The organism is Paenibacillus sp. MAH-35, assembly GCF_058135425.1.
The window spans coordinates 1-115,343 of record NZ_JBYUPU010000019.1; the positions used below are offsets into that span (position 1 = coordinate 1).

Consider the following 115,343-nt stretch of genomic DNA (forward strand, 5'->3'; position numbering starts at 1 on the left):
ATATATTTAAGTGACAATTACCTATATTTTGTATTTTATGATGGCTGGTTTACATGCTTTGGGGATGATATTAAATTTAGGAGGAGGTGCTTTATGAAAATTAAAAAGTTCGCTTCAATGGCTGCAATTTCGTGTGTATTAGCTGTTTCTGTTGTGATGAGTTCAGCTTCTGCGGATACTTTGTCAGATCCTAAAAGTATCAAATTTCGAGAAGAGGCTGGTTTTTCCGTTAGTCCGGCTGCTCTTGAACAAGGGAAAAAAGAAAGTGGGAATAATAAATCAAAGCGGCTGTATGGCGTTGAATTAACGGAAGCTGAAGCACAGGAGCTATTTGATAGACAAAGAGTGCCTTCTGAAATTGGTAATAAGCATAAACAGATCGACTCCTTTGCCGGACAATACATTGATACAAAGACAGGTAACCTGCATATTGGGTTTACTAATGACGATCCAAGTATCCAGGCACAGATTCTTTCGCCTCTTTCCGAAAAAGATAAAAAAAGAGTTAAGTTCTTTACTGCTAAGTACACAAAGAAGGAACTCGAAGACAGAGAGATTCCTCTTAAAGATTTTATGAAATCCGTTAGTCCAGAGGAATTCAAAGCGTTTGGTCTAGTTTCTTCTGGTTTCGATCCCGAGCATAATAAATTTCGAGTAGTGGTTTCCGAAAAGACACCAGGAGAAAAGATACAAAAAATAAAAGAAATCATCGGTGAAGATTACGTCCTCATTGAAGTCGATGGGGAGCCATATCAACCAATGGCACGAACAGATAAATTTCGTCCTGTTATCGCTGGAGTAAAAATTTGAAAAAGATACTGCTTTTGGGAATATCCCTTGTACTTCTGGATTTGCAGTGGAGAAAAACGGAACCAACGGTTTCATAACAGCAGGACATTGCTTTAATACCAGTCAATATGTATGGCAACCCGAAGTACAAGCTTTCAGTACAACAAATCGAACCGCTAAACCTACGGCTTGGTCCGGGGAAACTACAACTGCAGATGCTGCCTTTATCCCTTATGATGATGTGGATGCTTTGATTTGGGAAAACGATCCGGTAAAGGGAGAGTTAACGAGCGTTAGCAATATAGATGTTGGTAATTATATTGCATACGAAGGAATTATTAATAATCTCCAATCCGGACCGATCACTTGTGTTAGTTGTACAACATGGACTGATACTTCTTATTTCGATAATCAAATACAAGCGAACATGAAAATTTCTGGCGGTGACAGTGGCGGACCAGCTTTTGTAACACCTAACTGGACAACTATTAATGCGGCTGGCTTGGCAACCACGGTACCTCTAGCTCGACCAGTATATCCGCTATCTGGAACATTAAATCACAGTTAGGTTTGACTAAGGTTCTCACCAAACCTTAAATTTGGACATGCATGGGAGCATCACTTAAGAAGCACGAAGAGTCTGCTTGGGAAACCAAGCGGACTCTTTTTAAAGATGTAAGAATTTATAAAATTTCGTGGGTAGAAAGGCTTTTTTATCTGCCAGAAAGTTTAAGTTCTTTACCGTGCTAAAATGAAGGGGAGGAGTTTCCTTCCTTGGCGTTAGAGAACGTATACTCAGGTCCGATGACTAACGAATCGGATCACGCTTATGACTGAAAAACGACGTTATTCCAGACGTAACGAATCCGGGGATCGTTATTGAACCGAAAGTGGAAAAAAACGATCGGATTTGGGCGGAAATAACCATACTAGAGTTCGTTACAAATTCAAACGCCCGCATTCGGCTCTGATAACGGTTGTTGGGTTCGTTAGCGATACCACCGTAAAAAGACAACACGACTGAGGGCGAGCGGCTGGAGCGAAGGAAGGGGGTTCCCATTCCCTTTCACGCGTTAGCGTATGGGTTTGTACGTCAAGGACCGTCCGGATGATTTTCCGGACGGTTTTTCTTAATGCAGTAGCGTCGATTGATAGGCATCGAAATAAAAACTGACCGAATCCTCGAGAAGCTCGACGGTTCTTTCCATTAACGAGCTTTTCCCTGCGCCCGAAGGCCCGCTAATACAAATAACGGTGGATTGATGCATCCTGGAATCCCTCCCCAAATTAGCGGCAGCCTACTGTCGAAAACGGCAATAGGATCGCGAATATCCGAGTAAAACAAACAGCCTCAGTTCAAGTCATGAACGAAGGCTGCCTGACCCGATGCGTTTGATTTGAATTAGAGGAACGAGGCTTGGTGCCGGCTTATTTGCTCCTGCCGAGCCGCTCCCGGACACTCGCCAGCTGCACGCAAAGCGCCAGTACCCCGATCGCGGTCCGCAGCTCCTCCAGCGGCGGCAAGGTCGGAGCGATCCGGATGTTGCGGTCGCGCGGATCGAGTCCGTACGGATACGTGGCACCGGCTCCCGTCAAGGTGACTCCGGCTTCGGCGGCCAGCCGGACCACCTCTTTGGCGCAGCTGTCCGGTGTGTTCAAGCTAATGAAATAACCGCCGTTCGGCTTGTTCCAGGAGGCGATTCCCAGTCCGCCCAGCTCCGACTCCAGGATGTCCAGCACCGCCTCGAATTTCGGCTTTATGATCGCAGCGTGCTTTTCCATATGGGCACGAATGCCGTCTGCGCTGCCGAAAAAGCGTACGTGACGCATCTGGTTGATTTTATCCGGTCCGATCGTCTGAACCGAGAGCTGCTTGCGGATGAAGCTCAGATTATGCTCGCTGGCGGCCATCACCGCTACGCCGGCTCCCGGGAAGCTGATCTTGGAAGTGGAGCTGAAAATAAACGGACGATCCGGATGGCCCGCAGCCCGGCAAGCCTCCAGAATCGGCTTCAAGCGGTCGGGCGTATCGCTTAGATGGTGAACCGTGTACGCGTCGTCCCAGAAAATCCGGAAGTCGGACGCTTTGGTCACCATCCGGGCCAGACGATCGACGACCTCGTCCGAGTACGTGATACCGTCCGGATTGCTGTATTTCGGCACACACCAGATGCCTTTGATCGAATCGTCTCCCCGCACCAGCTCCTCGACCCGGTCCAGATCCGGACCGTCCTGCCGCATATCGACAACGATCATCTCGATGCCGAACAGCTCGCAGATCGCAAAATGGCGGTCGTACCCCGGGCTCGGACACAGAAATTTAACCGACGGAAGCTTGCTCCACGGCACTTCGCCGCCGGCTACGCCGTGCAGCATCGCCCGGGAGATCGTGTCGTGCATCATATTCAGGCTGGAGTTGCCGCCAATGAGGATCTCGCCGGTCTGGACGCCCAGGATGGAAGCGAACAGCGTCTTTGCTTCGGGAATGCCGTCCAGCCCTCCGTAATTGCGCAGATCGGTACCGTCCGCCGCCCTCAGCGCCTCGTCCGGTCTTAGTACATCCAGCATGCCCATCGACAGATCGAGCTGCTCCGGGCAAGGCTTGCCGCGCGACATGTCCAGGCGCAGCCTGCGGCTTTGATACGCCTTATACCGTGCTTGTAAAGATTGTTCGAGTTGCTGTAGATCGTCTATGCTTTTTGTCTCTAAGTCGCTCATGCCGGCGGCCTCCTAGTCTTGTTTCCATGAATCTACTATTCGCTGCGGCCAGCCGGATCTCCTTGCGTTCCAGCCTTCTTTCGAATCTATATAAGTTGAACTAAAGATCTACGATGGTAAAACCCAATGTAGTGGAGAAAAGAAATTAGCTTGAAAGCGAGTTTTGGCTTTGAGTGTCAACAGTCCGAAGGCCAATTCAATCCGAGACACTCAAAACAAGATGTCTGAAGCTTCAAGCAATTTTTTTCGCAACGAAATGGACTTCAACTTTCATTAGTTCAACCTATATAGCTATAAATATGAATCGAAAAAATAGTTTGTTCGTACTATAATCAGAATAGTCTTTACGAGGGAAAGAATGGATCGATCGACAGGGGGGATAGGACGATGGCACTGATTACAGTGGTGAAATACGACGGACCTGCCGATGTGCTAGCCTGGAAATATCCGGATCAGGAGCTGGGCACCTGGACTCAGCTGATCGTGAACGAGTCGCAGGAGGCGTTATTGTTCATGGGCGGACAGGCGCTGGATGTGTTTCCGGCCGGGCGCCATACGCTTTCTACGCAAAATATTCCGATACTGACTTCGATCGTCAAGCTTCCGTTCGGCGGTAAGTCGCCGTTTACGGCGGAGGTGTGGTTCGTCAACAAGCTGCGGACGCTGAATATAAAATGGGGGACGGTGGCGCCGATCCAATTGAAGGACCCGGTATACCAGGTTCCGGTATCGGTGCGGGCGTTCGGGCAGTTCGGCATTCAGATCGAAGACACCCGGAGTTTTTTGACCAAGCTGATCGGGACGGTTGCGGAATACGATCAGGCGACGCTCGGCAAACATTTTCGGGCTGTCATGATGATGAATATTAACGAACTGATCTCAAGTTACTTGATCCATAAGAAGATCAGCATATTGGAGATCAATGCGTACGTCGGCGAAATATCGAAACATATCGAAGAACGGATCGCTCCGGTATTCCAATCCTACGGAATCCGGCTGGTGAACTTTCATACCGACTCGATCAACATTCCGGAAAGCGACTCCGTAACGGCACGGCTGAAGGAAGCTTTGGCCAAAAAAGCGGAGATGAACATTCTCGGCTACACGTATCATCAGGAGCGGACGTTCGATACCTTGCAAAGTGCGGCGCAAAACGAGGCGGCTTCCGGAACGTTTATGGGAGTCGGCATCGGCATGGAGATGGGAGCCGGAATCGGAGGCACGATGGGGAGAACGATGTCCGAGCTGTCCCGGCAGGCAAGCGTCCCGGCGTCTGGCTGCAGCAAGTGCGGCCACCCGATTACCGCGGGTTCGAAGTTTTGCTCCAATTGCGGCGATCCGTACCATCCGTGCGCAGCCTGCGGAGCGGACAACCCGGCGAGCGCCCGGAGCTGCGCCAAGTGCGGGCAGGCGATGGCCGGAGGCTGCAGACATTGCGGCGTTTCGATAACACAGGGAGCCAAGTTTTGTCCGGAATGCGGGCAGAGCCAGACGCTGCAGTGCAGCTCGTGTAAGCAGGAGTTTCAACCCGGAGAGAAGTTTTGCAAGGAATGCGGGCATAAGCTGGGTTGAGAGGAGAAGACGATGAGCAAACGCAACGTGACTGGCTTGATGACGGTGCTTTTTCTAATCGCGGCTGCCGCGACCGCCGGTTTGTTTGGATTGTTGAGCCGGATCGGCTTGCCGCCTGCGCATAGTATCGTCTCCGGGGCCGCTATGCTTGTGGCCGAGCTGTTCGCTTTCCGCTTTGTTCGGGGGCGGGTCAGAGCCGGAGCGAAGGAGAAACAGCTGGTACCGGCTTATTTGGTGCAAGGCACGCTGATCGTGCTGTACGGAGCGGCTGTACTGGTGATTACGTTCGTGTTCGGGTTTGCTTTCCGCCTGTCGTGGCCTGTCTATGCCGGGGTTCAGGCCGGTATGCTCGTCTTGCTCGCCGCAGGTGTAATGGCGTCCGGCCGGTACGTCCGGTTCGTTGCGAAGCACGAGACGGAGCTTCGACAGCGGAGCGTATTTATGAAGCAAATGAAAAGTTCCCTGCACACGATCCGGGAGCTGTTGGCGTTAGACTGGAGCGGCGGAGAGAAGGAATTGCTGCATTCGCTTGTGGAACAATTGGCCGAACGCTTGTCCGCCAGCGATCCGGTTAGCCGCCCTGCCGTCTCCCAGCTTGAGGACAGCCTGCTGTGGCAAATGAGGGAGCTGGAGAATTGCGTGCGTCTGCTGCGCGAAGAGAACGGTCATGCCGGTCATCTGGAGATGGCCCGTCAGCTCGCGCAGGACGTGCTCACGGATCTGGAGACGCGGAGACGCAAGCTTCGGAGCGAGGCATCGAGAGGAGAAGGTATCGGATGAATTATCAGGCAAAGCCATCCGTTCACGGCTGTTTGGTGTTTATTGGCTGTACGCTGTTTTTTCCGATCGGCGTTTTCTTTCTGCTGTTCCGGATCTACAAGCACCGCCATGCCAATCATTTGAAAATTGACGATATAAAATTAATTTCCGTGTCGCTGATGGTCGTTTGGGCGTTCATGTCGTTCGTGTACATGGTGGCGATGGTTCAGGAGCATCCCGGGGATGTCGTCTTGTTCGCCGCGATTACGTTTCTATTCCTTGCGCTTCCCGGCGTCCTCCTTGGTTTATGGGCCAGACGCAAGGAGCGTAAGCTGCATCAGATGTATACCTATTACGAAAATCTGATCGTACATAAGCATATCGCATCGATCGACCGGATCGCGGACATGACCAAACAAAATGCCCATACGGTGATGAACGACATCTGTCATATGATCTACACCGGCCGCTTGCCGGGCGCGTTCGTAGATTCGTATTCCCGCGAAGTGTTGTTCCGGAACGCGCATGCCGACCCTCACAGACACGACGTGAACATCGTGATCGAGACGGGATACTCCCGCATGCAGGCGGCGCCCGCTGCAGCTCCCGTAAAAAAAGAAACCGCACCCGCTGTGAAAGTCGTAGAATGCTCGGGCTGCGGCTACAAGACCGAGCTGGTACAAGGCCAAAGCAAGGAGTGCGAGTATTGCGGTTCTCCGGTCGGATGAACCCCGGGAACGCTCGCCGGGCCCGATGAAATAAAAAACCTCCAACTCCGTTAGAACGCGGGATTGGAGGTTTTTTTACATACTGCTGATCAACAGATACAACCCGGTAAAAAGCAGGATGACGTACGTAATCATTTTGAACACCTGTTGATTCATATACTTAAATAAAAATTGTCCCAGGAAAATCCCGAGGAACAGCGAAGGCAGCGCAATCGCAGCCGAGATCCACGTCTCGGGATTCGTCCCGTCCAATCCGATTTGCATGATCAAACTGGCCAAATAGACGAACAGGTAGTAGGCCAGCGTAGTGCTGCGAAGCGTCTCCTTGCGAGTGCCGACGCCTGCGAAGTAGAGCAGCAGAGGCGGTCCGGGCACCCCGATGCTCGTCGTTAACAGACCCGAGATGCCGCCGGTGACATAATCTTTGGTTACAGTCTGCCGGACAGTCAGCTTGAGGATCAGAAGTGCCGTCAAGAGCAGGATCAGGCCGCCTACGACCATTTTCAACCATTGAACATCCACGTATAGATAAATGAAAATTCCCGGTACTAACCCCAGGATGCTGCCTTTGATTAAGCGGGTTAATAAAACCCGATCGATTTCCTTGCGAATGTTATAAATCATCACAAAGGAAAGGCAAAGCGACAGAATAATATTGATCTGAATAGCGGTATGAGCCGGGTAAATCAGAAACAAAAACGGCGTGCCGATAATTGAAAAGCCGTACCCGGTACTGGTCTGCAACAGCGAGGCGGCAAGGACAATCACAACGAGCAGAATCCAATCCTCCATTAAAGCGTCACTTCCATATTATTACTTTTGTGAACGGAACCGTCCACCTATTATAAAGTTTAATATGGATAAAATGAAGGGGGGCAGCTGGGTTATCGAATGGAAGCGCGCAGGAAATTTCGTCTTAGGGTCTTAGTCCAATCTTGTAATTAAGGGTGAATTTAAATTTTTTTTGCTGCCACAAGCGAGAAGAAAATATGCTCCATGATCGTATGTAGTTCCTGATGATGAAAGTTTGGGTAACGCGTGATGTTGGTCAACTTGGTATCGTCGGGCGGATGAACGTGGTGCGGCTCGGTCGCAGTTTGATAACTCGGATTCAGGTCGTGCGGCGCGCTATGGAAACAGAGGATCGTATTTCCGTTTGGATCGACCCAATTATAGTAGGAAACATCTATGATACCGCTGTGCAATTCTTCCGTGACCAACAGACGCGACCCGTCGACGAAGACGAACGTATGACGCGTAAATTTGCGGGAGGACCTTAATCAGTTCCATCCCCGTCTCTGGTGTCGATTATGATGTGGGCGTAATCCCGCTCTAATTGCGGTATATTAGAAGGCGGCCTCACAGCTCGATGTGATTTCATCAAGCGCCGCCTCCTCGTCTTTCCATCGATCGCAGTAAGCCCTCCCACTGCTGCGCGTCGCGGGCTTCGTCAGGCGTAAGTTCCAGTTTTACGCCAAGCGTTTCCTCATAGGTGCCGTCATACTTTACCTCAAAATGAACGACTGCGTTTACCAGTTCAGCAAGTTCTTCAGCCTCTGTCATCGGCCGGACCCGGTTCAGACGGGCTTGCTCGCGCTCATACGATTCAGCGGCATCTGCCACTGATGTTTGAACACCTGTTGGAGCAGAATAAACGGCGTTTTCCGGTATGCGTACCTGCTTAAACCGCTCACCTTTCTCGATACCGAGAAAACGTCCTTGGTTGAGCCAGTTATTGATCGTAGCGACACTCACACCGAAAAAGCGAGCAACTTCTCCTGTCGTGTACATGCGCACGTTTAAGGAGTCCTCCGACGTACCTACAGTCACCATATGCACAAGCAACCGCTGTAGAGCACGATGCGTATTTTGCTCAGTAAGACAACGTTGAACCTCCTGTAAAATTCCGCTTGGATTATGGGAGGATGTTTTTTCAATGTAGTTTGCGAGAGCCATGATAAACAGCGGAAGGTTTTTGCTTTGTGGCTCCTGAATGCTCTTAACTAATTCAGAGATTGAGACCGCTTCGGTAATGGCGATTTCCTTTTCCGCTAGATGAAACATAAACATCACCTCACCGCCTATGCTAACATATTTTTCTAACAACTTAAAATGAACTTCAATGTCACATATAGTAAACTTCAAATCAAGTATAAACCTGAAGTCGCTAAATTATTCCAGTAAATTGTATGGCTGAAGGTGTAAGCGAGATGAGACGTATGCTATCTGATGTGACAAGATAAATGGAACCGACAGAGAGGACGCCAAGGAATGATCGGGCGGTCTCATTATGTTAACGGTCAGCATATATTATATTAATAAAGGGCGCAGGAAGATTGAAGTTGACAACAACCATTTCTATTTGCTAAGTTAATTTTAAATTTTCAAAAAATAACATACGGCTATGAAGAGAAAAGTAATTTGGATTCATTATTTACAGAGAGCTCCTGTCTGGTGGAAAGGAGTAATAAGGATCTAAATGAAAAAAGACTCGGAGCTTCGCATGGATCTAAGATTGTTTTCTTAGTGATGCTGCGACGGGATCTCCCGTTATAGAGATAGGGTATAATCAATTTTTTTATAAAATTGCCGTACCCGAAGAGGTTGATATGGCAACATATCGATAAACTGAGGTGGTACCACGAAGTGAATAACTCTCGTCCTCAAGATTAATGATCTTGAAGACGGGAGTTTTTTGATTTTTTTGTTACATAAACGAAAACTGGAGTGAGATGAATGAGTAATGAACAAACGAGCCTTAGGTTAGAGAAATTAGAGACTTTAAGATCTCAAGGAATCCCGGTATATCCTGAAAGATTTTCTGCCAATTATGAACTTTCCGAAGCCTCTCTGCTTGAAGACGGAATTTCGGATGTACGAGTCGCGGGAAGAATACGGGGTATTAGAAACTTCAGTAAATTCACATTTATCACCATATCGGACATAGCAGGAAGTTTACAGCTTCTTTTGAATAAGGAGGAGATTGGGGAGGCGTTGTTTCAACAATTCCATAAATTAGTGGATATTGGGGATTTTATTGGGGTCGAGGGACATATGTATACGACTAGAACGAATGAGAAAACGTTGCGGATTCAAAGCTGCGTATTTCTTGGAAAGGCTTTGCGTACTTTACCGGATAAGTGGCACGGGTTAAGTTCCATTGAAACCCGGTACAGGCAGCGCTACTTGGATTTAATCATGACCGAGGAAACCCAATTACGTTTGTTAGCCAGAACGAAAATGGTTCGTGCTATTCGGCGATTTTTGGAGGATCGACATTTCCTGGAAGTAGAAACGCCGGTCTTGCAGCATACCTCCTCAGGTGCAATAGCTAAACCTTTCAGGACCTATCATAACTCGTTAGATACGGAATTAAACTTGCGTATTGCCCCGGAAACCTATTTAAAAAGATTGATTATAGGCGGCTTTACCAAAATATTCGAATTCGCAAAGTGTTTCAGAAATGAAGGGATCAGCCCTCAACATCTTCAAGAGTTTACGATGGTTGAAGGATATGCTGCATACTGGAACTATGTCGACACCATGAAACTCATGCGTGATATGATCCTGTATATTCTTGAGGAAACCTTTGGTACGACAACTATTGCAATAAAAGGCCGCATGATCGATTTCTCATTAGAATGGGACCTAATTTCCTTTAGGGACTTAATCTTAAGAGACACAGGGATTGATATAGACCTGTACCCTGATGTTAAAGAGTTGTACCGGGAAACGAAAAGGAAAAATATCGATTTAGAGCATGCGGATCTTGAAGTTTTAGGCAGAGGTAATTTTATTGATCTTCTGTACAAGAAGATGTGCCGCCCCCAACTGGTAAAGCCGACTTTTCTGGTTCAGCACCCGATTGATTTATCTCCACTAGCTAGAGCTAATGATCAGAATCCAACACTTACAGACCGTTTTCAGTTGGTAGTGAATGGTGCGGAAATCATTAATGCCTATTCCGAGCTGGTTGACCCGCTTGAACAAAGAAGAAGGTTAGAGGCTCAAGCCCTTCTAAAGAGCAGCGGGGACTTAGAAGCTATGGAGATGGATGAAGATTATCTTACCGCGATGGAATACGGAATGCCCCCTATCTCCGGCTGGGGATTTGGCATTGAACGCCTGTTGATGGTGCTGACTGATAGCGATACGATTAAGGATTGCGTTTTATTTCCTTTGACTAAAAAAGTTTAACTGTGCGGAGATCTTTTTAATCATGGTGCGCTACAAACAAGGAGGCTTTTTCAATAATGAAATGTTACGTCGTAGATGCGTTTGCCGAGAAACTAATTTGAAGGAAAGATTAAAAATGCGCATCCTCACTCATCTAAAGAAAGCGAATGTCATGATAGGCTGCATCTGCTGCGGCGAACGTAAGCAGCTTCGCGCCTTCCTCGTGCAGGGCGGCTCGGTCTGCGGAGGAGATGGGCTGGAACAGGTTGATTTGTAAAGTCGCGGTCCCGCGCTGCTCTTCGATCGACCACAAACCGCTGACGAATCCGTCGATGAGAACGGTGGCCCGAATGATGCCATTCCTCGTGAAGACGCTGATCTTATCGTTATCCCGCATGATCCGGGTGCGGTTGTGGTAAGACAGCATGCTGTTTTTCGGCTTAAGGGCATTCGGTTCGTTCGTCCGTGGATTCATCGCTTGGCCGCCTTTGTTATCGGGATGGTTGGGGGATCGTGTCTATTGTGGCGTGTTGTTCGTTTATATCTCTATGGTAAGCCTCCCTCCCTGACAACTGTATGTCAGGATCAAATCAACACAGCGGCAATCCAGGACTTTGGTTTCGTGTCCCGGATAGCCGCTGTTTTTTAGCATAGATGTCATTTTATCCCGAAGCGCACGAACGAATCGACGATTTGCCGCTGAAGCGTCAGGTAGAGCAGGAGGATCGGCAAGCAGGAGACGGTCGTCGCCGCCATCAACGATCCCCACATGTTCGTATCCGAGTTGACGAATAGCTTCAGACCGATCTGCAGCGGTGCGTTCTCCATCTTTTTGGTGATCAGCATCGGCCATAAGTATTCGTTCCAGCTGTTGATGAACATGATGATGCCGAGCGAGGCGATCGTCGAGCGGATATTGGGCAAAATCAGCTTCGTCAAAATGCCGAAATCGCTCTGGCCGTCGATGCTCGCCGCCTCGATCAGCACGCGGGGAAACGACTGGAAGCTCTGGTAGAGAGACAGGATGCCGAAGGCGGACACGGCAAAAGGGATAACGATGCCAAGCAGTCGTTCGTTTAACCCCATTTGGTTGACCAAGACGTAGTTCGGGATCATGATCGACTGAAACGGGATAAGCCACGTTAAGCTGAGAAGCACGAAAATAAACGTTTGCCCCCGGAATCGCCAGCGAACCAGCGCGTAAGCGGCCAACAGGCTCGTAGCCAGCTGAAACGCGGTCATTAAGGTAGACATGCCGAGCGAATTGAGCAGCATCCGGATAATCGGCATTTCCGTGAACGCATACTTGTAGTTGCTCCATGTCGGGTGCAAAGGAAGCAGGCTGGAGGTGAAAATTTCGGATTCGTTTTTGAATGAGGAAATAATCATCCAATATAGCGGAAATATAGCCGCCGCGCTCATGGCGACGAGCAGCCCGTGCTGGATCAGCTTTAATGCCGGAGGTGTGCGTTTCATCGTCGTCTCCTCATCAGTTGTCGTAAAAGGAGTATTTGCGGGACAATCCGGTCAAGGCCAGGGCGATCAGCCCGAATACGAAGAAAAACATCATGGACGCCGCCGAGCTGAACCCGACGTTAAGGTTGGAGAAGCCGAACTTGTACATCTCGTAATAAATGTTCGTCGAGGTGCCGTACGGTCCGCCCCCGGTCAAAATATCGATATAAGCGAATGTCCACTGGCTCGAGAACAAAATGCTCATCGTCAGCATGAACAGGATCATCGGGGACAAAAGCGGAACGGTAATATGCCGGAACAACGCGAGCCGCCCGGCGCCGTCCTGGGAAGCCGCTTCGTAATACTCCCGGTTGATGCTCGTTAACGCCGCCGAGAACATAAGCGTGCTGAAACCGATCATTTTCCAGCCGGTGATGAGCAGGATGATCCATTTGGCGAAGTCCGGATTCGAGAAATAGGCGATCGGTTCCTGAAGCAGCCCGAGTTGGATCAGCACCTGATTCACCAATCCGTTGGACGGGTGAAACAGCCAGCGCCATATCGCGCTTACGGACACTGGAGCCAGGATCATCGGGATGAAAAATAAAGCCCGGTATACGTTTTTCATGGTACCGGTCATCTGATGCGTTACGGTCGCAAGCAGGACGGGAATTACGATGGAGAACGGCAGCAGGCCGATCGTATAAAAAACCGTATTGCCGATCGAATCGGCGAAGCTTTTGTTGGACAGCAGGCGCGTGAAGTTGTCCAATCCGACAAAGGCCGGTTCGGTGCCGGGCACCATGCTCCATTTGTGAAAAGCCAAATAAAAGGTGGAAAGAAGCGGCTTATACATCCAGATGGCAAGCAGCAGCAAAGCCGGAGACAAGTACAAATAAGGCTTCAGGCGCCGCAGCATCTTGATCCGGTTCCCTTTCCGTTTCCCGGTGAGAGAAGGCCGCCCCGTCAAAGGGGGAGCATACGAGTTCTCGATTACCTGGCTCATGACAGTTCCTTTCCGTTGCTGGATTCGAAAGGTTCGAACGTTTATTTCAGCATAGCGTTAATTTCGGTTTGCGCTTTCTTGAGCGTGGCCGCGGCGTCTTCATTCGTCATAATCGTTTTGGCCACAGCGTCGGAGAAGGCGGTGGATATTTCCGTCGCATATTCGCCCGGCCAGATGGCGACCGGTTTAATTTGTTCAAGCTGCGCCAGATTGATTTTATACAGCGGGTTTTGGTCGACGAAGCTCTTCAAATAGTTCGGATCGTCGGCGAGCGCGGTGCGAAGCGGCAAGTACCCGACGGAGGACGTGATGATCGTATAGCCTCGATTGCCCGTTACGAATTGGACGAACTCCCAGACCGCAGCGCTTTTGACCGGATTGTCCGGACGGATGGCGAGTACGCTTCCGGAGTTGACGGGTACCGCAGGCTTGTCGCCGAATCTCGGCAGCCCGGCGCCGTACAGCTTCCAGCCGCCCGCTTCCGACGCCTTTTTGAATCCGCTGTGCAGCGCGGTCGACGTAACGAACATCCCGAGATTGCCTGCCATAAACTGCTCGGACAGCTCGGCGTCGCTGCCTTTGGCATGAGCGCCGTTCTGGTACAGGTCCTTCCACATCTGCATGGCCTTGACGCCCGCATCCTCTCCGAATGTCACGGATTTGCGGTCCTTGGCAAGCACCCCGCCGCCGTTGCTGAGAATGAGTCCTTCCGTAATCCAGCCGTTGTTCGGCGCCAGTCCGAAGCCGTCCTTGCCGGTTGCGGCTTTAATTTTGAGCGAGGCGGCTTTGATGTCTTCCCACGTTTGCGGAGGTTTGGCCGGGTCGAGGCCCGCCTCCTGGAAGAGCTTGCCGTTAATAAACACGATCGGCGTGCTGAACGTAAAGGCGAGGCCGTACATCTTTCCGTCGATTTTGCCCAGCTCCAGAGCGTTTTTGGAAATGCCTTGGAAATGCTCGTCCAGAACGTCCTTGGGGAATACGTCCTCGTAAGCTTTGAAGCCAAGCGTCAAACGGGAGCTGTCGAGCGTGCCGAAAGCGTGCTGAACGACATCGACCTGCTTTCCGGCGGAAATGTCGGCCTTAAATTGCTGAAAGCTCGCATCCGCTACGCCTTCCACCACGACGCCCTTCTCCTTGCCTACCGTTTCGTTGAATTCCCGTATCAGCTGCTCCATGCCGGCTTTCATCGTCGGATAGGCCAGACTGTACGAGTAAAAGGTAACTTTCGTCGGTTTGCTCGGGTCCAGCTTGCCCAGCTCCGCTTGGCCGGCAGATCCGGCGTTGGAGTTGCATGCGGTGAGACTGACGGCAGTTGCGGTTGCAATTGCAAGGATGGCTGCCGTTTTCGTAATCCGTTTCATGGTTACGCCTCCAGAGAAAGAGTGGGATCGGAACTACACTTGCCATGTTTATTGAAGACAATAGGCTTGAATTCGTTCTCTGGCGGCTGCGTCGATTCCGAATTCGGCTTGCAGATAACGTTCGAACGACCCGTACGTTTCATGAATGGAAGTCATTGTTGCATCCAATAGCGGCTGCTTGAGCAGCATCGCCTTCTGGAACGATTCGAGCTCCTCCTTGCTTACGTACCGGGAGGCCATCTCGAACAAATGATTGTGATAGGCGGTCAGCGTTACATTGGACAGCAGAAAATCTTCCACCGCCGTCTCATAGGGAACGCCAAGCGTCAGCAGAATCAGCAGGCTGCCAACGCCGGTCCGATCGCGGCCACCGGCGCAATGATGAACGAGGGGCAGGTGGAGCTCCGGCTCGGCCAGCAGCTTCATGAGATGTTTGTAGGCTTCGTTGCCGATCGGCAGCGCCGCGTACATTTTCGTCAGCATGTCGGCTGTAAACGCCTTATGCATGCCGGCTTCGAACAGTTGCTCCATCGTGACGTGCGGTGATGATTCGGCTGCCATATTGGCGGGAATACGGGAAAGGACGGCCTGCCCGATCTGCGGGTCCGGCTTCAGCTCGGCTTCCGCCCGGTTGCGGTAATCCAGCACATGCCGGATGCTGAGCGTCTCGAGCACGTTAAGGTCGCCCGGCGTTAACCCCGTCAACTCGGCAGCGCGGTAGAACAGACCATGCTTGACGGTGCGGCCGTCGGCCGTCCGGTATCCGCCCATATCGCGGAAATTAAAGGCGCCTTCCAGAGGAAGAAGACACTCTGGTTGCGGGATCGTGTGGCTAGTCATAAGGAATCGGAATCTCCTGTCTCTAAGAAAGTAATTAGTGCTGCTCAGCCAGCGCCTTCAGCGGAAAACGGAAAAATTCGGCGTTCGAAGTCGGGATAGTGACGGTCGATACGGCGACGCCGTCTTGATCGACGGTCACCACGTTATAGCTGCAGGCGTCGAACATGCGGAAATGCTCGGCGTCAGCCCGTTCGCCGCCGAATGCGGTACCGGCTGCGGCAACGCTGAGGATGCCGCGGAACGTGCCGACATTGTTCGAATGCACATGCCCTGCCATAATTCCGATGACGTCCGTACCGGCGAGCGCGTCACTGAGCGCGGCACTGTTGGTAAGAATATGCTCGCCGGGCATGCCGCTGATCGTCAGCAGCGGATGATGGATGGCGACGATCGTTCCGCGGGGAGCCGGCGCCTGGAGCTGCTCGGCCAGCCAGGCCAGCTGCCGGTCGTCAATCGTTCCGTTGTGTGCTCCCGGAACTTGCGAGTTCAGACCGATGAGCCGCAGGCCGTCGATCATATGCGTGTAGTAGTAAGGCTCTTCGGATGCGGTCTCGCCCAAGTAACCTTCACGAAAAGGAGAGCGGTGATCGTGGTTGCCAAGCACGACATAGATGGGCGCGCCGATCGTCGCCGAGCCTTCGTCGAGAAGCTTGCGGATGTAGGCGTAATCTGCGGTGTTGCCTTCATGGGACAAATCGCCTGTGATGAGAAGGAAAGAAGGGCGGAGGCCGGATTGTTGAATATGGCCGAAAACGTGTTTGACTTTTTCCGCCAACTGCAGCTTCGCGAACGGGCCTTCTGTGTCGGGCGCGTTCATGTGGGTGTCTGTCAGGTGCACGAATTGAATAGGTTTCATCGAAATCGCCTCCAAATGGAATGGGTAGGTTGTAAAACGGAAAATCAACTTGTATACAAGTAATATAAATCTTGTATGTAAGATCAGTGTTAACGGGATTTATCGATTTTGTAAAAAGGGGGGATTCGGCGGTGAAACGCAAAAAACTCGCGACCTCCGGGAAGAAGTCGCGAGTGTATGGGGGATAAGAACCGAGCAAGGTTCACGCATGTCGGTGTGAGATGGCTTTAAAACCGGTCCGCAGCAATTCCTCCCGCAGGTTTCGCTTCGATTCGAGAATCATCAGCTTGGCTTCCCGGTAGTTTTTGTCGCACAGGACCCGGTAAATGTCCGCATACAGCTTTTTACCGGTATAGGGACGATGCTTGCCTTCCATCGAGCGGTGAGCGACGACGAAAAACAAAATTTTATCTTTGTAGCGATCGAACGTTTGCTCCATGCACCGGTTGTCGAGTGCCTCGAGGATCGTTCTCATAAACAACAGCCCGTTCTCGTAGTAATCGCGGTCTCTTTTCTCCGCGCTCGCCTCCGTCAACCGGTCCAAATACGTCCTGAACGCCTCCAGATCCAGATCGTACGCATGCTCGTCGAACTGATCGAGAGCGTAGATGTACAAGGCATTCAGCAGGTCGAACATATCGTACAGCTCCTGGACGTCGATCTCTTTTACCAGGACGCCGCGTTTATTCAACGTTTCGACGAAGCCGTCCTTCTCCAGTTGGGAGATTGCCGCCCGAACGGGAGTACGGCTCATACTCAGTTTGCCGGCAAGGTCGCTCTCCGAGAGAAGACTCCCTGGCAAATATTGTCCATTCAACAGCTTTTGGCGAATTTCCTGATAGGCGATATCTACAAGAGGCACGTCCGGCATGGCTGAAGCTCCTTAGAGGTTGAAAAAATAATTTACATTCCTACTAGTATATCTCATCGGAGAGGCAGGGGGCAATGAAGGTGCATTTCAAAGATGGAACATTACATGGATTGCTAGGTATAACAGGATGATGGCGGAGCGGTTTTCCAAAATTTGAGGTAAAATGGTTGTGATGAGGTAATAGGGCAGGAACGGTTAAACGGACAGGAGCATCGAACGCTGTTTGCCGTAGAGGATGCAGAAGCTCTTGCCCGTTTAAACCGGGAGTTTAACGGCGGATATCGGGCCGTTGAACATGTACGGGCGTCACTCGAAGGGAACCGGGAACTGGTTGTGCTGGCCTGCTTGGATGATACAGTCGTAGGATTCGTTTGCGCTCAATGGTTTACGTCATTTTGTTACGACCATCCGTATGGAGAAATAACGGAAATGTATGTGCAGGAGCACGCCCGCAGAAAAGGATTGGCTGCCGGGATGATCTCCTTGCTTGAGGAGGGGCTTCGGGAGCGCGGGGTACGAAGTGTCAAATTGCTTACGGGGTTAACTAATGAAAGGGCAATTAAAGTTTACCAGGATTCAGGCTACCAAAAAGAGCGTGAATTATCGTTATCAAAACGATTTTGATTGCCATGGAGAAAAGAAATTAGCTTTACAGACGAATCCGGTGAGGCTAATGTCGGTCGACATTTAATTTTCGAGCTATCTGCAATAAACGCACCGAAAGCTCCGGCTTATGATCCTGGCCGGAGCTTTCGGGCTTCGTTTAGAAAAATTATTTATTGCTTTTTTAAAATCTAGATTAATGGTACGCCTTACTCCTCTTCGGTAATCACAACCGATTGCGTTTCACTTTCCCAATCTACAGCTGCTTTTAGAGCCTCGCTAACGAAACGAACCGGTACTACCGTGTTTCCTTCAACGATCGCGGCCGGTACTTCCAAAGTCACTTCTTTCCCATTCACATAAGCGGTTGCATTGTCGATAAACAGCTTCACTGTGATATCGTCACGCGTAACTGTGACGGAACGCTCGTCGGCATTCCAGCTCACTTCCGCTTTTAGAGCCTCCGAGATGGCGCGGAAAGGTACCAGCGTGCTGCCGTCACGGATGAATGGCGGCACTTCGACTGCCGGTTCTTCACCGTTTACATACAATTTAACGCCCTTTTTCCCCAGTTTCTCATAAAGCTTGCCCAACTTTTTGTAAGAATCGATATTTTTCAGGTTAGCTCTTATCGCATCCTTTTGCACATATACGGCATCGGTTACATTGCCTTGGCTGTCCAAAATATCGGCAACGGCGGAAAGCGCTTTGTCCTTTTCGATTAACGCTTCCAGTTCAGCCTTTTGCTCTGCGCTAAGCATGACTTCGTATTTGTTCAGCAGCAGGTCTGCGATAACAGGTCCGGCCGGCTTGTCCTTCACATTCTCCAAGGCATTCAGAAGCCCCTTATATCCTTGTTTACCGTTGTTGCCGTAGGTATCGGAGGTAACAGAATCTTGTGACTCTGACTCGACCTTCGGTTCCTTTTCTTTCGCAGCCGCATTAGAATGAGCCGCAGCTTCCGCTTTATTGTCCGCGTTGCCGTTGTCGTTCGGCTTGGCCGCAAAGGCGGATCCTGCCATAAGACTTGTTGCCACCAGACAAGCTGCTGTGATTGACCATGCTTTCTTTGTTTTCATTTTGAAAGCTCCTTTGTAGTAGAATTACTTTCCAAATCTATGTACCCTAACATGTTCGATTTCCCCCTCGATCTTTGTGAGGGTGGAAGCAACGGGTTCTTCAAATAATTCGCCAAACATGCGATCACCGAAGAAATCCCAATGATCGCACCGACGTTATACGCCCTATTGTTTCGGTTTGCAGAGCGGAAGGTGCGCGGGAGTTGACTTGAATTTCGGACATAGGCTATATTGAAGAGAAATGAACGGGTTAGAAATGAGTTACAGCGGCGAGCAAGCAACTCGTAGGAACCGTGCGGAAATGTGAGGAGAATCGATGGTGGACAAAGGAAGTCGCAAATTTTTTCGACAGCGGTTGGAGCATATGATCGAGGAGCTTCGTTCCGGTATCGTGACAGGCAAATACGCTGCGGGAGACTTCCTGCCGTCCGAGAGCGATCTGGAAGGGATGTACGGGCTGAGCAACCAGTCGGTTCGCAAAGGGCTGGACGTGCTCGTCCAGGAACGGCTGATCGAGAAAATTCCGCGAATCGGCAATAAAGTGACGGAGAAGCCCGAGAAGCCGCATACGGTCATTCGGTTCGGGTACCACAGCACGATGGAAAACGATGCGGGAGTTCGCGGGCTGCTGGACCGGTTTCATGCGTTATACCCGCATATTCAGGTGCAGACGGTGGCTCTGCCGACGAGCGGCTACGTTCCGTTCGTGCTGGAGCAGCTGCAGGCGGGCCTGCTCGATGTCGTGACGGTGAACGAGATGAACGTGCGCGAGCTGATAACGCAAGGAGCGGCGGACTTGCTGCAGCCCTGCGACATCCATCCGGATACGTATCCGTTCCTGATGCCGCTATTGCCGCCGATGAACCCGCCGGTCGTCCAGCCGCTGCTCTTCTCGCCGGTGATTATCTGCTACAACAAGGACCATCTCGAAGAGTGCGCGCTGCCGGAGCCGCACAGCGGCTGGACGTGGCCGGAGCTGCTGGATTATGCGGTGCGGTTGGCGAGGCCCGGAGTCCGGTTCGGATTTTACTTTAATATGTTCATGCGCAACCGTTGGCCGATTTTTCTGCTGCAGAACGGCGTTGTGTTCCAAAGGGACGGCGACGGACGATACGTCGTGGACGATGACAAGCTGATCGCCAGCCTCGAGGTTGGCAAGCAGCTGCTGGGCATGGCCGACGCCTTCCCGATTGCTTTGTCGGCCAGCGATACGGATGCGGAGGATTTATTCAGGGACGGGCAAGTGTCGATGATTATGACGACGTATTTCGGCCTGAATGAATTGAGGCAGGCGAACGTCACTTATGATATCGCGCCGCTGCCGCAGTTTGATTCATTCCGGACGATGCTGGTGCTCATCGGGGTCGCCGTCAACCGGCAGAGCGCCCACCGCGAAGAAGCGTTGCTGCTTGCCGATTATATGAGCGGGTATGAGACGCAGCAGCATATTCGCAAAAACACGATGAGCATACCGGCGAACCGGCGCGCCGCCGAATGGCGGGGCGAGGAGTCGGGGTACCGGCCGTCCCGGTATGGGATGTACCGGGAGATCGTCCCTTCGTACCGGACCGTGGGGGATTTGCAGCTGAGCTATTTGCAGCTGTCCCGTATGCAGCGGGACGTGAAGCTGTATTGGACCGGCCTGCTTAACGCGCACGATTTCTGCCGCCGGGTGGAGCAGACGCTGACCGAAGCGGGCCAAGGACTCCAGCCGATGATGCCGACGAAATAAGATACAACGTCATATTGACTCGCAACTGACTGGCATTGTGCCAGTTTTTTTTATTTTCACCGTTGACACTTGATCGTTATGCGTTATAATGACATTAGATATGGGTTAGAAGTGGGTCAATACTTGAATTGTAAATGCGGCTAATGGGAGTGTTACTAGATGAGAATTGCTGTATTGCCACCACCTGGGGGTCAGAAGCGATTGTTCTCCGCGCGGGCGTGGGAACGACTCCAATCGTTGGGAACCGTGGCGTGTAATGAGGTCGAGGAAAAACCGACGGAGGATTCGATTGCCGGGCTCATAACCGGAGCGGATATCGTCATCACGTCCTGGGGCACTCCGGCGCTGACCGCGCGGCTGCTCGACCGCGCCCCGCAATTGAAAGCCGTCATCCATGCGGCCGGCACCGTCAAACCGATCGTGACCCCGGCGCTTTGGGAGCGGGGCATCCGCGTATCGAGCGGCAACAACGCGCTGGCGATCGGCGTTGCGGAGACGGCGCTCGGATTCACGATCGCGACGTTGAAAAACATGTGGGCCTTGACGCAGAACATGAGGGACGGCCAGTGGACAAAAGGACGCGGCGACGTGCGGGAGCTGTACGAGGTAACCGTTGGCGTCGTGGGCGCAGGACGTGCCGGCCAGCACTACATCCGGCTGCTGCGCCAGTTCCAGGTCGACGTGCTGGTGTACGATCCGGTCATGGACGCGCAGACGATAGCGGCGCACGGCGGGACGAAGGCGGATCTGGATACGCTGCTCGCCAGGTGCGACGTCATCTCCATCCATGCGCCGTCATTGCCGGCAACGTACCACATGTTCAATCAGGAACGTCTGGCCGCGATGAAGGACGATGCGATCCTTATCAATACCGCACGCGGCTCGATCATCGATGAGAAGGCGCTTGAGGCGGAGCTGCGCAAAGGCCGGCTGATTGCCTGCCTCGATGTGACCGATCCCGAGCCGACGCCGCCGGATCATCCGCTGCGTCAGCTGCCCAACTGCATCATGACCCCACATATTGCGGGAGCGGTGACGAACGGCTTGAAGCGTCTCGGCGCCTTTGCCGTTGACGAGATCGCCAGGCTGCAGCAGGGACAGCCGCTGGAAGGAGAGGTAAGGGAGGAGCAGATGGCCGTACTCGCCTAACAATAAGGAGGTGTGTCCCATTCCATCCAGACTCAGGATGTGTCGGGGGACGAGTCGGGGAGCTGCGGCGGCAGCCATGCTGTTGCTGCTCGTCTCCTGCACGTCGTCTCCGCCGATAAGGGAAGCAGAGCACATTCAGGAGGCGGAGCACATGAACACGAGTCAAGAACGACGCGGGCGGATCAACCCGCAAGCGGCGGCGGAGCTTCCCGGGAACGCGCAGCCTGTGGCGATAGATCGGGTGCAGGACGCCCTGGATCAAGCGCAAGCGGGCGAGACGATCTGGGTCGCTTCGGGTACTTATGCAGACCGGCAATTCGTCTGGACCTACAAGGGCGAAGGTCCTGTGGCGATCCGGGCCCGGGAAGACGGCGGCGTCCGCTTGACGGGAGCTTCGCTTGTCACGATTCGCGGCAGCTGGCATGTCGTGCTAAGCGGTTTTTGGTTCGACGCCGTAACGTCGGACAACAGCGTCGTGCTGGATGGGTCTTCTGACGTCCACGTTACGGAGAACTACTTTTACCGCAACGGACGCACCCCCACGAGCAAGATCGTCGGCATTCGCAACGGTTCGGCCCGCAACGAGATTCATCACAATACGTTCGATCAAAGCTACGGGCAGTCGGTGGCGACCTACAACGGGCATACGCCGGATGACGTGAACAACACCGACAATCGGATCTACGCCAATTTGTTTTACGACATTCCGACGGTAAAAAGCGTGTACAACAAAACGAACGGAATGGAAGCGGTTCAATTGGGGCAGGGGCGCGATGTGCACGTCGTCCACCGGACTCAAGTGTATGAGAACGTCTTCGAGCATGTTGCAGGCGACCTGGATGAGATTATCAGCGTCAAAACGAGCGGCAACGCGATCTATCGCAATTCGTTTCTGAACAGTCCGTCCGGATTGACGATCCGTCTGGGGGCGGGCAATACGATTCGGGACAACTATTTCGAAAATGCGGAGAAAGGCATTCGCTCGTACGGGTACGATCAGACGATCGCGCGCAATTACCTGGCAGGCGGCCGGATCGGCATCCAGTTCCCGGCAGCCGACACGAAGACCGGCGAGAAAGAGCAGGTCGCCGCTCCGTATTACCAGTCCGACCGTTCGCTTATTACGGACAACATCATCGTGCGGCCCAGCGAAGCGGCGTTCGTCTTCGGACGCAACTACAAGTCGGATCAGTGGCCGCTGCTGCCGACCGCGCTGCGGATCGAGAACAACGACGTGTATCTTTCGTCCGTCAGAGCGAAAGACTTCACGATGCACGAGCAAGCGCTGGCATTTGATCCGTCGATGGCAACGTTTAAGGGCAATCGCACGTTCGGGATTGACCGGCTCAACCGGGGAAGCGTCACTGCTGGCGACCCTGCGGCGATTGCATTTACGATTACAGCCGAACCGGTTTTTCCTTCGCCCTCGGACTTCTGGGGCGAGGAGCCGCTGGGGAGCCGGGACAGCCGAACGGGGACCGCCTGGAAGCGGCCGGAGCCAGTCATACGTTAATCGTTAGCCAAGGGTAAGGGCATAGGGGAGTTCGTTCCAAAACAGAGAGGGGCAGATCAATGAACAGGACACGCACGCGCACATCGCTTATCGCAGCAGGATGTATGGCACTATTGCTCGCCGGATGCGGCAATGACGGCACGGCCACAAGCGCCGACGCCAACAAGGAAGGGGCGGGAGGAGCTCCGTCGGCCAAGGAAGAAGCGGCCCGGATCGCCAGCGAACCGACCGAGCTCGTCTTTTACAACACGTCGAACGGCTGGACGCAAGAGCGGTTTATGGAAGAGTACGGCAATCCGATTGCGAAGAAATTTCCGAACTACACGCTCAAATTCGTGACGCAAGAAAACAGCCAGACGCTGCCCAACTTGCTGACAACGGGTCAGCAAATCGATATTCTGATGGCCTCCATCGGGCTGACGCCCGCCTTCCTGCTGAATTACGGGCTGGAGAGCGATATTAGCGATCTGATCAAGAAGTACGGCTACGACTTGACCCGTCTCGAGACGTCTCTGGTCGATATTCAGCGGGATTTGGCCGACGGCGGCATCTACGGATTGCCGGTAACCAATACGTCTGCGGCGCTGTTCTACAACAAAGACCTGTTCGATAAGTTCGGCGTCGGTTATCCGAAGGACGGCATGACGTGGGACGAGACGTTTGCCCTGGCGCAGCAGATGACGCGTCAGGACGGCGGGGTCAAATACCGCGGGCTGACGATGGCGTTCCAGCATGTGCTGTTCCTGAACCAATTGTCCGCTCCCCATGTGGATAAGAAAACGAACAAAGCGGCGTTTTTGCAGGATGGCTTTGTCCGATCCTTTGAAAACCTGGCACGGTTTTACCGGATACAAGGCAACGAGCTGCCTAATAACAAGTTTGCGCTCGGTTCGCAGCGGGACGACTTCTACAAAGTGCAGGATATCGCGATGTTCTTGTCGCTCAGCGGATCGGCCGTATCGTTCGGCGCGATGAACTGGGATGCGGTGCAGCTGCCGGTGTTCGCGGACAAGCGCAATGCAGGGCCCCAGGCGTATCCGAACTACTTTTATTTGACGAATATGAGCAAAAAACGCGATGCCGCCTTCCAGGTGATGGACTACGTTACCTCGCTGGAATACCAGAAATGGCTGACGGAAAAAGGAAGCTTCCCGGTCGTGCGCGAATCGTCCAAACTGATGGAGGACTTCGGCAAAACGAACCCGATCTATGTGGGCAAAAACGTGAAGTCGCTCATGCCGCAATCGTTCGCCCCTGCGACGACGAAAACGAAATTCCAGGATGCCGCCGACAAAGAAATTTTGAATGCGCTTAACAAATACGCGAGCGGCAGCGATGTCAATACGGCGCTGCGCCAAGCGGCGGAAGCGACCGACCAGGCGATAACCGCTACGGCAGCGAAATAAGCAAGCGACGGCTTGAAGTGCGAAAGCCGATAGGATGAACCTGGCAAGGGATTCGATCCTGTGAATGAAAATACGGCTGGCAGCTTATCCTAAACGATAGGCTGCCTTTTCTAGTAGAGGTCAAAACGGATAAGGGTGCAGCGAAGCTGGGCTGGGATGGGCATGTTTTGCTTGCAATAAGGCGCTAGCCGCTTACGCGGCAGCGGGCATATATCACGGGAGAGCGGCGGGCGTGTGGCCTTGTACTTCCCTGCTCATGGACGGGGAAGAGCCGAGAGCCGATTAAGAGCGGTTTGTACCCTTTATTTGGTCCGAAACCAGCTTGAATGGGGAAATAAGAGCGGTTTGAAGCTGCTATAATCCGCGAATAGGGCGCAGACCCCGTCAGATGGTTGGAATAAGAGGTGCAAACCGCCTTTATTCGCTTCATTCTGCCCAATCTGCCGGAAATAGCGGGTGCAAAAGACTCTTAATTCGTTTGGGAACCGGCATGTATACTCGGGTTCAGCCAAGCGGGACGCTTACTGTCCGAAAGCAAAGCCAACTGCGGCGCATCCCCCTTTATTTTCCATTGACTTTCCCGTTAGAGCGCGATAAGATAGGGGCAAATTAATACTTAAACGTTTCAGTACCAACTTCACTTAAACGATTAAGTATGATAAACAAGGGGGAAACGTATGTTGTTCAAACGATTGCATCTTTTCACCTCGGTCGCCGTTATTTCCAGCCTTGCGCTTTTGGCCGCCTGCGGCAGCAAGGCCAGCCCGCCGGCGGATCAAGGGCAAAGCCGTCCTGCGGACGAAACCGTCAAGCGGGAGGGTGGGTTGAAACCGGAGGCGGGAGCGCAACTGCTCGTATGGGAATCGAAGGGCCCGGAGCTGGACTATTTGAAAGCGATCGCAGAGCAATTCGAGAAAGAATACGGGGTCAAGGTGAAGGTGGAGCCCGTACCCGCGATCGACTCGGTGAAAAAGCTGACGACGGACGGTCCGGCCGGCCTCGGGGCTGACGTATTCGCCGCTCCGCACGATCAATTGGGGAATGCCGTGCTGGCCGGGCTTGTTTTGCAAAACGACGTATTCGATGAGGCGGCGAGGGGCGAATACATGGAGTCGGCCATCGACGGGGTGAGCAACAAAGGGACTTTGTACGGATTTCCGACGGCCATCGATACGTACGCGCTGTATTACAACAAAAGCCTGATGGCGGCCCCTCCGAAAACGTACGAAGATATCGTCAAGTTCGCCGCCGGGTACAACGACCCGAAAAACAAAAAATACGCCTTCATGTGGAACGTCGGCCAATTGTACCAGTCTTACTCGTTCCTGGCCGGTTACGGCGGTTACGTGTTCGGGAGCAAAGGAACCGATGCGGGCGATATCGGGCTGAACAATGAAAAAGCGGTCGAAGGCGCATCCTATATCCAATCGCTTAAGCAGATTTTGCCGTTAAATACGAACGACATCAACGACAATATCATTACGGGCTTTTTCCAGGAAGGGAAAACGGCGGCGGTTATTAACGGGCCGTGGCTGCAATCGAGCCTGACCCAGGTCAACTTCCAATACGGCGTCGCTCCGCTGCCGCTGCTGCCGAACGGCCAGCACCCGATCAGCTTCTCCGGCATCCGCGGCTTGTACGTCAATTCGTATACGAAATATCCGGCTGCGGCCAAGCTGTTTGCGAGTTATGCGACGAACAAGCCGAATCTGACGAAACGGTTCGAGATGACCAAGCAATTGCCGCCGAGAAAAGATATGATGGAAGATCCGATTCTTACCCAGGACGCGAACGCTTCGGCTTTCCTGGAGCAGGCGAAATACTCCACTCCGATGCCGTCGATTCCGGAAATGGGCAACGTATGGGTGCCGGCGGGCGCTGCGCTTTCCTCGCTCTGGAACTCCAATCAGGACCCGCGCATCGCTCTGAACAATGCGGTCGAGCAGATCAAAACAGCAATCAAGACGACGAAGTAAGGCGGTTACACGTATGAACTTGACACAAGGAGCCGGGCGGTACCGGACGAAGGCTGGCTTATTATCCGCGCTGCTGATCGGGCTCGGTCAGCTGTACAACAGGCAATACGGCAAAGGCCTGCTGTTCATGACGGCGGCGCAGCTGTTGTTCTGGACTTATTATCCGATCGCTTTCAAAGGAATTGCCGGACTGATTACGCTGGGGAAAGCGCCTACCCGCATCGTCGGAGGCAAAATCGTTCAAGGCGACCATTCCATCTTCCTGCTGATAGGCGGTCTCATCACGCTTGTCATCGTCCTGCTGTTCGTCGGCTTTTATGCGCTGAATATTTATGACGCCCGCAAAAACGGGGAGCTTCGTGACGAAGGACGGCGCGTTCCCGGTCTTATCGATTCGTTCCGGACGGCGAAGTTCCGGCATCTGCCTTATTTGCTCTTGCTGCCCGCCTGCGGCTTCGCGCTGTTCGTCACCGTCATACCGCTGACGTTTAACGTGCTGATCGCCTTTACGAATTATTCCGCTCCCGCCCATATTCCCGACCGGGCGCTGGTGGACTGGGTAGGGCTGCGGACGTTCACCGATTTGTTCACGCAGGAAGCTTGGCGCTCGACCTTTCTCGGCATATCCGTCTGGAACATCGCTTGGGCCGCCGCTTCGACCGTATCGGTGTTTTTCGGCGGGCTGCTGCTGGCGCTGATGGTGAATTACCCGGGCATCCGGTTCAAGCGGTTTTGGAGAACCATGTTCATTTTGCCTTGGGCGGTGCCGCAATTTATCTCGATTCTCGTGTTCCGGGTGTTACTCAACGGGTCGTTCGGCCCGGTAAACGATATGCTGATGAAGCTGGGTATCCCGGCTGTTCCGTGGCTATCCGACCCGCTGATGGCGAAAGTGACGATCGTGCTGGTCAACCTGTGGTTTTCGACTCCGTTTCTGATGGCTCTGATGTCGGGAGTGCTGACGACGCTGCCCCGCGATTTGTACGAAGCGGCGGAAGTGGATGGGGCGTCGGGACGGCAGAAGTTCGTCGGCATTACGCTGCCGCTCGTGCTGGCGGCTACCGCGCCGATTCTCATTATGCAGTTCGCGTTTAATTTCAACAACTTCAACCTGATTTACTTGCTGACGGACGGCGGTCCGGACCATCCCGGCTATTACTATGCGGGGAGCACCGATATATTGATTTCGTGGATTTACAAGATGACGCTGAACCAGAGCCAGTTCAACATGGCCTCGGCCGTCTCCATTATTATGTTTGTGTTTATCGCGGCTTTCTCGTTATGGAATTACAGGCGGATGAAGTCTACCCGAGAAGAGGATTTGGTCTGAATGTCGAAGCTGAAAAACAATGGACGAGACGGAATACGCGCAAATTCGGCGAAGTTCCGGGAGAAGCTGATCTTAACCGGCATCTACGCGGTGTTCGCACTGCTGCTCGCGGCGATCGTATATCCGATCGTATGGGTGATCGGGACGTCGCTGAATCCCGGCACCGGACTACTGGTCAGCAGCATGTTCCCGGCGAATCCGACGTTCGGCCATTATGCCGAGCTGATCGGCGATACCGATTTTGTGCTGTGGTACGGCAATACGATCAAGATCGCGGTGTGCAACGCCGTCTTGTCGACGGCATTGGTGGCGATAACGGCTTATGCCTTCTCCCGTTTCCGCTTCAAGGGCAGGAAGCAAGGACTCATGACCTTGCTCGTCTTGCAAATGTTCCCGGGCTTCTTGTCGATCATGGCGATTTTCGTGCTGCTGCTGCAAACGAAAATGCTCGATACGCATCTGGGCATCGTGCTCATATACGCCGGAGGGGCCGTCTCGATGGGAACGTGGGTGATGAAGGGCCATTTCGATACGATCCCGCGCAACCTGGAGGAAGCGGCTTTTCTGGACGGCGCTACCCATAAGGACACGTTTTTCAAAATTATTGTCCCCTTGTCGCTGCCTGCCGTGACGTTTGTGGCGCTGAACAGCTTTATTACGCCGTTCATGGATTTCATCTTGCCGCAAATCGTCTTGAGGTCGTCGGAGAAGATGACGCTGGCCCAGGGGCTGTACAATATGGTCGCCAACGAGACGAATTCCAGTTTTACCGTATTTGCCGCCGGGGCCGTGCTTGTCGCATTGCCGATTACGCTGCTGTACATGTATTTTCAGAAATATTTGATCGGCGGGCTCGCGGCCGGCGCCGACAAAGGCTGACGAAGCCGGTATTTGGAGGATGGGGGAGTGCGCCATGCACGTCGAAGCGATCTATCACAGGTCGACGGACAGTTATTGTTACGCCTATGACGACCGGACGGTCCACATTCGGCTGCGCGCCAAAAAAGGCGATCTGCGGACTGTCAAAGCTTTATACGGAGACAAATACGATTGGGATCACACCGCGAAGGAGAAACAGCTGCACAAGATCGCCAGCGACGAGCTGTTCGATTATTGGCAGGCCGAGCTGACGCCTCCGCACGGCCGGCTCCGCTACGCGTTCGAGCTGGTGTCCGGCACAAGCAAGCTGTGGTATACGGAGCAGGGATTCTCGGAGCGGAAGCCGCAAGATCCGTTGTCCTGCTTCGACTACCCGTTTCTGTGGCCGAGCGAGGTGTTGAAGCCGCCGGAGTGGGTCAAGCGGGCCGTTTTTTATCAAATATTTCCAGAACGGTTTGCCAACGGCGATCCGGCGAACGACCCGGCAGGCGTCCGGCCTTGGGATCAGGACGATCCGGGACCGCACGATTATTACGGCGGAGATCTGCAGGGGGTGCTGGACCGGATCGACTATATCCAGTCGCTCGGCGTCAACGCGGTCTATTTTACTCCGCTCTTCGAGGCGCGTACGAACCACAAGTACGATACGTCGGACTATCTGCGGATAGACCTCCATTTCGGAGACGCCAAGCTGTTGAAGCGGCTCGTGCAGGCGTTCCACGAACGCGGCATCCGCGTCGTCCTCGATGCGGTGTTTAACCATAGCGGCTTTTGGTTTGCGCCTTTTCAGGACGTGCTGGAGAAGGGGGAGGCGTCGGCTTACCGGGACTGGTTCCATATCGACGAATATCCGCTGACGAGGGAGCCGCGCCCGTCGTATCGCTGCTTCGCCTTCGAATCGCACATGCCGAAGCTGAATACGGCTCATCCGCAAGTGCGCGATTATTTGCTGGACGTGGCGCAGTATTGGGTCAAGGAGTGCGATATCGACGGATGGAGACTGGACGTGGCGAACGAGGTCGACCACGGGTTTTGGCGGCAGTTCCGCAAGACGTTGAAGTCGTTGAAGCCGGATCTGTATATTCTGGGGGAAATCTGGCACGATGCGATGCCGTGGCTGAGAGGCGACCAGTTCGATGCGGTGATGAACTATCCGGCGACGGAGGCGGTGCTGCAGTTTTTTGCCAAAGGCGAGATCGATGCCGAGACGTTAGCGGATCGGATCAACCGGCTGCTGGCCGGCTATCCGCAGCAAGTGAACGAGGCGGCTTTTAATATCGTCGGAAGCCACGATACCCCGAGGCTGCTTACGGTCGCCGGGGACGAGCGGAAAGGGAAACAGGCCGCGCTGTTTCAATTTATACTGCCTGGGACGCCGTGCGTGTATTACGGTGACGAGACGGGAATGCAGGGAGGGCCCGACCCGGACTGCCGGAGGCCGATGGTATGGGACCCGCAGTGGCAAAACGCACAGCTTCTCGACTTTTACCGCCGCCTCGTCTCGCTGCGCAAGTCGCACCCCGCCCTGCAGGAAGGCTCGTTCGACTGGCTGTATGCCCGGGGCCGCCAATTGGTCGTGCGGAGAACTCATGCCAGCGGGGACGTGTACGTGTGCTTCAATCATGACGCCGCTCCGGCTCATCTCGTGTTTGCCGTCGAGCCGCCCGTTTCGCCCGTTCCGGTATGGGGGAACGGCGTCGTTCAGATCGCGGAGAAGGAGGCGAACGTCACCTTGCCTCCGTTCGGCTGGCACGTGCTGATCGCAGCGGCCGGGAGCGATTGACAAATCGGATGGCGTGTGATTAAATCGACTGAAACGTTTAAGCAAAGGCGGCAGATTTGAGATGAAAAAAGCGACAATCAAAGATATTGCTAAGGCGGCCAACGTGTCGATTGCCACCGTCTCCTATATTTTGAACGACGTCAAAACCCAATCGATCTCCGACGAAACACGGGTCAAAGTATTGAAGATCGCCCAGCAGCTCCAGTATGTGACGAACCGGAGCGCCCGTTCGCTGAAGCTGCAGAAAACCGGGCTGATCGGGATTTTATTGTTCAAAGATTTGCAGCCCCACCGCTGGTCGGAGCTGAAGTACGTCAAAACGTTATACCGGATCGAACGGCTGTGCGGCCAGCTCGGCTACCATACGATCTTCATGCAGATCGAAGGGGACGCTCCATCCTATGACATGATCCGGGAGCGGAATCTGGACGGGGTGTTTCTGATGAACGTGGACCAGGAGCGGTTTGCGACGATCTCCCGCTACTTCGGATTCGGCATCCCCGTCTTTGCGATCGACAGCCATATCGAAGATACGATCTTCCATAAAGTGCTTCCCGACTTCGCGGCCGGCTTCCGGACCGCGCGGGAGAAACTTGGCGAAGAGCCGCAGTTCCTCGTGCTGGACGCGTATAACGATTCGCTGCTTGTCGGGCAAATCAAGCGGCTGTCGGGTATGGACGAGGAACGGATTCACGTATATGAGGGGGCCGAAGGGCTGAACGCTTTTTTGGCCAAGTACCCCGGCAGTCCGGGAATCGTCGTCAACGAATTTCTGGCAGGCGAAGCAGCGCGGACTCACGACCGGATCGTCGCTATATGCACAAGCGATTGTCCGGAAATGCTGGCGGAGCGGATCGCCAAGGTAACGTTCGATCTGGGCGATTACAAGCGGATTGTGGATATGATGGACCGCAATATTCACGATGCGGATCACAGCAGTCCGGAGAAGTTCCTTTATTTGCCCGTTATATCGTAAGACAAGGACAGGAGGAAGGCATCAAGTGAATTTATCGCGGTTGATCGCATTCGAATCGTTTCATTCCGCCATTTTAAACAACAATCGCGAATTGTTTGTCTATTTGCCCCCGAGTTATAGAAGCGATCCGGATGCGCGTTATCCGGTTTTGTATATGAACGACGGCCAGCACGTCTTCCACAAAGACCGGAGGGGCGAGTCGTGGGACGTTCATCTTACGGTGGACCGGCTCGTTGCGGAAGGACGCATGCGCGAAATTATCGTGGTTGCGGTCGCCCATGTCGAGGATGCGCGCATCGCCGAATATATGCACGCAAGCCCGGACGGGAGCGACGTGTTCGGGATGACGAACCAGGGCGAGCTGTACGAGTTGTTTCTGCTTCGCGAAGTGAAGCCTTTTATCGACAGGGAATACCGCACGTTGCCGGACAAGGAGCATACCGCTCTGATGGGATCGTCCGCCGGCGGGCTGGTCTCGTACAATATCGGATTCCGTCATCCGGATACGTTCGGCATGATCGGCGCATTATGTCCGTTCTTCGTAAGCGTCGATCCGGCGACGATGGAGGAACGCTGGTTAAGCCGGGTATATACGGAGAAGCAGGATCTGAAAATCTGGATGGACGTGGGCGATTCCGAAGGTTATACCGTCATGGAAAAACATGTGCGGCATGTCGCCGATACTCTGATCCGGGCGGGCTTCCAGCCGGGAGTCGATCTCATGTTCCATGTGGCGATCGACTCGGGGCATTCCCAGACGGATTGGGCCGCCCGCGTCCATGCTCCGCTGCTGTACTTTTTCGGCGAGATCGGTACGCCGGTCCGCGCGGAGCTGCACGGCCCCGCCGTCATCGGGCTGGAAGGGCCGAGGTGTGCGCTGAACCCGGTCGTCCATTACGACAGCGGGTTTATGGTCACGGACCTGAATGCGGATTATGTAGCGGCGGATCCCGGGATCGTCGAAGCGAGCGCAGACGGTTGGCTGCTGCCCAAGCGGACCGGAAGCACGAAGATGACGTATAACGGCTCTGCAGTGACAGCCTGTCACGAGCTTGCCGTCGTCCCGTATGTGCCTGCTACGGTTCCGGTCGAGATGTACGTGAAGGTACCGGAGGGCACGCCGCCTGCAGATAAGCTGTACGCGGGCATCGAGCTGCCCCTTCTTCGCGAGGGCTGGTACGGCGGGACGTTCGAGGTGCCGAGAGACGTTTCCTTCGTGTTCCGCATATCCCGCGGATTGGGCCGGCACGAGGTCGATGCCCGGGGCCGGGAGGTTCCGTACCGGACGTTCACGGCGGACGGCCGGCAGGTGCTGCATTATGAAGTGGAAGATTGGATAGATACGGCGTCGGAGCGCTTATCGGGGTGAACGAGATGACAAACGGATCGAGCCTTTTGCGAATCGAAAACTTTTATTCCGCCAGCCTGGACAACTCAAGAGAACTGTTCGTTTATTTGCCTCCAAGCTACCGGCACCATACGGCCAAGCGTTACCCGGTGTTGTATATGCATGATGGTCAAAATGTATTTCATCCGGCCTTCAACGGTTATTCGTGGAACGTGCACGAAACGGTCGACCGTCTCGTCTCACTCGGCCTGATGGAAGAGATCATAGTGGTCGGGATCGCCAACCGGGGGACGGAGCGATCGGATGAGTTTACCCACGATCTGGCCGGCGTGTTGTATCGTGAGGATAAAGTAACCGTGCAGCCGAAAGGCTTGCTGTATGAGTCGTTTCTGATCGATGAAGTGAAGCCGTACATCGATGCGGTGTTTCGCACCGAGCCGGGTCCGGAGCATACGGCGCTGATGGGATCGTCGCGGGGCGGACAGGTGACGTACCATATCGGCTTCCGCCGGCCGGACGTTTTCGGCAAGCTCGCTATCGTGTCTCCTTATTTTTATTGCGTGGACCCAAGCAGCTCGGCCGAAGTGCCGCTCGTGCACCTGTTCCGGGAGAAGCAGCCGCTGTCCCGGATCTGGATCGATCTCGGCGGACGCGAAGGCACATTGGTGATGGAAAAGCACGTCCGCGGCGTTGTCGAGCACTTGCTTGCGCTTGGTTATGCGCCGGACAGCGAGCTGGCGTATTATTTGGATGCCGAGGCGGAGCATGTAGAGCATGATTGGGCCGCACGGCTGGCTTCGCCCTTGCTTCATTTGTTCGGCGACGAGCGGTCGCCTGTCGATACGTTGAGGCTGTGCGGCTGCGGGGAAGTCAGCATGGCCGGTCCGGCTTGCCGCCTGAACCCGGTTGCGGTTCGTGCCGACGGACTGACCCACTCGGTGCTGCGGCCGGTTTATACGGTCGAAGACCGTTCCGTTCTGAAGGTGCGGGAGGACGGAACGATCGTGCCGCTAACGACCGGCGAGACCGTTATTACCGCCGAATACGGCGGTGTGCAGGCGAGCCGAACGGTTCGCGTCACCGCCGGATAACCTCTAGGGCTGGATATTCCGGTTCAAACGTAAAAGGATAGTAACGAGGCTGCCGGAGAGCGATCCGGCGGCCTTTTTGTGTGCGGTCCTGTATAGATACGCGCAACCTTCCAGGTATTGGAAGCGTATAAGAAAGGAAACGGCCGCAGGGGGGATGATCGGTTGGCTCTGGTACCTGTGTTTGGAGTCGCGTCTGCTGTTTTGTCTTTTATACTGCTCTCCGTGCTATGGATCGCGGGACTTCTTTTATGCAGGAAGCTTTCCTTTCGGGGAGGCTACTATTTTTTTCTGTTTTTGCTGATCGGCAAAATCTACTCCTTTCTTGTTACTTGGGTGCTCTCGCCCATCCTCCAAACGTATATGGATTCCGTCAATGCTGCCTCGAAGCCTGCCTTGGGAATGAGGCCGGGAGAACTACTCATGTGGATTTCTTATGCGAACGGTTCCATCACCTATCTGTTCCAGCTGATAGCATACGGCTGCCTGGTTATCGGGTTTTATCGGATGTGGGCGCAGCGGAAGTATGACTTCCGCTAATTTCGCAAAACCCGCAATTTTCACGCCTTTAGCGGAAGTTTGGTTTCCGCTATTTTAGCTTTTTGGGTTGATCCAGTCGGTTATGCGGGAAATAGCGGAAACGATATTTCCGCTATGGGGCGATTTCCTGCGTCGATTAACAAATAACGGAAGTGATACTTCCGGTAGAGGGTTGTTAGCTGCAAAAAACGATCACGATCCCAAGGAGGGAACAATGGCTATTTACTTGGTTAGGCATGGTAAAGACGAGGACGGGTTTCGCGGCGGCTGGAGTGGGCGGGGACTCATCGTGGAGGGGTACAGACAATCCGAGAAACTTGGCCGGTATCTTCAGGAAAACCGGGATGTGTACAACATTCATCGGATCGTTAGCAGCGACTTGCAGCGTGCGCTGGATACCGCAAATGAGATTGCCCAATCCCTTGACTTGCCGGTGCATCGCAGCCGCGACTGGAGAGAAACGAACAATGGCCTAATCGCCGGGATGCCGAACGAGATCGTAAATGAACGATACCCCGGCTTGTATTTTTCAAGTTTACGGATGGATGAACGATATCCCGGCGGCGAAAGCCCTATTGAGTTTTTTACGCGAATCCGGGAAACGTTTGAACAATTGTGCGAGGAACAGGCAGCAAGCGATCATCGTGAGCATGTACTCGTAGTTACTCATGGCGGGGTCATTAATGTCATTTATCATGTTCTAAAAAAATTGGAATGGAGCAATACCAACAAATCGTTTCCTGCGGCCAACACCAGTGTTCATAAAGTGGAGCATCGTGATGGGAAATGGCAAGTTACGCTTGAGAATGTCCTTCCGCACCTCTAATAAGTTAGCTCCGTAACGGGCAGCATAGTTCAACCCAAACAAAAGAAAGCGAAAAATTCAGCTATTTCAAGTATCACCGTTGAAAGTCGTTTAAGAAGAACGAGGATAAAACTTAAAGAGGAGATGTATGAAATGGCTGAAGAAGTTGGGGTCGCTCAGAAAGTCGATAGTCCATTTAGCCAGCGGGATAAGGCTAAGATTAAAGCGATGATCACCATTGACATGCATGTTTCCGATTTGAAAAAGGCATTGAATTTCTATGTTGAATTATTAGGCTTCACCTTAGTACGACCACCATTCCATCTCGATCAAGACGTTGAAGACAATGCTATTATTCGAGTCGATGGCGGTCCAAACATTATTCTTGTTAAGAAACCAAATTCACAAAACAATGGCAGATCCCCCATCGTCTTTACCTATCATACCGATGATATAGAGGCTGTATACTCTGTTCTTAGGGACAGTGGCATACGAACGAACGGTTTGACGATGGATGTGGGAAGTGGTTGGAATGTTGCGATCCAGATGGAAATCTGGTTTATGTGCACTCTGATTGATTCCACAGGCCCACAAGTATACCAAAGGCTTTAAGAGTCATACACGGACAAATGAATAGTGATTTGGAGGTAGTGGAAATGGTGAATAGTAACGTAGGAGGTTTTGTATTAGCTAAAGAGATTCTTTCTGTATTTATTTATGTAAAAGATTTGGAAAAGTCGAAACAATGGTATTCGGAAGTACTCGGACTAAATTTTGGTGGTTTTGATGGGAACAGAACGAATCAGTTGGGGGTTGGATTAGTATTATTCGAAAAAGAAGACTTTAGCCCTTGTTCTGAATCTTTATTTGTAATCCAAACCTCTAATCTTGAGGAAAGCTACAACAAGTTGAAGGAATTACGACTGGAAGTTAGCGAAATAAATAGGGAAATCAATTGTTTTAACTTAAAGGATTTAGATGGAAATGTAATCACAGTGTGGCAATAAAAAGTATAGGACTAACTATGAAATCTCAGAGAATGTGGAATGCATTTTAAAGGTTAAAAACGAGGAACGTGCAGATCGACTTAGTAAAGGGGATGCAAGGTCGTCGATTACTTCGACGGCCTTTTTGAATGCTCAAAGAGTGTCAGAAAGCATACCTTTCTGTAAAACGATTTACAGAATATCGCTTCTGTTTTATATGTCGCACCAGCGTAGGCTCGTTAGCAACCGCAGCGAAGAGAACAATTAAAAATTAAGCCGGACTAGCAAAAGATTCCCGCCAGCCGAAGCCAGCGGGGGGCATGCTACCTGATCCCTAACGTTCTCATTACGGAGAATCAGTTACGGTAATAACGAGGTTTACAGTTAATACCGGAGTAACGACTACAGCTTGCGTTGTGACACTCGGACAAGGAACCGTAATATCAAGATCGACCCCAAGTATGGGTAAGAGATCAATAGGACATTGCCTCCTACCTCGGGAAAAGGCACGGCCGTAACCAGATTAACCCCCACCGGAATCGTGACCGGCGAGAGGTGGTACGGTTTGAACGATAGAGGCCAGAGTAATTGTAACCAAGCAAAATGTCGCTGCTCCCATGTTATCACTCCTTTAGGACTTTGCCAGTCCCTAGACGACTGGCCTTTTTTCGCACCGAATGTCCTATCAGGCTCTGCGAGCGCGCACTTGCAAAATGTAGAGCGCAAATACGACGTAACAGAGTCCCCAGGCGACCGAACCCAAATCCGACACAGCAGGGATAAAGTAAATGCCTGGATATACGATGAACAAAATCAGGCTCCAAATGGGATAAACGCGGGCACGGATCGCTGTAAGGCTGAAAACGATCTGCCCGATCAGCGTCAGAATGGAGTTAATGGGCAGCAGCATTGAGATGTAGTTGTGGTCTTCTGGCAATAAACCCAGCATGTTGTTCCAGACGAGCGCTGCCGTCAGCGAACTACTGACGGAGAGAAGCAGCACCGAGATCAAACCGAGAAGACCGCTTCGCGGTGCCTGATACAGGTAAACTCCGATGATGCCGATCCCCATCAACACGCAAGCGACGAATCCGCTAACCAGCTCCGGCATGCTGTCGGCTCCCCAGATGTAGGCGGAAGGCGCCATACAGATTCGTGCGATTCCTCCCAGAAGCGCAACAACGCCTAAAATTCTAATGATTTGTTTTACTTCCATGAAACCGTTCCTCCTCGACGAGTGGTGAAAGATTTGCCGTTCTGCTACGGAACGGCGCAAGCTCCTCATTCATCATAGATCGTGTTCACTTGTACGACCAGTTACCGTTTGTCATCATCTAAGTCATGTATGTCATGATCGCGTTCGTACCTCTACACGCTTCGGGCGGCGTTTGCTGAACTTTAGCCAACTTGATTTCCATCATCATCGTGGATGACCGGAGACTGCTTCGGGAGGGCCAGCAGAGTCCACTATTTTTGGACAACCTTGTCTTTACGGGCAAAGCCGGAGGAGAAGAGCCGGGAGGAGAACCTGGCGGTGAAGATCCAGGTGAAGAACCGGGAGATCCGATCGAGCCGGTCGAGGGATTGTACTTGTTCGATGACAAGCTGGCGGATTCGGTAACGAACAACAGCTGGGGACAGGTCAACCTGGCGGAAGGCTCGGTGAAACGGACAGGCGCTCGTTCGATTCGCTTTACTCCAAACGGAGACGGAGCGTTGTATCTATACAGCACTCAACTGCTGACGGTGAACGACTACGACAAGCTGAGACTGTGGGTGCATGGAGGTTCCGAAGGCGGACAGCAAGTACAACTGGCGCTGACTGCAGGAGGCGTAACGGCCTTCGGACGCCCGCTCGAGCATTGGCTGCCGGAAGGGGCTGTACGATGGTCAGTTCGTCGATCAATCCTGGATTCAAGAGCCAGTTCGACTCATTCCGCGCATGAAAGAAGTCATCGAGCGCAATCAGCCCGGACTGAAGCTGGCGATTACGGAGTACAACTTCGGCAACGGCTTCGGCGTTACGGCGGGTCTGGCGCAGGCGGAAGCGCTCGCGATCTTCGGCAAGGAGGGTGTCGATCTGGCCACACGCTTCGGCAACTTCCATGCGGACACGCCGATCGAGGATGCGTTTAAGCTTTATCTGGATTACGACGGTCAAGGCTCCAAAATCGAAGGAAGCAGCGTCCGCACCGATTCGTCGCGCTATGATGCGGTCGGCTCTTATACGATCGAAGGAAATGACGGCAAGACATACGTACTGCTGTTCAACAAGGACACGTTAAGCCGGGATATTCAGCTCGAGCTGGGTACAGGCTTTGACACTGCGGAGGTTTATGCCTTCGATGCGGTCCGTCGCCTGGCCAAGACCGGCGATCTCGCAGCAAGTGAGACAGGCACTGTGTTGCTAAAGCTGCCGAAACGCTCGGCAACGCTGCTTGTCATGAAGTCTTTGAACTAATTCTGGTTGATGTTGAAGGAGAAACGTTCAAATGGAGTTGAAGCAGCGGCATAAGAGCCTGGCAGTACCATAACCCGTTCATTGTATAGATCCCCGCTGGTTGGATTATTCTTTTCCGGAGCGAAGAAGATTCGTATAAAATGGTGATGAAGTAACCGCTGCTGCCGCAAGACCGATGTGAGAACAGTCGTTCTTCGCAAACGGCGGGGAAGAGATGGTGAGGTGCGTCTAGCATTCTGCCGGGCAGACCACTCCACTCCAAAAAGGGATCGTCTCCTCGGCGGCTTATCGCTGCCTCTGAGACGATCCCTTTCGTTTTACTTGGCGGAGCCTCCGCTCGGAGGCCCGTTTTTGACGACTGGCTTCTTAATGGCCATCTCCGCTTGCTTGAAGTAGTAAGCGGCGCCGATCTGGAAGCCGAGTCCGAAGCCTACGACGTCGCCGGCTCCTTCTACTGCCTTGCCCGATTTCAGAATATGGAACTGTTTGGCCAGTTTATCCTGATCGAAGTCCGTCAGCTTCAGCTTAAGTGAGCCGATGCTGTACTCGAGCTTGGGGAGATCCTTGTTGCTCATCATGCCGCTCAGCACTTCGCCCAATCCGTACGTATACGCTTTGGCGGCTTTGATGATTTGTTCGTAATCGTCCAGCTTTAACGCGAAGGAGCTGACGCTCCAGACCGAAGAACTGACGCCGATAAACGCGCCGGACATGAAAGCCATATAATCGTCGCCCGTCGGAGAAACGGGCTCAAGCGACATCAGGTACTCCGCGAAGCTTCCGTGCTCGCCCGTGTCCGTGACGGAGATGGTCTCGTAGGTGTTCGGGTCGATCTCCAGCCAAGCCCAGCGGCTTTCGCCCTGAATGCTCGCCGGCCGGTTCGGAATCAGCATGATCGCGGGAGAGGTTTTGGCCCGTTCGATGAGCGTGTCCGGGAAGCCGTTTTCCTCCATATACTTCAAATCCTTGTTTCGGTTGTTCCTGAGGCTCAGGAACAGCATCGTATTCTCCGGGCTGCTCTGCCATACGTCCATGAAATCCGTCTTGTCACCCGGCAGCGCGGCGCCTTCGAGCCGGGAGGCGAACAAGCCGCTCATGATGTGAAAGCCGCGGACGGCTTCCTCCGAGCCCCGATGAATCCGATTGGCGCTCTGCTGCAGGTCAACGCTTGTTCGGAACTTCGATTGCGCCCGGTCGTTTCGGATGGTTACGAAAATCACCCGTTCCTTGTCGACGCGTCCCGCAGTAACGTCCAATACCGCTGCGAGTTCGTTTTCGTAGGCGGTTTGATTGGCGATAATCCGATACAGAACGCTTCGGGTATACCAGATGAGCGCGGAGTGGTCATCCGGTTTTTCCGTCGCCTTATGCACCCGGTCGGCCGCTTGCTGAAGCGCTTCGGCTGCTTCGGCGGACAGATCGGGAAGATTGACCGCGACCGTATGGAAGACGTCGGCGATCTCTTCTCCGTCCTTAAGTCGGGTTTCATGCGTGAGTTTCTTCTTCGGCAATTGAACCTCGATGCGCACGCCAACGATTTTCTGTTCGTTAGCGTCGATCAGACGGTTGCCGACGATTTGCAACGTCTGGCTTTCCAGCACGGCGGTATACTTGCCTTCGGAACCGCCCGCGCGGATATCCACCGGCTCGCGGCTCAACTGATCAAGGTCCAGAGCGGCTTCGAGAACACGAACCTCCTCGATTAATGGCTTATCTTGGCCTCCCCCTCCGCCGAGCGCCCCGCCGATGTCCCCGGTGATGCCGCCCACTCCCCGATCCTCTTTCGCTTCGGCCATGAAATAGACGCTGATCGTGCTTTGCGCGGACGTCATCCGCCTGCTTCCCTGACCGCCGGGGAAGAAGGCCAGACCGTCCAGCTCTGACAGGTCTTTCATGAACGGCACGACGAAGATTTTCGTTTTTCCTTGTTCGTCGAGGTAGGACCATGCGGGCAAATGCTTCAGAATTACCGAATCTACCGCGCCCAGCTCCGCAAGCGCCGCTCTTCCCCGATCGGTTACTTGCACCATCCTGAGCGCCGGGCTGTAACCGAGCTTGGCGAGCAGGCCTCCGGTCAGGTAGGCCAAGTCGCCTTCGGTTCCCCAGCCTTGCGCCAACACGGCTTCCGGGGAGCTCCGATAAGTCGAATACGGGTCGGCGGAGGGCAGCCATCTCAGTCCGTTCACCAGTGCCTGGAAGTCGGACCACGTCTTGACCGATTCCAACTGCAGCATGCCGTGAACGGTTGGCAGAGGAGCCGGAATGCCTTCCTTGCGGCCTTGGCCGGCGTCGAAATCGGCCGTCCGCACGGCGTCGGCCGGCACCTTGGCGGCCTCCAGCGTGCGGTGGCGGCTGATCGCTTCCGTGAGCGCCTTCGAGAGCTGGATATCGAATTTCTCGTCCAGAGGCGGCTCCACCCGTTTGACGAGCAGCCCGTTTTCCTTGTAGGTTTCGTTGCCGACGGGAAGGTTCAGGTCGGCGAACAGGTCGGATTGCAGCGTCCAGTTCAGATCCGCTTGATTGTGAGGGAGCGAGAACACGAGCAGCCCGCGCCGCGAGGCGCCGTCGAATACGGACCAATCCTTATCGATGCCAAGCAGCAGTTCGTCGGTAACCGGGTCTGCCTGCAGATCCGAAACCTCGCGTCCTGCCGGCGATTGAACCGGCACAAGCTTAAACGTCTCGCGGAAGCCGGACGATCCGAAGCCGTCGGATTCGTCGGCAACCGTCACGTCGGCTATGACGAAGTTACCGCTGCTGGACTCGATGTCGCGAATGCGAGCCAGCGAGTTGACGACCAGCGATACCCCCTTGTCTGGGAGCATCGCTGTGTTGTCCGCACCTAATGCTCTTGTTGCGTCACCTGCGCCCACATTGTCCGCCGAACCGTCTCTTACCGGAAGCACCGTCGCGCCGCCGAAAAGGTCGACGTATAGCTCCATCGGCATAGCCCCCAGCGCATTCGGCGTCTGAAAGGCCAGGCGGGCTTTGTTGGAAGACCCGGGACCGAACATGACGGGTCGCAGCAAGCCGTGAGGCAGCAGGGCGGTGGCCGTATGAACGGGGATAAGAAAAGGGCCCTCGGCTGTTATGATGTTCATATAAAACCGATCCTGCGGGTTCAGCTTCAGATCGGCCTGAACCAGGGATTTCAATTCGGCTTCCACGATTTTGAACACGCTCGTTTTGCGGGTCAGCGCGACCTTCTCGATATGATCCGTTTCACCGAATGCCGTCAAGACCAGCTCGAACGTATCCGAAAGCTTGCCTGTGGCGCTTTTCGGCATGCCGGCCAATACGGCGGGCTCCTCCCTCGGCAGGGAACCTACCAAGGTGAGCGATATATGCCCGTATTCGACGTCGTAGTAGTGGACGGAAGCCCGTTCAATCTCTTCGTCGGGTACGAGAAATACTAGCATTCCTTTAACGCTCTCGCCTTTTTTGACCGTGATGTCTCCTTGTCCGGGAGGCGCCAGCGGCTGTTCCGTCAGCCAAGTGGCCGTCGAAGCCGGATAAGTGCCCGCGCCGTTTACGTTCATGAAGAAATGCGAAGCGAAATCCGGAATCAAGTAGTCGGCTCCGCCCGGGTGAGCGTTTGTGAGCTCCATCTCGATAGCGGCAAAGCTGCGTTTCGCCGGCGCATCTACACCTTTCAGCTTTTTGAGGAAGAGAAGCTCCCGGGCCGTCCATTCGACCGCTTTGTTTTTCCCTTGGCTGTTCAGCGGAACGCGCTTGTAGATTTTGACCTCGTCGCTCGGCAGATCGCGTCCGTAGACGAGCGCAGCTGTTGCCTGTTCGTATTGCGCGACCTTCTTGCCCGTCTCGAAGCCGATCGTCTGGAATTCGACCTTGTCGCCTGCGTCAAGCAGCACGGGGAAATCGACCAATCGATCGTCTGAATAAATACGAGCTCGGCCGTCATCCGATTCGTTGCGGACGGCGAGCATCAGCGGGATTTGCTCGGAAGGCCGCTTCTGGACTTCAGCAAGCGCATCTTGGAACGCTTTGGCCAATATGGCCGGGTCTTCCGAGATCACGTACTTGCCTCCCGATTTCTCCGCCGCCCACTTGAACGCTTCCGCGCTGTCGTCCGTACCGAGGCCTACCCACAGCACCTGGATGCCCTCTTCTTTAATACCGGTCAGCATCTCTTCGAAAAAGGCCTTTTTGCTCTCTTCGACATCAAGCGCCGCATCGGTCAAGTAGACAATAACGCGCTTTTCGGAAGGGATTTGCTTGATCGAATTGTACGTCACGTAGACGGAATTCAAAATGTCGGTTCCCCCGACGGCCTTCAGGTTGCCCAGCGCCTGCATCAGTTCAGACTTGCGAGAGGTGAACACCTGATCGAACTTCAGCTTCGCGGAGAAGCTGAGCAACTGCATCAAGCTATGCTCCGGAAGCTGTCCGACGAAGTCGTGGAACAGATGCTTCACCTTATCGATCCGGTAAGCGCCGTTGCCCGAAGCGGGATCGACATCCATCGATCCGCTTACGTCCAGCGTCATAGCGATGACCGGAACGTCGGACGGAGATTGCTCCTTCGGCCGCTCGTAGGTGAGCTCGAACCGATTGCCCAGCCTGTCGTTAATGGCGGCGAACACATGCTTCAGCGCAGCTGTATCCTTAGCGGGATAATACGTTCCTTCCGACATCGCTGCCAGCTCCAACAGCGTGGAGTTATCGTGATCCGGACCGAAGCCGATCGAGTAGATCGGAATGCCGGAATGCCTCACAGCTTGCTCGACATCGCCCTTGCTCGCCTTGCTGCCCGTTCCCGCCTTCTCGGTGTTGCTGTCCACTCCGTCGGTGAACACGACCAGCGTCGGCCGCTGCTTATCGTTCAGCAGGTTCAGTCCCTCAATCACCGAATCGTACAGCTTGGTATGTCCTAGCGCCTTGATCTGACCAAGATTCGCCAGTACATCCTTCTTACTCGTGCCTTCCAACACCCGAATCTGGGAATCGAAATCGATCACCTGGATATAGGCGTTGTCCGGCAGCCCTTGAATAAAGGCGCGGGCAGATTCCAGCACTTGCTCCATCGACATTGACATAGAGCCGGAGGAATCAAGCGCCAATACGACGCTAGGCGGCGTCTCGATCCGATCGAGCTTGACCGGCTGTCCCGGCCTGCCTCCCTCTACAATATCGATATCCTTCATATCGGGCGTAAATTTGGGGTTTTGGGAATCGAGCAGCATGAAGGTAACGCGGGCCTGATTGCCCAGCTCGACAGCTTCTTCGATTTTCAGCTTGCTCTCTTCGCCGCTGGCGTCTCCAATTCCGTCGTTCCGATAGGCGCTCTGCAGCAGCGGCTTGATCTCCAGCTCCGTCATCTCTCCCGCGCTGACGGGAACCAGCCTCGTATTCAGAGGGGGGCGATTTTCCGGCTGTGCCACGACGTTCCAGAAGCCGGAGGGCAGCCAGAACAGCGTGTCTCCTTCCGGCGTCTTATCGCCTTTCAGATGAAGCTCGGGGTGGGTCAATGTGACTCCCGGAGGCGCTTCGACTTGGATAAGGTCCAGCGCATTCCCGCGAACCTTGAGCGCTCCCAGCCGTTCCCCGTCTTTGACCGGACGGATGTCCTCCCCTTCGTCAAGCGTGAAGACAATTTCCTTCGGGTCGGTATCCGGGCTCCAGGACAGCTTCCACAGCAAGGGGGCGGACGTATCCTGGGGAATATCGCTCAGCGTATAATGATTCGTTTTGTAGGCGAACAGCTCTTGAATGTATGACAGATCTCTACGGTACTGCCCTTGCGAATACGAGCCTTTGCCCGACAGCCGAACATGGCCTCCTGCCAGATCGACTTTGAAGCTCTGGTACTTGTGCCGTTCGTTGTCCGTCATGAAATAGATTTCCTGATTCGGGTAAGACGATGTCTGGAAGGAGACGGATTCTCCATGCTTCAGACGAAGCTCCTTGTATATCTTCAACAGGTATCCCTCGCCGCTCTTCGAAGCGACTCCCCACCAGGCGGTTCCCTCCGGATCGTCCGCGCGAAGCACCCAACTGCCTTCGGAGGCGCCCATATAATATTTTCCGCCGAGCTCGGTAACGTACAGCCGCAGATCCTCCCAGGGGTCGGTTTGCGAATCCTTCCATTGCACCTGCAATTGCCACAGATCCCCGCCGGTGATTCGGGACATTTCCATGTTTTCTTCATCGACGTATTTCAGCTCCTGGGTCTGATTCGGAGTGTAATTGACGGATTGATAGTTGTCTTGGGAGCCGAACGGATTCAAGTAGGGGATCGCGATATCCCACTTGCCGATCGGATACGTCTTTCTGCGCGGCAAATCTTTGACGGCCTCTGCTCTTCCGGACGGTCCCGGAGCGACGGATTCGACGACCGTGCCGAGGGGGCCGCGGTTATTCTTGACCCATACGACAATAGCGCCAAACGCCAAGAGCGCGCCGACGAGAAGAAGCAAGGCGATCTTGGCGTTCTTATTGGCAAGCAAGCTTTTCATGGACTGTCTTTCCTCCGTTCCCGCTCAATCCGTCGCCGAAAAAGTATGCCCGCAGGACGGACAGAACCGGGCATCCAGCGGGGACGCTTTGCCGCAGACACAGTCTTTTTCGTTCGCGATCGTTTTGATTTGTTTTTTGTTCTCCTCGATTTCGTGTTCCAGCCGTACGATTTCCGCTACGTCTGATTGATAATCCGATTCCGCGACCTCTTCCAGCCGACCGACCGCCTTCAGGAAAAACAGACGGCCGATGCTCTGATGCAGCTTTTCGATTTCCTTCTGTTTATTGCTGTTCTGCAGTTTGAGCTTGTTGACCTCCACGACGATTTTCGCCTTGCTGCCAGCTTCCGAGAAGCCCGATTTCACTTTGTCCATGAAGCTCATGTCCATTCCTCCCAAGAGATAAAGGTTTATTACGTTCATTGTAAAAGAATGCCGAGACACCCCCTAGTTACAGGCTGTCACCTTTTTTGTCATCTCCATTGATTGTTTCAACATAAGGAGATTCGGCAGCGGGCGATGACAATGATGTGACAACTCCAATGACATCTTGTAACTGGCGTCCGGTTATCAAAAGGAATACGATGAAATCGAATTTCGCTTACAACTGCAGATGTAGGAGTGCTGCGGATTTTTGACGAGGAGATGGGAGAATGGGAAAGTATTCAGCTAAAGCGGTCATTTGGCTCTCCATTCTGATTCTTGTCCTTGCCTGCACGGCATCGTTCGCCATGGCCAAGGAAGATGAGGTGGAGGTTTATTTTAACGGGGAGCTGCTTGCATTTGCCGATCAACAGCCGGTGATCCAAAACGGGACGACACTCGTGCCGTTTCGCGCAATATTCGAAGCACTAAGTTATGAAGTCGAATGGAACGGCGAGGAAAGGAAAGCGATTGGGATAAAAAAAGGACTGGAAATCGAGCTGACGATCGACAGTCTGACCGCCAAAGTCAACGGCCAAGCAGCGGAGCTGTCCGTGCCGCCGCAAATCATCAACAATCACACGATGATTCCGCTGCGATTCGTTTCGGAGAACAGCGGCTATGACGTAATTTACTCACAAGAATCCGGCACGACAGTCATCTGGATCGGCACAGGTGCGCCTGCCGGCAATACGGCGGGCGAAACGGGTGATCAGGCGGAGCCTTATGTCGTGAAGGGCAAAGTCGTCAACCCGCAAGGCGAGCCGATCAAGGGCGCTTTGATCACGATCGACAACCAACTGCTGTACAACAGCAATTCGCAAATCAAGACGGACGCGAACGGACAGTATCGGATCGAGCTGACAAAAATGGCGGCGACTTATAAGGCGTATGCGGAATATTCGATCATGTACGAGGGTGTGAAGCATAGCGTCGATTTGATTCCCGATGACGATAGTCCGTTCGCCGGCAACGAGGGCGCGGTCCGCAATTTTACCGTCAAACTCGATAGCTCGATCGGAACGGGCGGAAGCGCGGAAGTGCTGTTCTATATGATGGATCTCATTCATCCGCTCGACCCCGTCGCCGAGCCGCCGAACCGGGACGACGTCACGCTGACGCTCGAGCCGGAGGGCAAGATGCTGGACGGAACCTCGGGCAAGAAAATCGTCAGCAAGGGCAGCCGGTCGAACAACGGTTACGGCGTGCATAACGTGCCGATCGGCAAGTACAAAGTAAGCGCGGTCTATGCGCCTCCCGGAGCCGAGCCCCAGCACATGCTGATCAGGGTTGTGAACCCGGGTCAGGATGATCCTTTTCATCCATCGGTCGTCGCCGGCTTCCAAAGAGTCACAGACAAAATCTACAAAATGGAGCTTGAGCTGAAGCTCGATGTCGTCAAGCCGCCGGCCGAGGACCCGTCGGAGATAGATTGGGACGCGGTCTACGATATTAATGGCAATCGGATAGATCAGAACAAGGAATGGAACTGGTAACGGTCCGAATACAAAAAAGATGGGAGAGCGTAAAATGAAGAACAGGCAAAAATGGAGTATAGCTTTGTCCGCCGTCATGCTGATAGCCATGATTTTCGCGACAGGCTGCTCGAAGGTCGAAAAGGCAATCCAAGAGGCCGAACAGGGAACGACGACAATCACAAAGGGAAACGGCGAGGAGATTAAGCTATCCAGCAAAGCGGACATCCCGGATTTGTTCCCGTCCGACGTGCCGATTCCGGACGAGATTCAAGTTACGTCGTCTATCGGCGGCAAGGATTCCGTCACGCTGACGATCGAAACGAAGATGCCTTACGATGACGTAGTCAAATTGTATTACGACTATACGAAGCGAGCCGGCTACTCGGAGGTTCATAAGCTGGAGGACAAGGATTTTATCAACTACTCGTCCAAGAAAGGCATGGAACGGTTCGTATTTACGCTGCAGAAAGATCTGGAGGACAAAAAGATCGTTACAGGAGCTCTGGTCTATTCGAATAAGCCGGAGACCGAACAATAAACGAAAATCCATTCTAAACGACGGAAAGGAAAATGAACAATGAACGTCGAAAATCCGGAGCTTCAAGCCGAACCGACGGATGTCGCCAACAACAAAGGGATGGCGATTCTGGCCTATATTCTCTTTTTTATCCCTCTGCTCGCGGCCAAGCAATCGAGGTTCGCGATGTATCATGCCAATCAAGGGCTGATCTTGTTTCTGGCGTTGGTTGCCGTCAATATCATCAGCACGATCGTCCCGGTTATCGGCTGGCTCTTGATCGGCCCGCTCGCGAATCTGGGTTTATTCATTCTCGCAATCCTAGGAATTCTTAATGCGGCCGGGGGAAGATGCAAGCCGCTTCCGCTCATCGGAAGCTTCCGTATCATCAAACACTAATCGAAAACCGCGTCTCACGGACCGCCGCTTTTTTCCTTAAGGAGAATAGCGGCGTTTTCGTGACTGTAGCAGGGGTTTAAAGATCACCCCGGCTGGATTGACTGCCGCTGAACAGCGCGCCGACCAGCGCTCCGTGAACGGCGCCGTGAAATCGCGGCTCTTCAGCTTTACAAACGAACATATGTGCGATAACATGAATTCTAATGGTATATTATACCAATCATCATGGGGAGGGTAATAAATGGATGTTCACATAGTTACGCTTAAAGAATTCCACATTATCGGACCGATGATTACTACAAAAATTTCTGAGGATCGGATATCTGGCCTATGGGGCGAATTCGAGCGGAGAAGAGATGAAATCAAAAATCGAACAGATCCTTATTCCGCATATGGTTTGAGTGAATACAGTCCAAACCCGCATGAAAGTTTTAATTATATAGTTGGTTTTCCAGTACATAACCTCGATGATATCCCTGATGGCATGATCGGAAGAACGATCCCGATGCAACAATATGTACTATTTGTATATACAGGCAACAGTATTGGCGAAGTGTATACATATTCGGACAAATGGTTTTCTACATCAGAATATAAATGGGCAAAAGCACCTGACTTTGAGCTCTATGACGATCGATTCGCGGATGGTGATGATGGAAAGAAAACGATTTCGCTCTATATACCAATTACAAGGAAATGAGATTCTTGTTAAGTACTTGTTTTTCTTGAGTTACGACGGGTACGTTAGCTCGCCGACGCAAGAGAGTTTGCGGTCAAGTTTTTAGGAAGTTTCTGGGGGGAATGGTCAGGACAATCCGTTCTGGAGAAACATGGCAGATTGGGCAGCATTGTATTATGGGAAAACCGCGGATGCACTTTGGCCAGATGAGGTCCATTTTTCCTTTTCCACATGGCGGCGAGCCGAATGGGCTGTTTTCCCTTGCGAAGGCAGCGGACGAAAGGAGTCATCACGCCTTCATGCGGTTTGTGGGCGCGGCGATGTGGCATCTAATAGTTGAAGGATTCTAACAAGGAGAGGATCAGAATGGTTGAAGAGGTAAAAGAAGAGGAACTGCCATAGAAACAAGAGTGGAGACCATTATTTGCCATCATCTGATCCAAAGAGATCCCATGAATGGTTCGATCATTATTTTGGATTAAACAATAATGGATGGACGAAACTCCGTGATGGAACTTTAATTTTTATTAAGTCGAAAGAAAAACCGCATTTGAATTTTATAACGGAGCGATGGCCGGGTCATATCAGAGAAAAAGAAGGCGAAGGTCCGGAGTTTGAAATGTTTGTACTTTCGTTTGAAGTGGAACATACGGAAAAGATCTATCAATCCATGAAAGAAGCCGGTGAACGTGTTGAACTGATCGATAATGGTGGTAATGGTGTTGAGATTCATTTCTACGATCCGGATGGAAACAAGTACAGTACATGGGAATTACAGGTGATGGTGAAGACGAATACTGAGGGAGCCAATAGCACGAATTGGAAAGATAGATTCGAGTTTTGTAATTGTTGTTTAGATGTGATGTTGATACATTTTTGAATAAAATTATTGAGGATGCGCCTGGGGCAAGGCACCCACGTATTCAGATTGTTGATCACGACAAATTACGCGAATCCGACCCGGAAGGATTAGAAAAGCTTTTAGAAACATTAGGGCAGTTTACTGAGCAGCATCCGGAACATACATTTCGGTTCGTTTATGGAGAGTAGGGCAATTCACGAATGTTTCATCTATTAAGGTGATGTTTGGGCTCATATTTTTTTACATTTGGGGATGGTGCCTGTATGGACAAAAATTCTGTTTCTAGAACAAACATAATAGGCGGTAGTGAGGTTATCGCCATCTCGGTTGACATGGATAAGAGTGTTATTCATGAGACAAACAGCTTATTTTGGGATACAAAAGGAAATGATGTTTTAGGAGCAACCTCACTTCCTCTTTATGGAGCATTTGTCTCTGAGGAAAATTGTCAACTTTTTGGCGATGTCTCAGGAAAAAAGATGCTGGAAATAGGTTGTGGAAGCGGTCATTCTTTGCAGTATTTGGGGGAACGTCAAGCATCTGAACTATGGGGTATGGATCTATCAGAAAACCAAATCGAAAGGACAAAGCAACATTTGACGGAGTGCGGTCTTTCAGCAAAATTAATCTGTTCTCCCATGGAAGAAGAATGTGGCATACCCGAGGATTACTTTGACTTTGTTTATTCGGTTTATGCTATAGGCTGGACAACCGACCTTGAGGGTACTTTTCGCCGGATTGCTTCATACCTAAAAAGAGGTGGCGCTTTTATTTTCAGTTGGTCCCACCCTATACACAAATGTGTTGTTGAAGAGAATAATACTTTTGTTTTTAAAAAATGTTATTTTGACGAATCCTGGTATTCGTCATCTCTTGAAGAAAGTACGCTAACATTATCTGACCGTACATTATCAACCTATGTGAATGCGTTGGCAAAGTCGGGCTTTTTAATTGAACGAATGATTGAGCAATCTGATGATGAAATTATCCAATCGCGGGGTAACAGCAAATTTGCAAAAAAAGCAAAAATGCTTCCTGTAACTTTTGTAATCAAAGCAAGAAAACTATAGTATCCGATCTCTTAATCAAGAAATGTTTAATAAATCATGTAGGTCCAATACATGATGATAGGTGATGAACAAATTGATATCAGAGGGCTTTACAATATCACATCACACGCCCAGCTTGCAGCTATTGCCTTCTTAATTCGAAAAATCGCTATAAGAAATCAGGATCGCCTCATCTTTCTTCATGAAAAGATCAAAAAAGCACTCGAAGATATGGAGAGAGAAGGAGTGGATCTTGTATTTTCTTCCTTTTTCCCTGATTTCGATAGATGGCTTGAATTACTAAGAATTAATGAAGTATTAGCTGTCATCAACCGAATGAAACATTTGAATTTTATTCAGCCTGAGCCCTCTGAACACCTCTAATCACGACATGAAGAAGGACCGCGAGAGCGGTCCGTAGCTCGAACGCGATTCGTCACGCGCTTCCTGGGTTCGATAGGGAAGTAGCTAGATCCGATGCGCTTTTCTGAAGGCGGTCGGCGTGACTCCCATATGCTTCTTGAAGATGTAGCTTAAATAATAGGCGTTCTGGTAACCAATGTATTCCGAGATTTGATCAAGTGTCATGGTTGTTTCCAGCAGCAGCTGTCTCGCTTTTTCCAGACGCAATTCGGTCAACAACCGGATCGGGGTTTGTCCGAAGCTAGCTTTAAACTTCTGGCATAGCCGTGCTGGACTTAGTCGCAATTGTGCAGCAATGTCCTTCAGATCAACAGTCTCAAAGGCATGTTTGCGAATGAGGGCGGAGGCTTCGTTCATGATCGGCTCTGGTTGTTTGCCAGCTTGCCATTCTGCCGGCCAAGGCCATTTGCTGCACTCCCTCCCATATGACAACCAGATATCCAGCATATAGTGACCGCACAGCCACAGCTTCACTTCCTCACTGAGTCCTTCGGATTGCTTCATCAAGGAATAATTGCTTGCCAACCGCTTCGTGTCGGCGATACTCGTTTTGCCGACAAACCGGGACGGTTCCGCCTGTCCCACTCTCACCAAGTCGTTGATCCGCCATTGAACCCGAATCGCAAAAAAAGTAAGCGGCGAAATAACGACTCTGCGCAGAACCGTATTTGCCGGACAAATGATCAAATCGCCGAATGCGGCAATGCCTTTCTCATCGTTAAATTCATACTGGAACGACCCGTCTATGACGGCGAAAATGGTCCACTCCTTGCAGGTATCCTCGTAAAACAAAAATTTGTCTTTTCGCTCCCAATATCTACAGTAGGTGAGCTGGGGAATCAGAACATTTCGACCCTCTTCGGTATGCAAGATCGGCTCCTCCGTTCTGCGAGAGTACTTCACTAGCCTTAACATGATCTGAGACTGATTGTATCATACGATCGATTCTTTAGGGCATGATCCAGGAAGATCATCCAGGCGTTGCCCGGCCGACAGTTATCCCCTCCCTGCCTAGGAAGGGGCTTCTCTCGGAATTCCGTTAAAATTTATATATAGTCTGGTTTAATTCTCTTTATTTTAAAAGCAATCGGGTTCAACTATGCTGAAAGCAGGATCTGCTTGCTCGTTTTGTGTAAACGCTTACCGGTTCTTGGAACCAAAAACCACAGATCGGAGGTCTACAATGAATCAAGAGAAAGAAATCGGCACACAGCAAGAAGTTGACGATTCGGGAACGGTCAGCGGCAGCAGAAGAAAGCTGCTCGCATCGATTGGCTTGGCAGGCACGGCTTTGGTCGCGGGCAGTCTGTGGAGCGCCGCGAATGTCCAGGGGAAACGGGTGACAGAAGCGGTATACGGGGCGGAAGAGGAGGGGTGTTGTTGGCCCAAGGTGACGATTGCCGAGCTGCGTTCCTTGTCTGCGGCTCCTGCGGAATTTTATGTTGTGACCGATCCGGGCCAGGAGGGCGTGTTCCGTTTCGATCCGGCCGACGGGTCGAGCGCGGATGACACCGGTATGGTAATCGTCTCGGCTACAGGAGCACGGTTCAAACGCATTTTCCAGGGAGCGTTCAACGTAAAATGGTTTGGGGCGAAAGGCGACAACGCGTCTGACGATACACAGTCCATACAAGCGGCTGTGGATGCCGCGCAGAACCGGGGGTCAGTCGTCTACTTTCCGTCTTCCGATTTTTATTTGATCTCAAGCCCGATCCTGATCGATTCCAGTAAGCGAGGGATTCGGCTGATCGGGGACGACTATAACCGCCGGGTCCATTCTTCCGTCATTCGTCCGCATGCTTCCGTCACGGCGTCGGCTCCGCTCGAAGCAATCTTCAAGTTTACGGATACCGCGGTGGGGAATCAGTTCGAATTTTCGAATCTCGACATTTCCGGAGACAACAAGACGAAGTATGGGATATATTCCAAAAAAATCGCACATTCGCTGTTCCGCCGGATTTCCATCAAAGGAACGACCTTGGCCGCGCTTGCTATCGGCTACGGCTGGTGCAATGACGTCGAGACATGCGAAATATCTTACAACCGCGGCGATGGCATCCAATTGGTTGATGGTGAAGTGAACGTCTTCAATGTTGTGAATACGAAAATATTCACGAATGACGGCATCGGCATCTATTTGTCCAGAAAAGCGCTTGGCGTCCGGATCAACGGCTGCAATATCGAAGGAAACAAAATATGCGGCGTTTTCGCCCGCAATTCGATCATGCCCTTCGATCTGTCCGACAACTATTTCGAAAATAACGGCTCGGTCGGCTATTCGTTTACGAATCCGGAGAGGCTGGTGAAAGCGCAGATCATTATTAACGGCACGGTCGCAGCGGCCACGGTCGGCAACACGCAGCCGGTCAGCTCCATCCGGATCGTCAATAATTTCGCCAGTCTACGGGATGCCGACTGCTTGGTAGCTTGCTATTCCGCCAAGCTGGGGCTGGAGATCGGCAACAACAGCATCTCCCGATCGAGCGCTCCTTTCAAAGCCTACACGCTGCTAAGAACAGGGACGAGCAGGACCGGAATGGGAGCATGGGTCAACAATCTGAAGATATACGGGAACGGCGTCGCTTACGACGAAACGTACGCTTCGCTGACGAATTTGCAAATCGAGGACTTGGCCGCATCGAAGACACACCTCCATAAGGCTGAAATTCAAGGCGTCGCGAGGGTAAACTACTCGCCTGGTCTGGAACAATTCGTTCCCGTCACAACGGGAAGCGGATCGTTTGCTTTGTCGAGCGCCACCTACCGCACCTACGAGGCGTTTGAACTGTCCGGGGCCGCCAATACGAGCGACTGGGGGTTCACCATCGATTTGGCGTTGTATCCGGAGTTAGCGAGCAAGTACGTTTATTTTGCTTTTTATGCGAGGGCTTCAGAGGTGTCAACGGGTGCTGCGGCCTATTCCAGTCAATTGGGTCCGAGCACAACAGCCTATTTTGAGAATACGGATTGGCAGCTCGTCTCCTACGTAGACTTATTGCCGTCCTCGGGAACGGTTTCCTTCGGTATACGGAAACGGTCTGTCCATGCAACCAGTCTCGTCTATGTCGCCCATCCGGTATTGAGCGAGGTTGGGGTACCGTACGAATGGTACTGAACGCGGGACTGCGGGAATTGAAATAGGAGGGACGCGGAAGATGAAACTGGCCTGTATGACTTTGCCTTATGCAACCTGTTCCATGGAAAGGGCTTTGGAAGGGATCTCGCGCGCGGGGTATCGATATATTGGCATCGGGAATCCTCACGGGGGGATTGAATTACCGGATGCGGACGACAGCCGTGCAATCGGCCAATTGGAAGAACTGTTTGCCATGTGCAACTTGCAACCGTTGCAGCTTATGTCCAATGCACATTTTAAGATCGATCAGCCGATCGAGCGGGCGAGACAGCGCATGCAACTAGCGAAAGCGCTGGGGATCAAGGAAATACTTACTATCGGGACGCAAAGCTATCGCTCCTTTCCGTCGGATCCTCTGACAGAGGAGGAAATGCAACCGATAAACCGGGCATACATCGAACGGTACAAACAAATTGCCGAGGAAGCGGCCCTACTCGACCTCATCATAACGATCAAACCCCATACCGGCAATACGGCAACCGCCGCGGATATGCAGGAGACTTTGCAGCAAATCGGTTCCCCGCATATTCGGGGGTGCTACGATCCCGGCAATGTGGAGTTTTACGAAGGAATTGATGCCTCTGACGATTTTCCCCAGGTGGCGGAGCACACGCATTCGCTTATCGCCAAAGACCACCGCGGGGAGCGGGGCGCACGCGATTTCCCGATACCCGGTACAGGAGATGTAGATTTCCCGGCTATTTTTACCGTTTTAAAGAGGGGTGGGTTCGAGGGCAATGTATTTTTGGAGCGGGTGGACGGACCGGCTGTACCCGAGCTGATCGATCAGCGAATCGCAGATGCTCGAATGCACCTGGTTCGCATGTTGCAGGAAGCGGGTTTTAGACCAGAATGATGGAAACGCGAGGGTGTCCATATGTTCAAGCAGAGAGCAAGATTGCTAATCCTGTTAGCCGGAATAACCGCTATTGTCGGAGCTTGCAGCGGAGGGGCAAAAGAGGGAGCCGATGTTCCTCAAACGGCTAAGGAAAATCCGGCCAAGCGCGTTCCGCTAACCTTAGTGTCCATTTCTCCTATAGAGGAGATGGAAGTGGTTTATTTGGAGCCGCTGCGCAAAAAACACCCTCATCTCGATGTACGGTACATTCAATCATCGAAGGCCAACGGCACGACGATTCCCGAACTGCTGGCGACCGGCGTCAAGTTCGATTTGTACACCAATTCACGGGGAGGATTCGAGGAGACGCTGCTCGATTACGATCTGAAGTACGATATGAGCGACTTGATCCGCAAGCATAACGTCGATATTGGCCATCTGGAGCCGACAGCCATCGAATCGATGCGGCAGATGTTCGATGGAAAGCTTTATGGCCTTCCGGTCAAGATGAACAGCTTGCTGCTCTACTACAACAAGACGCTTTTCGATACGTTCGGAGTGTCCTATCCGAAAGACGGGATGTCATGGACGGAAACGCTCGATCTGGCGAACAGAATGACACGGTTTGACGGCAGCGTGCAATATTACGGGATCGGCAGCCATGGTACGGGTGCGATGATCGGCTGGAATCCCTATTCTTTGCCATTGGTGGACGGAACCAAGCGAATACCGACGGTTCATACGAACGCGCAATGGCAGACACTGGTCCAATCTGTGCTATTAAATCCCGTATTCACGAAAGCATACAAGGAAATAGGGAAAATACCGGATTGGTCCACGTTTAGCAAGGATCGCAGGGTTGCCATGCTTTTGTACACGGCGGCCGCTCCGCTTGCACTGACAAAAGAGTTTTCGTCGCTCGATTGGGACATGGTTTCATTTCCGGTATTGCCCGGCTTGGCTGAAGTCGGCTCGCAGGTATCTCCGAATTATTTCGGCATCACTTCACTTTCGGAGCATAAAGAGGCGGCGATGGAAGCGATCAAGTTTTGGACTTCGCTCGAATTTTTCATCGAAAATTCGAAGGGCGGTACATTGATGGCTTCGAGAGCCAAGGAAGTGAGGGAGACGCTTGGATCGGAATCTCCTTTCCCGAGTAAAAATTGGCAGGCGGTCACCTATTATCCTTTCGCTCCGCTTGCAGCGACAACGAACGTCGATTCCAAAGCGAGGAGCATCTATGAGAAGCATCTGAATGCGTTGCTTGCGGGAACGGTCGATCTCAACACAGGCTTGCGTATGATGGCGGAAGAGACACAGAAAATGATAGACGAGCAGCCGAACCCATGAAGCGATTGTTAGTGGGATGACAAGAACTTGACCCTTTTGCCGAAGTAAAGTGAAGGTGGCTCAGCTAACGGAGACGATAACTTAATCGTTACACAACGGCAGCCGGCCAAAATGTTCGGCTGCCTCGTTGTGCTAACGGTATTCTTTCAATAAGCCCATTTTCATCCCCCCCCCCCCTCATGGCTGTACTGTCCATGCCTTCACTCCACTCTGCAAAATCCAGCAGGATGGGTTCAACATCTCCAAAATCTTCAACAACCCTCCCCACCTTCAACAAACTAAGCCTGCTCAAAAAACCGTTCCATCCAGAAACATACTGGAAGAAGAACGGTTTCTAAGCAGGTCGCTCGGGATGACCCAAATAAATATGCGATCGGTTTATTCGCCTGCCAGCATGAGCTTCTCCAGCTCAAGCGGTTCAACGTACACCCCGTCCTTGTAAGCTCTCATGTTCCCCCCGGATATTTCATCGATAAGAACAACTTGCCCGTCCTTTTTCAATCGGCCAAATTCCAACTTGATATCATACAGCTCGATGCCCTTCAAGCTGAGCTCGTCCTTCACGACTTGACTGATTTGCTTCGTCAGCTTTTCCAGCGCTTCATATTCATCAGCCGACAAAATACGCAGCATTTCAAGAGCAGACTTGCTGATCGGCGGATCTTGACGCGCATCATCCTTTAACGTCACTTCCACAAATGCATCTAGTTGTTGCCCTTCTTCCGCATATAGACCATAACGACGAAGGAAGCTTCCTACCGCACGATAGCGGCATATGACCTCAAGCCCTTTGCCGAACACAGAGGCGGGAGCGACGGTCATCGTTGCTTTCTCGATATCCGCATCGATGTAATGGGTCGGAATGTTCGCAGCATTCAATTTTTCGAAAAAGAACTTCGTTAAGCGGAGTCCTGCCCGCCCGGCGCCTTCCATAACTAACCCGACTGTATTGGCGCCGGGATCGAATACGCCATTCTCTCCTGTTACATCATCCTTAAACTGCAACAGGTAATCCCCATTTTCCAGCTCATATACATCTTTTGTCTTCCCGGTGTACAAACGATTCACAATATGTTTCCCCCTTCTACGACAGTTAGATTTAGCAAATATTTTATATTATAGCATAAGCCCGGCAACTCTCTGTATCGCTATATACGTGAACTGTCGGAACTTGGGATTTACGCTGTTGTGGTTGGGTCTGGTTTGAGAGACTGAAGCGGATAGCCGGGCCAGGATTCTGCACATTAGCAATCTATAAGAAACCGGGCATGTTGTTGGATGATAAAATGTAGACATATAGGGGGCTGCATACGGAACGTGTAATCTTGATGATGAATGTGCAAGAAAACCAGAGAGGAGAGTCAGTAGCATGGCAAAGATCGTTTTCGCATTGAACCAGTCCCTGGACGGGTTTGTCGACCATATGGCATTCCAGCCCGACCCCGTGGTATTCCGTCATTTCATCGACGACATGCGTGGCCTGGCGGGAAGCCTGTACGGGCGCCGCATGTATGAGACCATGCGGTATTGGGACGAGGACCATGTGGAATGGGATGCGCCGGAACGGGAATACGCGGCAGCGTGGCAAAGCAAACCGAAGTGGGTGGTGTCCAGGACGTTACAGTCCGTCGGTCCGAACGCTTCTCTGATCGAGGGCGACCTCGCAGCAGCCATACTTAGGCTGAAGGCTGAGCATGAAGGGGAGATTGAAGTTTCCGGGCCGGAGTTGGCGCACAGTCTAACGGAGCTCGGTCTCGTTGATGAGTATCGACTCTATCTCCATCCAGTCGTGCTGGGTCAGGGCAAGCCGTTCTTCGCCGGTCCGCGGCCGCCGCTGCGCCTCGTGGCAAGCGATCGAATTGGCGAGCAGGTGATCAGGTTGACCTACGTTCCAGTTTAGTTGTGCGGTTGACCTAACGGTCTAAAGGCACGTTGCTCTTATAGGGGATTCGAGGAACAAGAATAGAGGAGTTGCCTTGTTGAGGCAGCTTCTTTTTATTTTTCGGTGAAGTCACTGGCAGTAGAGATCAACTATACCCAATAAATCCCTGTATAACACCCCAATGCGATATATGATTAAGAAAACGAATCATTGGCGCCAGAGCATGGGGAGCTTTACCTTGTACATAAGCGAGATAACAAGTGTGTGGATGATAAAGCAAATCATGGATAAACGGGCGGGGTAAAAGTCGATTGACAGGCAACATAAGGGTAAAAAGGGGGATACAAGAATGAGCAATCAGGATGAAAAGTTTGTAAAGCCCGAAATACTGGCGTTTGTTTTGAGTAAAATGCTCGACAAAACGATCATTCGCGCAGATTATCAGCTCAAAGAGTTGCAAGGCGGGACGGTAGGAGAGGTTCAGCTAGTAACCGGCATGGTGGAAACTTCCGATGGTGCACATTTGCCCTATAAAATGGTTTGGAAAACACAGAAAAAATTTGAGCGTTATGGTGATCCGGATTCTTGGCGAAGGGAATACGACCTCTATGAATCGGATTTCAAAAAGGTTTTCTTGGATTCGTTCCGTTGGCCGGAGTGTTATCACGCCGAAATAAATGGCGATGAGATTCAACTGTGGATGGAATATATCGAGGGTGTGTCAGGTTTGAATCTGACCTCGGAGATGTATGAACGTATAGCTGAGGAGTTGGGGCGATTTCAAGGCAAGTTGTACACGGAACGACCAAACGTACTGCAGAATCTGCCCAATTTAAGCAAGGTTGAGTATTTGAAAAACTACTATCTGCGGTATCGGTCGTGGAATGTTCTGTATGATTACATACGCTCCGACGACTGCGAAATTCCGAAGCACCTGTGTAAAATGCTCATTGACCTCGATAACAATGCGGACAAAATATTTAATCGCATTGAAAAGCTGCCAATCGTGCTTTGCCACAGAGATTTTTGGGTGGAAAACATATTCTTTTCGGACAGTAAAATCGTAGCTATTGATTGGGATACCGCCGGTTGGGGGTACTTGGGTGAAGATATCGCGAGTTTACTATCGGATGAAGCGGACGTCTGTCATATGATTGAATACTATCAAAAATGCGTTCCTGCGTATTACAGGGGTTTTTCGGAATATGCGGATGTGTCTCATCTCTCCGATCCTTGTATCTATGAACTCATCCTTGTTATGTTCGGGTACAGGCTTGTGGAGTGGTATAAATTCGCTGAGTCGCCCGAAGATAAAGTAATGCACCTGAATACCTTGCAAAAAATCCATGAGATAGGCAGATTAACGGATTAAACATTGAATGAATATTTGTATATTATGGTAGAGTATCACAGTATTTAACGCCTAATTTGAAGGGGGAATGCCGGTGGAACATCGGATAGGATCGGCAAACTGCCCCCTTTCTTGAGGAACGGTATCGTAACCCTTGCCCAAAGTGATTGGCACATGCCGGCATCGGCGAGCCAGATCGGGAGATGGCGCGTTAAGGGACAGGCAGATTTGCGCAGCAAGTACTCTGTTATTTTTTGACAACTGCTACCCATAATTCATTTTTATTTTCTTCTGGTGGCAAATAACATTCAATGGCAGGTAAATAAGCGAGGTCATACGTTGAGGCTGGGACCCACTCTGTATACAAGCGTTTCCAAAGCTCGCCTATACCATCTGGCCCACCTTCCGCTTCGAATACAGCCCAAGCAGCTTCCGGAAAACTTCTTTTTATCATTCCTTCTGGTGGTAAATGCTCCGATACAATGGACATAATGTAATGGAACTTCTCATTTTTACCATGATCACCATCCGCGCTTACTCCTAAAATCCCCTTCATTTTATGGTCGGTTTCCCGTATTTCCCACAGCTTCTCAAAGAGTCCTTCTTTCTTGGCATTGGCCCATATCCGAGGAACAATATTAAGGGCATCAGCTGTACTAACCTGTTCCTGCACTCCCACAATGGAAAATCCCTTTAATTCTTCAATCCTGTAATTCATTTCCGTGACTCCCTTAATCGAAATTTGGAAGGAGATTCGTGGATAAGTCTTGAGTTTTATACCGACGTTACGTGAGGCAGTCGGTGTGGTGCCATGTAAATTTTGAAATGCGCGGGTGAATGCTTCTGGCGAGTCGTATCCCAGCTTCAGTGCAAGATCAATAACTTTAATATTGCTGTTTTGAAGTTCAAAAGCCGCTAACGTTAATCGTCGACGTCTCACATATTCCGATAATGAAACATCCGTAATAAAAGAGAACATACGTTGAAAATGGTACACCGAGCAACACGCGACTTTTGCTACCTCTTCGTAATCGATATCTCCTGTAAGATGTTCTTCAATATAATTGATTGCTTTATTCATTCTTTCGGCCCAATCCATTCACGATCATCCCTTCCAATTTCAATATATATCAATAAGGATCTCGTGGCCGTGCATTCTGTGCACCAAAATGCAAGGGTGTTTAACCATTCTATCCAGCAACCATCCAAAAGACAAAAATAGCCTAATCCTCCGTCATTGTACAGATAAAATTAGGTTATTCCACTAACGGAGACGATATCGAGGAGTTGCAACAAGGACAGCTCCTCTTGGGGTACATGGATGTAACGGGCAGGATAATACAAACCGCTTATTGACAGATATAGAAAATAAATGGTATTATTTTCCCAATTTAATTTATAACAGCTATTGACTGCCGACTGATATCGGTAGTCTTTGCTATATTAATAGGAGGAAAGCTGGTGTGTTCGCGTGGAAAACGTTAAAACGGTACCCATTCTTGTAGAGGAAATGAGTTCTTGGAGCCGTGAGGTACTGGGAAAGTGGGTAGAGGACGATTACGTAGTAGAAACATGGACGGAGATCGCCTTAAACCTGGATCTAATTGGCGATTTTACGAGAGGTAATGCTCGTTTGGAGTCCATCGTGGAGCGTATTCAGAACGGACAGATAAGTCGCCGGCTGGAGGTAACAACCGAACAAATCACCCCCATCTCTGCACGCATATATTCTACGTATCGCAATTGGCCGGATGAGGTGGCAAGAAAAGGCGCAGTACTTGCATCTTCAATCGCAGACACATATGGCATAGGCATTGTGGCCGTACCGAAGCCGAACATAATCGGCGAAGGACTGAGGCCGGTATTGGCGGCGGGGCAAATAGGATTAATCATCACGCAAAACAATCCGCTGTTGAACATGAGAATTTCCGATGAAAACCGGATAGGCAACAATCCGTTCGCCATCTGCGCTCCCGGAGAACCACCTTTTTTGTTCGACGGTTCCTTTTGCTCTTACAGCCGGCATTCCATGATTAGTCTTAAGGAGCATGCGGATCGCTATGGCACCTTGCCACTAGGGACCATTTTGGACGCTAATGGCGAACCTACGCAAGATACGGAGATTTTGTATGGGCTACTGAAGGCCGATCGCGGCAACGGATCGTTTGCCCCTCTAGGTGGCTTGAAGGGATTGCACATGGCGATGGGCATGGAGTTTCTATCGGGTGCCCTAACGGGAGGGTTTTTCGGAAATGCTCCAGGCAAGCCATGGGGCGAAGGTGCAGTCATCCTAGCATTTAGTTCCAAATTGTTTAAAGTTGATGAGATGAAGGAGCAAATTCAAGCGTACTTGAATGCATTCCGCACTTATCCGGGAAAACATTCCTTTGAACAACGCCGGGAAATGATGGAGCGCGGGTGGATCGAATATCCAATTGAGGTGTATGAAACTTTCTGCCGTGTCAGCGAAAAATCCGGGGTTAGCAAGCTTACTATTTCCGATTCAACCATGTAAATTCGTGGGATTACAGAGAGAATTCACATGAGAAAAAATCAGCTTTTTTTTCCAGTCTAGGTTTTGCCTTGCTGCGAGACGTTCGGCAGGAATGGGATTTCATATGGCTGCAGGAAGTTCTGCAGGCATCGGACCATGCAAAAGCGAATCCCGGCGCAAGGCCGTATTTTCAGTGATGCTGGTGGTTCAACTAACGGAGACGCGATAATTGAATATAGCATACGACGGCAGCCGGATCGGCTGCCGTTTTCATAAGCCAGATTCTCATTGACAACCTGACATGTGTTCCATAATATGTAATGACATAAGTTAAAAATACCTATTGCATACAGGTGCTTATTATACCGAAAGGCAGGTCAACCATGTCCAGATCAGATGCTCCCCCACAAGCCGCTTCGTTTCTTCAACGTACTGTGAAAGCCATGCGCGTGTACCGCTGGTCGATTTCCTTCCTCACCCGCTATCGCCTGCAATTTCTGCTGTTCATCTTATGCGGCATCGGCATATCTTTTGCAGAACTGGCCATACCCAGATTTCTGCAAGCCGTTATCGATGATGTAGTGCCAAACCGCGACACTAAGCTGCTGTCGATTTTATTCGCGGCCGTAATCGGATTTATTGGCATAATGATTGGTCTGACGGCTGCGCGCAATATCCTGCAACGCCTTTTCTCCATGCAAGCGGGCAAGGATCTGCAATTCACTTTATTCCGGCACCTTCGCCGCATGGGCTTCGCCTATCACGAGCAAAACCCCGTGGGCCGCACTTTATCTCTGATGAATACCGAGGTAGCCGCCGTACAGACCATGTATCGCGTTATGTTCCCCGAGATGGTGCAGCGCTTGTTTATGGCGATATTGTTCAGCATTGTCATGCTGGCCTTGAACGTCAAGCTTAGTCTGCTAACCATTCCTTGCTTTCTCTCCTACTATATCCTAGGGCCTTATTTTCAACAGCAATACACCAAATATATTAACGCGGCGTTGTCTTACCGACTGCTCTATAACAAGAAAATTTACGACAGCATCTCGGCCACGCCGGAGCTCCGAGCCCACTCCGCGGAAGCTTGGGATATGGGGCGTTTAATGGACGGCACCCGCCGAATCGCCAAGATGATCGTTCGCTATCAAGTGAACGGCCATATTAACCAGAACCTGCGGGCGATGACGACCTCGCTTGGCCTGGTATTGATTTTCTGGTTCGGGGCAAAAGACATTCAAGCCGGTTCCTTAACCGTAGGTGCGATCATCGCCTTTTTGCTCTATTATATGTTCTTCATGCAAGCGGTAACTTCCCTTGTGGGGGTTATTACCGAGCAGAAGGTCGTTTTGGCGCAAGCCGAAGCGCTGTACGATTTCTTGCAGCAGGTTCCGGAGGTGAATGAAGCCGAGCACCCTCGGCAATTAAAGGAGCTAAAAGGCAACCTTTCCTTCAGTCAAGTCACCTTCGGTTACGGAGCGTTTCCGCCTATTTTGAAAGGCTTTGACCTACACATTCAGCACGGGGAGCGAATCGCGTTAGTCGGGACCAGCGGCAATGGCAAATCAACGGTGTTGAAGCTGATCGGGCGGTTCTACGATCCTCGCGAGGGGGAAGTGAAGCTGGACGGGGTTTCCCTGCGGGAGCTGAGCTTCCGTCAGCTGCGCAGCTCGATCGGGTTCGTGTTCCAGGACACTTACTTATTCGGGACCACGGTCCGGGAGAACATCCGCTTCGGATTCCCGGACGCGACGGAGGAGCAGATCATCGCTGCCGCGAAGGCGGCGCATGCGCATGACTTCATCATGCAATTCCCGGGCGGGTACGAATCGCTTGTCGGCGAACGGGGCATCAAGTTGTCGGGCGGTCAACGGCAGCGGATCGCGATTGCAAGGATGTTTTTGAAAAATCCCTCGATCATCCTGCTCGACGAAGCTACTTCCGCCTTGGACAATGCCAGCGAAAAGGAAGTGCAGCATGCGCTCGACCGCTTGCTAGTGGGGCGCACGACCATAGCCGTTGCCCATAGGTTATCCACGGTCAGGGATTACGACCGGATCGTGCTGATCGACAACGGCCGTGCCGAGGAGGTTGGTTCCTATGAGGAGCTGATGGCTAAGAGAGGGGCCTTTTACCGACTTGCCGTTCGATTGTCTCAGGAGGAAGAGGTATCTGAAAGCCATTCATTGTCCGCGGACCAACCGTCCCGATCGGAGTCACCCGCGCAAGGAAAGGAGCAACCGGCATGAATGAAGTTATGCTCAACGTACATTGGATAAAACGGTACATATGGAAGTATAAATCCGGGTTTACGCTGGGGCTGTTGTACCTACTGTTGGCTACGGTGGCAGGCATCGCGGTGACGGCTGTACAGAAGGTCGTCATTGACGACATTTTTCTGCGCGGCAACTATGAGCTATTGCCCGAAACGTTAGGCTGGTTTGCGTTGGCTATCGTCTGTTCTTCCTTTTTCGGCGTATTGTGGACGCACACGGGGCGTGTCAGTGCTTATAAAATCAATGCCCAACTCACGGAAGACTTGATGAACGCCATTTACAAGACGCCAACGCCAATCTACAACAATGAACGCATCGGCAAATATGTTAGCTATTTCTCGAACGACATTAACTGGACGACAGTCGCCTTGACGCAGTTTGTGCCGAAAGGCATAGCGAATATCGTCACGGTGCTGCTTTTGTCCGTCATTATCGGTTGGAGCTCGCCCGTCATTCTCGTTTGCATCTTGGGATTCAGCGCTTTGTACCTGGCGTTGGGCAAGAAATTCGGCGGCAATATTCGCCAAGTATCCAAACAGCTGCAGGAAGCAAAAGCCAACTTTCTCGTTCACTTGGAGGAAGGCGTCTCATCTACGAGGGAAGTGATCGCTTTTCACCGGGAAGAATGGGAGCAGAACAAATTCAATACCAATTTTGCCGTTTATTTCGACAAGGTCATGCAAGAGGGCAAGCTGGAGAACAAGAAACTGGTCTGGAGCGATCCGCTAAAGTGGGGGGCTAGTCTGCTTGTGCTTGGTTATGGCGGGTATCTGGTAATGGACGGGGCCTTATCAATTGGAATGTACGTGGTGATCTTCCAATTCACGTCCCAGCTGATGAACGCGATCCATGACGTGTATTTGTTCGTCATGGAGGCGCAGAGCCGGCTCGCGATGGTCGACCGCATCCGGGGAATGGTGCAAGGTCCGCAGATTGCCGACGGCGAAACAGGGATAGAAGGTCCCATTCGCAGCTTGACGCTGGAGCACGTTAGCTTCCGGTACAACGAGCAGTCGCGGAATGTGCTGGAGCAACTGTCCCTTACGATTCCGGTCGGCCGTAAAGTCGCGTTCGTGGGGACTAGCGGCGGGGGCAAATCAACCATCGCCCAGCTGCTGCTGCGATTTTACGATCCAGACAGCGGCTGTATTCGTGTGAACGGGGCGCCGTTGACCACGATTCAACGAAAGGCCTGGAGCGAGCGGATTTCGGTCGTCTTTCAAGACCCGTATTTATTCCCGGATACGATCGGCAACAACATATTGCTGGGAGAAAGCCGGAAGCAAGAGGACGTGGAGGCGGCATGCGAACAAGCGTGCATCCATGACTTCGTTCTGACGTTAAGCCAAGGGTACGATACGGAGTTGGGCGAACGCGGCATCAATTTGTCCGGCGGCCAAAAGCAGCGGCTTGCCTTGGCTCGAGCCCTCTTGAGACGCTCTGAGATTTTGATCCTCGACGAGTCGACCTCGTCGCTTGATCTCGAGACCGAACGCCGCGTGCAAAAACAGATCGACGAGCTTCGCCAAGGCTTGACTACGATCATCATCGCGCACCGGCTGTCAACGATTCAGAATGCGGATCTGATTTACGTGATGGATCAAGGCCGTGTCGCCGAACAAGGCACTCATGAAGAACTGATGGCAGGGGATACGATTTACAAAAAGCTGGTCATCTCACAAAAGGAAGATAATGGGGAAGGGGCGGAGGATAGGCAAGGTGTGGCCAGCTAGTCAGTCGCAGCCTTGATTATTGTTAGGGGAACCTATAGCTCAATCTCACTTGACGGCGGCCGGCACTCGAATCGGCTGCCGTTGTTTGTTGAAGTAACGGGCAGGTTACCGCAACATACTGGTTATTAAGTGCATCTATTGTAATGGAATTATTTGTAACTACACTTCTGTTGAACGACCATATCCATACTACGAGAGGAATGAGAAATTTTGGATAGATTACATTTAGAAAAAGTCAAAATCCCTAACAATATTATTGAATATATGGAAGAGGGTACGTGGGAATGTCTCGACTATAAACCATTTGTGATACATATATCCAGCGTTACATATAAGGGAAATGAAACATTGAGTTATTCACTAGAGTTTTCGCCAACGGGTGGTTTTGAAAAACTTAATCGCAAATTAGAGGAAATGCCGTATATTTCTGACGGATACGGTTGGACCAATTACATCCTTGATAGATTTAAACAAGAAAAAGTTGCTTTTCAAGAAGTTATTGAAAGCGATTCTGAATCTGTGACTTGTGTTTTGACAGCGTTTAACGAAAACGATTTTAGAATGCTGCTGCAAAAAGTATCTCTCTATGTCAGAGAGCTTCTGCTGACGAAAATCAGTGATAACAGTGAAGAAAATACAAAAACCATAACGATCAGCCGATTTTGGAGTCACGAAGATGAAGACGATGGAATATGCAAACCGGAGATCATGTTTAGAAGACCACGTGTGGACTACAGAATTAGCGAATATATATGGTCTTTTTTGGAAAGAAATCTGTTGGTGCAAAAAAGAATTTTGCAAAAAAACAGTATAGCGATAACCTTGTTTATGGGGCCGATAAACAAACATCATAAGTTCTTTTATGATTCCGCATATAACACAGAGACCAAGAAGTTCCACCCAGCGATGAGGGGGAGTAAACTGAAGGATATCAGTATATCGTGCAGGTATAATGGTTTTAATGAAAAAATGTCGACCGCAGAATATGCGGATATTGTTTATGATATGTTCTGTTCGTTTTTAGTAGACAGTTTTAAAAAAATAACAAAGGAAGAATGTGATGAGTTAAAAGGCATGCTCAGTTTTGATGTCATCCATTCGTTTGAATTTCCTGCGACTTTTGATAATCAGAAGTACAGTGCAGATGGAGGGGGATATGGTGGCAGAACTGTAAATGGAATTGTGGATGAAAAGGCTGTTCCCTATAATTATCGGGAAACCTACATGAACCAATTTGGAAAGTAACTATGCCTAAAAAGTAAGAGAAAGAACACGTGTATAAGCAAATGGTAGGGAGATTTAATCGGCGGTTCCGATGATTCACTGGCATTAATATCGTACCGAGGCGCTTATCAATACATTTAATCATACTGAAACTGATTAAACAGAAACTATCACAATTTGTAATTCAAAATACCGCGTTGGATCAACATCTCTAGTCTGAAACTTAATTTCCAACAAAAACCATGGACTGTTAGAATCGCTTTATGATTCCATTATTGTTGGATGTGAAACAAAGGTAGAGGAAAGGATTTTATATGGGAAACCGGACATTCCTGAGCGTTACAAGTGCCGATACAGATTCGGTCAATTATGAGAATACAGCTTTCGAGACGAATAATTTTCTCGCTCCAGTATGGTTTTGTCTGGTCAGCCAAGAGCAGTTCCAGCGCTATAGCGGGCAGCTTATGCAAGCTTGGAGCAAGATTCAGCCCCATATGGACCAACCGGATGTGGAGGATCTGCCTGAGTGGGAACGCTTTTCCGAGGCATTCCAATGGCAGATTCCATGGGCGGATGCTGCAGAGCAGTTGCGCCTGAACTTACCCGGCACGCTGGCCCATTTCCCATCGCTTGCCGCTCCCGTGCATGAGTGGCTAGAAACCTTATCGACTCATGTACAGCGGTATTCTGCTGCCGTTATTCATCTGGAGCTTTCGCAATATTTCTCGTTCACGGGCGATCCCGCTCTTTATCTGAAAGACATTCAAAAATACGTTACCCTCTGGCAGTCGCCGCATCCCTCGCAGGAGAAGGTCTGGCAGGGAGCAGGCGATAACTTCTATATGCTGAATGGGGAGCATTTGCCATGGAGAGAACGTACGGTAGCTCAACCGGAGCAAGCTCCGGAAATTCAGCCAGCACAGTCCATTCCTCCAGCATCTGGGAAGCGCCAGCCCAAATGGCGGCAGGAGCTCTACATATGGTTGCTTGCGATTCTGTCCGCAGCCCTCTTTCTTACCGTCTATGTCAAGACCTCCAGTGGTTGGTTGGCGGTGCTCGCATTCCTCATCCCCTCTCTGTTTATCGTTTTGTGGAATGTGATTATCAGTCCTAAAAAAACCTCCCGCCATCGGCTGGAGGCGGCCACGATCTTGGAGAGGAACAGTACTCCCTCTTATGCTGTGCTCAGGATTGAGTATTTCGATGGGCATTCACCTATTAGGGTGGATGGCATGGAAACCGGCCCTTCGGAGGATAAATCAGTACCGGATCTTATCCCCTGGCTGCAAATCATGCAAGCGAAGGTGCTTTCATCTCATGAGGTTGAGCTCATGATTTCTACTAAAAATCCACCAGTCTCTACCTTACAACTTCATTTGAAGCTGGATGAACAGCTGGCAGCCATGGATACCGTATCAGCGGTTAATGCCATTGTGTTGGCTCATAAAATGTCCGTTTAACTACAATGACTTCGACCTCAACCAGAAAGCCGTTCTTACGGGTAATTGCACCAAGTAACGGGTACGAGAGTTCAAAGAGTTAGGAGAGGAATAATGTTCGAGTTTCATGGATGGATTGTATTGAGATACCATACACATGATACAAATGAACTCCTTCAAGACCAAGCATGCAATAGGTTCATTAACTATTTGAAGCATGTAAAATGAACAAGTACCTTTGGAGAGAGAGGGGGGTATCACTTAGCACGGAATCCCTTGCTTTCAGCGCGGAGAGGTCAATTGTATTCCATAACCCAATATTTTTCGTGCGGATCACCTTCTTCAATGACTTTCTTCCAGCCCTTACTCTCATAAAATTTCATAGCCGCATGATTTTCTGATACGCACTTCAATCTGATCGGTTTTTTCATTTTTTCTATAGAGGCATGGAGCAACAGACCGCCAACACCCTTACCGAAGAAATCGGGGTGGACGAATAAATTATGGATAAAGTTATCCGGCAAATACAGAGAAGCAAATCCGAGGATTTGATTATTCTCCTCTACTAAAAAGATATACTCTCCTTCTGTATGTTTATCAAAATCATCTAAAGCCATTGCTTCTATATCCGCCCAATGAAATTTTTTACGACGGGATTCCAAATATATCTTTCTTAAAACTGAGTAGTCAAATTCATTTGCTACTCTAATATTCACATCTTCACTCTCGCTTCTTTTATATGATATGCACCATGAAAAGAGAAGTGGGGGGATTCTTTTGAACGTGACCACTTTTCTGATTCACTGTGTCATTGTACATTTACGCCTTGTCCAACGAATATTATTATCATAGACGACAAAAGATAATTTGTTCAACTAACGGGTACGATAGCTCGATTGTTATCTGACGGCAGCCGGCCAAAAGGTTCGGCTGCCGTCGTTGCGAATGGGCAGTTTAACCCCAATATGTGGTATCATATGTTGAGTAATTTAATAAATCCCTTTTGTTTCCATTGAAGGAGGTAATAAGTTGATGAGTAGAAAGATGGCATTCGTCCTATTACTAATTTCATTTTTATTAACAGTATCTTGTACTAAGATAACAAGCATAGATATTGGCGAAGCAGTAGTAAAAGCCGAGGACTCTTTTAGAAAACTTGATGGGATAGATACTACAGCATCTTCGTTTAATGGTGAAAAAGATGTTAAATTCAGACTTATGATTAAGGGGAATCTTACAGAAGCTGAAGCAAATAAGTTATTCAGACGCATATTGGATACTATTGCCGAATTTTCGAATCGTCCAAATGTTTGGGATTATTACAATGGTTACTTTGATGTTAAGAATTATGACCATGGTATCCTTTATGAAGGAACGAAGCTGATTGGTGAAGATTTAAAGGTCCAGTCGAAGTGAAAATTCTATTTCGCTAACGGAGAACGATAGAGGGGGAGCTCCTATGCGGCAGCTCCTGTTTCATGTGTTGAAGACACCGGGCAGTTATGCGTTTTATTTTTCAAGGAGGCAAGTTTAATGCTCTATATATTTAGCGGGTTGCCAGGCACCGGGAAGTCCACGTTATCATCAGCTTTGGCTAGAGAGTTACAGGCAACGTATCTCCGGGTTGATGTCGTGGAGCAGGCTATGCGGGCTGCTGGAACGTGGGTTGATGGACCTGCGGGTTACATCGTGTGTTATGCGATTGCATCGCAGAATCTCCGGTTGGGCCTCGACGTAATAGCAGATACGGTCAATCCGATCCAAGTAACGCGCCAAGCTTGGCGCAATGTGGCGGTATCTCTTGAAGCTCCGTTTGTGGAAATCGAAGTGATATGCTCTGACGATCGTGAACACAGGCATCGAATCGAAACGCGTGTAGCCGATATTCCTGGCTTAGCTCTACCCACGTGGGAGAAAGTCAGGAACCGACAGTACGATGTTTGGGACCGTGATCATATCGTCATCGACACAGCTCACCAAACTGTGGCCGAAAGCTTGAAAACGTTGTGTGAACAGTTGGATCGGGAGCGTAGAAAATTTTATTGATTGCACGATAGCATCATGACGACAGGCTGCCGGCATCGGCAGCCTGTTCCGCTAACAGGGCAGATTTCCTCAACGGTACTACCAAGCGAAGGAGAATTATATTATCATCGACATGCTGACTTTTTTGTGCAGAAAATGCACGGTAATCATTTTCAATCTACCTTAAATTTATCATGAAAGGAGGGGAAACGATGGATTGGTTGGACAGGATGAAGAACGCCATGGAATATATCGAAACAAATCTAGCGGATATTATCTCATATGATGAAATAGCGCAGAGAGCCTGTTGCTCAACTTATCATTTTCAACGAATGTTTCCGTTTATTACTGGAGTATCACTCTCTGAGTACATTCGGCGTCGACGGCTGACATTAGCAGCATTTGAACTGCAGACAACAGAAGCTAAGGTTATTGATGTAGCTATGAGATATGGATACGAATCGCCAGAAGCGTTTGCACGGGCGTTTAAGAACCTTCATGGGGTCATGCCGATATCTGCGCGCGATAAAGGCGTTTCTCTAAAAGCCTATCCTCGAATGTCCTTTCATATTTCAATAAAAGGAGATGTCGAAATGAATTACCGCATCGAATCAAGAGGTCCTTTTGAGATGTTTGGAGCTTATGGTCTGGTCAATTCCGATCAAAAAGTATATGAAGAGGTTGCTAAATTCCGTCAACAATGCGATGTAGATGGCAGTGTTGAAGGGATGAATGAATTACTGGGACGCTTTAGTAACACAATCTTGCATGCTGCCTTATATGATCATACTGGAACATCGTTTAAATACATGGTGAGTTATTTTTTGCCAAAAGGTCTAGATATTCCGGAGAGATTTACAAAACTTTCTGTTCCGGAATTAACGTGGGCGATATTCCCGGAACCGCAATGTGATTTAATAAAGCTATGGGGACGAATTTATTCCGAGTGGTTTCCGACATCGGAATTCGAACAGGTTGAAGGTCCAACCTTCGAAATGTACTATGGAACGGCAGAATATGTTTCTGGGGAAATTTGGATTCCGGTGAAGAGAAAATAATGTTTTACTTCATGTGACATGCGAAGTGTTCCTCATCGGTCACCTATCGTAACTCCATTACGCTAACGGAGACGATAGCTCAATCGTTAAACAACGGCAGTCGGCTAAATGTTCGGCTGCCGTCGGTGCGAACGGGCAGTTTCGTTCTGAGTACAAGGTTGTTTCTGTCAGTTTCGTTCTTCCTCCCCCCAGCTCTTCGAACGTTACCGTAACCAGGCCGACGGCTGGAACGCCTTCGAATTCGTACGTTTGGACAAGTCGTTCAGGCGATGACACTTCGTGGAAACCCCATTATGTGCGTACTCGTTTCCGGCCGGATCTCGCTGAATGTATCTCCAAATGCCGCCTTTCTTTGCGTTCAAGCTGTCCACGATCGTAGTCATGACGCTAGGCCCCCACCAAAATGAAATGTTGTATCGACTTAAAGTCAACTTACAAAAGCGCACAATGGGACAAACGAAGCGGAAAGTTAACCTTTTACGCCTTTCGAGCATGCAAAACAGCCTTCGGAATGACTCAAAGGCTGTTCGTTATGATGTGCTGTTTATTCTCCATCCGTTACTCGCGTTTCGCTTTGAAACTCGCCGGAGGGATGCCCCAATATTTGCTGAACGCCTTGGAGAAATTTCCGGCATCCTTGAAGCCGCAGCGGGAAGCGGTCTCGTATACTTTATGGCCGACGCTCAGCAGTTTCTTGGCCTGCGTCATTCGAATCGCCATGACGTAGTCGGAATAGGCGGTTCCTGTTTCTTTCTTGAATAGGCGGCTCAAGTGAAACGGGTGCAGGGCGAATCGCTCGGCCATCATATTCAAGGACAAGTCTTTGTCCGGCTCCCGCTCAACGATGGCGATCAGCTCGCGGACGACCGGATGCTTTGCCGCAGGGCGGCGCTCCATGGTGAGCCGAGCGAGCCGTCCAACGAGCTGCTGCAGCAGTTCATAGCCTTGCTCGGACGATTGGAGCCGCGATAGCATAGTTGTCATATCCGCCGCTCCGCCGAATACGTCCTCGACGGCACATCCGCGCCGCTCTGTATGCTGTACGATCAGGATGCAGGCATTCATGACGTGCAGCGGCCAGACCGCGCCAGACGATCCGGCCTTCATTTTCTCCTTCCACCATGCCGAGAGAGCCGATTCCGCCGTGTGCACTTCGCCCGTATCCAAGGCGGAGACGAACGCTTCATCCGTTCCGTCATCCCCCCCTCCTCGGAGGCCGTCGTCAACCGCCTCTGTCCCGGAGCGATTTACGGCGGTGGGAATGCGCTTCGGCGGATGCACGATTTCGACGCACACATCCGGCTCACTTGGCCCGGCCTCTTCCACATGCAGTCTCACCGTACCCGTCACACGGTCGTATCGCCAGCTGCGGAACGGATCCGTCTTGATTCTCCTCGTCCGATCCGGACGACGCAGACCGCCCACCCGGACAGCCGCCGGCTTGCCGTCCGTATGGACGATCAGCTCGTAGCTGCGGTTGTGAACGATGCCGGAATAATCTCCCTCGCGACGTGCAATGTACACGGTCGTTTTTTCACGATCGGATTTACACGACATTTTTGTTCGGGCGAAACGTCCCTCCAAATAGTCGAAGGTGGTTCCGTCGTCCTCGTATAAGATAAACTCGCCGGGAGGGCCGGGGTAAATATCCAGTGTTAACGTCTCTATCCGCAATTGGCCGATATAGTCTAACGGCGGCCACATCGGAATGATCGCCCCGGAGCGCACGAATAGAGGGCCGCCCGCCCCCGCAGGAACGGTATAGTTGATCCATTGTGAACCGCCGTAACGCTTCCCTGTCCAGTAATCGATCCAGTTCCCTTCAGGCAAGTACACTTGATCGGTATACACGGCAACGAGCAGGAAATCCCCTAGCATGTATTGCCTGCTCAACTCCCGGCAATTCCGGTCATCGGGGTACAGAAGAGGCATGGCACGGGCAATCGGCATGCCGGTTCGGGCGGCGACATGCGCGGTGGCATACAAGTAAGGAAGGAGACGATAGCGCAGCCGGGCATACCTCTGGAATAGCTCGTGCAACGGCTGCTCCAGAAAATCCGGATGATGAAAATGATCTTGGCTGTGGATCCGCGACCATGCGAGCAAAAAATCGGCATGAATGCCCTCGCGGGTAACCAGGTGCATATTCGTCGACGTGTTGACATGTCCGGATAGCCCGTAATTCAATACGGCCGTGATCGCATGTCTGGCGTTATAAAATGTACCCGTGGTACTTGCGACAAACTGCTGCATGCCCAAATAGCCTTTCTCCATATGAATGACCGGCCGGGTATTCGTCTGCTGGCGGAAGCCGACATGCATCTGTTTGCCGAGCAGAACCGGATACAAATTGTGAAGCTCCGCGCTCGTCATGCCGTTGCCCCATATCCGGTCGGGATGGCTAAACATCGGGTTACTCAAGAACAGCACGAAGCCGGAGATGCCATCATCGACAAACTTGCGCAAATGATCGTACCACACCTCTTCCGAATCGTTGCGCTCCCCGTCCACATTTCCCTCGCTCATCCGTTCTTCAAACAGGGTTAGATCGTAATCGCAGCCCAGAGCCAGACTAAGCTTGAAACCCTGCTTTTGTAGGATGCCGATAAACGAGACTTGACGGAGAAGGTCGTTCGTGCTAATCGGGAACCGTTCCGGATGCCAGTGTTTGGCGGTCGAATAGTCGCTCCCCGTCTCCATCCAATCCGCACTCAATCCGATCAGGTCGCAGGGAGTACCGGAGCGGCGAAATTTGATGGCGTCATCGAGCACATCCCGAGCGCTCGACTGTATTCGCGGGCAGAAATTCAGCCCGTACATCCAGATCGGCAGCAGCTGCGGTTTTCCCGCTACGTCCGTATAGGCTTCAAGCAGCTCGGCGTATCCGGTTCCGACGAAAAGAAACAGATCCAGTTCGCCCGACGGCCCTTCTATGCTTAGAATGTCATCGGTCGCTGCACCGATGTCGAACGTATGCCGCCACGTTGTATTCACCATGACGGCCCATCCTCTGGAGCTCATCAGAAAAGGAATGGGCGCGCTCGTCCACAGATCCTGCTGTGCCCACATCGGTACGCACAGGCCTCGTCGATCCAGCTGTTCGGGAACGACGTTGCCGAGCCCGTACAAGGACTCGTCGGCTTCCAGCGAGAAGCGTGCTCCAAAACCCGATGCCGAGCCGGACCAGGGCGAGCAGCAGGTGTGCAGCCGCTCTTTTCCGTCAGGACCGTACAGTCGAAGCTGCCCATCATTAACGTCGATTTGCAGCGTGGCTCCTCCGGCCCGAACGACCGTGACGTTGCCGACCTCCATAAAGCGGCTTTCGCCTCTCGATTCGATGGTAGCGTTTACAATTCGGTACCGGATCAAAGGAGATTCCGGGAAATGCCCCGTTTCATTCATCCGAATCCGGAAGGTGGAGTCGGCTACCGCCTCAGCCAAGATCCATCCCCCGTTCCCCAGCGAAATCCGGGTATCCGTCACTCTATCCATCTCCACGCCCCCCTGTGATATCCATCGCTTCCATGATAACACTTTTATCCTAAAAATGTTATTTAATCACACGAAAAGCGCTTCCAAATCAATTATCATTTCACATGAGCCCGTTATGATATGCCATATACGAGATCGATCCACATCTTCTATACTTGGCTTACCGGAGAACAAAGACATCGATTACCATGTAGAATCTCAAAGAATAAAGAAAAAGGAGGAGGAAGCAATGCTGAAGAATTGGGAACAATTTCGAATCGGCATCATTCATGATGTAAAGATCAATTGAGGGACTTCGTGTACAGCCGTTCTTTGAAAGCGTTCGCTATCGGAGATCTAGCTCATGATGCGGTGGCGAATACGGAGCAGCTGGTTGGAAGCCCGTCGCCTGCATATGTGTGAGCTGCTGCCCGCCGGGAAAGGCGGTCTGCCGCCCCGGGACACGCCGCTTCGCCCGGTCACGACCGGAATTGGCGAAACGACACGTTATTAAATTCCAATAGGGGGTAGGTACTCATGTTCAAAAAAACGACGGGAAGTTTGGTTGCGGCTACCGTGTTAGCTCTGTCTTTGGCAGCTTGCGGCGGCACTGCCGAGGAAGGGGCGTCATCCGCCCCGAATAACAAGGCGACGACGCCTCCCAAGCAAGCGGAGCCGGTCAAGCTGGTCATGCTGCAGGACGGCGCAACGATTACGGACGACGAGTTCAAAAACTTGATCGCCGCGCCGATTCACGCCAAATATCCGAACATTACGGTCGAGATGCTCAGAAACTCGGGGGGTGATAAAGGAATTCAGGACTTGATCGCGGCGGGGGATTTTCCGGATTTCATTTTTACGACCTACCCGAGAATTACGCTTCACCGGGATTTGGGAACACCCGATGATTTGACAGAGCGGGTTAAGATGCACAACATAGATCTCGGCAAATTTGATCCGGCGGCGATGGAAACGTCGAGGGTGTACGGCGGCAAGGGCAAGCTGTACGCGATTCCGTTCTCGCTTAATTTCTTTGCTCTGTTCTACAACAAAGATTTGTTCGATACGTTCGGTGTCACTTACCCGACGGATGGGATGACCTGGGACGATGTGTACGAAGTAGCCCGGAAATTTTCGCGCGTGGTGGATGGCGTCCAGTACAGGGGCGCGCATCTTCCGGGGCTGCTGGACATGGGCACGCAGCTTACGCTACCCTACGTGAGCCAAACGACTGGCAAAGTGAACGTGGAAACGGACGGCTGGAAAAGACTGTTCGCGATGGTCAAAAAGTTCAACGACATTCCCGGCAGCAAAGGCGGCACGGTCAACCATTTCCTCAAGGACCAAACGGTTGCGATGTCTCCCGGCTACGATGTGCGGATCGCCTCGCTGGAGGCGTTAAACAATACGCCGCAGCAGTTCAATTGGGACCTCGTCCAGTTTCCGAGCTACCCGGATTTACCGAATGTGGCAGGTGCCTCGTCCGGCCATTTCCTGATGCTTTCGGCTTTGAGCAAGCATAAGGAAGAAGCGTTTCAGGCGATCGACCTGCTGACCGGTGCGGAAACGCAAAAATTAATTACGAACAACGGCAGGTTCACCTCGCTGAACGACCAGGCACTGAAAGAGATGTATGGCAACAATATCAAATCGCTTCAGGGGAAAAACACGAAAGGCGTATTCAAAAGTAAATTCGCTCCGCCGTATGCGCCTTCGAAAAACGACCCGCTGGTTCAGCCTCATTTGAATACTGCGATGACCAAAGTGATTAACGACGAGACCGACATCAACAGCGCGCTTCGCGATGCGGGGGAAGCGGCCAATAGGGATATCGCGGCCAAAAGCCAATAGATAGCTCTCCGAAGCTCCGAAGCCGGGGATATAAGGGACAAACCAAACAAGAAGTTATTCATTCATCGGATTTGTAAGCGATTACGAAACTATGGGGAGGGAAAGGAATGAACGATTTAACGATTAGCAGAAGAAAACTGTTGGCTTCGATTGGAGCAGCTGGAGCGGTATTGGCGGCAAGTGGAATAGTAAACACGGGTGCGCCGGTTGCTTCAGGGCAATCGGACGTGACGGAAAGCGTATACGGTAAAGTCAAAGATGGCAAGGGTGACGACAAGTTTCATTGGAAGGACCTGGATTCCATCGATTTTTGCGTCAAGGTTACGCTTGCTGAGCTTAGGGGCGGCGCCGATTCCCGTCCGGAGGACGCTTATTTTGTAGTTGATGCGGGCCAAGAAGGCATTTTCCTATACGACGAGACAGACGTCTCTAGTCCGGACAATACCGGTACGATCGTCGTGACTACCGGCGGCAAACGGTTCAAACGGGTGCACGACGCCGGAACGGTCAACGTAAAATGGTTCGGGGCGAAGGGCGACGGGGTGACCGACGATACGCAGGCGATCAACGACGCGATCGGCGGCGGGAACGTCACGGCCTACATTCCGCAAGGCGTCTACCTGATCGATGCGGACGCATCGGGCCTCGGGGATTTGTCCGCCGGCATTGAGGCGAAGGATAATACGACGATCGTTATAAGCCCGCAAGCCGTGTTAAAAGCAAAACCGACGTCCGCCGGACGGTATTATGTCATCAACATTTTCGGCAAACAAAATGTAACCATAAAGGGCGGCGGGAAAATTATCGGCGAGCGGGACGAGCATACAGGGACGACCGGCGAGCAAGGGTACGCCATCGGCATCGGCGGCTCCACGCACGTGCGGATTCGCAACCTGTACCTGGCCAATTGCTGGGGCGACGGGGCGGTGGTCGGGCAGGACCGCGTAAAAACGGGCAGCAGGGATGTCGCTTTCTTCAACGTACGCTGCGACAACAACCGCAGGCAGGGTGTCAGCGTGACGTACTGCGAGAACGTGCTCTTCGACGGCTGCACGTTCGAGAATACGAGAGGTACGCTGCCCCAATGCGGGATGGACATCGAGCCCGACACAGGCGGGATTTGCCGAAAAGTGACGATCGTGAACTGCCTGTTCCAAAACAACGCCAATGGCGGATTGGCCCTGAACGGGAGAGTCGGTACGGTCGAAAACATTGTCGTCGAATCGAACCGGTTTGTCGGCACGGAAACAGGCGCGTTTAGCTCGGTTTGGAACGTCAATAACGTTACTTTCAAGAACAACATCGTTGACGTGCTGTATACGTATCAGGGGGCCGTCTACATGTCGATTATTAAAAATCATTTGGTGGAAGGGAATTTGATACGCAACCCGAACGGGGTCGCCATCGACGTGAAAATGTCCTCGGGCGTGCAGGTAGCCAACAACCTGTTTACGAATGTGAAATCGACCAGCGTACGTATGGCGACGGTTACCCATTGTCAGGTCTTTGGTAACTGCATTGACGAAAGCGGCAATACCGGCGGGGCGGATATATCTCTCGCGACGGCGTCGAGCTTCAACAGCATCCAGGGCAACATCATCCGCAATCGGTTGAAAAATGCGGGCACTGCCACGGCGGGCGGCGTGAATTCGATTACGCTGGCGTCGACGGCGTCCGCGGGATCGGGCGAATATAACGGGATGCTGCTCTTTATCGTGGCGGGAACGGGGATCGGGCAGAAACGAAATGTTGCCTCGTATAACGGCACCACGAAAGTCGCTGTCGTGACTACAGCCTGGACGACCGTTCCGGACGCGACCTCGAAGTATGAAGTCCGCAACGGGTCGGACAATGCGATCAAAGTAAACGCAGCCGTAGACAGCTACAATCGGATTCACGGCAACCAACTGATCTTCGGGACGAGGTTGCAAAGCTCAACCGGCATTGTCGATTCGGGGACCGGCACGGTCGTAAACGACAATACGTATTTCGATCCCGTTTAAGCTTCGCGCGGGGAAGCGGGCGACGGAGATCTGGAGAACAAAAGATTCCAGTCAGTTTTAAGACAGATTGGCAGGCTCAATATGTTATCGCTTCGCGAACTCACTTGCACAAGCAATGAACTCATGGTCACTCCTGACAGTGGAGTGGCTTCTTTTTTTTGGATGGAATATGCTGGTTTGACCATTGTCTGGAGGCCCCTCGAAAAGGGGGCTTGGTACTGGGACAAGATTATGGTATATGTAACATATTGGAATAAACTCAGCTTTCAGAGAAACAATTTGGAAGAATCGCTCCAAAGCAGGGGGTAACATATGAGTTCCATTCTAAAAGTTATAGAAAAGCTAAAGTTGAACGTCTTGAATATAGAAGATGTTCCAGAGTCCTTTAGTTCCGATGTATACAAACTTACTCTTGCCAGTGGAGAAAACGTTTTTGTAAAAATTCCATTTAACAAGGATAAACTATTCCGTGAATTTCAGATACTTGAAACATTAAAAGATATAATACCTGTTCCTAAGGTATTGGACATTTGGTATGGGGATGAAACTATTACGGGAGCATTGCTTCTTTCAGCCATCCAAGGTGTGCCTTGTACAGGAGTCATTGATGAGAAACTCTCTTTTCAAATTGGCATGTATCATGCTAAGCTCCATGAGGTTCAAACTCCTGGGTATGGTTACCATCTAACCGATGGTTATAAGTTACTTGAGCAAAATAATTGGAGATTACATATCCAAAGTAATTTTGAAAAGTGGAAAGAGCCATGCAAAGAAATTCTCGAACCAGAATTGTATGAAAGATGTATTCTTCACTTTGATCGAGTGTTCTCTGCTTTACCGGACCCGGACGGACCCTGCATGGTTCACATGGATTTTAGGCCAGGCAATATATTGGTGAATGGTAACGAGGTTGCCGGCATTATTGATTTCGAGAGTGCCCGTGGCGGATCGTCGGAAATCGATTTTACGAAAGTCAATCGATATATTTGGGAAGTCAATCCGAGGACAAAGATACCGTTCATTGAAGGTTATCAATCGATTCGACCTATGTTGGCTCTGGAAAGAGTGCTGCCGCTTTATGATATTTACGATGCTTTCAGCTCAGTTGTTTGGTGTAAAAACAGAGGAATTAAAAAAAATCAGACGTTCCTTCAAGAAAATATTGCTATTTTGAGGAATTCAGTGGGTTATTGAGCATAGTGGTTTAGAACATATTAGCGTTTTTAGTATATTGTGATATAGGAAGGAAGTCTCCACTACTGGATATTAGGCAAAGGGACATTTGTTTTTATCGTTCATTGTCGAGTAAGATGTAGATATATTTAATTTTGTATAAATTGCATAATCGAGAACAGGTGTCTGATCGGCGAGCGTGCTTGTCGTTCTGACTTAATAGGGAAGTCCGGTGCAATACCGACGCGGTCCCGCCACTGTAACGGAGGAGCAGGCAGCTCAACCAGCCACTGATCTACATGGATCGGGAAGGCCGCTGCCGAGTGACGATTCCGGAGCCAGGAGACCTGCCTGTTCTGACAGCACTGCTGTACCTACGGGAGATAGGGAGGTGTTAGATGAACCGTCATAATGTAGATTATGCAGGCGTCTTTCCCTATGTTTTTTTTCACAGGGAAGACGCCTTTTATTGTTGTTAGCAGATGCGGCACGAGCCGATACCATGTTTCATAGAGTGCGCCCCGGCGTTCGATAAAAATGGGGAGTCAAACGCGGAGTAGCCGTTATTAAATAAAAGTAAGTTGGTGGTAAGTGTGAAGTATGAGTTTCCTGGAGCCTTGCCCAATCAAAAAATCATACTAACGAAGACGTGTCTAATGGAAGAAGCTAACTGTGTGCTGATTTTCGCCTTTTACAAAGGGAAATTGGTTCTTGTTAGACATCGTTGCCGCGGATGGGAATTACCTGGGGGAAATAGAGAGGAAGGCGAGTCAATTATACAAACGGTTATCAGGGAGATGGATGAAGAGGCTGGCGGGGAGCTTGAGTCGATTGAAAGGATAGGACAATATTTAATCTATGAGCAGGGTCATCTTGTATTTGTGAAAAATATTTATATCTCCAAGGTGAGCATTCTTAGAGAGTTGCCGGATGGGTTTGAAACCGACGAGGTTATGCTGCTTGATACCATCCCAGAGCAGGTTGCAATTATGGAAGATCCCGCGTTTAGCCCTTATATGAAAGACAATGTTTATCTCATTGTTTCTGAATGGATCAAGGAGCATCCGTTTAGGGTCTGCCAATGCAGGACAGGTAGCGAGTGGAGTTGCGGATCGGGCAATTGCTAGAACGGGTGAAACGGAGCAAATTCTGGAGTGAAGGGGGATTCCAATGACCTTGCAGCAATTGAAATATATTCTGACCATCGTTAGTTGCGGCTCCATAAGCGAAGCGGCAAAGAGGCTGTTTATTTCGCAGCCGAGCTTGTCCAACGCGGTGAAAGAAATCGAGATGGAAGCGGGTATTGAGATTTTCCTTCGATCGTCCAAGGGAATCGTGCTATCAAGCGACGGAGCGGAGTTTTTATCCTACGCCAGGCAAGTCGTGGAGCAAGCCGAGCTTCTCGAGCAGCGGTATATGAATCGTAAGCCTTCGAAGAAACTGTTCTCGATCTCAACACAGCATTACGCCTTCTCGGTACAGGCTTTCGTCGGTCTGCTGAAGGAGCTTAACGTGGATGAGTACGAGTGTACGCTGCGCGAAACACGCACCTACGAGATTATCGAAGATGTACGGAATATGAAAAGCGAGCTCGGAATCATCTATATGAGCGAATTCAATCGAAAGGTGATTCAGAAGATATTAAAGGACAACGAGCTGCGATTTCATCCGCTGTTCCAAGCGGAAGCGCACGTATTCATCAGTGAGGAGCATCCGCTTGCCTCCAAGTCGCTGCTGGACATCGAAGATTTGGATGACTTCCCGTGCCTGGCCTTTGAGCAAGGCGAATATAATTCCTTTTATTTCGCGGAGGAAATACTCAGCACACGGACGTACAAGAAGAAAATATTGGTCAGTGACCGCGCCACGTTATTCAACCTGCTGATCGGGCTCAATGGTTATACCATTAGCTCGGGCGTACTGAACAAGGATCTGAACGGGGAGCAAATTAAATCCGTACGGCTGCGCACGGACGAGAGCATACAGGTAGGTTACATCGTGAATCCGAAGGCGAGCTTGAGCCAGCTGGCCGCCGCCTACGTTCTGAAGCTCAAAACAGTCATTACGGATTTCGGCTATCCGATCATCAACCAAGAGGATGAGCTCGCTTGAGCCCATCCTCTTGTCCGTTATTACAATGTTGCTCTTACTTCTTTGGCTGCTTGGACAAGGTTCTTCAAGCTGGCCCACGTTTCAGTGACACCGCGAGTTTTAAGTCCGCAGTCCGGGTTAACCCATAGCTTGGAGACCTCGATCTTGTCCAGCATGCGATCTAGTCCTTGTTTCAGCTCTTCGACGCTTGGAATCCGAGGGGAATGGATGTCGTATACGCCTGGGCCGACTTCAGTACGGAAGCCGCACTCGTTGATTGCGTCGATGATGGCCAAGTCGGAGCGCGATGCTTCGAACGTAATGACGTCGGCGTCCATCGCATCGATATCGCGAAGGATATCGTTGAACTGGCTGTAGCACATATGGGTATGAATTTGCGTTTCGGCTTTGACGCCGCTATGCACGAGTCTGAAGGCAGGAATCGCCCAGCTCAAGTACTCGCTCTGCCAGTCCGAATGACGCAGCGGCAGCTTCTCTCTTAATGCGGCTTCATCGATCTGGATAATCTCGATGCCGTTGGCTTCAAGATCGAGTACTTCGTCACGAATCGCAAGACCGATCTGAAGAGCGCTTTCCTTCAGGCTGATATCTTCGCGGGGGAACGACCAGTTCAGGATCGTAACTGGACCCGTCAGCATGCCTTTGACCGGCTTGTGGGTACGGCTCTTCGCGAACGCCGAGTATTCTACAGTAATCGGCTTGCTGCGACTAATGTCGCCCCACACGACCGGCGGTTTGACACAGCGTGTCCCGTAAGACTGCACCCAAGCGTTCTCAGTGAAGATGAAGCCGTCCAAGCATTCGCCAAAGTATTCGACCATGTCGTTGCGTTCGTATTCACCGTGAACAATGACATCAATCCCAATTTCTTCCTGTTGGACAATGCACTCTGCGATACGGTCAAAATTGAATTGCTTGTACTGTTCCTCGGTGATGTTGCCTTTCTTAAAGGCTGCACGGTTTGCGCGGACGTCAGCTGTCTGAGGGAACGAACCAATCGTCGTCGTAGGTAACGGCGGCAGATTGAATTTCGCTTTCTGAATCGTTTCCCGCTCGGCGAAGGCAGGCAATCTCGTGAAGTCGGCGTCCGTCAACTCCGCCACTCTCTTCTGTACCGAGTTGTCGTTCGCGAGGCGGGATGCGCTGAACAGCTTCTCATTCTCTGTATACAAAGCGGAGGCTTCGGGATTTGCTTGCTCCAGAATCGACTTGAGTTCTGCAAGCTCGCGCAGCTTTTCTTCCGCGAACGCGAAATATTGCTTATTCGCCGCCGTCAGCTTCGTTTCGTGCTTAATCGTGTAGGGGACATGTAGCAGCGAGCATGAAGTGCCGAGCACGACTTGGCTTGCATGCTTGCTAATCTCGCGAACGAGGGCAATCGTCTGCTTGTATTGGTTTTTCCAGATGTTCTTGCCGTTGATTACGCCGGCGAATAGCACCTTGTCGCTTGCGAAGCCATGCTTGCGCACGAGGTCCAAAGACTGCTTGCCCTCGATGAAATCGATGCCGATCCCGTCAAACGGCAGCGCTTGAAGCAGCTGATAGCAGTCGCGAACGTCTCCAAAATACGTCTGCGCGACAACTTTTACGCTGCCTTTGGCGGACAGGATACCGTTATAAAGCTCCGTGAACAGTGCGATATCTTCCGCAGTCAAGTCCGTTACCAATGCAGGCTCATCCAGTTGAAGCCATGCTGCGCCAAGCGTATTCAATTGGTTCAGGACAGCCGTATAAGCTTCGACAACCGCAGGCACGAAATCCTTCGCTTTCTTCGAGCCGGTGAATTTCGCGAGCTTGAGCAGGGTGAATGCTCCGATCAGCACAGGCTTGGTTGCGATGCCGAGCTGTTTGGCTTCCGTAAATTCGTCCAATAGCTTCGATCCGGCCAAACGGATGCTTGTCGTATCGTCGATTTCGGGCACCATATAGTGATAATTCGTGTTGAACCATTTTTTCATCGCCAGCGCTTTAACGTCGCCTTTGTCGCCTTGATAGCCTCTCGCCATTGCGAAATACGTCTCCAGCGGGCTTAGGCCGAGCGCTAGGTATCGTTGCGGAACGATCCCGAGCAAGCAAGCTGTGTCGAGCAGTCCGTCGTAGAAGGAGAAATCGTTGGACGGAATGAAATCGATGCCATTCTCCTGCTGAAGCTTCCAGTTGGCCGATCTAAGCTGAGCCGCCGTTTGTTGCAGTTCTTCGACGGGAAGCATGCCTTTGAAGTATTTTTCCGATGCGAATTTAAGCTCTCTTAGCGCTCCGACTCGTGGATAACCGATAATGGATGTTTTCAATTGTAACAGCTCCTTGCGTGAATGTTGGCTTTAGTATAGAGCGCGGAAGCTGCTATCGGGAAACACAAAAAAGCTATACCCAGGCATAGTTTTATTCTATGGTCCAAACGGGAAGCTTGTCATATCAATATATTGATGGAAAAGGATCAAAAGGACAATTAACATACTGTATATTGGAATATTGGCGTACGTATGCTATGATGATTGTACTTCATTTAAAATACGAATATCGGTCAGGTGCCGGCGCCATGAAGACATAGGATTCTATGTTGGGTGCGCCGATGGCACAAGGCTCGTTATCTAAAACTAGAGTCGAATGATGTCGGTGGCCGCGCTCTCATCCCCGAGGGTGCTTTTTTATTCGACCAAAACGAAACCGGAGGAGAATCGGTATGAAACTTTATACGAAAACGGTATGTCCGAAATGCATGTGGATCAAATCTGAAATTGCGCGTTCTGGTCTCGCAGTCGAGATCGTCAACATCGATCATGACGAAGAGGCGCGTGAAAGATTACTAGAAGCGGGAGTCACGAGCTTGCCGGTTATGGAAGCTGGCGGCGAGTTTATTTTTGATACGAGCGAAATGGTCAAACTTATGGAGCAGGTGAACGTATGATCGCTTTTGCGAGCCGTACAGGTAATGTCCGGTATATTGTTTCGCGGCTTCGGTTGCCTGCGATCGAAATCGAAGAAGACCGTATGCTTGCGGAGCCTTTTTTGCTGTTTACATATACGGACGGCCTAGGAGAGATCCCGGCGAAGGTGAAGCTGTTTCTCGAGAGGAACGGCAAGCTTTGCCGCGGCGTCATCGTGAGCGGTAACAGCAACTTCGGCCATAACGTGTTCGGCGGAGCCGGCGATTCGATCGCGCGGCAGCTGAATGTCCCGCTCGTGCGCAAGATCGACATGCGCGGCTTCGCGGAAGACTATGAGGCCATTCACGACTATTACGAGCAATGTTTCCGAGAGGAGCACGTCGGATGAAATCCTATTTGAAATTGAACAACGAGATGCTGAATCAATACAGCCGGACGGGAAAGCTGGATCTCGCCAAGGATAAAGAGGCAACGCGCCGCTACTTTTTAGAGCACGTCAACGCGAAGCTGCGTTACTTCATCGATACAAGAGAAAAAATACGTTATCTCGTCGACGAGGGCTATTATGAATCCGAATTTTTGGAGCAGTACGACATGTCGTTTATCGAGCAGCTTTACGACAAGGCTTACGCTTACGGATTTCGGTTTCCTTCGTTCATGAGCGCGAGCAAATTTTATGAAAGCTATGCGATGAAAAGCAGGAATGGCGAGGAAATTCTGGAGAAGTATGAGGATCGAATCGTCATTACCGCGTTGTACTTGGCGCAAGGGGACGAGCATCTGGCGGAGCGCGCGGTAGAGGTCATGATGTCGGCGTATCAGCCGGCAACGCCAACCGCACTCAACAGCGGCAAAAAAGCGCGCGGAGAGCTTGTCAGCTGCTTTAAGCTGACAATGGACGATTCGATGAACAGCATTGCCGAGAATATAGGCTATTGCCTGGAGCTGTCCCGCTTAGGCGGCGGTGTCGGGGTAAACGTGACCGACCTCAGACCTCTCGGCGATCCGATCAAAGAGATACTGAACCGCGCGAGCGGCGTCATGCCGGTCGCGAAGCTGCTCGAGAATTCGTTCTCCTATTCGAACCAATTGGGCCAGCGCAACGGCTCCGGCGTAATTTACCTGAACATTTTCCACGCTGATATCGAGAACTTCATTTCAGCCAAGAAGCCGAACGCCGACGAAAAAATCCGCCTTGCGACGTTGTCAACTGGAATCATCGTTCCGAGCATCTTTTTCGAGCTGATGAAGCGGGACAAGGACATCGTGCTTTTCAGCCCGTACGACATTTACAAGGAATACGGCAAAAGGATGTCCGAAATCAGCATTAGCGAAATGTACTATGAGTTCTTGGACAATCCGAACATTCGTAAGATCAAGCGGATCAATGCGCGCAAATTGTACACGGAGGTCAAGAAAGCGCAGTTCGAATCGGGTTATCCGTTCGAGGTGTTCGACGATCATGTGAACGAGAAGCATCCGCTGCGCAATCTAGGACGGGTGAAGATGTCCAACTTGTGTACGGAAATTTTGCAGGTTCAATCGACGAGCGTTATTAATGACCACGGCACGGAGAATGAATACGGCTTAGACGTATCCTGCAACCTGGGTTCCCTTGACATTCATAAAGCGGTGCAAGAGAACAATTTCGAACAATTGATCGACACGTCGATGCGCCTATTGACGAATGTGTCCATGATGACGGAAATCAAGAACGTTCCGTCGGTCGCCAAAGCGAATCGCCTCATGCATTCGGTCGGCCTTGGGCTGATGAACCTGCATGGTCATCTGGTCTCTCAAGGAATATTGTATGGCTCGAAGGAGTCCGTTCAGTTCCTGGACGTATTCATGGAAGCCGTCAACTATTACACGCTGCTTGCGTCGATGCGGATTTCCCAGGAGAAGAAAGCAACGTTCCACGGTTTCGAACAGAGCGACTACGCGAACGGTACTTATTTCGATCCATACGTGTCCAAAGAGGTTACCGAGCTGCCGGAACAAGTGAGAAAGGCGCTTGGCAACGTTCCGGTGATTACGCAAGAGATGTGGTGCACCTTGAAGGAACAAGTCATGGAACACGGCTTGTTTAATGCCTATCGCCTCGCGATCGCGCCGACCGGAAGCATCTCTTACATCCGTAGCAGTACGGCTTCGATCGCCCCATGCACGGAGAAGGTGGAGATTCGCGATTACGCCGACAGCCGCACCATCTATCCGATGCCGTTCTTGAACAACGACAACATCTCCTTGTATAAAGAAGCTTATGAGATCGACCAGTATCAAATGATAGACCTATACGCAGCTGCTCAGCGTCACATTGACCAAGGGATATCGATGACCTTATACGTGACCGACCAATGGACGACCGAGCAATTGGCCCGCCTGTACATCTATGCCTGGATGAAAGGGATCAAGACGGTGTACTACGTGCGTCAGCGCCTGCAAACGATCGAGGAGTGTGTTTCATGTTCGATTTAAAAGCATTCGAGGCCGTTAACTGGAACCGCAACCAGCATGAGCTGACCAAAGTGTTCTGGGACCAGCAATGGAAGCAGATCTGGTTCCCGGAAGAAATCGCGGTCAGCAAAGACATCAAGCAATGGCAGGATTTCGCGCATCAGGATACCTATAAGAAGGTGCTCGGCGGGTTAACGCTGCTCGACACCATTCAGACGAATATCGGAATGAACGAAATCGCCCGTTATGAGCCGAATTTGCAAGAGAAAGCTTTGTACACGGTGTTCGCTTCGTTCGAAGCCATTCATGCGAAATCCTACTCGTACATTTTCACGACCTTGTGCACGAACAGCGAGATCGACGCGATTTTCGACTGGGTCAAGCGCAACGAGTATTTGCAATATAAGGCGAAGCGAATCAGCGACGTCTATCTTTCGATCAAAGAAGGCGACGATGTCTCCTTGTGGAAGGCGATGTTCGCGTCGGTCATGCTCGAGTCCTTCTTGTTCTACTCCGGGTTTTTCTTCCCGCTGTACTTAGGTGGACAAGGCGTCCTGCGGAACAGCGCGGAAGTGATATCGCTCATTCTCCGGGACGAGTCCATTCACGGCGTTGCAATCGGGTATTTCGCCCAGCAGCGTTTCAAGCAGTTCACGGCGGAGCAGAAGGAACAACTGACGGTCTGGGCCTACGAGTTCCTGCTCGATCTTTATCACAACGAAGTAAGCTATACGAACGACTTGTATGCGGAAACCGGACTAAGTCCTGATGTCAAAAGCTACGTCCGCTATAATGCGAACAAAGCGCTTATGAATATCGGCTTTGAAGTCATGTTCCCGGACGAGGAAGTGAATCCGATCGTTATGAACGGAATTCGCAATGAGGGCTCGACATATGACTTCTTCTCACAGAAAGGCTCCACATACGCAGTAGCGAAGGTGGCTCCGATCACAGACGATACGTTTCGATTTTAATACGGGGCACCCTTGTGATGAGGGTGCCTTTTCATTTCGCCGTTTGACCCGTTAGAGAGAGATGAAGTGCATTTCGATCCTGATTCTGAGTAAGGTTGGAAGTACTGACTGATGAAAACCGTCAAGCTATTATTATGCTGTTGGCACAGAATAAAATGGGACTGAATGTAAATACAATATCAGGCCATATGAATTTGTCCAGACCTGCTGTATCCCATCATTTAAAAGTAATGAAACAGTCCGGTTTTATTAAATCCGACAAAAAAGGCGTAGAAAACTACTATGTATTGACGATCCGTAAACCACTTGAACAACTCAAATCGTTAATTACAGCCGTTGAAGATGAATGCACAGGGCACCATGAATACATTTAAACCTGGAGATGAAGTGTACGGAAGACCCCGCAAAAATCGAATCGGCACATTAGCCGAATTTATTGCTGTTCATGAGGACGATATTTGGCTGAAACCGGAGAATCTAACCTTTGAAGAGGCGGCATCGATACCGCTGATCGGACTTACGACTTACCAGGCTTTTGTCGATCTGTTGCATCTTCAAAAAGGCCAAAAAGTGTTGATTCACGCAGGCTCGGGAGGCGTAGGAACCTTCGCCATTCAACTGGCCAAGCAGATGGGCGCTTTTGTGGCCACAACCGCAAGTATCACTTCCTTTTTATGAAACCGAGCGGAAAACAATTGAAGGTTTTAAAGGAGTTTATTGAAGGAGGTCTCATTAAGCCTATTATCGATAAGGTGTTTCCTTTGAAAGATGCCGGGCAAGGATTTAATTATCTGGAAAGTGGAAGGGCCAAGGGAAAAGTAGTCATTAAAATAAAGTAAGAGCGGCCTCCGCAGACGCTCCTGCTTGAGCCGGATCATTTCAATACCTCGATATGTGGTATATTCGATTTATTGATATTCCTTGTTGGAGGTGTCTATGAATCCTGCTTATGAAGCTTATATCCAATCGCTGACCGGCCGAGATGTAGCTGTCATCGGCGTCGGGGTTAGCAACGCACCGCTGATCCGCATGCTTTGCTCGGCCGGCGCAATCGTCACCGTGCGGGACCGCGACCCGGACCTCCCCCGAGAGGAATGGGACAATCTGGGCGTCAGGCTGCACATAGGGGAAAATTACCTGGATCGCGTTGGCGGCGACATGGTATTCCGCACTCCGGGCATGCGGCCAAACCATCCGGCACTGGAATCGGCCCGCGCGGGCGGCAGTCGTGTGACCAGTGAGATGGAGGAGTTCTTCGCGCTGTGTCCGTGTCCCATCTTCGGTGTGACCGGTTCGGACGGTAAAACTACCACGACTTCGTTGATTGCCGACATGCTGGCCAACGACGGGCGCACGGTGCATCTCGGCGGCAACATTGGCACACCGCTGCTGACGCGCGCTGCAGAGATGTCGCCGCAGGACGTATGTGCGGTCGAACTGTCCAGCTTCCAGCTGATGGACATGACGCGCTCTCCCCATGTGGCGGTAATTACCAATCTCTCGCCCAATCATCTCGACTGGCATTACGACATGGATGAATATATCGCCGCCAAGAGCCGGCTGCTGGACTTTCAGAAGGCTGGCGATCTTGCCGTCCTGAACGGCGACAATCCTGCGACCGCCACACTGTGGGGGCGGGGGCAAACCAGGTACTTCGGCAGACACGCGGTCCACGATGATGTGATCGACGGGCTGGTACCTGTTCGTGATATTCGGTTGCCTGGGTGGTATAACGTAGAAAACGTCATGGCTGCCATGACCGCCGTGCGGGGAACCGTGTCGGACGAGGCCATTCTGGAGACGGTGCGCACCTTCGCCGGCGTGGAGCACCGAAACCAATGGGTGGCAACTGTAGACGGTGTTCATTATTACAACAACTCCATCGGCTCCAGTCCTGCCCGTACCGTTGCCACGCTGCACGCGCACAGGGGCCGGGTGCTGCTGATCGCTGGCGGGCGAGATAAGAAGGTACCGTTTGATGAGATGGCACGTCTGCTTCCTAACCATGTCAAGGTGTTGCTGTTGATCGGCGAAGCGGCAAGTCAAATTGAGGCTGCCGCACGAGGAGTGCCGAACTGCCCGGCCATTGTTCGCTGCGGGGACTTGACCGAGGCAGTGGCACAAGCGCACAAGCTGGCCGTACCGGGAGACACAGTGCTGCTGAGCCCTGCCTGCACCGCATATGACCAATACAGAAACTTTGAAGAGCGCGGGCGTCACTTTGCAGGGCTGGTCGGGGCACTGCAGCGGTCAGAGGGAGAGGCTTGAATAAGAGGTGTTCCTCCAAATACGAAACGGACGAAGATACCGAGAGCAGGTCGCACAGCTGAAAAAGTAACGGCGGGTGCGTCGGTACGAATCTTTTCGAGCAACAGAAAAGACAGGGCAGCCTGCGGATCGGTTGTCCGTATTCTGTCCTGCCTATTGTTGAACGCGCTGGAGGTAGCGATATCAGGCTTTGGCAAGTAGCGGAAACAGCGGTCCGCGAATCGGCTCGCCGACAACCAGACCTTGCTCGTTCGTCATCACATGGCTGGCGCCGTTATATGTCGTACCGTCTTTCATGTAAATGGTGGCGAGTACCCGGCGCGGCTTATCAGTCTGATTGGCGTGAGCATAGTGAAACGTCAATCCGTCGTGAAACGTGCAGCTTCCCGCTTTGAGCGGCACGATGACAGGCCGTTGATTCTCCAGTTCCGTTCCTTTGACATACTCGAAGATGTCGACAGGATCCACCAGGCTTATATTTTTCAGCTTGCCGGCCGTATGCGATTTCGGTATGAACATCATGCAGCCGTTTCGCTCGTCCACGTCATCAAGGGTTAGCCATATCGAGAGCGCACCTGTTTCGTTCATCGGCCATTTGACCGTATCCTGGTGCCAAGGAGTAGGCTTGGAATCGCCCGGCATTTTCCAAAGCAAATGATCGTGGAACAAACGGATTCCGCTCGCCTCGGTTAAACGCATCGCGATCGACGCAAGCCGCGGGTGGAGCGAATATTTGGCCATTCCGCCGTGGTCCCGCCATACGTTTACTTTTTGGTTCAATACCTTATAGTAAGCGCCTCCATCCTGATCCGTCCTGACGGAATGCTTCGATTCCGTGGTCATCGCTTCAGTGGCGTATTCCCGCAGCTCCTCGAGTTCCTCCGCCGTCAGTACGTTGTCGATCTGCACAAAGCCGTTTTCTTTGTAAAATTCCACTTTTTCCTGCGTTACCCACTGATCCGTCTTTTCCGCCAACACTATCGCATCCTTTCATCCATCAAGTCTGGTTTCTGAATCAAACATACCATGCGGCGAAGCGGGAGGCTTGGCGAATTTGCTGCAAAACATGGGATATTTTCTTGGCTATTCCGCGATGCAGGGTGCTACAATAGGAAAAAACTGCTTGAACGTTTCGCTGCCGGAGGGATCGCGATGATCTACTACACGAAAGAGCATTTCCTGGAAAGCCCGGATTTTCCGTTTCATATTGCGCCTTACGAGTTCCGCTCGAACGCAATTGCGCCTCATAAGCATGAATTCATTGAATGCGTTTTCGTTGCCGAAGGCGAGGGCGAGCATATTTACCAGGGGGAAACCTATCCGATCGCCAGAGGCGATTTTTTCGTCATCGAGCCGCAGGCGGAACACGGTTACCGAGTGACGGGCAGTGTGCCGATGGTGGTATACAATATATTGTTTCTGCCGGAGTTGCTTGAAGCGGAGCTTCGCCAGCTGTCGCAGGTCACTCCGTTTATCCGTTTTTTCTATCTGGAGCCGATGATTCGCGTTTCTTCGGAATTTCAGTATCACTTGAAGCTGACGGTGAACGAAGGGCTGGAAACCAAGTTTGTGCTCGACAGGATCGTAGGCGAGTATGGAAAAAAAGAATTGGGTTACCGGTTGTGCGTCAAAGCGATGCTGATGGAGTTGTTCATCTCCTTAAGCCGATGGTACGAGAAACGGGTGTCTGAGCCGCTGTCTGCTGTGCGGGACGAAAAATCGGTGATGGCATGGGTGTGCGAGTTCACCAAGCTTCATTATGCGCAGCCGATTATGATGGAGCAAATATACCAGATGTGCGGCATGAGCGCGGCGGCTTTTACCGCCAAGTTCAAGCAGTATGCCGGGAAAACGTTCATGGAATACCGCAACGAGGTGCGAATCGGCATGGCGTGCGAGCTGCTTCGCAGCTCCGGCGATAAAATCATCCATATCGCGCAGGAGGTCGGCTTTAACGACTTGAGCCATTTTAATAAAGCGTTCAAGCAATTGACGGGTAAGACACCAGGGCAGTTCCGCTCGACGGCTCTGACCTCCGGGAACAGGTCTTCCTATCACAATTATTAATTGCCCTGATCGTGCTGTTCCCGCTCAATAATGGAAGTTATGATTCAAGCAATAGTGCGTGTCAGGCCAATATTCAGTTTAATCGGGAGGGGAGATTGTTTGAAAAGAGTTGATGTGGCGAGTGCCCTCATTTTTGACGAAAAATCAGAAAGGGTTTTGATGGTACGAAATAAAAGGGGAGGTACTTCCGATTGGAGTTTGCCTGGTGGGGCGGTAGAACCTAGAGAAACATTGGAACATGCCGCTATTAGGGAGACAAAGGAAGAAGCGGGCGTCGATATAGAGGTAACAGGTCTTTACTCGGTAAGAGAAGCATTTTTTACTGGAGTTGGGCATCACGCCGTACTATTCACCTTTACGGCATTAATCATAAATGGAGAACTAGGAAGTCTAGACCCCGATCATGAGATTGTAGAAGTAAGGTGGATTGATATTTCTACCGCAAATTCTATTTTTTCAAAGTTATCAGTCCCGATGTTAATTGTGCCTCAGAGTAAACTTCCTTCAATGTATTCATTTCATGGAAATGTTTAAAGGTTCATATTTCGGCGACAAGCAGCTTCATAAACGGGTCGATAACTTGATCGATCCCCGGCGGAAGCCGGTCAAAGTCCGCCGTTGCGAGGGACGGGCAGAAGTGCTCAACAATAAGTGGGGTACAATGTAATCATACGGCTATACATTCAACACTTGCAGCCATTACCCAAATTTCTGAATTTAAGGCGGCAGTTGCATCGGCTGGGGCAGTTTGCCCAACCTTATTGTCTTCAAAAAAGTCAGATTTCCACTTGAACCTTACGTAACGTAATGATTTATATTAAATGTAACACAAGAATGAAACGCGAGCCAACGGCCAAAAGAATCGACCCAAATCAATTTGAAATCGGAGGAGAAACGACATGAGAAAACTCGTATTGTTCATGCATGTGTCGCTGGACGGATATGCGTCGGATTCGAACGGAGGACTCGATTGGATTCCGTACAACGAGGAATTAGAGAAATACGCCGAGGAGATCGTAGCCGAAGTCGGAGCTCCCGTTTACGGACGCACGACGTATCGCATGATGGAGAGCTACTGGCCCAAGGTGCTGGACAATCCGAATGCGTCGAGGCATGATATGGAGCATGCCAAATGGCTGCAGGATGTTAAGAAGATCGTCATTTCCGGCACGATGGACAAGGTGGAATGGAACAATACAATGCTGATCAAGGATAATATCGCCGAGGAAATCAAGGTACTCAAGGAGCAGCCTGGCAAAAATCTCGTTATCTTCGGCAGTCCGGGAGCGGCGAAGACGCTGCTTAAGCTTGGTCTGATCGACGAATTCCTGCTTACCATTTGTCCGGTCGTCCTGGGCGGCGGAAAATCGGTATTCGACGACGGCGGCGAGAAAATCAGGCTCAAGCTGCTGTCCAGCCGAACGCTCAAGTCGGGCATTATCGCGGCCCGCTATGAGTTGGAGAAATAGCCGCACACAAGGTGTTCCGCTCACGAAGGCTATAGTTAAAATTAAACGCAACGGCAGCCGGCCAGATGATCGGCTGCCGTTTTTATTAAGCTAACGGGTAGACTAACGTATAAATCATACTTTTTTGGAAGGGGATTACTTTTTCGGAACGAATATAAACACTTGTTATCGTCATTTGGAAACAGGAGGGATAATGTGTATGAGAAGCAAGCCGATTGTGTTAGTGTTGGGTGTTTTCCATTTTCGCTATGTTGAAGACATCCTTGAACCCTATCGTCAGAAAGAAATTCAAGAATTGGTACAGCGAATCACGGAGTTCCGTCCGACGAAAGTTTGTGTGGAGAAAGTTGCCGAGCGAAACGATGAGCTAAATGTAGAATATCGGAAATATCTTTCAGGGGATTTAGAACTGCCAGCAAATGAGATTCAACAACTAGGGTTTCGCATTGCCCACGATCTCGGACACGAGAACATTTATGCAACGGATTGGATGCACCTTGAACAGGCTGATATTGATTTGTTGGAACGCGGCTTTGAAGAAGCAGAAATAAATCAACCTGAGTTAGCCAAAGAAGCAGAAGAACACACGGAACAACTGCGTAAGATGTACAAGCCTGGTACAGTGTTGGAAATGATTCGATCGCACAACGATGAGGAGCTAAATGCTTTTGATCATCAATATTATATTCGATATAGAGCACGCTTGGGTGATTATCCTGATTACATAGGTCCATTTTGGTTGCGTTGGTGGTATCGGAGAAACTTAATCATATTCTCCAACATTGCTAGATTGGCTACGGAAGATGATCGAATTTTGGTTATTTATGGAAGTGGTCATAATTATTTACTTAAGCAATTCATCCATGAGAGCGGATTGTTTGAAGTGGAACACATTGATAAGTATCTTGAATAAGAAAACAGCCTATCTGCCTTACAATTTCGGCATCAATACTTATTCAACTAACGGATACTATAGCTCAATTACACAAGACGGCAACCGGTACTCGCCACGTAATCGATAAAATCTTTTTTTTCTATGATTAATTGACTCATCTCAAATCGTAAAGCCGAGACTGCATAACCCAGGCCGTGCTTACGGGCACTCCATGGAGAACGGCAAAATGATCAATGCCGATAATGACCGTTTGAGTGAAATCGTAGATGCGCCGGGCGAATTGTATTCAACGACTCGTGATCTGGACAAGTGGTGCGACGCCTTATTCAAAGGAAAATTACTTTCGCAGGAATCATTGCGTAAGTTGTTTACCCCTTACTATACCACGACGTTTGATCCGAATTTACAATATGGACTCGGCTGGTTTCTGGGATCAGATTTTCAATCGATTAGGGGAGGGACACCGGGGTTTCGATCGGAAATCTGGTATTATCCTGCTCTAGATTTACGGATCATCATGCTCTGGAATTTTGAAAAAGTGAACTCTCAACATTTATTTCAAAAGCTAAAACCATCCCTGATAAATATTAAAGCTGTGAATTGAGGTTAGCATTGTATTGCGCCCTCCTACGACGGATACGATTGTGCAACGCTGAAAGGGCTACCGCATGGCGGCCCTTCGCTACGAACGAGCAGGATATTGGAGTAAATGTGTTGAAATACCTTTTACTGGTTATCTAGTATTTCAGCAACTTTACTGATCGATTATACGCGAATTATTCCCAGTCTTATAGGAGGTGATGTTTTCGGATGTTTATCGATCTGGATGTCCATCCCCACTCTAACAGGATGGCAATTTTGCAGCTTCTATCGAACGGCAGTAAAAATATGGTGATTCACGACATCTCTTCGAAAAGCATGGTCAGTGAGGTAGGCCCGCATTTTATTCCTCAAGGTCCACGGTTTTCTCCTGACGGTCGTCGAATTTCGTTTTTTGGAGACGGAAATATCTATTTTCATGATGTTGTAATGCGATCGACAACTACTATCAAGAATACTTCAGGCCAACATGCCTCTTTTTGTGAATGGTCGCCTGACGGGAACTCTCTCGTTTACAATGCCTATCCAGCGAACAATACAGATAGAAAGATACCCCCAAATATTTACCACATCGATCTATTGAGAAATATTAGGCATCAGGTAACCGACAATGATGCGGTAGATCGTTTTCCGCAATGGTCGCCCAATGGTAGATTAGTTGTGTTCCACAGGCAATATCTCGACTCTCCAAACCCGCTTAAACAAATAATTATTGCAGACATTCAGAAGGGGACCGAATTTATCGTTCCAGGGGATAGTGGCTGCAGTCACGAATCAGGACGCTTTTGTTGGTCTGATGACTCTAACTCGTTTTTGATCAAAGAAGTGCAAGCTAATGGGTCCGTGGCTCTAAAGATATTACGAGTTGAAGATATGAACCTTTTGTGGTCGATCACATCTCCAGATATAATCGGCGGAGCATTTAGACCGGGGATGAATCAAGTGCTGTGCATGTTCAAGCACGAAATCGCCGTTTACTCCTTAAATGATCAGACGGCGATTCATAAGATAAGCTTGTTCGGGTGTTCTCCAATAATGCAAACCCTGCGGGGACCGGCATGGTATGTGGAAAGGGAGCGCTTATTTTACATAGCCCATAGAGGAAAGCAAGTGCACCAATGGGATTATGCCGACGACTGTCCCTGTATATTTCAAGCTGAAGAATGGCCAAGACTTAACTACCGGCGCGAAAAATACACGATATTATCCCGAGATGGGAAACAGGTACCAGTGCTTCGTTTAATCCCTGATGAACCCAAACATCTTGCTGTGGAATTCATTTTTGGTGGTCCTTCTGCATCGATCGATGAGGGAAACCCAATAATCAGGCATCTATTACATAAGGGATACGAAGTCATTTGTCCAGTTTATCGTGGGCAGATTGGAGCTGGTAAAGAACATCAAGAAGCCAACATAGGAGAAATGGGGCGGGCTGATGTATGGGATGTGATGGAGAGCGGCTTGGATTGGAAACGAAGAACTGGGTATCTCCGTCCGCTTGCTCTGATCGGCTATAGCTATGGTGGATTGTTAACTCTATTGGCTCTTGCCGACAATGCAACGTTATGGGTTACAGGAATTACTTTATGGGGGGTCACGGATCTGGATCACCTCGGGTTTTACAAGTCTCGAGCATATCCCTCTGATCCCGAACAGATGGAAACCGAAAAAAATAGAAGATCTCCACTTATACAAAGCAGCAGAATCCAAAGCCCTTTATTGATGTTTCACGGTGGACAGGATACAACATCCACGAATGAAGAGGTTCAAAAGATCCAAAACTTGATTCGGGACAACGGCGTCCCCTGTGAGCTTACGATCTTTCATGACGATACCCATGGTTTGAAGCGTCACAGACAGGAAATGTTTTCTCAGTTATTTGAATATTTGCAGAAGTATGAATGAAGATCATTCTTCTTGTTTGGCTTTAAACTAAACATTCCTGTATAGCCTGAGAAATGGGCTTTGTCAAAAAAGCTGAGGAGCTTGCTACGGTTTGTCGCTATTGGTTTGGCTGAGTGAGCGGCGATTCGTGGATTGACGATGTCGCAGATTTGCAAATGGAGTTTACAGAAAAGGGAAAATGTCCGTGCCGCTTTCCCGTTTTCATAAAAGGGAAAAACCTGCTGTTTAAGTTCCGCGGGTCTTTTCCCTTTATGCGTTATTTGCCAAGTGTGCTAATTTTCTGGTTTGCTGATTCCTCCGCTTCACGCAAAGCGGTATTAATGTCGCTCTTGCCGGCCACTACGTTATCTGATGGTGCTGCGTTAGCAGCATGGGAGTCTAATACTTTATTTTCACCTGACAGCGAGAAAATGATCCACCTTGCAAACAAACACCTAATGACTCTCTTTGTGGCTATACGGCTTTTCTTGATTGCTCCTTAAATGGATGATAAGAATACTTTTAAAATTATTGTTTCGCGACTCTAGTTCCCGATGCCATCTCACGTTGCGCATTGCGATATTCGGTCGGAGTCTGGCCTTTAAGTTCCCGGAAAACACGAGCGAATGTGCGGAAGGATTCGAAACCGACCTCGAAGGCAATCTCGGATACCGGCGTATCTGTTATTGCCAATAGATGGGCGGCGGCCTTGATTCTTAGTTTATGCACAAATTGCAAAAAATGCTCTCCGGTATATTCTTTGAACAAGCGGCTGACATACGGTGAACTGAGATGAAAATGCTGCGCAACGATTTCTCTCGTGATGGGCTCCTTATAGTGAACATGAATGTATCGAAGGATTTCCCAGAAAACGGAATTTCCTCTCGTTATCTGCTCTTCTCGCTCCGTGGTTTGTGCGGCTACTAGGCTGCGCAAGAAGATCAGCAAGGCTTCGGTCAGTTTGCATCGAATGTTCGTTTCTCTTCCAAACGTATCGTAAGGCTGTAGAAATTCACTTTGCAACTCATTCAGCAAAACCTGCATCCGGGTGAAGGACTTATCTTCCAGGTAAACATAGGAAGGGTAGCGACTACCTACCTGATACAAAGTCTTTAGACATTCATCTTCCAGTGCGGAGCTCGTCAGCAATTGGAGATCGAACATGCAGCAATAGACCTTCGGGGGGTTGCGCCGATCATTTTGGCTCTCGTGCACATGATGTGGGAGATAAAGACAGGTCGCTCCGGGTTTCATTAAATGGGAATGTCCATTGATGGTCTTGAATCCGCTTCCACTCATTACAAAGGTAAACTCTGCAAATGCATGGTAGTGAGGTTTGACCCCCCCAGATGAGATACCGGAGCTACCACTGATTCCGATATAGAACGGAAGCTGTCCACTAGTAAACGGGACAACAGGCTGCTCCTGATACTGAGGCAAGAGAATCTTCGACATGAATGGTGTCCTCCTGGTTTGAACCGGGTTACAAATTGGCAATGGGTAGCCCGTATTTGTCACGATCCTAATCTCAATCTATGTTACCATCTGTTATGCGGTATAACAACGACTTATTAAGGGGGCAGCAACATCCATGAAATTTCTGATCATGACAGATTTGGAAGGAGTATGCGGCGTAGATTCCTTCAAGCAGACCCGTACGAATGATAATGCCGACAAGGGTCCGGCGATGAAACAACTGGCTCGGGAGACGAATGCTTGTATAGCCGGTATCCGCAGCGCGCATCCAAACGCAGAAGTAACCGTGATTGATGGACACGGCAGCGGAGGTCTTTTCCCGAAGGACCTGGAGGGCGGGGAGTATGTAAGGTATGAGCAGTTTCAACATGATACTCTCTCACAGTTTAGAGCCTTGTTCTATGTAGGCCAACATGCGATGGAAGGGACAATCAACGCACCGCTGCGTCATACCTTTTCGTCAGTTCGTGTACAGTATTACCGTTTGAATGGGGTGAACATTGGGGAGTTCGGCGCTTTTGCCAATTGGGCAGGTTTAAATGGAGTCCCTACCATCTTCCTAGCTGGAGATGACAAAGCAACATTGGAAGCGCAGATGTTTGTACCCGGGATCGAGACGGTAGTAACCAAGTATGGCAAGGGGCTCGAAGCCGCCGTACATAGACCATCCGACGAGGTGCTCAGCGACATCGAAGCGGGCGCAGCTCGAGCCATCGAGAGATTGAGCGAAATTCCGCCGTTCGTAGAATTCCAGCCGCCTTTTGTTTTTGAAGCGCGCTATTACAAACCGGTTGATTTGGAAGTATGGTCCAAAAAACCGAACGCAACCATTATCGACGAACGGACAATCCAGCTACAGACTGCAAATTACAGGGAACTGCCGTTTTTAAATGTTTAATTTGTTCCCATTCATAATTCAGGGGGAAGATCAGAAGTGAAGATAAACTTCAAGAATACCATTCTATTTATGATATGTTTGTTAATCCTTCTCAGCGGCTGTTCGTCGAATGGGAAGAAGCCGGATTCGTCATCGGGTAGCCCGGATTCGTCCGCAGGGTATAAAGGTGGTCCCGTAGAGTTGGTTGTCCATGGAAGCGGAATTACGGATGTGTTATTTGAGCAAGTAATAGTACCCGCCATTAGCGCGAAATATCCGGAGATTAAGTTGAAGTTAGTAAAGGGCAACCTTCAAGAATTAATTGCTTCCGGCGTTAAACCGGATTTGATCAGTACCGCGGGAATATCGCTTCTCGATATGGTCAGACTGGATATTCCCTCTGATCTCAGTCCGTTGATTAAACAATTCAATGTCGATCTAACCCGAATTGAACCTGTAATTGTAGAGGAAATGAAAGAAATAGGCGGGAAGCTGGAAAAAGAAGGGTCTATTTTAGGCATGCCTTTTTGGATGAGTTACGGAGCTACCATTTATAATAAAGATCTTTTCGATAAGTTTGGCTATCCTTATCCTGATAACGTTTTATCCTGGGATGATATCTTAGATTATACAAAGAAAATGACGCGAGACGAGGGTGGAATCCAATACATCGGAGGTACCATCTGGAGTGCGGTCAATATGTTCAAGCAGTATGGCGCTCCCTATGTAAACTCCAAAAACGAGCCTTACCTCACATCCGATGCGCATGCCCAGGTTGCTCGACTGTTTGAGAAGTTTTTTGATATTCCAAGCTATATCAAAGGTAATACGTATATCCACAGCAGTTTTTTTGATAAGGGGAATATAGCGGTGTATCCGGGTTGGATCTCGGGAATGGCCACTGCATTGGCGAAACCGCCAGCTTTTCAATGGGATCTTACTTCTTTCCCTGTCTATAAGGAACGCCCTGGAATGGGAGCTCCTGTGGATTATCTTGTTCTTATGATCTCCAAGACGAGCAAGCATAAAGATGCTGCATTTTACGTGATTAACGAATTGTTAAAGGATGAGGTGCAAGCAAAAGTCAATCAGGTAGGGAGCTGGATGACGGTCTTAAAAGATGTCCAGATCAAACAAACCTATGCCAAGGAACTTAACCTTTTTGCAGGTAAAAATCTTAAAGCTGTATTCAGAGTAGCTCCAACACCTAATCCTCCTTATACCGAATATCGCGTCGAGGTTACTCAAGCGATGAATGATTCTGCGAAAAAAATGGCGTTAGAGAAACTTGACATCAATACCGCTCTCAGAAAGGCCGAAGAAGAAGCGGCTCAGTTGATAAAAAATAATCCAAAGTAACAATCCGTGATTTCCAATGGGTTCTTCTGCTCTATAATGCTGTTCTTATTATTAATAATGATTTCCACATTGAAACCACAAGCCATCTTGTTGCCGCAACAAATTTCAGCTTTCATGGAGCCGGGGAAACCGTATCGACGGAGGGATTGGCCCTCATCAGTCAGCCGACCGGTACGTATGCGGGCCCCCATATGGCCTTCGGTGAGAAGGAGTGCGACCAACCGGGCGGAGCCGGCTACAAGGGAAGCGGGTTTCATTATTTGCGCGACGTGGAGCGGGACGACAATCCGCCAGCCTCGTTCAGCGTCGAATGGAACATCCAAGACACATGGAAGGTACTGCCCGAGCATTCGGATATCCACTTGCGCTTAACCATTCTGGGCGAGGCCGACGAGGTAGCTTTGGCCGACGGAGAGCCTCCCCGAAACAAGCCAGGCAACCCGATTCATTTGAAATATTGCATCGTTCGTCGGAGCGGGGATGATGCGGACAGCCAGTTTGTCTCGGTGATCGAGGCGTACAAGAAGGAACGGTTTATCCAATCCATTCGACCGGCAGCGCTGACGATTGATGAGAAACCTTTTTCGGGCACAGGGGCTGCGGCAATCCGGGTGGAGCTGGTAGGAGGACGTGTTGATTACATCGTTAATTCGCTCGATCCCGAAACGACCTATACCGTCGACGGCAAGTTTACGTTCAAAGGTTTCTTCGGCATGATCTCCGAAGAGAACGGGATTCCCACATACGGCTACTTGCATGACGGTACTATATTGGACAGCCTGGTCCGGACGGAGCGGGGAGCCTTGACGGGAACCGTCGTCGATTTAACGAAAGAACACGGCACGGAAAACATGATTATCGTGGAGCTGGATAACTCCTATGCGGAGACAGCCTGCTTGACCGGCTCTTATCTGTACATTGAATCTGACGGAGAGCGCAACGGTAGCTACCGGATCGAACGCGTCGAAGAACGGCAGGGGAACCGGATCGTTTTCGGGATCGGGGACGTTACGCTGGTACGTGGCTTTGCCGATCCGGAACATTTCGCCAAAGGCTTCGTTTATGATATCCATGAGGGTGCGGCGTGCAAAATTCCGTTAGCCTTCGAAACCGTTCTCGAAAAATCCGAATGAAGGGAAGATATCTATGTCGGAGGATACCAACAACCACGCCATGAATCGGCCGGAGGACGAATCGCTTGCACTGAGCAAACGGATGAGCAGAAGACATTTATTGGCTTCGATCGGAGCGGCAGGCGCGGCGGCCGCCGCAGGCGGGCTATTGGCCGGAGCGTCCAAATCGTACGGCCAGTCTATCCCGGTGGCGAATGCGGTATACGGGAAAGTCAGGGCCCATTCGGCGATGATGAATACGATGAACGCCGTCGGCTGCGTGGTCGTGACGACTTATGTGCAGCTTCGGGCGAATACGCTGCCCGATGCGAACGTCATTTATTACGTCAAGGACGCCGGATATGAGGGCCATTTTTATTACGATGCCTCGGACGTTACGGCTCCCGACAATACCGGTCTGGTGCTCGTTTCGACTTCGGGGGCCCGGTTCAAGCGGATTGTGGAAACGGAATCTATTAACGTCAAATGGTTCGGGGCGGCCGGGGACGACCTCACGGACGATGCCGCGGCCATTCAAAAGGCGATCGACCATATACCGGCGAGCGGGGGAGTTTTGTACTTCCCTCCCGGCATCTACCGGGTCGGAACATCGCTGTCGTTATCCTCCAATTTGACTTTGCAAGGCTCCGGCATGTCGGTTACGGTGATCAGGGAGCACAGCAGCTTGACCGCGCGCATTTTTTATATCCTCGGATCGAGTGGCAGCCGCAAATCGAACATCTCGTTTTTCGATCTGACCATCCGCAACGGCACCGCCATTACCTCGGGTAACCCGACGATATCGCGCGACGGCGTTCGGGCGGAATATGTGGACGGACTCACGTTCGTCCGGTGCATGTTTACCGAGATCCAAGGTTTCTACGCGCTGGTCGTCAAGTATTGCACGAACGTTCTTGTCGAAGACTGCACGTTCTATCGCTGGTCTTACGGCGCCATGATGGTCATGGTGGAATGCGAGAACATTATCGTAACCGGGAGCACCTTCGATACGGCCACGACCACTTCGGCCGGAAACGCCTATACGTTTGCGACAGGCGGAGAACGGACGAACGAAGGCTCGTTTCTCGTCAAAAATGTATGGGTGACGAACAATAAATTTTTGAACAATCCCGCCTGGGAAGGGCAGCAACTGCGGAACAATGCGATCAAGCATTTGGCTGCAGGCGGCTCCGCGTACCTCGGTGCTGGCAACTTGCCCGTACAGTGGTCGGCTGCGCCGACCGATAATTTGACGCAGAAATTCGGCGATATGATCTGCAATGCGTCGGGCAAGCCGGAATGGTATGTCAGTGGGCCTGCAATCGGCTTCGGATCTCTTTACACGGGAGTGGTCGTAACGGCATCTATCAATGCGGGAAGTGCTACTTTGACGGCTTTGAATACTGTCAATGCGGACTACAGGGGCTTGCCGGAAGGAATGAATATAACGGTGGCCGGGGCCGGTGAGGGGGGAGCAGCGTTAAACGCCAGAGTAATCAAAAACAGCAAAACGACGATTGAATTGGACACGGCGGCAAGCACGACCGTTGCCACCGCGAACGTGACCTACCAAGGACTTACCCTAACGAGCTGAGCGTAGAAGGGAAGATGCATCCATAATGGAGGGAGGAGTTGAATCATCGGCTACAGTGCTGATTGCCGCAGGTTTGATCCAAGGCATGGGCGCGGATCGGTTCGCACCGGCCGACATGGCGACGCGCGTGCAAGCGGCGGTTATGCTGGAGCGGTTGTTGCGCGAGATCGGATTCGTGGAATAAGCGATGATCATCTTCTGAAGAGAACCTGGGGGGCCCTCTTTTATTTCTCGCGCACTAGCAAAGCTAGGTACAACTAAAAGTATTAGACTGAAAAAATAAAGTATTAGACTGACATGGCCGAGCTAACGGGCAGATTAGCTTCATTTGATACATACGTAAATTCCAACATATGGCATGATAGTCATGATAGAATTAAATATAGATCCTCCGTGGAAATAGAAGGTTGGTGTGTAAAATGCAACAATTTTTTATAGGCATCGTCCTACCCGACGAATATAAACAACAAGTTATTGTATTTCGAGACCGTTGGGCCAGCAATGGTCTTAGGGAGGTCGTAGAGCCTCATATCACAGTAAAAGCCCAGAGCGGTCTCATCATAGACTTAGCCTGGCTAGATAAAGTTAGACGCACATGTTCAATATTTCCGAGATTCAAACTTTCGTATCAGAGCCAAAGACCTTTGGGACGGCTGTGGCTTTTCTCAGCGTTGAATCTAAAGAAATATATGATCTCCACAAGTGTCTAATGGATGCAGTCTCGCCTTCTCCAGAACTTGTATTACGTTATGAGTTAGATGGATTCCATCCTCATTTGACTTTGGGACAAACTTTGTTCGGAATGGAAGACTCAGAAATTGAAGAAATGAAGAATCAAGCGAAAAATGTCTTAGCTCCTTTCTCAACATTCGATGTGACTTTTGTTCGAGTGTATAAAGAGATTCAACCGAACAAATACCTGTCTTATGAAGATATCCAACTTGCTAATTGATCGTTGTTCCAGCTACATCGCTACGTTAACGGGTAGACCAGTTGACTTAACGACGGGTACGAGAGCTTCATGATCAGGCTGCCATCATCGACAGCCTATTGAGCTATTGCTACTTTAGCGCAACGCAGCAGAAAATTATGGTATATATAAAGAGTAATTAAAAGGAGGTTTTTAATGGTTGACGAATTAATTAATATTCGTGGAAACCGTCTATATGTAGAGCATGCAGGTTTACAAGCGTTCTTTTGTAACGGGAGTAAAGGCGGAATAGATATTCATCAAAACACTAGAGGACAAGATGACTTGAGTTAGGCCAGACAAAGGTTTAAGTCAATTAAATAAAAAGACGAAGCCAATTATGGCTTCGTCTTTAGTAGGTTTGCATACCTTTAATCCTAGATAATAAGGTCCTTTTTACAAATGAACTATTGCAACGAAAATACAGTCTCTAGCTCAGGGATATATTCCTTGACCATATTTTTGTGTTCCACCAGTCCTTTAGCCCCATCTGGAGCTTGACCTTCGGATACGACTAAGTACGGTTTGATGGTTACGGTACTCGGTAGAGTCTTGAAGGGTTCAAAGCGAATATTATAAGATTCGCTTTGGGGGTGAGCACCGATGGGTTTCAGTTGAACGCCATGTTCATCCACAATGTCATACTGAAGAGCGATGACGCCCCCGTCAGCACCCTTGTATTTCGAAGGGATAGAAGAGAGCATTTCTTCTATGCTCTGGCCCGGTTTGGCTTTGTACTCAACGGATAACTGCGTTGTGATTGGGGTGATTTCCAGCTTAATGTTCTGCAAGTTAATGTTATCGTGATGCTTGGTCTCCTCTGAAGTTAGAACGGTAACGGGCGTTGATTTTGTAACAGGCAGAACGAATTGGAACGGGACATCGTAACCCTTTAACGTTACATTTACAGTCAAGTCAAATTGATCAGGGAACTGGACAGTCTGGTTTATGCTAGTAGTGCTGGTAACATCAACGATTAGGCTGGAAGCAGTCTCACCGTCCATGAATTCGTAACCCGAGTTCAGAGGTTGGCCTTTATAGAGGACCTCTAACGTATCCACCGCCCCTTTGTTGGAATTGGAAGGCGGAGAATTGGGCTCCGAATCCAGACGATTTCCAGGAGTGGTTACGTTCATCAGAATTCGGGTTCCGTCAAATAACAACGTTGGAATATTCATAGTCACCTTGCCATGGGTCACGCTTTGGTTTACGTTTGTGATGAAATCCTCGGCTTGTTGAAGACCGGGATCTAAGTTCTTTTCGCCCCATAATGAATAGATTTGTCCTAGAATCGGAATTTGCTTGAGTGCATCTGCCATTACGGGCGATACAATGCCGGAAACAATGAGTGTAACTCCAAGGATTGAAGCGGCTGAAGTGGAAACCCACCATTTATTAAAAGTTCTTGATACATTTGTCTTTCTCTGAATGGGGGAAATGGAGTTATCGGTTTCTCTGATGATTTGGTAAGTCTCATTCAGCTTGGAGCGGGCAATATCAGATAACTGATCGGGAAGTAGGCTTTGGCAGTTCTTTAATTGTTCTTCTAACTTAGTGTTCACGATGTCGCAACTCCCTTTTCCTGATTGATTTGAGATGAATGTTTTAGCTTTTTTCGGGCGCGATGAAGCCGGGTTTTCACGGCTACCGTAGAAATTTCGAGAATGTCTGAAATTTGACTGATCGGCATGTCTTGTAGGTAATGAAGGAGAATGACAATCCGTAGGTTCTCCTCAAGATGTTGAACGGCATCCCATAATTCGATTTTCTCATAATCCTTGGAAGTGGAAGGGACGTCGGGAAGCTCTCCATAAGGGAGGGTTCTTGAGCTGCTTCTGACCATTTTATTGCATTCATTAATCAGAATTCGGAAGATCCACGTTTTGAAAAAAGCGGGCTCTCTGAGTGTATGGATAGACTTAAAGGCTTTAAGTATCGTCTCCTGCAGGGCATCTGCACAATCTTCGTCATTGTTGACGATGGACCTTGCAGTTCTATACAAGGGTAACTCTATCTCTTGCATCAACTGCATGAATGCTTCAGGGTCCCCCTCTTTGGCTTTGACGACAATAGGATCTAAATGCAAAGGTTTACCTGCTTTCTTGACTAGAAATTTTAGTAGGTTCGTAACGTTACGTATATATTAGATCGGGTAGGTAGCTAAAAGGTTACATGGGAAAAATAACGTATTCAAGGACACCGAAATAGGCCAAGAATATGTTCCAGTGGCCGATGATGATTAAGCTAACGGAGTACGATAGTTCAATTGTTACCCGACGGCAGCCGGCCAAAATGTTCGGCTGCCGTCGTTGCGCGTGCGCTTGGCAGCGCAACGACTAAGGAGTGAAAGTCTCTAGCACACCGCAAGGTGGTGGAAGTGCATAGATGAAGCCTGAGTCTATTAACGGGCAGTAATGTTCAATAAGGAGTAACTCTCCGTTATCATTTAATTATCAGGCAATTGATAAGTTCCAATTTTATGAAATAATTGGTCGTATGAGAGAAGGCTCTGTGCGAAGGGCAGGATAGCCGAACAGAAAGAACAAATTTAAAATAATTGGAGGATTCGATATGACGGCTTGGCTTAACCTGGGAAGCCTCGTGCTTGGAGTAATTGCTTGGATACTTCCAATTATTAGTATATCCAGAAGGGATAAGCGCTCTAGAAATTGGGTTGCTCTTCCTATGGGGAGTCTTAGTGCTTGTTCCATTTCGTTGTTTTTCCAGATTTGCAGTTTCTATGAGCGCGTAAAGGCAAAGGATTGGTCTGCTCTTATGGATACAGTAAGTGTTATCGCATCTGTTCCAGCAATCCTGCTCATCGGTACAATCGTTCTAAATGCAGTTACCTTGTATGTTTATCGTGACAGAGCAGCACAATAGGATGTCCATCTTAGTAGTTTGTAAATATTCCGGAAAAGCAGTCTGTCCCGACCGGGGCGGACTGCTTTTCCTTGTGTGCCGAGCACATTTTAATTATGAAATACGGTAAAACACTCTTGACAATATAGAGTAGGGGGGTATAGTATAAGTATCGAACTCCGGTATATTTTGGGTCTAAAAAAACCTCGTCACTGGACGGCCGTCGCGAGCGTTGGTTTTGGATTCCGGTATAATCGGATGATTCGTAATCTGAGGAGGTTTTTACGATGGGGACTCAAGCAGCTCTTTCGCAAGCCGATCCAAGGCGCTGGAAGGCGTTGGCTTTGTTATGTCTTGCGAATTTCATTGTCATTATGGATACATCCATTATCGGGGTGGCGTTGCCGGCCATCAAAGAAGCGCTCGGATACACGCAGGAAAACCTGCAATGGATATTTAATGCTTACGTCATTTTCTTTGGCGGTCTTCTGTTATTGGGTGGACGTTTGTCCGATCTTTTCGGTCAGCGGCGTATATTTATGTGGGGATTTTTGATATTAACACTGGCTTCTTTACTTGCGGGCCTGGCTTGGAACGAAGAATCGCTGAACGTCGGCCGCGCCGTGCAAGGATTCGGTTCCGCCTTGATTGCACCTTCGGCACTAACGATCGTCATGATGTTGTTTAGCGGCAATCCCAGAGAGCTCGGAAAGGCATTGGGCTTCTGGGGGGCTTCAGCAGCTGCGGGCGGATCGGCGGGGGTGTTCCTCGGGGGTGTTATTACCGAGTGGTTAAGTTGGCAATGGACATTTCTGATCAATGTTCCAGTCGGGATTATTGCCTTACTAGTAGCCCCCGGACTTCTGGGTAAAGGGACGCGCAGAGAAGGCAGCATTGATGTTGCGGGTTCTATTTCCGTTACTGCGGCATTGGTACTGGTTGTGTACGGCATCGTTACTGCAGAACACAACGGCTGGGGATCGCCTTCCACCGTATGGACGCTAGTTATGGGGGCCGCCTTGTTCATCCTCTTCCTGATTATCCAGGCCGTAAAAAAAGAACCGCTTGTACCATTGCGAATCTTTAAAGCGCCAAACCTGGCAGCCGGCAATATCGCGCTCATCATGCTGTCCGGGGGGTGGATACCCCTATGGTACTTCCTCAATCTCTACATGCAGCAGGTACTGAAGTTTTCCGCCTTTGCCGGCGGGGTCGGCTTGCTGCCGATGACGATATTAATTGCCATTTTCATGATATTCATTACAGGAAAATTGATCGGAAAGTTTGGTATTAAAGCAAACTTGGTTATAGGATTGATTGCGCTCGGGGGTTCGATGCTCCTGTTCTCCGGCAACACGCCTGCGGACGGCAATTTCGTAGTGAATGTGCTCCCTGCTTCGCTTCTGGGCGCTCTCGGAATGTCCCTTGCCTACATCCCGGCTACAATGGCCGCTATGTCGGGCGTTAAGCCGGAAGAGGCGGGGCTCGCATCGGGGCTTGCTAATACGAGCTACCAGATCGGCTCGGCGATCAGTCTGGCCATCATGGTTGCGATCGCGGCCTCATCGACAGCCGCCCATACAGGAGGCGATCCTGTTGCAGCTCTAAATGATGGATTTCATCAAGCGTTCTTTTGGTCCGGCATCGTAGCTTTTGCCGGTGCGATATTAGCGTTACTGTTTATCCATTCTCCTAAACAAGGGGCATCCAATGCTCCCACAGCGATGTAAATGGCAACCGGTCCGCAGCCAGACTTATAGTTGGCTGGATCAGACGGCGGTCAGTACAATGGCTGCCGTTGTCACGGCGGGTACAGAGTCTCATGATCCAGGCAGGCTGCCAGCATCGGGTTGTGGCAGCCTGTTAAGCTTAACGTGGTCATGCGATTATTGAAGCCTACAGACGAATAGCAGCAAGCTTTGTTGCGAGTGCAGCATTGACTGCTTTCCTTAAACCTATTATTATGGTAACAAATAGTGAATGGTGGTATATATGCAGTGATGATGATGACTGTGTTCTTGACAGAGGTAAAAGGTTAATTCATTTAACTAATAACGTGCGAGCGTGATTCAAGCACCCTACTAGTACTAGTAGGGATTGATTTGCTTTGCAGACGTTCGTGCACACCTCACTTGAACACCATTATCATCACTGCTTCGTAAGAATGTGCGAAACAAAGATGTATTATTTTTGTTTCAGCTTTCTTGCGTCCAAAAGCCGTGGGTGAACAATGTTCATCTGCGGCTTTTCTATATCCACTACCTATTTGATGGAGGAACCACTGGACCGAGATTAACTTAATGACATGAACGGGGGATGGAACCATGTCTGCCTATGAGAAACCGAGCTTGACGATTAGCGAAATTGAGGAAGTACTGCGGAATCATTTTGGACCGGGTGTGGCTGAACTTACTCCGCTGGCTGGCGGCAATTTGAGTAGCGTGTTTTCATTCGTTCACGAAGGTAAAGATTATTGTGTGAAATTCAGCGATCTGGCCGGCGCATACGAGACGGAATGTTACGTCTCCGACTTGCTATCGGGCCAAGGAATCCTTTTTCCGAAATGTTCGGTGCTAGGGAACACCGGCCGATTGGCTTACGTGATCATGGAGCGGATAGCCGGACGCAATCTAGGGGATTGCACGGAAGAGGAACAACTCCATCAATTGCCGGAGCTTATGGGCATCTTGGCGAGTCTGGCCGATGTGGAAGTCGGATCAACAACCGGGTACGGATGGATCAGGCCGGACGGTAACGGAACTTACGAATCGTGGAAAGACTTTGTCGTTGCATTCAATGCGGAAGATCAGACGGGAACGTTCTGGGAGAACTGGCACGATCTTTATCGCACGTCTTGCCTGGAGAGAGACGTATTCGAAGAAATCTATAACCGGTTGATGGCCTACGTACCGTATAACGAATCGCACAGAGGGTTTATCCACGGTGATTTTCACCAGTGGAACATGTTGTCGGACGGCAAGCGGATTACCGGCATCATTGACGGCAATTGCATGTACGGAGATTGCCTCGTGGACCTTGCCATTCTCGATCGGCATATGCCGAGGAGCGGCGTCATTCAGACGTATCAAGACTATCTAACGAAGGCCGGCAAGGTGATTCCGGATTTCAAGGAGCGGTTGCTCGGCGCCTATTATTTCAAGGGACTCGATGGACTTCGATTTTACGCGAAGATGGGATGGAAAGACGCCTATTTAGGCACGCGACAATTTCTTTTGAACCTGACGTAAGAGACAGGGACGGGATGAGGAGTTGAAGGGTGGACATAGGTGTCCATTAACTGAAACGGGTAAGATAGCTAATGACAGCGGGCTGCCGGCGTAACCGGCAGCCTGTTAAGCGAATGCGCAGGAGAGCTGCAATCGTCTGCTGCCGTATTTTTTTGTGGAGACATATCACGATTGAAAGAGTGACAGTTCGGGCGGCGCTCTGGACGTTGGCCAGCTGCGGGCGATTTGGTTTCTACGCCGCCACGATGTGTGGGTATTTTGGTGGGATTGAAGCACAAGAAACTGCCCAATCCGTTCGTCCTGCATCTAGCTTGCGATCCAGGGCCTAAAGGGTCTAAGACCTAGTTTTGCTCCCCGAGTCACCAACGTACTCAGGACATCCATGTATTACATGTAGTGGACACTTCATTAAGGGATTGGTACATTATATACATACCCACGTTGTTGCGGCCACCGTATTTATTCCAATCTATAAGGAGAGATGATGATGTACACAAGCCTGAATGCATTTCTGGAAGATTGCACGCAAGAGGCAGAGCTAACATTAAAAGTGTTGGACAAGCTGACGGACGAATCGTTGAAGCAAGCCGTTTCGGACGCTCAGCCGCGGACGGTGGGCGAACTGGCCTGGCATCTGGTGGGCAGCTACGGAGCATTTCTTAATTCGGCAGGTCTGAAGATGGAAGGTCCGGACCTTTCGAAGCAACCCGATTTAGCCGCCGATATCGCCAAGAATTATCGCAAGGTTCATGACACTGCTTTATCGGCATTGAAGGAGCAATGGACGGACGCCAAGCTTCCGGAGAAGTTGGTACTGTTCGGCTTTATCGATACGACACATGCCGGCGTGCTGCAATTTTTGATCCGCCATCAAATCCATCATCGCGGCCAGATGACGATTCTGATGCGTCAAGCGGGACTTGAAGCTCCCAGCATCTACGGACCGAACGAAGAGGAAACCGCAGCTATGCGTGCAGCCCGCGCAAACAAATGAGAGATCTATTGAAGAGGCAGCGGCGATCCAGACAGCTGTAGCCAAGTAATCTCATAGTAGTAACAAATAAAAGAAGGCAACCTCTATCCAAAAAGGAACGGGGTTGCCTTTGATTGTGCGCCCAGCATGGGCGCTATCTGCAGAGTTTAAGTCCCGAAGCTGCCCCGGCACGTTCCTTCGCATCATTCACCGATAGACCCGTTAAGCTGAACCGTACCCAGTTCTGGCAGCTTTTCTGTTCGTACAGTTTAACTTCAATGATACTTCATCTCGCCTATTTATCCGTGGACGTATAAAGTGATTGTAAGAATAGGTTTTCTCTCGGAATAGGGGGATTTTATGCCAAACTACCAATTGGAACAGGCGGAGAAAGAATTGTTTGCGGTGTACCAGGTTTTATACGCTGACGCCGATCTCGAAATGTGGTACGAGTGGTAGGTTTTCGTCCAGGCCCCCGATTCGGCAATATGAGCAGAAGAACGGAGAGGTAACTGAACAAGGGAGGAGCCGAAGCCGATGAATGAAACAGAGATCCGGTATGAGCGCTTTAGGGAACAGGATGAACAGGCGGTCAGACAATTAATAAGTCTTGACGTCGACGCGGGTGAAGACATGCTTCGTGTGCTTGCGAAAGAACCGAAATGGTTTCTTACCGCACGTATAGGGGATCAGCTTGTTGCGCTGGGCCAAATGAACGAGCCTGCACCCCAGTCCTACATCACGGTGTTTGTTGATCCGCGGCTGCGCAGGCAAGGAATCGGCACGGCTATGATGAACTATATGGAAAGCGAATTGCGAGCGGGCGGAACCGAGAAAGTCAGGAGTTCCTTTCGTGCCGATCGTCCATCCTCTCTTGCGTTTGCGCAAAAGCTTGGGTTTGACCCGTATTTTTCATCGGCATACATGCAGCGGACCGGCGAGCCCTTTCCCTTGGAGGATATTCCAGCGAGGGTGTACACGGACGAAGACTATACGGCCAGCCAGGCGTTTTATGCAGCAGCATTCCATGACATGCGCGTCCGTGTCGGCCGCTTTCCCGATTCCGTCATTGCCCAGCCGAGTGTTAAGGAACGCAGACTCTGGAAGGAAGAGGCGGAAGACCGTTTTGTTTACGAAATCAACGGGGAGCTCGTCGCGTATAGTCACATTTCCGGTAATGAGCTGAGCAGTATTTCCGTCCGTACCGATGTTCAAGGACGCGGAATCGGAAGAACATTTACGAGGTATCTATGCAACGAGATCTACCGGCGCGGGCATACGAGTGTCAACTTGTGGTGTGTGGTCGGGAATTATGCGAGGAATCTGTACGACAGTCTTGGCTTTATAGAAACGTATACGATGGATCTGGTACGGAAAACGCTATGAATCTGCGTACTACTGCCGAAGCGCCCGCACTTCCGCGCAGGGCCGAACGGGTCCATGTCTCCGCCAACTAAGGCAAGCTGTTTACGATGGAAGGCGGCGCCGGCACGATTTTACGGACGTATCGAACAAATGCAACACGGATCGAGGCGGAAAAGACGAAGAACGCCGTGAAGGAAATGAACAGGCTCTCCAAACGCCATAGTAGCCATGGGACGTCGTCCTGCTTTGTCGATAAGCGGGAACGACGTTTCTTTTCGTTTGCCTGCGGAGCAGCGCTCATTCGTACTTCGGCCGATATTGCATAGGGGATACACCGGTCCAGCGGCGGAACTGGTGGGAAAAGTGGCTGACCGATTGAAAGCCAAGCTCCAGTGCGATCGTCTCGATCGAACGATTGGTCGTCACGAGCAGCCGTTTCGCCCGGCTGACGACCAGTTCGCTAAGGTAGCGGCGCGGCGGGATGCCGTACACTTTGGTAAATAATTTCGTACATTGGCTTCGGCTCAGATGCAGATCATGAGCGATCCGGGCGATGGAATCGTCGGTATCGGTCGCAGCTATGAGTCGCAGCCGCTCCTCGATCACATGCGCCATATCTGTCTCCAGCAACGAGGCGACGGAAAAGCGCGGCTTGCTGGATTCGGGTGCGGGCCGGGTGCGGTGCTCCGCCAGTGTCGAAACGATAAGCAGGATCGCGGCCTGCAGCTCGAGCTTGTGCAGCGGGTCAAACGCCAAAGCGGCACGATGGGCAGACATGCCGTTCGCATCGTTCGTCAGCTTTGCGGCCATGAGGCGCTCCACGCGTCGGACGATTTCCGGCAGTCCGGCCGCTGCGGCATCGGAGTGCACAAGAGCGCGGTTGTCGGCGGCGGTGAGCCGCTTGCGCAAGGAAGGGTCGTCCACGTCAAAGTGAATGTTGAAAAAAGCATAAGGTGTATCGGAGCGGTTTTCCGTTCGGTGGCGCACCCCGGATTTGATCAGCATCCAATCTCCGGAGCGCAGCATCATTTCGTTCGTCCCTATAAGCTGCACCGCTTCGCCGCTGAAACAATACAAAATCTCAAACAAATGATGATGATGCATCGGATACGACCAGCCCGGCGGCTTGACGCCGAACCCGCAGCCGCTAATCTGCAAGGTGCTGGTCATATTCGGAAAGGTAAAATCGATATCCATCCGCAGCCTCCGTCCTATTCGGGAAGAAGTGTTTCGACTTCTTGAAAGTGATCTGGGGGGATTCTGAACCAGAGAAAGGCGGCTGCCTACGCAGGGTCATATATTGTGAAAACGGATTCAAATAAATGAAAGCTTTTCTTCCCGGTATGCTTCGAAAAAGCGAAATGCTAGTTTCTGCACCAAGAATAGCTGCCGTTTACGCTCTTATTTTACCATAAACGCCTCCCGCATCAATTGGAAAATATGGTCAAAAACACGGACGGTATGCATATGGCTCCGGTTGGGGTTCCGGCTTATGATG

99 protein-coding genes, 2 pseudogenes, 1 riboswitch and 1 other annotated feature are annotated in these 115,343 nt (G+C 50.7%); of the genes and pseudogenes, 72 read left to right on the forward strand and 29 right to left on the reverse strand.

The window, feature by feature from the left end; genetic code table 11:
• Positions 1-93 precede the first annotated feature (93 nt).
• The gene (locus AC3Y2E_RS19720) at positions 94-810 is read left to right on the forward strand and encodes a hypothetical protein (protein WP_190931544.1); all 717 of its coding nucleotides are present in this window, start codon (positions 94-96) and stop codon (positions 808-810) included.
• Positions 811-856: 46 nt separating this feature from the next.
• Positions 857-1,357 (forward strand): trypsin-like peptidase domain-containing protein, encoded by a 501-nt coding sequence (locus tag AC3Y2E_RS19725; protein WP_379213339.1) that lies wholly within the window; start codon positions 857-859, stop codon positions 1,355-1,357.
• A gap of 562 nt (positions 1,358-1,919) precedes the next feature.
• On the opposite strand, the gene AC3Y2E_RS19730 is transcribed toward AC3Y2E_RS19725, so the two are convergent.
• Together AC3Y2E_RS19730 and AC3Y2E_RS19735 are read right to left on the reverse strand one after the other, a co-directional pair.
• On the reverse strand, positions 1,920-2,057 hold the full coding sequence (locus AC3Y2E_RS19730) for a hypothetical protein (protein WP_190931542.1): 138 nt from the start codon (positions 2,055-2,057) through the stop codon (positions 1,920-1,922).
• Between the two features lie 160 nt (positions 2,058-2,217).
• A complete protein-coding gene (locus AC3Y2E_RS19735) occupies positions 2,218-3,507 on the reverse strand; it encodes an aspartate aminotransferase type Ic (RefSeq protein WP_379213341.1) in 1,290 nt (429 codons plus the stop codon).
• Between the two features lie 387 nt (positions 3,508-3,894).
• Here AC3Y2E_RS19735 and AC3Y2E_RS19740 point away from each other — a divergent pair, with 387 nt between their 5' ends.
• Genes AC3Y2E_RS19740 through AC3Y2E_RS19750 form a run of 3 tightly spaced genes read left to right on the forward strand, consistent with a single transcriptional unit; the run spans position 3,895 to position 6,566 of the window.
• On the forward strand, positions 3,895-5,079 hold the full coding sequence (locus tag AC3Y2E_RS19740) for an SPFH domain-containing protein (RefSeq protein ID WP_379213343.1): 1,185 nt from the start codon (positions 3,895-3,897) through the stop codon (positions 5,077-5,079).
• Between the two features lie 12 nt (positions 5,080-5,091).
• Complete coding sequence (locus tag AC3Y2E_RS19745; RefSeq protein ID WP_379213345.1) at positions 5,092-5,859, forward strand: hypothetical protein; 768 nt, start codon at positions 5,092-5,094, stop codon at positions 5,857-5,859.
• Positions 5,856-6,566 carry a hypothetical protein gene (locus AC3Y2E_RS19750; protein ID WP_379213347.1) on the forward strand — a complete coding sequence of 237 codons (711 nt, stop codon included), beginning with the start codon at positions 5,856-5,858 and terminating at the stop codon, positions 6,564-6,566. The genes AC3Y2E_RS19745 and AC3Y2E_RS19750 overlap by 4 nt, the downstream gene beginning before the upstream one ends.
• 75 nt (positions 6,567-6,641) lie before the next feature.
• On the opposite strand, the gene AC3Y2E_RS19755 is transcribed toward AC3Y2E_RS19750, so the two are convergent.
• The 3 genes and pseudogenes from AC3Y2E_RS19755 to AC3Y2E_RS19765 all read right to left on the reverse strand — a co-directional run bounded on the left by AC3Y2E_RS19755 (position 6,642) and on the right by AC3Y2E_RS19765 (position 8,636).
• A complete protein-coding gene (locus AC3Y2E_RS19755; protein WP_379213349.1) occupies positions 6,642-7,358 on the reverse strand; it encodes a sulfite exporter TauE/SafE family protein in 717 nt (238 codons plus the stop codon).
• 161 nt (positions 7,359-7,519) lie between these two features.
• Positions 7,520-7,825, reverse strand: a pseudogene (locus tag AC3Y2E_RS19760) (toxin-antitoxin system TumE family protein); the annotation flags it as partial.
• A gap of 121 nt (positions 7,826-7,946) precedes the next feature.
• Complete coding sequence (locus tag AC3Y2E_RS19765) at positions 7,947-8,636, reverse strand: helix-turn-helix domain-containing protein (RefSeq protein WP_379213351.1); 690 nt, start codon at positions 8,634-8,636, stop codon at positions 7,947-7,949.
• A 325-nt stretch (positions 8,637-8,961) separates the two neighbouring features.
• Positions 8,962-9,234: a binding site (T-box leader), on the forward strand.
• A gap of 68 nt (positions 9,235-9,302) precedes the next feature.
• On the opposite strand from AC3Y2E_RS19765, the gene lysS reads away from it, so the two are divergent.
• Positions 9,303-10,763 (forward strand): lysine--tRNA ligase, encoded by a 1,461-nt coding sequence (gene lysS / locus AC3Y2E_RS19770; RefSeq protein WP_379213353.1) that lies wholly within the window; start codon positions 9,303-9,305, stop codon positions 10,761-10,763.
• A gap of 133 nt (positions 10,764-10,896) precedes the next feature.
• On the opposite strand, the gene AC3Y2E_RS19775 is transcribed toward lysS, so the two are convergent.
• The 7 genes from AC3Y2E_RS19775 to AC3Y2E_RS19805 form a co-directional block, all read right to left on the reverse strand.
• Positions 10,897-11,217 (reverse strand): DNA glycosylase AlkZ-like family protein, encoded by a 321-nt coding sequence (locus AC3Y2E_RS19775; RefSeq protein ID WP_379213355.1) that lies wholly within the window; start codon positions 11,215-11,217, stop codon positions 10,897-10,899.
• 182 nt (positions 11,218-11,399) lie between these two features.
• Positions 11,400-12,218 (reverse strand): carbohydrate ABC transporter permease, encoded by an 819-nt coding sequence (locus AC3Y2E_RS19780; protein ID WP_379213357.1) that lies wholly within the window; start codon positions 12,216-12,218, stop codon positions 11,400-11,402.
• A gap of 13 nt (positions 12,219-12,231) precedes the next feature.
• Positions 12,232-13,203 carry a carbohydrate ABC transporter permease gene (locus tag AC3Y2E_RS19785; protein ID WP_379213359.1) on the reverse strand — a complete coding sequence of 324 codons (972 nt, stop codon included), beginning with the start codon at positions 13,201-13,203 and terminating at the stop codon, positions 12,232-12,234.
• Positions 13,204-13,244: 41 nt separating this feature from the next.
• Positions 13,245-14,564: an ABC transporter substrate-binding protein gene (locus AC3Y2E_RS19790; protein WP_379213361.1), complete on the reverse strand. Its 1,320-nt coding sequence runs from the start codon at positions 14,562-14,564 to the stop codon at positions 13,245-13,247.
• A gap of 48 nt (positions 14,565-14,612) precedes the next feature.
• Positions 14,613-15,404: a tyrosine-protein phosphatase gene (locus AC3Y2E_RS19795; protein ID WP_379213363.1), complete on the reverse strand. Its 792-nt coding sequence runs from the start codon at positions 15,402-15,404 to the stop codon at positions 14,613-14,615.
• 34 nt (positions 15,405-15,438) lie between these two features.
• Positions 15,439-16,260 carry a metallophosphoesterase family protein gene (locus tag AC3Y2E_RS19800; RefSeq protein WP_379213365.1) on the reverse strand — a complete coding sequence of 274 codons (822 nt, stop codon included), beginning with the start codon at positions 16,258-16,260 and terminating at the stop codon, positions 15,439-15,441.
• A 202-nt stretch (positions 16,261-16,462) separates the two neighbouring features.
• Positions 16,463-17,131, reverse strand: coding sequence for a GntR family transcriptional regulator (locus tag AC3Y2E_RS19805; protein WP_190931528.1), 669 nt, complete (start codon positions 17,129-17,131; stop codon positions 16,463-16,465).
• Positions 17,132-17,350: 219 nt separating this feature from the next.
• Here AC3Y2E_RS19805 and AC3Y2E_RS19810 point away from each other — a divergent pair, with 219 nt between their 5' ends.
• Positions 17,351-17,755, forward strand: a complete 405-nt coding sequence (locus AC3Y2E_RS19810) for a GNAT family N-acetyltransferase (protein ID WP_379213535.1) — start codon at positions 17,351-17,353, stop codon at positions 17,753-17,755.
• Between the two features lie 188 nt (positions 17,756-17,943).
• On the opposite strand, the gene AC3Y2E_RS19815 is transcribed toward AC3Y2E_RS19810, so the two are convergent.
• A complete protein-coding gene (locus AC3Y2E_RS19815) occupies positions 17,944-18,813 on the reverse strand; it encodes a copper amine oxidase N-terminal domain-containing protein (RefSeq protein ID WP_190931527.1) in 870 nt (289 codons plus the stop codon).
• Positions 18,814-19,132: 319 nt separating this feature from the next.
• Here AC3Y2E_RS19815 and AC3Y2E_RS19820 point away from each other — a divergent pair, with 319 nt between their 5' ends.
• The 14 genes from AC3Y2E_RS19820 to AC3Y2E_RS19885 all read left to right on the forward strand — a co-directional run bounded on the left by AC3Y2E_RS19820 (position 19,133) and on the right by AC3Y2E_RS19885 (position 36,345).
• Positions 19,133-20,545: an extracellular solute-binding protein gene (locus AC3Y2E_RS19820; protein WP_190931526.1), complete on the forward strand. Its 1,413-nt coding sequence runs from the start codon at positions 19,133-19,135 to the stop codon at positions 20,543-20,545.
• A 159-nt stretch (positions 20,546-20,704) separates the two neighbouring features.
• Positions 20,705-21,694: a hydroxyacid dehydrogenase gene (locus tag AC3Y2E_RS19825; RefSeq protein ID WP_379213369.1), complete on the forward strand. Its 990-nt coding sequence runs from the start codon at positions 20,705-20,707 to the stop codon at positions 21,692-21,694.
• Positions 21,695-21,845: 151 nt separating this feature from the next.
• Positions 21,846-23,207, forward strand: coding sequence for a chondroitinase-B domain-containing protein (locus tag AC3Y2E_RS19830; RefSeq protein WP_379213371.1), 1,362 nt, complete (start codon positions 21,846-21,848; stop codon positions 23,205-23,207).
• A 59-nt stretch (positions 23,208-23,266) separates the two neighbouring features.
• The gene (locus tag AC3Y2E_RS19835) at positions 23,267-24,613 is read left to right on the forward strand and encodes an ABC transporter substrate-binding protein (protein WP_379213373.1); all 1,347 of its coding nucleotides are present in this window, start codon (positions 23,267-23,269) and stop codon (positions 24,611-24,613) included.
• A 677-nt stretch (positions 24,614-25,290) separates the two neighbouring features.
• Positions 25,291-26,589, forward strand: a complete 1,299-nt coding sequence (locus tag AC3Y2E_RS19840; protein WP_190931522.1) for a sugar ABC transporter substrate-binding protein — start codon at positions 25,291-25,293, stop codon at positions 26,587-26,589.
• A gap of 13 nt (positions 26,590-26,602) precedes the next feature.
• Positions 26,603-27,919 carry a sugar ABC transporter permease gene (locus AC3Y2E_RS19845; protein WP_190931521.1) on the forward strand — a complete coding sequence of 439 codons (1,317 nt, stop codon included), beginning with the start codon at positions 26,603-26,605 and terminating at the stop codon, positions 27,917-27,919.
• Positions 27,920-28,798, forward strand: coding sequence for a sugar ABC transporter permease (locus AC3Y2E_RS19850; RefSeq protein ID WP_190931520.1), 879 nt, complete (start codon positions 27,920-27,922; stop codon positions 28,796-28,798).
• Between the two features lie 34 nt (positions 28,799-28,832).
• Entirely contained in the window at positions 28,833-30,581 is a 1,749-nt protein-coding gene (locus AC3Y2E_RS19855) for a glycoside hydrolase family 13 protein (protein ID WP_379213377.1), read from the forward strand.
• 61 nt (positions 30,582-30,642) lie between these two features.
• Positions 30,643-31,557 (forward strand): LacI family DNA-binding transcriptional regulator, encoded by a 915-nt coding sequence (locus AC3Y2E_RS19860; protein WP_379213379.1) that lies wholly within the window; start codon positions 30,643-30,645, stop codon positions 31,555-31,557.
• 25 nt (positions 31,558-31,582) lie between these two features.
• Positions 31,583-32,926 (forward strand): alpha/beta hydrolase, encoded by a 1,344-nt coding sequence (locus AC3Y2E_RS19865; protein ID WP_379213381.1) that lies wholly within the window; start codon positions 31,583-31,585, stop codon positions 32,924-32,926.
• Between the two features lie 5 nt (positions 32,927-32,931).
• Positions 32,932-33,996 (forward strand): alpha/beta hydrolase, encoded by a 1,065-nt coding sequence (locus tag AC3Y2E_RS19870; RefSeq protein WP_379213537.1) that lies wholly within the window; start codon positions 32,932-32,934, stop codon positions 33,994-33,996.
• A 619-nt stretch (positions 33,997-34,615) separates the two neighbouring features.
• Entirely contained in the window at positions 34,616-35,359 is a 744-nt protein-coding gene (locus tag AC3Y2E_RS19875; protein ID WP_379213383.1) for a histidine phosphatase family protein, read from the forward strand.
• Between the two features lie 132 nt (positions 35,360-35,491).
• Positions 35,492-35,950, forward strand: coding sequence for a VOC family protein (locus AC3Y2E_RS19880; RefSeq protein ID WP_379213385.1), 459 nt, complete (start codon positions 35,492-35,494; stop codon positions 35,948-35,950).
• Positions 35,951-35,994: 44 nt separating this feature from the next.
• Positions 35,995-36,345: a VOC family protein gene (locus AC3Y2E_RS19885; protein ID WP_379213387.1), complete on the forward strand. Its 351-nt coding sequence runs from the start codon at positions 35,995-35,997 to the stop codon at positions 36,343-36,345.
• A 664-nt stretch (positions 36,346-37,009) separates the two neighbouring features.
• Here the strand turns inward: AC3Y2E_RS19885 and AC3Y2E_RS19890 are convergent.
• Positions 37,010-37,540: a hypothetical protein gene (locus tag AC3Y2E_RS19890; RefSeq protein ID WP_190931512.1), complete on the reverse strand. Its 531-nt coding sequence runs from the start codon at positions 37,538-37,540 to the stop codon at positions 37,010-37,012.
• A 726-nt stretch (positions 37,541-38,266) separates the two neighbouring features.
• On the opposite strand from AC3Y2E_RS19890, the gene AC3Y2E_RS19895 reads away from it, so the two are divergent.
• The gene (locus AC3Y2E_RS19895; protein ID WP_379213389.1) at positions 38,267-38,785 is read left to right on the forward strand and encodes a hypothetical protein; all 519 of its coding nucleotides are present in this window, start codon (positions 38,267-38,269) and stop codon (positions 38,783-38,785) included.
• Positions 38,786-39,102: 317 nt separating this feature from the next.
• Here AC3Y2E_RS19895 and AC3Y2E_RS19900 read toward each other — a convergent pair whose 3' ends face one another.
• Positions 39,103-45,261 carry a VWA domain-containing protein gene (locus AC3Y2E_RS19900; protein ID WP_379213391.1) on the reverse strand — a complete coding sequence of 2,053 codons (6,159 nt, stop codon included), beginning with the start codon at positions 45,259-45,261 and terminating at the stop codon, positions 39,103-39,105.
• Between the two features lie 24 nt (positions 45,262-45,285).
• Positions 45,286-45,645 carry a zinc ribbon domain-containing protein gene (locus AC3Y2E_RS19905; RefSeq protein ID WP_190931509.1) on the reverse strand — a complete coding sequence of 120 codons (360 nt, stop codon included), beginning with the start codon at positions 45,643-45,645 and terminating at the stop codon, positions 45,286-45,288.
• A 269-nt stretch (positions 45,646-45,914) separates the two neighbouring features.
• Here AC3Y2E_RS19905 and AC3Y2E_RS19910 point away from each other — a divergent pair, with 269 nt between their 5' ends.
• From AC3Y2E_RS19910 to AC3Y2E_RS19940, 7 genes are all read left to right on the forward strand, one after another.
• Entirely contained in the window at positions 45,915-47,180 is a 1,266-nt protein-coding gene (locus tag AC3Y2E_RS19910) for a stalk domain-containing protein (protein WP_379213394.1), read from the forward strand.
• 34 nt (positions 47,181-47,214) lie between these two features.
• A complete protein-coding gene (locus AC3Y2E_RS19915; protein ID WP_332073168.1) occupies positions 47,215-47,700 on the forward strand; it encodes a hypothetical protein in 486 nt (161 codons plus the stop codon).
• Between the two features lie 39 nt (positions 47,701-47,739).
• Positions 47,740-48,078 carry a DUF4870 domain-containing protein gene (locus AC3Y2E_RS19920; protein WP_379213396.1) on the forward strand — a complete coding sequence of 113 codons (339 nt, stop codon included), beginning with the start codon at positions 47,740-47,742 and terminating at the stop codon, positions 48,076-48,078.
• 241 nt (positions 48,079-48,319) lie between these two features.
• Complete coding sequence (locus AC3Y2E_RS19925; RefSeq protein ID WP_379213398.1) at positions 48,320-48,778, forward strand: GyrI-like domain-containing protein; 459 nt, start codon at positions 48,320-48,322, stop codon at positions 48,776-48,778.
• A gap of 403 nt (positions 48,779-49,181) precedes the next feature.
• Positions 49,182-49,637, forward strand: coding sequence for a VOC family protein (locus AC3Y2E_RS19930; RefSeq protein WP_379213400.1), 456 nt, complete (start codon positions 49,182-49,184; stop codon positions 49,635-49,637).
• A 245-nt stretch (positions 49,638-49,882) separates the two neighbouring features.
• Positions 49,883-50,689: a class I SAM-dependent methyltransferase gene (locus tag AC3Y2E_RS19935; protein ID WP_379213402.1), complete on the forward strand. Its 807-nt coding sequence runs from the start codon at positions 49,883-49,885 to the stop codon at positions 50,687-50,689.
• A gap of 51 nt (positions 50,690-50,740) precedes the next feature.
• Positions 50,741-51,052 (forward strand): hypothetical protein, encoded by a 312-nt coding sequence (locus AC3Y2E_RS19940; RefSeq protein WP_379213404.1) that lies wholly within the window; start codon positions 50,741-50,743, stop codon positions 51,050-51,052.
• An 84-nt stretch (positions 51,053-51,136) separates the two neighbouring features.
• On the opposite strand, the gene AC3Y2E_RS19945 is transcribed toward AC3Y2E_RS19940, so the two are convergent.
• Positions 51,137-51,961: a helix-turn-helix domain-containing protein gene (locus AC3Y2E_RS19945; protein ID WP_379213406.1), complete on the reverse strand. Its 825-nt coding sequence runs from the start codon at positions 51,959-51,961 to the stop codon at positions 51,137-51,139.
• A gap of 313 nt (positions 51,962-52,274) precedes the next feature.
• Here AC3Y2E_RS19945 and AC3Y2E_RS19950 point away from each other — a divergent pair, with 313 nt between their 5' ends.
• Genes AC3Y2E_RS19950 through AC3Y2E_RS19960 form a run of 3 tightly spaced genes read left to right on the forward strand, consistent with a single transcriptional unit; the run spans position 52,275 to position 56,415 of the window.
• Positions 52,275-54,206: a putative phage tail protein gene (locus tag AC3Y2E_RS19950; RefSeq protein ID WP_379213409.1), complete on the forward strand. Its 1,932-nt coding sequence runs from the start codon at positions 52,275-52,277 to the stop codon at positions 54,204-54,206.
• A gap of 40 nt (positions 54,207-54,246) precedes the next feature.
• The gene (locus tag AC3Y2E_RS19955) at positions 54,247-55,083 is read left to right on the forward strand and encodes a sugar phosphate isomerase/epimerase family protein (RefSeq protein ID WP_379213411.1); all 837 of its coding nucleotides are present in this window, start codon (positions 54,247-54,249) and stop codon (positions 55,081-55,083) included.
• 21 nt (positions 55,084-55,104) lie between these two features.
• Entirely contained in the window at positions 55,105-56,415 is a 1,311-nt protein-coding gene (locus AC3Y2E_RS19960; RefSeq protein WP_379213413.1) for an ABC transporter substrate-binding protein, read from the forward strand.
• 378 nt (positions 56,416-56,793) lie between these two features.
• Here the strand turns inward: AC3Y2E_RS19960 and AC3Y2E_RS19965 are convergent, their stop codons facing one another.
• Positions 56,794-57,483 (reverse strand): phosphoribosylaminoimidazolesuccinocarboxamide synthase, encoded by a 690-nt coding sequence (locus tag AC3Y2E_RS19965; protein ID WP_379213415.1) that lies wholly within the window; start codon positions 57,481-57,483, stop codon positions 56,794-56,796.
• 301 nt (positions 57,484-57,784) lie between these two features.
• Between AC3Y2E_RS19965 and AC3Y2E_RS19970 the strand changes: the two genes are divergently transcribed.
• The gene (locus AC3Y2E_RS19970) at positions 57,785-58,315 is read left to right on the forward strand and encodes a dihydrofolate reductase family protein (protein WP_379213417.1); all 531 of its coding nucleotides are present in this window, start codon (positions 57,785-57,787) and stop codon (positions 58,313-58,315) included.
• 331 nt (positions 58,316-58,646) lie between these two features.
• Entirely contained in the window at positions 58,647-59,669 is a 1,023-nt protein-coding gene (locus tag AC3Y2E_RS19975; protein ID WP_379213419.1) for an aminoglycoside phosphotransferase family protein, read from the forward strand.
• Between the two features lie 226 nt (positions 59,670-59,895).
• Here the strand turns inward: AC3Y2E_RS19975 and AC3Y2E_RS19980 are convergent, their stop codons facing one another.
• Positions 59,896-60,747 (reverse strand): AraC family transcriptional regulator, encoded by an 852-nt coding sequence (locus tag AC3Y2E_RS19980; protein WP_379213421.1) that lies wholly within the window; start codon positions 60,745-60,747, stop codon positions 59,896-59,898.
• A 372-nt stretch (positions 60,748-61,119) separates the two neighbouring features.
• Between AC3Y2E_RS19980 and AC3Y2E_RS19985 the strand changes: the two genes are divergently transcribed.
• From AC3Y2E_RS19985 to AC3Y2E_RS20005, 5 genes are all read left to right on the forward strand, one after another.
• Complete coding sequence (locus AC3Y2E_RS19985; protein WP_379213423.1) at positions 61,120-62,163, forward strand: Ldh family oxidoreductase; 1,044 nt, start codon at positions 61,120-61,122, stop codon at positions 62,161-62,163.
• Between the two features lie 362 nt (positions 62,164-62,525).
• Entirely contained in the window at positions 62,526-64,391 is a 1,866-nt protein-coding gene (locus AC3Y2E_RS19990) for an ABC transporter ATP-binding protein (protein WP_379213425.1), read from the forward strand.
• A complete protein-coding gene (locus AC3Y2E_RS19995) occupies positions 64,388-66,151 on the forward strand; it encodes an ABC transporter ATP-binding protein (RefSeq protein WP_379213427.1) in 1,764 nt (587 codons plus the stop codon). The genes AC3Y2E_RS19990 and AC3Y2E_RS19995 overlap by 4 nt, the downstream gene beginning before the upstream one ends.
• Before the next feature lie 210 nt (positions 66,152-66,361).
• Positions 66,362-67,396, forward strand: a complete 1,035-nt coding sequence (locus AC3Y2E_RS20000; RefSeq protein WP_379213429.1) for a hypothetical protein — start codon at positions 66,362-66,364, stop codon at positions 67,394-67,396.
• A 293-nt stretch (positions 67,397-67,689) separates the two neighbouring features.
• On the forward strand, positions 67,690-68,835 hold the full coding sequence (locus tag AC3Y2E_RS20005; protein WP_379213431.1) for a hypothetical protein: 1,146 nt from the start codon (positions 67,690-67,692) through the stop codon (positions 68,833-68,835).
• A 275-nt stretch (positions 68,836-69,110) separates the two neighbouring features.
• Here AC3Y2E_RS20005 and AC3Y2E_RS20010 read toward each other — a convergent pair whose 3' ends face one another.
• Positions 69,111-69,530: a GNAT family N-acetyltransferase gene (locus tag AC3Y2E_RS20010; RefSeq protein WP_190929629.1), complete on the reverse strand. Its 420-nt coding sequence runs from the start codon at positions 69,528-69,530 to the stop codon at positions 69,111-69,113.
• Positions 69,531-69,846: 316 nt separating this feature from the next.
• Here AC3Y2E_RS20010 and AC3Y2E_RS20015 point away from each other — a divergent pair, with 316 nt between their 5' ends.
• The 3 genes from AC3Y2E_RS20015 (at position 69,847) to AC3Y2E_RS20025 (ending at position 71,897) form a co-directional block, all read left to right on the forward strand.
• The gene (locus tag AC3Y2E_RS20015; protein ID WP_379213434.1) at positions 69,847-70,230 is read left to right on the forward strand and encodes an IolE/MocC family protein; all 384 of its coding nucleotides are present in this window, start codon (positions 69,847-69,849) and stop codon (positions 70,228-70,230) included.
• A 117-nt stretch (positions 70,231-70,347) separates the two neighbouring features.
• Positions 70,348-70,860, forward strand: a complete 513-nt coding sequence (locus AC3Y2E_RS20020; protein ID WP_190932536.1) for a P-loop nucleotide/nucleoside kinase family protein — start codon at positions 70,348-70,350, stop codon at positions 70,858-70,860.
• A gap of 191 nt (positions 70,861-71,051) precedes the next feature.
• Entirely contained in the window at positions 71,052-71,897 is an 846-nt protein-coding gene (locus AC3Y2E_RS20025) for an AraC family transcriptional regulator (RefSeq protein WP_379213436.1), read from the forward strand.
• Between the two features lie 57 nt (positions 71,898-71,954).
• On the opposite strand, the gene AC3Y2E_RS20030 is transcribed toward AC3Y2E_RS20025, so the two are convergent.
• The 3 genes from AC3Y2E_RS20030 to AC3Y2E_RS20040 form a co-directional block, all read right to left on the reverse strand.
• Entirely contained in the window at positions 71,955-72,173 is a 219-nt protein-coding gene (locus tag AC3Y2E_RS20030) for an SRPBCC family protein (protein ID WP_379213439.1), read from the reverse strand.
• Positions 72,101-72,280, reverse strand: coding sequence for an SRPBCC family protein (locus AC3Y2E_RS20035; RefSeq protein WP_379213542.1), 180 nt, complete (start codon positions 72,278-72,280; stop codon positions 72,101-72,103). The genes AC3Y2E_RS20030 and AC3Y2E_RS20035 overlap by 73 nt, the downstream gene beginning before the upstream one ends.
• Before the next feature lie 175 nt (positions 72,281-72,455).
• Entirely contained in the window at positions 72,456-75,389 is a 2,934-nt protein-coding gene (locus AC3Y2E_RS20040; RefSeq protein WP_379213441.1) for a TIM-barrel domain-containing protein, read from the reverse strand.
• A 516-nt stretch (positions 75,390-75,905) separates the two neighbouring features.
• Here AC3Y2E_RS20040 and AC3Y2E_RS20045 point away from each other — a divergent pair.
• From AC3Y2E_RS20045 to AC3Y2E_RS20065, 5 genes are all read left to right on the forward strand, one after another.
• Positions 75,906-77,219 carry an ABC transporter substrate-binding protein gene (locus AC3Y2E_RS20045; RefSeq protein ID WP_379213443.1) on the forward strand — a complete coding sequence of 438 codons (1,314 nt, stop codon included), beginning with the start codon at positions 75,906-75,908 and terminating at the stop codon, positions 77,217-77,219.
• 107 nt (positions 77,220-77,326) lie between these two features.
• On the forward strand, positions 77,327-79,222 hold the full coding sequence (locus tag AC3Y2E_RS20050) for a right-handed parallel beta-helix repeat-containing protein (protein WP_379213445.1): 1,896 nt from the start codon (positions 77,327-77,329) through the stop codon (positions 79,220-79,222).
• Between the two features lie 312 nt (positions 79,223-79,534).
• Positions 79,535-80,416: a phosphotransferase family protein gene (locus AC3Y2E_RS20055; RefSeq protein WP_379213447.1), complete on the forward strand. Its 882-nt coding sequence runs from the start codon at positions 79,535-79,537 to the stop codon at positions 80,414-80,416.
• A 142-nt stretch (positions 80,417-80,558) separates the two neighbouring features.
• Positions 80,559-80,764, forward strand: a riboswitch (cobalamin riboswitch).
• Between the two features lie 287 nt (positions 80,765-81,051).
• Positions 81,052-81,522: an NUDIX domain-containing protein gene (locus AC3Y2E_RS20060; protein WP_379213449.1), complete on the forward strand. Its 471-nt coding sequence runs from the start codon at positions 81,052-81,054 to the stop codon at positions 81,520-81,522.
• A gap of 43 nt (positions 81,523-81,565) precedes the next feature.
• A complete protein-coding gene (locus tag AC3Y2E_RS20065) occupies positions 81,566-82,507 on the forward strand; it encodes a LysR family transcriptional regulator (protein ID WP_190929638.1) in 942 nt (313 codons plus the stop codon).
• Positions 82,508-82,527: 20 nt separating this feature from the next.
• Here AC3Y2E_RS20065 and metE read toward each other — a convergent pair whose 3' ends face one another.
• Positions 82,528-84,798 carry a 5-methyltetrahydropteroyltriglutamate--homocysteine S-methyltransferase gene (gene metE / locus AC3Y2E_RS20070; protein ID WP_379213451.1) on the reverse strand — a complete coding sequence of 757 codons (2,271 nt, stop codon included), beginning with the start codon at positions 84,796-84,798 and terminating at the stop codon, positions 82,528-82,530.
• Between the two features lie 392 nt (positions 84,799-85,190).
• Between metE and AC3Y2E_RS20075 the strand changes: the two genes are divergently transcribed.
• The 7 genes and pseudogenes from AC3Y2E_RS20075 to murD all read left to right on the forward strand — a co-directional run bounded on the left by AC3Y2E_RS20075 (position 85,191) and on the right by murD (position 91,094).
• A complete protein-coding gene (locus tag AC3Y2E_RS20075) occupies positions 85,191-85,415 on the forward strand; it encodes a glutaredoxin family protein (protein ID WP_190929640.1) in 225 nt (74 codons plus the stop codon).
• Positions 85,412-85,783 carry a class Ib ribonucleoside-diphosphate reductase assembly flavoprotein NrdI gene (gene nrdI / locus AC3Y2E_RS20080; RefSeq protein WP_379213454.1) on the forward strand — a complete coding sequence of 124 codons (372 nt, stop codon included), beginning with the start codon at positions 85,412-85,414 and terminating at the stop codon, positions 85,781-85,783. The genes AC3Y2E_RS20075 and nrdI overlap by 4 nt, the downstream gene beginning before the upstream one ends.
• Positions 85,780-87,873, forward strand: a complete 2,094-nt coding sequence (gene nrdE, locus AC3Y2E_RS20085; protein ID WP_379213456.1) for a class 1b ribonucleoside-diphosphate reductase subunit alpha — start codon at positions 85,780-85,782, stop codon at positions 87,871-87,873. The genes nrdI and nrdE overlap by 4 nt, the downstream gene beginning before the upstream one ends.
• A complete protein-coding gene (nrdF, locus tag AC3Y2E_RS20090) occupies positions 87,861-88,826 on the forward strand; it encodes a class 1b ribonucleoside-diphosphate reductase subunit beta (protein WP_190929643.1) in 966 nt (321 codons plus the stop codon). Before nrdE ends, nrdF begins: the two co-directional genes overlap by 13 nt.
• A gap of 95 nt (positions 88,827-88,921) precedes the next feature.
• On the forward strand, positions 88,922-89,200 hold the full coding sequence (locus AC3Y2E_RS20095; RefSeq protein WP_379213459.1) for an ArsR/SmtB family transcription factor: 279 nt from the start codon (positions 88,922-88,924) through the stop codon (positions 89,198-89,200).
• Positions 89,196-89,665: pseudogene (locus tag AC3Y2E_RS20100) on the forward strand (NADP-dependent oxidoreductase); the annotation flags it as partial. The gene AC3Y2E_RS20095 and the pseudogene AC3Y2E_RS20100, both read left to right, overlap by 5 nt.
• A gap of 97 nt (positions 89,666-89,762) precedes the next feature.
• On the forward strand, positions 89,763-91,094 hold the full coding sequence (murD, locus tag AC3Y2E_RS20105) for a UDP-N-acetylmuramoyl-L-alanine--D-glutamate ligase (protein WP_379213461.1): 1,332 nt from the start codon (positions 89,763-89,765) through the stop codon (positions 91,092-91,094).
• 183 nt (positions 91,095-91,277) lie between these two features.
• Here murD and AC3Y2E_RS20110 read toward each other — a convergent pair whose 3' ends face one another.
• A complete protein-coding gene (locus AC3Y2E_RS20110; protein ID WP_190929645.1) occupies positions 91,278-92,069 on the reverse strand; it encodes a phytanoyl-CoA dioxygenase family protein in 792 nt (263 codons plus the stop codon).
• A 177-nt stretch (positions 92,070-92,246) separates the two neighbouring features.
• On the opposite strand from AC3Y2E_RS20110, the gene AC3Y2E_RS20115 reads away from it, so the two are divergent.
• The 7 genes from AC3Y2E_RS20115 to AC3Y2E_RS20145 all read left to right on the forward strand — a co-directional run bounded on the left by AC3Y2E_RS20115 (position 92,247) and on the right by AC3Y2E_RS20145 (position 98,512).
• Entirely contained in the window at positions 92,247-93,161 is a 915-nt protein-coding gene (locus AC3Y2E_RS20115; protein WP_379213464.1) for an AraC family transcriptional regulator, read from the forward strand.
• Between the two features lie 99 nt (positions 93,162-93,260).
• Entirely contained in the window at positions 93,261-93,695 is a 435-nt protein-coding gene (locus tag AC3Y2E_RS20120; RefSeq protein ID WP_379213466.1) for an NUDIX hydrolase, read from the forward strand.
• Between the two features lie 365 nt (positions 93,696-94,060).
• A complete protein-coding gene (locus AC3Y2E_RS20125) occupies positions 94,061-94,630 on the forward strand; it encodes a dihydrofolate reductase family protein (RefSeq protein WP_379213468.1) in 570 nt (189 codons plus the stop codon).
• A 199-nt stretch (positions 94,631-94,829) separates the two neighbouring features.
• Positions 94,830-95,543 carry a DUF5694 domain-containing protein gene (locus AC3Y2E_RS20130; protein ID WP_379213470.1) on the forward strand — a complete coding sequence of 238 codons (714 nt, stop codon included), beginning with the start codon at positions 94,830-94,832 and terminating at the stop codon, positions 95,541-95,543.
• Between the two features lie 193 nt (positions 95,544-95,736).
• The gene (locus AC3Y2E_RS20135) at positions 95,737-96,129 is read left to right on the forward strand and encodes a serine hydrolase (RefSeq protein WP_379213472.1); all 393 of its coding nucleotides are present in this window, start codon (positions 95,737-95,739) and stop codon (positions 96,127-96,129) included.
• Positions 96,130-96,335: 206 nt separating this feature from the next.
• Positions 96,336-98,030, forward strand: a complete 1,695-nt coding sequence (locus AC3Y2E_RS20140) for a S9 family peptidase (RefSeq protein ID WP_379213474.1) — start codon at positions 96,336-96,338, stop codon at positions 98,028-98,030.
• A 113-nt stretch (positions 98,031-98,143) separates the two neighbouring features.
• On the forward strand, positions 98,144-98,512 hold the full coding sequence (locus tag AC3Y2E_RS20145; protein ID WP_379213476.1) for a hypothetical protein: 369 nt from the start codon (positions 98,144-98,146) through the stop codon (positions 98,510-98,512).
• A gap of 25 nt (positions 98,513-98,537) precedes the next feature.
• Here AC3Y2E_RS20145 and AC3Y2E_RS20150 read toward each other — a convergent pair whose 3' ends face one another.
• Positions 98,538-99,464 carry an AraC family transcriptional regulator gene (locus AC3Y2E_RS20150; RefSeq protein WP_379213478.1) on the reverse strand — a complete coding sequence of 309 codons (927 nt, stop codon included), beginning with the start codon at positions 99,462-99,464 and terminating at the stop codon, positions 98,538-98,540.
• Positions 99,465-99,600: 136 nt separating this feature from the next.
• Between AC3Y2E_RS20150 and AC3Y2E_RS20155 the strand changes: the two genes are divergently transcribed.
• The 7 genes from AC3Y2E_RS20155 (at position 99,601) to AC3Y2E_RS20185 (ending at position 105,691) form a co-directional block, all read left to right on the forward strand.
• A complete protein-coding gene (locus tag AC3Y2E_RS20155; protein ID WP_379213480.1) occupies positions 99,601-100,383 on the forward strand; it encodes a M55 family metallopeptidase in 783 nt (260 codons plus the stop codon).
• Positions 100,384-100,419: 36 nt separating this feature from the next.
• Positions 100,420-101,721, forward strand: a complete 1,302-nt coding sequence (locus AC3Y2E_RS20160; protein ID WP_379213482.1) for an ABC transporter substrate-binding protein — start codon at positions 100,420-100,422, stop codon at positions 101,719-101,721.
• Positions 101,722-101,867: 146 nt separating this feature from the next.
• Complete coding sequence (locus AC3Y2E_RS20165; RefSeq protein WP_379213484.1) at positions 101,868-102,854, forward strand: hypothetical protein; 987 nt, start codon at positions 101,868-101,870, stop codon at positions 102,852-102,854.
• A gap of 13 nt (positions 102,855-102,867) precedes the next feature.
• Positions 102,868-104,427 (forward strand): glycosyl hydrolase family 28-related protein, encoded by a 1,560-nt coding sequence (locus AC3Y2E_RS20170; RefSeq protein ID WP_379213486.1) that lies wholly within the window; start codon positions 102,868-102,870, stop codon positions 104,425-104,427.
• A gap of 25 nt (positions 104,428-104,452) precedes the next feature.
• Entirely contained in the window at positions 104,453-104,611 is a 159-nt protein-coding gene (locus AC3Y2E_RS20175; protein ID WP_379213488.1) for an S-layer homology domain-containing protein, read from the forward strand.
• 411 nt (positions 104,612-105,022) lie between these two features.
• On the forward strand, positions 105,023-105,379 hold the full coding sequence (locus AC3Y2E_RS20180) for a 2'-5' RNA ligase family protein (RefSeq protein ID WP_379213490.1): 357 nt from the start codon (positions 105,023-105,025) through the stop codon (positions 105,377-105,379).
• Positions 105,380-105,553: 174 nt separating this feature from the next.
• Positions 105,554-105,691: a hypothetical protein gene (locus AC3Y2E_RS20185; RefSeq protein WP_379213492.1), complete on the forward strand. Its 138-nt coding sequence runs from the start codon at positions 105,554-105,556 to the stop codon at positions 105,689-105,691.
• A 113-nt stretch (positions 105,692-105,804) separates the two neighbouring features.
• Here AC3Y2E_RS20185 and AC3Y2E_RS20190 read toward each other — a convergent pair whose 3' ends face one another.
• Both AC3Y2E_RS20190 and AC3Y2E_RS20195 read right to left on the reverse strand, forming a co-directional pair.
• A complete protein-coding gene (locus AC3Y2E_RS20190) occupies positions 105,805-106,959 on the reverse strand; it encodes a DUF4179 domain-containing protein (protein ID WP_379213494.1) in 1,155 nt (384 codons plus the stop codon).
• A complete protein-coding gene (locus AC3Y2E_RS20195; RefSeq protein WP_379213496.1) occupies positions 106,956-107,483 on the reverse strand; it encodes an RNA polymerase sigma factor in 528 nt (175 codons plus the stop codon). The genes AC3Y2E_RS20190 and AC3Y2E_RS20195 overlap by 4 nt, the downstream gene beginning before the upstream one ends.
• 1,063 nt (positions 107,484-108,546) lie before the next feature.
• Here AC3Y2E_RS20195 and AC3Y2E_RS20200 point away from each other — a divergent pair.
• The 4 genes from AC3Y2E_RS20200 to AC3Y2E_RS20215 all read left to right on the forward strand — a co-directional run bounded on the left by AC3Y2E_RS20200 (position 108,547) and on the right by AC3Y2E_RS20215 (position 113,866).
• On the forward strand, positions 108,547-109,989 hold the full coding sequence (locus tag AC3Y2E_RS20200; protein WP_379213498.1) for an MFS transporter: 1,443 nt from the start codon (positions 108,547-108,549) through the stop codon (positions 109,987-109,989).
• 594 nt (positions 109,990-110,583) lie between these two features.
• Positions 110,584-111,507 carry a phosphotransferase family protein gene (locus AC3Y2E_RS20205; protein ID WP_379213500.1) on the forward strand — a complete coding sequence of 308 codons (924 nt, stop codon included), beginning with the start codon at positions 110,584-110,586 and terminating at the stop codon, positions 111,505-111,507.
• Between the two features lie 481 nt (positions 111,508-111,988).
• Entirely contained in the window at positions 111,989-112,501 is a 513-nt protein-coding gene (locus AC3Y2E_RS20210) for a DinB family protein (protein ID WP_379213502.1), read from the forward strand.
• 516 nt (positions 112,502-113,017) lie between these two features.
• On the forward strand, positions 113,018-113,866 hold the full coding sequence (locus tag AC3Y2E_RS20215) for a GNAT family N-acetyltransferase (RefSeq protein ID WP_379213504.1): 849 nt from the start codon (positions 113,018-113,020) through the stop codon (positions 113,864-113,866).
• Positions 113,867-114,142: 276 nt separating this feature from the next.
• Here the strand turns inward: AC3Y2E_RS20215 and AC3Y2E_RS20220 are convergent, their stop codons facing one another.
• Positions 114,143-115,042 carry a helix-turn-helix domain-containing protein gene (locus AC3Y2E_RS20220; protein WP_379213506.1) on the reverse strand — a complete coding sequence of 300 codons (900 nt, stop codon included), beginning with the start codon at positions 115,040-115,042 and terminating at the stop codon, positions 114,143-114,145.
• Between the last annotated feature and the right edge of the window lie 301 nt (positions 115,043-115,343).

Excerpts from the sequence above, each read along its gene's own strand:
- AC3Y2E_RS19720 (WP_190931544.1), top strand. The coding sequence starts at position 94 with ATGAAAATTAAAAAGTTCGCTTCAATGGCTGCAATTTCGTGTGTATTA.
- AC3Y2E_RS19730 (WP_190931542.1), bottom strand. The coding sequence starts at position 2,057 with ATGCATCAATCCACCGTTATTTGTATTAGCGGGCCTTCGGGCGCAGGG.
- AC3Y2E_RS19735 (WP_379213341.1), bottom strand. The coding sequence starts at position 3,507 with ATGAGCGACTTAGAGACAAAAAGCATAGACGATCTACAGCAACTCGAA.
- AC3Y2E_RS19740 (WP_379213343.1), top strand. The coding sequence starts at position 3,895 with ATGGCACTGATTACAGTGGTGAAATACGACGGACCTGCCGATGTGCTA.
- AC3Y2E_RS19745 (WP_379213345.1), top strand. The coding sequence starts at position 5,092 with ATGAGCAAACGCAACGTGACTGGCTTGATGACGGTGCTTTTTCTAATC.
- AC3Y2E_RS19750 (WP_379213347.1), top strand. The coding sequence starts at position 5,856 with ATGAATTATCAGGCAAAGCCATCCGTTCACGGCTGTTTGGTGTTTATT.
- AC3Y2E_RS19755 (WP_379213349.1), bottom strand. The coding sequence starts at position 7,358 with ATGGAGGATTGGATTCTGCTCGTTGTGATTGTCCTTGCCGCCTCGCTG.
- AC3Y2E_RS19765 (WP_379213351.1), bottom strand. The coding sequence starts at position 8,636 with ATGTTTATGTTTCATCTAGCGGAAAAGGAAATCGCCATTACCGAAGCG.
- lysS (WP_379213353.1), top strand. The coding sequence starts at position 9,303 with ATGAGTAATGAACAAACGAGCCTTAGGTTAGAGAAATTAGAGACTTTA.
- AC3Y2E_RS19775 (WP_379213355.1), bottom strand. The coding sequence starts at position 11,217 with ATGAATCCACGGACGAACGAACCGAATGCCCTTAAGCCGAAAAACAGC.
- AC3Y2E_RS19780 (WP_379213357.1), bottom strand. The coding sequence starts at position 12,218 with ATGAAACGCACACCTCCGGCATTAAAGCTGATCCAGCACGGGCTGCTC.
- AC3Y2E_RS19785 (WP_379213359.1), bottom strand. The coding sequence starts at position 13,203 with ATGAGCCAGGTAATCGAGAACTCGTATGCTCCCCCTTTGACGGGGCGG.
- AC3Y2E_RS19790 (WP_379213361.1), bottom strand. The coding sequence starts at position 14,564 with ATGAAACGGATTACGAAAACGGCAGCCATCCTTGCAATTGCAACCGCA.
- AC3Y2E_RS19795 (WP_379213363.1), bottom strand. The coding sequence starts at position 15,404 with ATGACTAGCCACACGATCCCGCAACCAGAGTGTCTTCTTCCTCTGGAA.
- AC3Y2E_RS19800 (WP_379213365.1), bottom strand. The coding sequence starts at position 16,260 with ATGAAACCTATTCAATTCGTGCACCTGACAGACACCCACATGAACGCG.
- AC3Y2E_RS19805 (WP_190931528.1), bottom strand. The coding sequence starts at position 17,131 with ATGCCGGACGTGCCTCTTGTAGATATCGCCTATCAGGAAATTCGCCAA.
- AC3Y2E_RS19815 (WP_190931527.1), bottom strand. The coding sequence starts at position 18,813 with ATGAAAACAAAGAAAGCATGGTCAATCACAGCAGCTTGTCTGGTGGCA.
- AC3Y2E_RS19825 (WP_379213369.1), top strand. The coding sequence starts at position 20,705 with ATGAGAATTGCTGTATTGCCACCACCTGGGGGTCAGAAGCGATTGTTC.
- AC3Y2E_RS19830 (WP_379213371.1), top strand. The coding sequence starts at position 21,846 with ATGAACACGAGTCAAGAACGACGCGGGCGGATCAACCCGCAAGCGGCG.
- AC3Y2E_RS19835 (WP_379213373.1), top strand. The coding sequence starts at position 23,267 with ATGAACAGGACACGCACGCGCACATCGCTTATCGCAGCAGGATGTATG.
- AC3Y2E_RS19840 (WP_190931522.1), top strand. The coding sequence starts at position 25,291 with ATGTTGTTCAAACGATTGCATCTTTTCACCTCGGTCGCCGTTATTTCC.
- AC3Y2E_RS19845 (WP_190931521.1), top strand. The coding sequence starts at position 26,603 with ATGAACTTGACACAAGGAGCCGGGCGGTACCGGACGAAGGCTGGCTTA.
- AC3Y2E_RS19850 (WP_190931520.1), top strand. The coding sequence starts at position 27,920 with ATGTCGAAGCTGAAAAACAATGGACGAGACGGAATACGCGCAAATTCG.
- AC3Y2E_RS19855 (WP_379213377.1), top strand. The coding sequence starts at position 28,833 with ATGCACGTCGAAGCGATCTATCACAGGTCGACGGACAGTTATTGTTAC.
- AC3Y2E_RS19860 (WP_379213379.1), top strand. The coding sequence starts at position 30,643 with ATGAAAAAAGCGACAATCAAAGATATTGCTAAGGCGGCCAACGTGTCG.
- AC3Y2E_RS19870 (WP_379213537.1), top strand. The coding sequence starts at position 32,932 with ATGACAAACGGATCGAGCCTTTTGCGAATCGAAAACTTTTATTCCGCC.
- AC3Y2E_RS19875 (WP_379213383.1), top strand. The coding sequence starts at position 34,616 with ATGCGGGAAATAGCGGAAACGATATTTCCGCTATGGGGCGATTTCCTG.
- AC3Y2E_RS19880 (WP_379213385.1), top strand. The coding sequence starts at position 35,492 with ATGGCTGAAGAAGTTGGGGTCGCTCAGAAAGTCGATAGTCCATTTAGC.
- AC3Y2E_RS19885 (WP_379213387.1), top strand. The coding sequence starts at position 35,995 with ATGGTGAATAGTAACGTAGGAGGTTTTGTATTAGCTAAAGAGATTCTT.
- AC3Y2E_RS19890 (WP_190931512.1), bottom strand. The coding sequence starts at position 37,540 with ATGGAAGTAAAACAAATCATTAGAATTTTAGGCGTTGTTGCGCTTCTG.
- AC3Y2E_RS19895 (WP_379213389.1), top strand. The coding sequence starts at position 38,267 with ATGAAAGAAGTCATCGAGCGCAATCAGCCCGGACTGAAGCTGGCGATT.
- AC3Y2E_RS19900 (WP_379213391.1), bottom strand. The coding sequence starts at position 45,261 with ATGAAAAGCTTGCTTGCCAATAAGAACGCCAAGATCGCCTTGCTTCTT.
- AC3Y2E_RS19905 (WP_190931509.1), bottom strand. The coding sequence starts at position 45,645 with ATGAGCTTCATGGACAAAGTGAAATCGGGCTTCTCGGAAGCTGGCAGC.
- AC3Y2E_RS19910 (WP_379213394.1), top strand. The coding sequence starts at position 45,915 with ATGGGAAAGTATTCAGCTAAAGCGGTCATTTGGCTCTCCATTCTGATT.
- AC3Y2E_RS19915 (WP_332073168.1), top strand. The coding sequence starts at position 47,215 with ATGAAGAACAGGCAAAAATGGAGTATAGCTTTGTCCGCCGTCATGCTG.
- AC3Y2E_RS19920 (WP_379213396.1), top strand. The coding sequence starts at position 47,740 with ATGAACGTCGAAAATCCGGAGCTTCAAGCCGAACCGACGGATGTCGCC.
- AC3Y2E_RS19925 (WP_379213398.1), top strand. The coding sequence starts at position 48,320 with ATGGATGTTCACATAGTTACGCTTAAAGAATTCCACATTATCGGACCG.
- AC3Y2E_RS19935 (WP_379213402.1), top strand. The coding sequence starts at position 49,883 with ATGGACAAAAATTCTGTTTCTAGAACAAACATAATAGGCGGTAGTGAG.
- AC3Y2E_RS19940 (WP_379213404.1), top strand. The coding sequence starts at position 50,741 with ATGATGATAGGTGATGAACAAATTGATATCAGAGGGCTTTACAATATC.
- AC3Y2E_RS19950 (WP_379213409.1), top strand. The coding sequence starts at position 52,275 with ATGAATCAAGAGAAAGAAATCGGCACACAGCAAGAAGTTGACGATTCG.
- AC3Y2E_RS19955 (WP_379213411.1), top strand. The coding sequence starts at position 54,247 with ATGAAACTGGCCTGTATGACTTTGCCTTATGCAACCTGTTCCATGGAA.
- AC3Y2E_RS19960 (WP_379213413.1), top strand. The coding sequence starts at position 55,105 with ATGTTCAAGCAGAGAGCAAGATTGCTAATCCTGTTAGCCGGAATAACC.
- AC3Y2E_RS19970 (WP_379213417.1), top strand. The coding sequence starts at position 57,785 with ATGGCAAAGATCGTTTTCGCATTGAACCAGTCCCTGGACGGGTTTGTC.
- AC3Y2E_RS19975 (WP_379213419.1), top strand. The coding sequence starts at position 58,647 with ATGAGCAATCAGGATGAAAAGTTTGTAAAGCCCGAAATACTGGCGTTT.
- AC3Y2E_RS19980 (WP_379213421.1), bottom strand. The coding sequence starts at position 60,747 with ATGGATTGGGCCGAAAGAATGAATAAAGCAATCAATTATATTGAAGAA.
- AC3Y2E_RS19990 (WP_379213425.1), top strand. The coding sequence starts at position 62,526 with ATGTCCAGATCAGATGCTCCCCCACAAGCCGCTTCGTTTCTTCAACGT.
- AC3Y2E_RS19995 (WP_379213427.1), top strand. The coding sequence starts at position 64,388 with ATGAATGAAGTTATGCTCAACGTACATTGGATAAAACGGTACATATGG.
- AC3Y2E_RS20005 (WP_379213431.1), top strand. The coding sequence starts at position 67,690 with ATGGGAAACCGGACATTCCTGAGCGTTACAAGTGCCGATACAGATTCG.
- AC3Y2E_RS20015 (WP_379213434.1), top strand. The coding sequence starts at position 69,847 with ATGAGTAGAAAGATGGCATTCGTCCTATTACTAATTTCATTTTTATTA.
- AC3Y2E_RS20020 (WP_190932536.1), top strand. The coding sequence starts at position 70,348 with ATGCTCTATATATTTAGCGGGTTGCCAGGCACCGGGAAGTCCACGTTA.
- AC3Y2E_RS20025 (WP_379213436.1), top strand. The coding sequence starts at position 71,052 with ATGGATTGGTTGGACAGGATGAAGAACGCCATGGAATATATCGAAACA.
- AC3Y2E_RS20035 (WP_379213542.1), bottom strand. The coding sequence starts at position 72,280 with ATGACTACGATCGTGGACAGCTTGAACGCAAAGAAAGGCGGCATTTGG.
- AC3Y2E_RS20040 (WP_379213441.1), bottom strand. The coding sequence starts at position 75,389 with ATGGATAGAGTGACGGATACCCGGATTTCGCTGGGGAACGGGGGATGG.
- AC3Y2E_RS20045 (WP_379213443.1), top strand. The coding sequence starts at position 75,906 with ATGTTCAAAAAAACGACGGGAAGTTTGGTTGCGGCTACCGTGTTAGCT.
- AC3Y2E_RS20050 (WP_379213445.1), top strand. The coding sequence starts at position 77,327 with ATGAACGATTTAACGATTAGCAGAAGAAAACTGTTGGCTTCGATTGGA.
- AC3Y2E_RS20055 (WP_379213447.1), top strand. The coding sequence starts at position 79,535 with ATGAGTTCCATTCTAAAAGTTATAGAAAAGCTAAAGTTGAACGTCTTG.
- AC3Y2E_RS20060 (WP_379213449.1), top strand. The coding sequence starts at position 81,052 with ATGGAAGAAGCTAACTGTGTGCTGATTTTCGCCTTTTACAAAGGGAAA.
- AC3Y2E_RS20065 (WP_190929638.1), top strand. The coding sequence starts at position 81,566 with ATGACCTTGCAGCAATTGAAATATATTCTGACCATCGTTAGTTGCGGC.
- AC3Y2E_RS20075 (WP_190929640.1), top strand. The coding sequence starts at position 85,191 with ATGAAACTTTATACGAAAACGGTATGTCCGAAATGCATGTGGATCAAA.
- nrdI (WP_379213454.1), top strand. The coding sequence starts at position 85,412 with ATGATCGCTTTTGCGAGCCGTACAGGTAATGTCCGGTATATTGTTTCG.
- nrdE (WP_379213456.1), top strand. The coding sequence starts at position 85,780 with ATGAAATCCTATTTGAAATTGAACAACGAGATGCTGAATCAATACAGC.
- nrdF (WP_190929643.1), top strand. The coding sequence starts at position 87,861 with ATGTTCGATTTAAAAGCATTCGAGGCCGTTAACTGGAACCGCAACCAG.
- murD (WP_379213461.1), top strand. The coding sequence starts at position 89,763 with ATGAATCCTGCTTATGAAGCTTATATCCAATCGCTGACCGGCCGAGAT.
- AC3Y2E_RS20115 (WP_379213464.1), top strand. The coding sequence starts at position 92,247 with ATGATCTACTACACGAAAGAGCATTTCCTGGAAAGCCCGGATTTTCCG.
- AC3Y2E_RS20125 (WP_379213468.1), top strand. The coding sequence starts at position 94,061 with ATGAGAAAACTCGTATTGTTCATGCATGTGTCGCTGGACGGATATGCG.
- AC3Y2E_RS20130 (WP_379213470.1), top strand. The coding sequence starts at position 94,830 with ATGAGAAGCAAGCCGATTGTGTTAGTGTTGGGTGTTTTCCATTTTCGC.
- AC3Y2E_RS20135 (WP_379213472.1), top strand. The coding sequence starts at position 95,737 with ATGGAGAACGGCAAAATGATCAATGCCGATAATGACCGTTTGAGTGAA.
- AC3Y2E_RS20140 (WP_379213474.1), top strand. The coding sequence starts at position 96,336 with ATGTTTATCGATCTGGATGTCCATCCCCACTCTAACAGGATGGCAATT.
- AC3Y2E_RS20150 (WP_379213478.1), bottom strand. The coding sequence starts at position 99,464 with ATGTCGAAGATTCTCTTGCCTCAGTATCAGGAGCAGCCTGTTGTCCCG.
- AC3Y2E_RS20155 (WP_379213480.1), top strand. The coding sequence starts at position 99,601 with ATGAAATTTCTGATCATGACAGATTTGGAAGGAGTATGCGGCGTAGAT.
- AC3Y2E_RS20170 (WP_379213486.1), top strand. The coding sequence starts at position 102,868 with ATGTCGGAGGATACCAACAACCACGCCATGAATCGGCCGGAGGACGAA.
- AC3Y2E_RS20175 (WP_379213488.1), top strand. The coding sequence starts at position 104,453 with ATGGAGGGAGGAGTTGAATCATCGGCTACAGTGCTGATTGCCGCAGGT.
- AC3Y2E_RS20180 (WP_379213490.1), top strand. The coding sequence starts at position 105,023 with ATGTTCAATATTTCCGAGATTCAAACTTTCGTATCAGAGCCAAAGACC.
- AC3Y2E_RS20185 (WP_379213492.1), top strand. The coding sequence starts at position 105,554 with ATGGTTGACGAATTAATTAATATTCGTGGAAACCGTCTATATGTAGAG.
- AC3Y2E_RS20200 (WP_379213498.1), top strand. The coding sequence starts at position 108,547 with ATGGGGACTCAAGCAGCTCTTTCGCAAGCCGATCCAAGGCGCTGGAAG.
- AC3Y2E_RS20205 (WP_379213500.1), top strand. The coding sequence starts at position 110,584 with ATGTCTGCCTATGAGAAACCGAGCTTGACGATTAGCGAAATTGAGGAA.
- AC3Y2E_RS20210 (WP_379213502.1), top strand. The coding sequence starts at position 111,989 with ATGATGATGTACACAAGCCTGAATGCATTTCTGGAAGATTGCACGCAA.
- AC3Y2E_RS20215 (WP_379213504.1), top strand. The coding sequence starts at position 113,018 with ATGAATGAAACAGAGATCCGGTATGAGCGCTTTAGGGAACAGGATGAA.
- AC3Y2E_RS20220 (WP_379213506.1), bottom strand. The coding sequence starts at position 115,042 with ATGGATATCGATTTTACCTTTCCGAATATGACCAGCACCTTGCAGATT.